This is a genomic window from Pokkaliibacter sp. MBI-7 (genome assembly GCF_029846635.1).
Lineage (GTDB): Bacteria > Pseudomonadota > Gammaproteobacteria > Pseudomonadales > Balneatricaceae > Pokkaliibacter.
Genome location: NZ_JARVTG010000001.1, coordinates 339,367 through 454,709, shown reverse-complemented (window position 1 = coordinate 454,709; position 115,343 = coordinate 339,367). Strand labels below are relative to the sequence as shown.

Genomic DNA, 115,343 nt, shown 5'->3' with positions numbered 1-115,343 from the left:
CACCCCAGATAACGCGCTGGGAAGTGGGTGGGTTTTCATGGCCATCGGCCAGAATGGTGGTTACCACCAGCGTGCCTGAGTCGGCAGAGGTGATGAAGTAAGTGGCGATCAGCAGGGTAGATATGACGGCGGCTATTGAGCCGATCACACCGCCATCGACCTGTGCAAGGGTGGCGTACAGTGCTGAGGCAACGTCTTTGTTCACCGCATCGATGATGCCCGCCTGACCCACAGCAGCGACGGTTTCACCCGCAGCATTAACCACGGTGTGGAACAGCTCCAGATAGATCGCGGTGCCACCAAACAGGGTCAGCCACAGAGTGCCCAGCAGAGTGGGGACCAGCAGTACGCCGATAACGAATTCACGGACGGTGCGGCCACGAGAGATACGAGCGATAAACATCCCTACGAAAGGAGCCCATGAGACCCACCATGCCCAGTAGAACACGGTCCAGCTGTTCTGCCAGGTGCTGTTGCTGAAGGAGTCGGTCCAGAACGACAGCGGGATTACGTTGGCCAGATAGTCACTGCTGGCTTGCAGCCAGGTGGACAGCAGGAAGCGGGTGGGGCCCCAGATGATCAGGAACGCCATGACCACAACGGTCAGCCACATGTTGAATACCGACAGCCACTTCACGCCACGGCCCACGCCGGAAACTACCGACAGGGTGGCAATGGCAGAAATAACGACGATCAGGATCAGCTTGTTGGTCAGGTTCACTTCAATGCCAAGAATGTGGTTCAGACCGGCATTCATCTGCGTGACGCCAAGGCCCAGTGACGTGGCAACCCCGAACACCGTGGCAAATACCGCCAGTACGTCAACCGCGTGACCCCAGAAACCGTTGGTCTGTTTGCCCAGGATGGGCGACAGGCAGGAGCGGATAGTCAGCGGCATATTGCGACGGAAGCCGAAGAAGGCCAGTGCCAGACCGGTCAGGCAGTAGATCGCCCAGGGGTGCAGACCCCAGTGGAAGAAAGTGATACGCAGGGCAGTGGTGGCTGCTTCTGGCGTCATGCCGGTGGTGATGAACGGGTTGCTCTGGAAGTGGTAGATCGGCTCGGCGATAGACCAGAACACCAGACCGATCCCCATACCTGCTGAGAACAGCATGGAAAACCAGGTGGCGTAGGAGTATTCGGGCCGCTCATGATCCTGACCCAGACGGATATGCCCATAGCGGCTGATGGCCAGCCATACGCAGTAGAACAGACAGGCGCCAACCAGGGCGATGAAGTACCACTTGAAGTTCTGCAGGATCCAGCCTGACAAAGCGCCAGCGGCAGACGATGTTTGTTCTGGCCAGATCACGCCCAGCAGAACAAACAAGGCCACAACAAGGGTGGAGAACAGGGTAACGGAGCGATTCATGGCTCCAGGTGGTGCTGCAATGCTCATGGGTTTTCTCTTCCGCTATATAAGTATCGTTATAAGAGTGCCAATGACGCAGAGCCTGAAGACGCGCTATCTGTAGCCACTGCGTTGTCGGCGCGGTGGCACGGATAAATAAAACCGGCTTCATGCTCTCTGAACGTATGCACGTTCTGCGGTGCTTCACCCTGTCGGGTTCGCGTGCAGCACTGTGAATACCTTCTCAGGCTGTTGTGTCGACAGCCCTTTGAACCTGTGGTGCAGGGGTCATTGGCCTTGCTGCGGTCGGGTGATGGCGTTCCCCGAATTGCCTGGCAGGTCAGTTGTCGGCTGACCTCAGCGCGGTATCACGATCTGTTGTCCATGGACCTATGGCATTGGCCCCGGCTGATGGGAAAGTGAACAGCGCATGGCAGCGCGCAGACCGCAGTCAGAGTGCCTTATCAGTCACTTTGAACAGGCGGCTCACGTTCTGCTAATGCCCGGCAAAGACCACAGCAGTCTGATTAGATACCGTGAAGTTCATCAGCATCGACTATCAAAAACGACATCAAATTAGCTGGGACAGTCAGCCATGCTGAAACCGACATTTGCCCTTGGGCAAATGTCGGTATGAGGAAAATCAGAAATAAAACTTCACCTGAAAAATTGCGGAGCCAGAGGCAAAGCGTCGGGGCAGGATGCGACCTGTACCCAGCTAAAGGCGACCTTGCCGCTGCCAGCGTGAGGCGAAAACCTTGCGTCGCAGGGGGATCGTGCATAGATTCAAAATCATTCGATTTAATGTCGGTCAGGGCTATGGTGCTGCCCCGACCGCCTAATCTGATGAACAGGAGTACAGGCCAATGATGATCGCAGACTTGATTGACCAGGATGACTTCCGCTCCCTGCTGAAAGGGCTGGGCATTCCCGTCGGTACCCATTCTGATGTCATGAGCTGTTGCCAGCAGGCACTGGAATGGCAGCAGCGCAGCGGAGGCTCCAGTCTGAAGGCGCTGGTCAAAACCCTGCTGGACAAGCGCGATTCGCTGCATCCTGAAGTATGTCAGGCCGTTGAGCGTATTCTGGTGCCGGGGCTGGGCGGGGTGTAAAAGCAGACAACACCTGCAGTACAAACGAACAGGGCGCTAAATTGCGCCCTGTCGTTTTTTCCTATCTTGATGAGGAGAGCCTCACGCCAGATCAAAGCGATCCAGATTCATTACCTTGGTCCAGGCGGCAACGAAGTCGCTGACGAACTTGGCTTTGGCATCGGCGGTTGCATAGACCTCCGCCAGTGAGCGCAGGATGGAGTTGGAGCCAAACAGCAGGTCGACCCGGCTGCCGGTCCATTTCAGTGTGCCTGCCTTGCGGTCATGCCCTTCAAACGCGGTTTCGTCTTTGGCAGTGGCTTTCCACACTGTGCCCATATCCAGCAGATTGACGAAGAAGTCATTGGTGAGCTGGCCGGGTGTGGCGGTGAATACGCCTTGCTGGTTGCCGCCATGATTGGCGCCCAGCACGCGCAGGCCACCGATCAGCACGGTCATTTCCGGTGCGGTCAGGGTCAGCAGCTGGGCGCGATCTACCAGCAGTTCTTCTGCTGACACCGGGAACGGCATCTGCTGGTAATTGCGGAAACCATCCGCCAGTGGTTGCAGCGGCGCAAAGGAGTCGACATCGGTCAGGTCCTGCGTGGTGTCCATGCGGCCAGCGGCGAAGGGCACCGTCACCATCATACCAGCATCCTGCGCGGCTTTTTCCACACCAGCACCGCCCGCCAGCACAATCAGATCGGCCAGGGAGATTTTCTTGCCGCCGCTGGCGCCTGCGTTGAAGTCGCTCTGAATCCCTTCCAGTGTCTGCAGCACCTTGCCCAGTTGGGCTGGCTGATTGACTGCCCAGTCCTTCTGCGGTGCCAGACGGATACGGGCACCATTGGCACCACCGCGCTTGTCTGAGCCACGGAAGGTCGAGGCGGATGCCCAGGCGGTGGAGACCAGCTCGGCCACCGTCAGGCCGGATGCCAGCACCCTGGCCTTGAGGCCCGCGATGTCGGCATCGTCCACCAGTGGGTGATCCACCGGCGGGATCGGGTCTTGCCAGATCAGCTGCTCGGCAGGCACTTCCGGGCCAAGGTAACGCACACGCGGGCCCATATCGCGATGGGTGAGCTTGAACCAGGCACGGGCGAAGGCATCGGCAAACTGCTCAGGATGTTCGTGGAAACGGCGGGAGATTTTCTCGTAGTCAGGGTCGAAACGCAGTGACAGGTCGGTGGTCAGCATGGTCGGTACACGGCGTTTACTTGGGTCATGGGCGTCGGGAATTTCCCCGGCACCGGCGCCGCCTTTAGGCTGCCACTGGTGCGCACCGGCCGGGCTTTTGGTCAGCTCCCACTCATAACCAAACAGGTTCTGGAAGAAGTAGTTGCTCCACTGCGTTGGCGTTTGCGTCCAGATCACTTCCAGACCACTGCCGATGGCATCACCGGCCATGCCGCTGCCGTACTGGCTGCGCCAGCCCAGCCCTTGTTCTGCCAGGGGGGCGGCTTCCGGCTCGGGGCCGACCAGTGCTGCATCGCCCGCGCCGTGGGTTTTGCCAAAAGTGTGCCCACCAGCAATCAGGGCGACGGTTTCTTCGTCATCCATGGCCATACGGGCAAAGGTTTCACGAATATCGATAGCGGCCTTAAGCGGGTCGGGGTTGCCATTGGGGCCTTCGGGGTTGACGTAAATCAGGCCCATCTGCACGGCTGCCAGCGGGTTTTCCAGATCGCGTTCACCGCTGTAGCGCTGGTCATCCAGCCAGGTGGTTTCAGCACCCCAGTAAATGTCTTTTTCAGGCTCCCAGACATCGGCACGACCGCCACCAAAGCCAAAGGTTTTGAAGCCCATGGACTCCAGCGCGACGTTGCCCGCGAGGATCATCAGGTCGGCCCACGACAGTTTGCGGCCGTATTTCTGTTTGATCGGCCACAGCAGGCGGCGGGCCTTGTCGAGGTTGACGTTATCCGGCCAGCTGTTGAGCGGGGCAAAGCGCTGGGTGCCGCTGCCGGCACCGCCACGGCCATCGCCGATACGGTAGGTACCGGCACTGTGCCAGGCCATACGGATAAACAGCGGACCGTAATGGCCGAAGTCGGCAGGCCACCAGTCCTGCGAGTCGGTCATCAGGGCGTGAAGATCCTGTTTGACGGCATTCAGGTCGAGAGTTTTGAACTCTTCTGCGTAGTTGAAATCCGGCCCCATGGGGTTGGACAGCGAGGATTGCTGATGGAGAACGTCTAGCCGCAATTGATTGGGCCACCAGTCACGGTTCGAAGTGCCGCCACCCGCACTGTGGTGAAACGGACATTTATTCTCGGACATTGTTATGTACTCCTTTCGTGCTCAAGGCAGAGGACTACCGGCACCCTTAGGTATAGTTCTGTCGATGCTTTTTTGACCAATATACTGAGTGCATCACCCTGATAGCTTTTGACTGTTGGATAGCTTTTTGCCTGTCGAATAGCTTTTGCCTGTTGCAACGTGCGCCCGGGCAGAGGCTCGCCGGTCAAAACCAGTCTGGGTCGCGGTTGTCCTTATTGGTTGGCTGGACGTAAAGCAATGGCGCGAGCGCTTTTTGCTGTCACTGGGCGGCCGTGTAACCATCACTCAGGGTGCCAAGGAAGGCCACTACATCCTTGATCTGCTCGTCGTTGAGGGCCGGGTGGTCACCGGGATGACGATCCAGCGGTGCATCGCTGACATCGACATTGTTGACATACTGCCGGGGCAGGTCGTCATAGATGATCGCCTTGCCATCCGCGCCCGTGGCATAGAACTGGCTGGGATGCAGGTCACGGTTGACGTACCAGTTCAGCACCTGTTCGAGGGTGTGGAATACGCCGTTATGGAAGAACACCCGGCGAGTGGCGCTGTTACGCAGACTGGGCGTGAGGAACATGCCGCAGTACTGGGTCTGCTGTTGCAGGTCGGCGCGGAACGGGCCACACAGCCCCAGATCATGGAAGGCCGGGTTGGCATTGGCCGGAATGGCGGCATTGCGCGGCACGCCCAGCGCTTCGTACTGAAAGTCAGTCAACAGCGGCGGCAGGCCATCCTTGCCGGGCTTATCCAGATGACAGGCGGCGCAGTTGCCCTGCTTCGGATCATTGAACGCCAGATAGCCGCGAATCTGCGCGGGCGTCATCCGGGCATTGCCCTGCAGCCAGGCATCGTACTGGCTGGTAAACGCATGAAAGCTCGGGTCTTCGGTCTGATAGCGTGCCAGCGCAAACATCGCTTCCGCCACGGTCTGCTGCGGATTGTCGAAGATATGCGCGCCGAACAGCGCGCGGAAACGATCAGCATAGCTGGCCTGCTGCAGTGCCCGGGCGACGGTAGCGGGTGACTGGGCAGCCATTTCCACCGGATTGAACAGCGGCCCGCTGGCCTGCTGTTGCAGGGTATCGACCCGTCCATCCCAGAACAGACCGCCCATCGGCACCAGATTGCTGGCGGACAGGGCGGTACTGTCGGCACTTTTCACCGCGCGGTCACTGGTCGTGGCCTGTTCTGCCTGCTGCTGCAGGGTCATCACCTGATCGTCATCCCCTTCCAGATCCGGGCCGATACTGAACAGTGGCTGGCGATACAGGTAAGCCAGCGAGGGGACGGCCCGAAAGCCGCGTTGTTGCATCGCTATACCGCCTTTGACCACGGCATCGTCAGTGGCCGGGCCATAAGCATGAGCAGGGCTGTGGCAGCTGGCACACGACAGCTGACCGGAGCCGGACAAGCTGGGGTCAAAGAACAGCTGCTTGCCCAGCTGTGCCATGGCCGACAGCGGCTGCGCAGCAGGCAGCGTCAGATGCTGCGGAAAGGGGTTATCGCCCTGCGTCAGCACATAGGCCTGCCGGGGCGATTGCCACCAGAGCGACCAGGGCACCGGGCTGGTCGTCACCATCACCAGCGCGAAAACCACGATGATCATAACGGCCATGAACGCTGTGAGCAGTTGCTGGCGGCGCCGGTAAAAGCCTGACTGGGCGGTGAAGGGCAGCATGACGAAGGTTCCGAATCTCACAATAACGAAAGGCCAGCCCCGCTGAGGGCTGGCCGATGTGCTCTGGGCCGCTGGGCGATCAGAGGGTGTGCGGGGTGACGGGCGCCTTGTTCATCGCGACCGGCGCATTGGCGGGGGTGCCATAGTAAGGGTCAAGGAACAGCGGCGTACCGTCAGCATGTTTGAAATCAAACAGATCCATGATGCTGCCAGCGCTGGCATCGAAGGAGCCGCCACCGATACGTTCACCTTTCAGCCAGTTGTCTTCGATAAAGCGCACGATGGAGGCCTGAGAAATGGCGGTGTGGCTGACGAAGTTGTGCTTGGCGTAGGGCGAAATCACCAGAAACGGAATGCGCGTGCCGGGGCCGCAGCGGCCATTGACCGGCTTGCCTTTCAAGCCTGCCGGGGCATCACCGCTACCGCAGACACCCGCGCCGTTGAGCTGATCGGCTTCTTTGTCGTAGGAGGCGTGGGTGGTGTCGGCATAGGCGTGGTCATACCAGCCATCAGAGTCATCCCAGGCCACGATCACAGCGGTGTTTTTCCAGTCAGCCTGCTGCTGCAGGAAGTTGATGACCTGTGTGGTGAACTGCTGTTCATCGAGCGGATCGGAATAGCCCGCATGGCCATCTTCAAACGCAGGCGCCTTAAGGAAGGAAACCGCCGGGTAGTTACCGGCTTTAATCGCCTGATAGAAGGCGTTGATGTCGTACTCGTGGTTAGCCGGTTCCCGGCTTTTGCCGTCCATTGTGGTGGAATAACCGATGGCCGCGACCGCTGACGGATGGGCGTGGCTGGGGTTGGAGGTGGACTGGTAATACTGGAACCAGGCGTGGTGCGGGATGTAATCGGTTACGGTGCTGTTGACCACGGTGGAATAGGTACTGCGCTGGCAGCCCTTACTGCCGTTGGCATTAACCTGATCCAGATCGAAGCCACCCATAAAGCTGCCCCAGGAAATAGTGCGGGCGTTAAGCAGGTCACCGATGTTTTTACCGGTCATCCATACCTGATCGGTGGCTTTGGAGCAGACGTCCGTGGCGGGGTCGACGTCATTGATCATGGTGTAGCCGCCCTGACCGTCATCGACGTAGTAGGAATGCTTGGAGCTTTGCACGATCTGCATGCCGTCGGTCTGGCCGGAGACCGCTTCCAGCGCGCCGGGGGTAGAGGGGCCGAAGGTGTCGGTGTAGGCGTTATCACTCATGGCAAAGCGCTGAGCGTAATTCCACAGGGAGGTGACGGTGTTGCCATCAAAGTAGCCCATCACCTGACCACGGGTGCCGAAGGCACCGACGCTGCCATTGCTGCCGCGTCCGGTAAATTTGGGGAACAGGTCAGCCTTGCCTGCATTGTAGGCCTGCTGTTCTGCGGTGTAGGCGTGATTCTGATCAGCGGTGTTGGCCTGTGTGCGATCGAGGCGGAAAGGGTCAGCGGCGTCAGCGCCATTGTCTTTGTTGCTGAGGTTGGGGTTGTTCTGCAGCACGCCGGCGGTGGCCAGATTGTTCACCCTGGGCGTATTGGCGGCAGCTTTGAACGGCGGTTCACCGGCCGGGTTGGTGGCCTCGGGGTAGGTGCCAAAGTAGTGATCGAAGGAGACGTTCTCGTTATAGATCACCACCACATGCTTGATCGGCGTCGCTGTGCTGATGCTGTCAGCAGTGGGGTGGCGGGTGCTGGCGGCGAAGCTGCTGCTGGCCAGTGTGGCAGAGGCAATCGCCAGAGCGATGGCAGAGGGACGGAACATGATCGGCTTCCTCACGGTTAAGGAGGTTTGGGTCTTATTAGGCGGCGGTTTCAGGACCGCTCTGGGTTAAGCGAGGCGATCATGGGAGAGAAAAATGACACTTCGGTGTCTGTTGAGTGTCAGCCGGAGGCATCAGGGCGGGATCATTTTTCTTTCCGCAAAAGCTGCGGATTTCTGATGAATTGATGACGGTTTTGTCGACAAGGGTGCACAAGGTGTACGTGAAGGGGAGGAAGGTGCGGGGTATCCATACCATTAACAAAGTCGATCATAGCAATATTGAGCTGCAGTAAAGTTAATCAGGGTACGGAGGTGTCATTATGGAAGGTCAGGAGCATGAAGAAGCGTTATCTGTCTTTGAGAGCTTGAAAGATGGGTACGGCAGTCTGATTGGCTACATGGTGTACAGCATTCAACAACAAAAACTTGGTGAGAATGATGTTGCCAAGATTGAACACTATGGAAAAGAGATCTTTCGCCTAGAGAGGCTGAGACAATCGGTAGATTGGCACCAGGTGGAGCAAAACAAACTCGCACTTGAAGAAGTATCACCGAAGGTGAAAGAAGCTTTCGAGCTAGTCAAAAAAGGCCTTGCTGCACAGGTCTGATAGATTCGTCCACGCGAATCTCCCCATCTGGGCAGCGAGGCTGACTATATTGAATTCTATAATCTAAAGAAAAGGCTTTTACCCTTGGTATTCAAAGCAAAAATTCACTACTGGCCTTCTTTTTAAACAGCAGATAACACTGCGGTTATTTGTGAGAAATTCAGAAAAAAGCGGGTCACATAAAACATGAATAAACCACCAAAACAAACAGGGCGCCATTAAGGCGCCCTGTTTGTTTTAACTAAACAGCAGATTAGCTTTCCAGATCGACGTTGCTCAGACGGCGATACTTCTCGGGTACTTCCTTGCCCATGTTGTCCAGCACGCGCTCGCAGTACCAGTCAACAAAGTTGATAACACCGAACTCATAGGTCTTGGAGTAGGGGCCGGGCTCGTAAGCTCTGGAGTTGATGCCCTGCTGGTTTTCTTCTGCCAGTACACGGTCCTGATCGTTGGTGGCATCCCACACTTTACGCAGGTTTTCCGGATCGTAATCGACACCTTCAATGGCATCCTTGTGCACCAGCCACTTGGTGGTAACCAGTGTTTCCTGTGGGCCCAGTGGCAGCACGCGGAAGGTGATCAGGTGGTCACCCATGCAGTGGTTCCAGGAGTTGGGCAGGTGCAGGATGCGCATGGATCCCAGGTCTGGGTTCTTGATGCGGCCCATCAGTTTGGTGCTGCCGGATTTGCCGTCCATGGTCATGGACACGGTGCCTTCAGCCAGTGGCATACGCACGATACGGTTGCGCAGACCGGCAGAAACGTGGTGATAGGGGATCTTTTCGTCTTCCCACTCGGCTTCTTTACGGGCGACGTGATCCTTGAAGGCCTGATCAGCACGGGGGTCGTTGGTGTCGTCCCATTCCAGCAGGGTACGCAGCAGTTCGGGGTGTGAGCCGTCGCAGTGGTAGCACTCGCGGTTGTTCTCGATAACCAGTTTCCAGTTGCACTTCTCGACGATATGAGTTTCCACCGCGACTTTGGTGTTTTCCATGTCGTAGGGTTCCAGATATTCATCCAGTGTTGCCAGGAAGGCATCAAACGCGGGTGGCTCGTCAGCCAGACAGATAAAGATAAAGCCGCCACCGGTACGAACGTGGACTTTCTTCAGAGCGAATTTGGCCATGTCGAAGCCGTCGCCCATTTCACTGCCTGCGTACAGCAGCTTGCCGTCAAGTTCGTAAGTCCATTTGTGGTAAGGGCAGACCAGTTTGGCAGTCTTGCCGCGGTGCTGGGTGCAGATACGTGAACCACGGTGGCGGCAGACGTTGTAGAAAGCTTCGACTTTGCCTTCGGCACCGCGCACGATCATGATCGGGTTGTCACCGATCTGGATGGTGAAGTAGTTGCCCTTTTTGGGGATCTCACTGACCACACCGGCCATGATCCACTCTTTGTAGAAGACCTCTTCCATGTCGTGCTTGAAGAAAGCCGGGCTGTTGTAGAAAGGCTGCGGCAGAGAGAGAAAACGGTCACGGGTCTGCAGTTGTTCGGCCATTTCCTCACGTGAGGAGGTCTGGTCGCAGACGTTATCCAGCAGCTTCATATCCGGGTTCATTTGGTTAATCCTCGTCGCCCATTGTGGGCATCAATGCATCTCTTCACGGTTCCAGACCTGAGCTGCTCCCCTGGCTTTGAGAGCCCTGTTCACGAGGATGTGCTCTGTGGGGGACGACCGGGTTGCGGCCTTGCGACGCGGTCGTTTCCACTATTCTCACGACACCGTCGCAGTTCATGACGCGGTTGTTACCACGCGTCTGGCGACAGGGTCATTTCCACTCTTTCGAGGTGGCGGTGTGGACGTGCTCTCATTGCAGCGGTCACAGTCTGTTGATCGCATTGTGCGTGAGCGCACTGGTGGTGAGTTAGCTATAAACGACATCGGATTCGATACTTTGCGACCAGCCCTGCCCACGCCTGCTGTGGAATTGGAGACGGTGGATAAATTCATGTCGTTATCAGCTAAATGCCGGAGCGAGGGTGCGACCACAATCGGCTCAACAACATGATGGTGACTGATCACCATAGCGATATGACTGTTCAACCTGTGATGGACAGGTCATGTCGGTACAGCAAAGCCTTCGTCGGCAGCCTGCTTGTAATCAGCAGGCTTTCTCCAAGTGATGACAGAAGGCTATAAGCGGCTTAGCGCAGAGTGAGCAAGACCATGAGCAACGAATTCTTATCTCCCCTGAATACCCAGATGTGGGCCAATGGCCGCCATCTGGTGCGCTGCGTGAAGATCATTCAGGAAACCTGGGATGTGCGCACTTTCTGCTTTATGGCAGACCAGCCGCTGTTTTTCTTCTTCAAACCCGGCCAGTTCGTCACGCTGGAGCTTGAGATCGACGGTTTGCCGATCATGCGCTCCTACACTATTTCCAGTTCGCCTTCGATTCCGTACAGCTTTTCCATCACCGTCAAACGCGTACCCGGCGGCAAAGTCTCCAACTGGCTGCATGACAATCTGAAAGAAGGTGATGAGTTGCCGGTGCATGGCCCGGTGGGGCTGTTTAATATCATCGACTTTCCCTCTGACAAAGTGCTGTTCCTGTCGGGCGGAGTAGGGATCACGCCGGTGATGTCCATGGCGCGCTGGCTGTTCGACACCAATGCCAGCACCGATATGGTGTTTGTGCACAGTGCCCGCTCCCCGCGTGACATCATTTACCACCGCGAGCTGGAGCATATGGCCTCGCGGGTGAAGAACTTCGGCCTGCATCTGATCTGTGAGCGTTATGACATCGGCGAAAGCTGGTCTGGCTACCGTGGTTATCTGACCGAAGCCATGATGAACATGATTGCGCCGGACTTTATGGACCGCGAAATCTTCTGCTGCGGCCCGACGCCCTACATGAATGCCATCAAGCGCATCCTGCAGCAGTGTGGCTTCGACATGAAGCGCTATCACGAAGAGTCGTTCGGTGCGACGCCGACCGAGGTCAAGGAAGATGCCATCGAGCAGGCCAAACAGGCACAGGAAGCCGATGGTGAAGTCGACAGCTCTGAGTGGTTTACCGTGGAGTTTGCCCAGACCGGCAAGAGCATCCGTCTGGCACCGGGGGAGACTATTCACGCTGCCGCATCGAAACTCGGTCTGCATATTCCCAAGGCCTGCGGTATGGGTATCTGCGGCACCTGCATGCTGGAGAAGCTCAAGGGCGAGGTGGAGATGAGCCACAACGGCGGCATCACCGATGAAGACATTGAAGACGGCAATATCCTGACCTGCTGCAGCATACCCAAATCTGACGTGGTGATTGATTACTGATCACGACGCGACTTTCCCCTGTGCGGCCAACGAACAGGGGAGGATGGACGTTGCTGCAGACTAAGCACAGGAGTTTGCAGTAACACTCTCGCCATCCTCCCCGCCTATCTCTTTTCTCCTGTCTCCTTTTCCATGGATCTTTTCCGTTGTCCTTTTCGTTTTGCGCGCACCCGCCTGTGCGGAACCTCACCTCTCTCATTGCCACCCATTCACAGAATGATGTTCAGTAAATAGCTGAGGCGCGTGGTGATGAAGGTCGGGGGCCATTCAGGGCTGACGGTTACGCTGCATGATGAGCAGGGCCAGTCACAGAGCGAAATCGGGCCGGCGACTCCCTCTGTGGCCTCGTCGGTCGGCAGCCCCGAGCACAGTCACCCTGCCGCACAGGGCGATATATCTCCTCCGGGCTCTCCCCATTCTGCCGGGCACACTCAGCCGCCCCGGGTGACGCTGGCACAGTTGCTATTACAGGAGCGTCAGACCGAACCACCGGCAGTGCGAGAGCGCAGTGGTAAGCCAACGCTGGGTGAATTGTTTGCCCAGACCCGGGATGAGTTCGCGGCGCCATCGGCAGATCAGCCCGACAAACCTGAGGGTATTAAGGGGAATAAAGGTAAAAAATCGCGACTGGGTAAAAGCTGGGGCGCGTTTAAACGGGCCTTGCATATTACCCCTGCACCCCGGCAAACACAGGCAGTGGCAGAGACGCACACATTGGCGGCTATGCCCGCCGTCACCACAATACCTGCACAGGCCACCGCCACAACGGCAGACGAACCAGCCAGACCCACAACGCCAGCGGTGAGACCGCCTCCACCAGCGGGGTTGCGTGAGCAGCAGATCCGCGCAGACAGTGAGAATCTGTTTGGTTCTGTGTGGGAGGCAGCCGCCGTCGCCGACAGCTCTGCGGCAACGGCAGCCGACCCGGTGGCCTATCTGCGCGACCCGATGCTGAAGGCGGCGAAGGGCGCTGCTAAAAACGGTACGGTCAGCGCTGAGAACATCTACTCCAAGGGGAATATGTTCAACTCCATTGACCTCGGTGGCGACAATATTTTCAAGGCGCAGGCCGATATGATCCGGGCAGCGAAACAGGAGGTATTGCTGCAAACCTTTCAGTGGGAGCCCAATTCCAAAGGCGCCAATATGTTGCTGAATGCCCTGCATGATCTGGCTGCAACACACCTGGGAGCGGATCCCCTGAGTAAGGTGAGCGGTGCCGATGGTCAGCCCATCAAGGTGCGGATTCTGGTGGATGAGCTGGGTGACGTAGCCTTTAAAAAGATGTGGCCGGAGGCAGTCAAGCCGGACATTGCCAATCCGCGAGTGCTGCTGGGGCTGGATCAGAGCAATGCTGATCCGCGCCATGAGCAGCTGTTGCACAAATTTGATTTTGAGGTGCGTACTTACAAGCACCAGCTGATCAACTCACTGCACAGTAAAACGCTGGTGGTCGACGGTAGGCATGCGGCACTGACCGGCGCCAATGTGCAGGAGCGCAATCATCCGGCTGAGCATGGACGCGATGTCGTCAAGTTTTTTGACGTGGGTATTACTCTGGCCGGACCCGCTGCCAAGGGTTTGCGAGAGGACTTTGTCTTCTCCTGGAATAAGGCCAGTAACCCGCGGTTGCCCACTCATGCATTGTCTGCTCAGGCGCCTGCTAATAGTATTGCCTGGGACTCAGAGGGAGGGGAAATGGCGGTATTAACCAAGCAGCCCAATATCAATCCGCTCAATACTCGTGTTGATAACCCGCAGGATCAGGCCATTCTGGCGGCGGTGCGCCATGCTCGTGAGCGGATCCAGATTCTGTCACCCAACTTTAATACCCCTGCGCTGGAGAAAGCTCTGATCAAAGCGGCAGACCGCGGGGTCAAGGTGGAGATTCTGACGACCTCGTTTGCTAACCGGGATCGTCTGGACAACAGCGTTACCGGGCGCAGTAATCCGCAGGCCTATCAGCATCTGCTGAAGCAGGCTAAACATCCTGAAAATATCGATTTGCGCTATTTTTCCAGTCTGGAGCCTCTGCTACCCAACCAGTATCAGAGCGCGCAGGATTGGGAAGATATGAATGAGCTGCAGCCCGTGGGCAGCCACGCCAAGCTGATGATCATCGACAACAAGGTGGCTATCACCGGCTCAGGCAATATGGATAAAACCAGCTGGCATTTTACCGGTGAGGCGAATGTGGCGTTGTTTGATCCTCAGTCCGCCGCTGCGTTGCAGGACAAAGCCTTTGCGCCGCTGTGGCAGGCCGCTCAGCGTGCACCGCGAATGTAGAATTTCCTCGCGTTTAGCCGATATGAAATGCGGGTGAATTTTCGGTATTGCTTATTCCTTGGAATAAATTTTCCAGATTATCGTTATCCTGAGTTGCTCTTGCCCTGTGAGCAAGCAATACTGTGTCCCCATAACCTTTACCTGACCGTCAACGGCAGGATCAATAACAACAAAGAAGAAAGGAATGACACCATGTCAGCCAGTCTGGAACTCTCCCAGAGCCTGAATCTGTTCCTCGTCGCCGGAGGCATTCTCAGCCTGATCGCCGCCATGGCTAACGTTGCCATGCTGGTGGGTGGGCCATCCTGTTACCGCTTCTTCGGTGCCAGCCAGCGTCTGGTCCGGCTGGCCGAACGGGGCCATGCACTGCCTACCCTGATTTCTGCCTTTGTTGCGCTGCTGCTGATGATCTGGGCGGGTTACGCCTTTTCTGCCGTGGGCATGATTGAGCGTTTGCCGCTGCTGAAGTTTGGTCTGGTACTGATCGCGGTGGTCTATATTGCCCGTGCGCTGCTGGCCATGATCAGCTGGGTACGCAGTGGCGAGAAGCTGGCAGCAGGCCACTACTGGGCGCCTTCTCTGTGTCTGGTATTCGGTGTGTCCTATCTGGTCGGTGCCGTGCAGCAGTGGCCTGTACTGTAACCGCCTGATCGCTGCTACAAACATCACTTATAGAAACAAAAGCCGGAGCGCATCACTGCCTCCGGCTTTTGTTTTTCTGCGCGGGTGTGCCCGCCGTTTATTTCCCGCTTAACAGACGTTGCTGCTGGGCCTGCTCATGGGCGGCCACTTCATCATCCATGGCTTTGTGACTGAAGCGATCGGCCACTTTATCCAGATAGATGTAAATCACCGGGGTGATATACAGCGTCAGCAGTTGTGACACCACCAGCCCACCGACCACGGTCAGACCCAGTGGCTGACGCAGCTCGGCACCGGCACCGATCCCCAGTGCGATGGGCAGGGCACCCATCATGGCGGCCAGTGTGGTCATCATGATCGGGCGGAAACGCAGCATACAGGCTTCGACAATGGCGTCTTCCGCGCTGACCTGGCCATCCTTACGCCGTTCAACCGCAAAGTCGATCATCATGATGGCGTTCTTCTTGACGATACCGAGCAGCATGACGATACCGATCATGGCGATCACCGATAAATCCATTTTGAACATCAGCAGTACCGCCAGTGCGCCGATGGCGGCAGAGGGCAGGCCGGACAGAATGGTGATGGGGTGCCAGTAGCTCTCATACAGGATGCCGAGGATCACGTAGATCACGAACAGTGCGCTGAGGATCAGAATCACCTGATCGCCCTGTGACTGCTGGAAAGCCTGCGCCGTGCCGGCAAAACTGCCGGTGATGGAAGCCGGAATATCCGCCTGCTGCTGTGCCTGATCAATCAGCGTTACCGCCTGACTCAGGGCAACGCCATGCGCAAGGTCGAAGGATAGTGTCACTGAGGGCAGCGATGACTGGTGATTGACGGTCAGCGGACCGGTATCACGGTGCAGGGTGGCAACGGCTGACAGTGGCACCAGCGCACCGTTACTGCCGGGCACATAGAGGCCATCGAGAGACGCCTGGCTGTTTTTCTCGTTGTAGGCACTCTCCAGAATGATGGCGTAGTCATCGGTGGAGGTGTAAATCGTGCCGATCTGGCGGGTACCGTAGGCCGAGTAGATCTGGCTGCGGGCCGCGCTGACGGAAACACCGAGGCTGGATGCCTTGTCGCGGTCAATATCCACTCGCAGCTGTGGGTTGGTGACCTGCAGGTCACTGGTCACACCTGTCAGCTGGGGTATTGCCGCCAGCTTCTGTTCCAGCCGCTGCGAGGCGGCATTCAGCTCCGCCAGATCACTGCCCTGCAGGGTGTACTGGTACTGGCTCTTGGATGCCCGTCCGCCCAGACGCAGGTTTTGAATCGGCACCATGAATACGTTGATGCCGGGAATATCTCTGGCTTGATGACGAATGCGATTGATCACCTGACGGGCGGAAGCATCCCGCTCCTTCAGGGGCTTCAGCGCGATAAACATCCGCCCGGCGTTACTGGTGTCATTGGGGCCGCCGGAGCCGACACTGGAGTTTACCGTAGCCACCGCAGGGTCTTTGAGCACGAGGTCCAGCACCTGATTCTGCAGCTTGACCATGGCCGGGAAAGCCACGTCTTCACGCGCTTCGGTACTCATGATGATCAGGCCGGTATCCTCCTCGGGGAAGAAGCCCTTCGGCACGATCTGGAACAGCCACACCGAGATACCGACCGACGCCAGTGTCAGCAGCAGGGTGATCAGGCGCACCCGCAGCACGGCTTTGAGGCTGCTGCGATAGCCCGCCAGCACGGCATCGAAACCTCGCTCGATAGCCTGATAGACCCGGCCATGCTGTTCGTTGTGACGCACCTTGAGGCGGCTGCACATCATTGGCGTCAGGGTCAGAGAGATAAAGCCGGAGATAAAGATGGCCATGGCCATGACGATGGCGAACTCATGGAACATCCGCCCGACAATCCCGCTCATGAACATTACCGGGATAAACACCGCCACCAGCGACAGCGTCATCGACAGGATAGTAAAGCCGATCTCTCTGGCGCCGCGGATAGAGGCCTTGAACGGATGCTCGCCGTTTTCGATATGGCGCATGATGTTTTCCAGCACCACGATGGCATCGTCGACGATAAAGCCGACAGCCAGCGTCAGCGCCAGCAGCGACAGGTTGTCGAGACTGAAGCCGAACAGGTACATGCCGGCAAAGGTGCCGATCAGCGCAATCGGCAGGGTGACTGCGGGGATGATGGTCATGGCCAGATTACGCAGGAACAGGAAGATCACCATCACCACCAGCACCATGGTGAACAGCATGGTCAGCTGCACATCATGCACTGACTCGCGAATGGAGGCGGAACCGTCGTTGAAGGGGATCAGCGTTACGTCGGCTGGCAGCATTTTCTCCAGCACCGGCAGTTGTGCTCTGACCGCATCGACCACCTTCAGGGTATTGGCGCTGGACTGCTTGCGCACGGCCAGCACGATGGCGGTCTTGCCGTTAAAGGAGCTGGAGACTTTTTCATTCTCGATGCCATCGCGTACTTCGGCCACGTCGCTCAGCCGCACCGGCTTGCCATCGACATTGGCGATGATCACCCGGGCAAATTCAGCGGCACTTTTCAGCTGGCCCGAGGCGTCGATGGTCAGGCTGGTCTGATCGCCACTGACGGAGCCCAGCGGCGAGTTGGAGTTGGCGGTGGAGATGGCGCTTTCCAGATCGGACAGGCTGAGGCCCATGGCGGCCAGCTTCTGCGGGTCTGCCTTGACCCGCACGGCGTATTTGCGACTGCCATAAACATCCACTTCGGAAATGCCGGTCAGCGTCGCCAGCCGCTCCGACACCAGCCCCTCGGCCAGCTCATCCAGCCGGGTCAGGGGCAGAATATCGGAGCGCAGTGCAATCAGTAGCACCGGGCGATCAGCCGGGTTGGACTTGCGATAGCGGGGTGTGGAAGTCATCTCATCCGGCAGGCTGCGCTGCGCCTGACTGATGGCGGTCTGCACATCCATGGCGGCAGAGTCGATGTCCCGGGACAGGTCAAATTCCAGCGTAATACGGGTAGAACCCTGCGTGCTGGAAGAGGTAATGGCGGTGACGCCGGAAATAGTAGCGAACTCTTTCTCCAGCGGTGTGGCCACTGAAGCGGCCATGGTTTCCGGGCTGGCACCCGATAACGAGGCTGATACCGAAATGGTCGGGTATTCCACCTGCGGCAGTGCCGATACTGGCAGCATGCGATAGGCAAAGCTGCCGAACACCACAAAGGTCAGCATCAGCAGGACCGTCATCACCGGACGGCGAATACACAGCTCTGACAGATTCATGCGGCAGGGGCCTCGGCTTGCTTGCTGGAGGAGGTGTGGCTGCTCTGCTTGCGGGTACTGTCGGCGGTGGCATGGCTGTCACTGTCGGGTGTTTCCACCTTGACCTTGATGCCATTGCGCAGGTTCTGCTGGCCGGTGGTGATCACACTTTCACCGTCCTTCAGCCCTTCACTGACCACGGCCTGACCATAGCTGATGCGGTTGAGGGTGACATTGCGCTGGGTAACCGTGCCATCCGCATTGAGGATAAATACATAGGGGCTTTCCGGACCGTCCTTGATGGCGGTTTCTGGCACCACGGTTGCGCCCTTGTCGACACCCAGTTGCAGGGTGACCTGGGCAAACTGGCCGGGCCACAGCTTGTGATCAGGATTGTCGAACTCGGCATAGACTGGCAGGGTGCCTGACGCGGTATCGATATTGTTATCGATATAGGCCACATGGCCGGTAAAGCTCTGCTCGCCCTGACTGGTGGTGAGCACCAGTTTGACCGGCACCTCACTGCCTTTGCTGTTGAGCTCGGCCTGCAGCTGGTTGAAGTAACGCTCCGGCAGAGAGAACAGCACCTTGACTGGTTCGAGCTGGCGTACGGATACCAGCGCCGTGGTGGCAGAGGTTTTGATAATACTGCCGACATCGACGCTGATATTACCGATACGCCCAGTCAGTGGTGAGCTGATCTGGGTATAGGACAGCTGGGTCTGGGCCAGACTGATGGCCGCCTTGTTGGCATCAATACTGGCCAGCAGAGTGTTGTAGCTGGTCTGGGCGTCTTCAACGTCCTGTTCACTGGCGGCCTTACGGGCAAACATGGCTTTCTTGCGATCCAGCGTGGTTTTGGCGCCACGCAGGGACGCCTGATTCTGTTCGAGGCTGGCTCTGGCCTGTGCCAGTTCAGCCTGCAGGGCGCGGTCATCAAGGGTGAACAGCAGGTCGCCCTTGTTGACGTACTGACCATCCTTGACGCGGATGCTGGTCAGCTGGCCGTCGACACGGGGGAAGATGTCCACGCTGGCGGAGGCTTCGACATGGCTGAAGGTGCTGTACTCCTGCGGCATGTCTTTCAGCTCCACCCTGGCGATGGTCACGGGAGGAGGCGCACTTTGTCGGCCTGCCGTGGCGGGCGCGCTCGTGTGCTGACGGCTGTAATAGAGGTAGCCTCCTGCCGCCAGTACGATGATCAGAATCCAAAAAACTGCCTTTTTCATGGGTCGGCCTTTGTCTCTTGCACGGCTGTCAGTCCCGCTCCGGCCGGGCGGGGGCGTGGTTATTGTTGTGAAGTTGCAGAAGGTTCGCTGGCGGGCACGGGCAGTGCTGCAGCGGCTGCCTGCGGGGTGCCTGAGCGGTTCCACCAGCCCCCTCCCAGTGCCTGATACAACGCCACGGTGTCTGTCAGTCTTGCCGCCTGAGCCTGAACTCGCAGCAGACGGGCATTCAGCAGTGTTTTCTGTGCATCCAGCAGGGTCGAATAGGAGGTGCCACCGGCCTTGTACTGCTCATCGGCAATCTTCTCGCTGCGGGTCGCGGCTTCCTCGGCGATGACGCGGGCACGCAGCGTCTGGGCATCGTAGTTCAGGGCATCGAGGACATTGGCGACATCCTGAAAGGCGCTCAGCACCACACTGCGGTAGCTGGCCTGCGCCTGATCGTAGGCGGCTTCACTGGCCCGGGTCTGATGGTGTTTGATGCCACCATCGAAAATGCTCTGGGTGATGCTGGAGGCCAGATTCCACACCAGCGTGCCGGGCGAGAACAGTTCGGCAAAGGTGTTGCCTTCGCTGCCGTAACTGCCGGTAATGCCAAACTGGGGCAGCTGGTTAGCGGTAGCAACGCCCACTTCGGCGGCGGCCTGATGCATCAGCGCGGCAGAGGCCCGGATATCGGGGCGCTGTGCCACCAGATCGGAGGGCAGGCTGAGTGGCAGTTGCTGTGGCAGTGTCAGCTGATCAAGGGTGATCGGATCCATGGACAGTTCACTGGGCGCCTTGCCCAGATACACCGCCAACTGGTTACGCAGCAGCGCCAGCGATTTTTGCAGCGGTGGCAGACTGGCCTGAGTGGCGGCAATCGAAGCCACTTGGGATTCCACATCGGCCTGAGAAATGCTGCCGAATTCAAACTGGGTCTGCAGAATGTCCAGCAGCTGTTGTTGCAGCTGGATGATGTCTTTGGTGGTAGCGATCTGCTCGCGATAGGAGGCTTCACTGATGGCCGCATTGACCACATTGGAGGCGAGGCTCAGATAGGACGCTTCCAGCTCAAACTGCTGATACTCATGACTGGCCTGCAGGGCCTCATAGGCACGACGGTTGCCGCCGAATACGTCCAGCTCGTAACTGACATCCACCGAAGCATTAAAGGTGTTGTAGACCCGTCCGCCATTGGAGGAGCTGGAGCCTGAACTGGACGAGTGCTGGCGCTTGGAATCCAGACCACCGCTGATGCTGGGGATCAGAGCACCGTGTGCCGCCTGCATATTCTCGCTGGCTTCACGCAAGGCCGCCTGCGCGGCGGCCAGATCAGGGTTGGCCCGGAAGGCTTCGGCCACCAGCTGGTTAAGCGTGGCCGAATCAAACGACTGCCACCAGCGTGCACTGACCGGCAAGCCGTGGTCCAGCTGCTGGGCGGCACCTGCGGCCAGCGCTGTCTGGTCGGAAGCGGCGACGGTACGTTGCAGAGGATCAGCACTGTAGTGCTGTAGCGTGGGCGCCTGCGGGCGGCTGAAATCCGGCCCGACCATGCAGCCACTGATCAGCACAGTCGCCAGCACGACGGCCAGCGGTCGCAGAGAGCATAAAGGTGATGGCACAAAGATATCCCGTTTACTTTGCACAAGAGGTCGCCTGTTCACGGTGTGTCATGTTTTTACGCAGCCTGCTCCGTTCTGGAGGAGGGCAGGCTGCCGTTATTTTGTTGTTACGGGTAAAGGCTCGTAGCGAGCACAGAATCACTGTCGACGGCGATCAGAGAACTGTCAATGCTGTTTATCTATTACGTGATTGATTACTATGCACTTCACCACCGGGGCTATTCCGGGTCGGATGTGTTAGCGCTAACGTGTCAGGTCAGAGAATAGCGAACTGCGGTGTCAGGCAGGTGACTGTGTAAAGAGTTTGACTGCACGTTGTAAAGCGCTGTTGGGGCATCATGGCACGATTGCACTGTCGTGTTTGTTGATTTCTATGACACGGGATGACACTTGCAAGCGGAAAGCGGAAAGCGGAAAGCGGAAAGCGGAAAGCGGAAAGCGGAAAGCGGAAAGCGGAAAGCGGAAAGCGGAAAGCGGAAAGCGGAAAGCGGAAAGCGGAAAGCGGAAAGCGGAAAGCGGAAAGCGGAAAGCGGAAAGCGGAAAGCGGAAAGCGGAAAGCGGAAAGCGGAAAGCGAGCTGCGGCCTCTGGCAGACCGCAGCAGCAAGTGAGGCGGGATTAAATCACACCCAGCTCACGCAGACGTTCCTGCAGATAGCTGCCTGCCGTATGGCGTTTGGACAGCACCACGTCAGGACGGGGATGCAGGAACAGCGGCAGGGAAATACGTGATTTGCTCATGTCTGCCCCTTCCGGGTTGATGACCCGGTGGGAAGTGGATGGGAAGTAGCCACCCGATGCTTCCTGCAGCATGTCGCCGATATTGATGATCAGATTGCCGAAGTCGCTGGGGACATCAATCCACTCATCGGCAGTGCCTTTGACCTGCAGGCCGGGTTCATTGGCGGCAGGCAGGATGGTCAGCAGGTTGATGTCTTCATGGGCGGCGGCACGGATGGCACCGGGTTCTTCGTCACCTTTCAGTGGCGGATAGTGCAGGACGCGTAGCAGGGTCTGGTTACTGCCCTGAATCATGCCTGACAGGGGCTCTGAATAGAGTGAGGACACTTCGACGGGGGAGTGCTTTTCTACCCAGCTCAGCAACTCCGAAGCAAGGGTAGTGGCTTGCTGGTAGTAGTCTTCCAGCTCGGAACGCAGCGGCTCCGGGCACTGGCCCCAGGGATAGAAGTGGAAGTATTCCTTGATGTCCTTGATGGAGAAGCCCTTGGCGGTTTCTGACACGCTGGCAGGGAAGAAGCCATCCTGAGTGCCCTTGTGGTACAGGTACTGGTTTTTCTCGTCACTGTAGAAGAACGCATGCCAGTGGCGATAAATGGATTCGACCAGTTCCTGCTTGATGGGATGGTTTTTCAGCACCCCAAAGCCGGTTGAACGCAAGGATTCGACAAACAGCTCGGCGGCATTGGGCGCCTGATAATCAACGGCAGTCAGTTTCATTGGCGTTGGAACACTCTTTTGAGAGGTATCGGTAGTGCGCCCCAGCTGCTGAGCATCTGCAGGGCAGTGATTTCCGGTACCTGAAAGTCAGGGAAGACGTGACCGTGGTCTGGTCACAATGCAGCCATTATGGCACCTCGTTAAAATCTGTCCAGACGGTCAAATTGTTCATTTGCTCAGCTGTTTTAGCCAACTAAGGAATCGCATTCATGCTTCTCGAATTCTTTCAGGCGGTGTTTCCCGTCATTGTCTGCGCCGGTCTGGGCTGGATGATGAGCCGCAAGACCACGCTGCTGAATAACCCGGCACTGCCTGAGCTGGTAACGCGCATCGGCTTGCCCTGTCTGATCCTCAGCGCCTTTGCCAAGATGGACACCGGCCTGCTGACCATGACCCACACGGTCGCAGCGGCTGTGCTGTTTCTGGCGCTGAGTGCGGCGGTGGCAGCGGTGGGGCTCAAGCTGGCGGGGCTGGAGATACGCTGGTATCTGTCACTGCTGGTGAATCCCAATACCGGCAACCTCGGCATCCCGCTGGTGTTTGCACTGCTGGGGGAGAAATCGCTGGTGCATGCGGTGGTGATTTCCACGCTGGTGCAGGTCAGCCATTTCACCCTCGGGGTGTGGCTGATGTCAGGCTCGTTCTCACCGAAGAAAATACTGCTCAACCCTTCCATCATCGCGCTGGTGATCGGCGTGCTGTGGACAGCAACCGGCATTGCCACGCCCAAGGCCGTGCTCGGCACCCTGACCATGCTGTCAGGGATGACCCTGCCGATCATGTTGCTGCTGCTCGGCCGCTCGCTGGCTTCCATCGATTTCAAAAATATGAGCAATCTGTCCGTCATCGGTGGCTTGTCAGTGGCGCGAGTGGTGTTGGGTGTAACGGTGGCTTACGCCGTGGCCTGGCTGCTCCATCTTGACCCGCTTGTTGCCAAGACGCTGGTGATTCAGGGCACCATGCCGGTGGCGGTCATCACCTATATTCTGGCCAGTCAGTATCAGGGTCCGAAAGATGAGATTGCTGCTGTCATCATGTGTTCAACGGTGCTGTCGTTGCTGACGGTGATGGGGCTCAGTGTGGTGCTGTTGTAACTGTTACTCACTGATAAGTAATAACGGCCCAAGCCAATAGTGCAGGCGATGGGCGCTGCTGCTCAATATCGCTAGACTGGCTGCCTGTCGGGCTTTTTCAGCTTGTCATCCGTCAAGCCTGACAGCTGCTAGTGGCCACATCGTCTGGAAGGAGCGCCTAATGTCTTTTGATCATGCCTATTGGACCGGCCTGCGCCGTGAACTGCATCAGCAGCCTGAGCTGTCCGGAGAAGAAGCCGCTACCGCGCAGCGGATACTGGCGCTGTTCCGGCCATGGCAGGCTGATGAGGTGCACACTGGCCTTGGCAAGGTGGATGGCCAGCCAGGTACAGGCATGGCCTTTGTTTTCAATGGTACGGAGCCGGGGCCAACAACACTGATCCGCGGTGAGCTGGATGCCCTGCCGATTCAGGAAAAGGGCCAATGTCAGCATCAGTCATGTACACCGGGAGTGGCCCATTTGTGTGGCCATGATGGGCATATGACCATGGTGGCCAGTCTCGGTGCCACCCTGAGCCGCCAGCGGCCACGCAAAGGCCGGGTCATACTGGCGTTCCAGCCAGCCGAAGAAACCGGTGCCGGTGCCGTCAGCATGGTGCAGGATCCGGACTTCGCCTCATTGCTGCCGGATTATGCCTTCGCCTTGCACAACGTGCCCGGCTTGCCACTGGGTAAAGTGGTGGTCAAGGCTGGTAGCTTCAATTGCGCTTCACGCGGCATGATTATCCGCCTGACCGGCAAAACCTCACACGCCGCCCACCCTGAAAATGGCCGCAGCCCGGCGCTGGCGCTGGCACGGCTGATTCAGTCACTGAGTGCCCTGCCGCAGCAGCTGCAAGGCTTCAACCGGGTGACCATCATTCATGCCTTACTCGGCGAAGTGGCCTTTGGTACCTCACCGGGCGATGCCGTACTGATGGCCACGCTGCGCACCGAAACCAATGACGCCATGAACTTTCTGGTCGAAGCTGCCTCCCGGCTGGCGGCGGAGGAAGCCGAACGTGACGGGCTGGAATGGGCACTGGAGTGGCAGGACGTGTTCCGCGCCAGTGTGAATTCAGAGGAGGGCGCTGCTCAGGTGGTGGCCGCCTGTCACCGCAACGGGGTTGAGGTTGAAGTGGCTGACAAGGGCTATCGCTGGTCCGAAGACTTCGGCATTTTCACCGAAGTCGCAAAGAATGGCGCCATGTTCGCCCTCGGTGCAGGGGAGCGCAGCCCGCAGCTGCACAACCCGGACTATGACTTCCCTGATGAGCTGCTGCCCATCGGCAATGCGCTGTTTCTCAGCCTGATTCGGCAGATCAATGGCTTGCAGGGGGAATAAGCCGCAGCAGGCAGTGAACATTTTTTACGCTTGTTGCCAGCGGGTGACCATGATAGTTTCCCCCCGCTCTGCCAGTCCCCCCGTGGGCGTCTGGCGGGGCAGGACAATGCAAAGGATGAGAAGTATTTGCTCGGGAAACTCCGCCAGAAAAGGAAAAGTTCATGGCCTCCACCCAAGCTGCCGCTGCAACAGCGGCAAACAGCAAAGCCCAGACGATCATCGACCTGTGTGAACAGTACTGGGACGCCAACACCCGCAATTGCAGCGGCTTTGTCAAAAGTGTCGCTGCTGGCCTCGGTATCCAGCTGACCGGTCAGGCCAATGCCATCATAGATCAGATGCAGCGCTCACCCTGGCGCATCCTGGCCAGTGCTCAGGAGGCACGCCGTCGTGCTGCCGCTGGCGCACTGGTACTGGGCGGCCTTAAGGCAGATCCGCACGGTCACGTCGTCATTGTCGTCGATGGTCCGCTCAGCCACGGTAAATACCCGACGGCGTACTGGGGCAGTCTTGGCGGTGTTGCCAGGAAAAACACCACGATCAACTGGTCATGGGGTGCCGCTGACCGTGACAACGTGATTTACGTCTGCCGCGAATGGTAAGGAGACAGATTGTGAAACCACCAGTGAAATCACTGCTGTGTTCCTGCCTGCTGCTGGCCTCGGTGACGGCGCTGAGTGCCTGTGCCGATGAAGTGGGCCGTGCTGTCACGGTAATGAGCGGGCCCCATTGCCCCACTGATCAGTTGCCTTATACCCGGCAGCAGGTCGGCGACTATCAGGTGTATATGTACGAGCCAGACAATGCGGAGGCACCGCAGATCTGGCAGGGGCCGGTGTGTATTGAGGCGCAGAAGCTGGCATCGGCCTGTCAGCTGGACTTCGGCCTGATCAAACAGGTCAGGGCCGGGCAACTACCGGGGACGGTCAGCATCACTACATTCAGTGGTTCCAATGCCACCGAGCATGAGGTAGACCCAGCCAAATGTGCTCCCTGATGCGTCAGACCTTCTGAGAACATGCTCACGGCCTGAGCATCAGCAGCAACACAAAACGCCCTCATCAGGGCGTTTTGTGTTTCTGTGGGTGGGTCAGTTGAGCAGTGCCTTTCTGGCCGCCGCCAGCCCTTCAGCACCGTCAGCGGTGGTGACGTCTTTCAGCCAGCTGTCGAGCTGCGCCGGGTTGGCTTTGATCCAGCTGTCGACGGCCTTATCGGCAGCGGTGCCATTCTCCAGTACATCGGTCATGACGGTGTTTTCCATCGTCAGGCTGAAATCAAGATTACTTAGCAGTGCTGCTACGTTGGGGCAGTGGTCTTTGAACCCCTTGCGCGTCAGGGTGAAGACATCACCTGCACTACCGAAGTATTTTTCTCCGCCGCTCAGGTAAGCCAGCTCGAAATTGACGTTCATCGGATGAGGCGTCCAGCCGAGGAAGACGATACCTTTCTTGCGGTTCACGGCGCGTTTGACTTCTGACAGCATGGCCTGCTCACCGGATTCCACCAGCGTCCAGCCTTTCAGACCAAACTCATTGTGATCAATCATGGTCTGGATGGACTGGTTGGCTGGTGCACCGGGCTCGATGCCGTAAATCTTGTGATCGAACTCATCGCCATGCTTGGCCAGATCGGCAAAGCTTTTGATGCCTTGCTCGTATACGTATTTGGGCACCGCCAGCGTGAACTCGGTGCCGTGCAGATTCTTGCTCAGCTGCTCCACTTTGCCGGAGGCGACATAGCTGTCGTGGAATTTCTGCTGAGCAGGCATCCAGTTACCGAGAAAGGCATCCATCTGACCATTGGCAAGACTCTCATAACTCACCGGCACCGACAGCATGGTGATCTTGGCGTCATAACCCAGTGACTTGAGCAGCATGGCAGCGGTCGTGGTCGTGACGTTGCTGTCGGACCAGCCCGGATCGGCCAGATTGACGGTGCCGCATTTGTCAGCGGCATAACCGGCGGTGCTGATCAGTGTTGCGGCGGCCATTGTCATGGCTTGGGTCAACAGGGAAGTGCGGGTGGTGCTGAGCCAGGAGCGGGAGAGAGAAGTCTTAGTCATCATTTTGCCTCGAATACGTCCGGTTCTAGTGGGGGACTGCGGCCAGCAAGCTGGCTCTGGGAACCTGCTCAGCGCTGAGCAGGTTCTTCGGTACCGCCTTATTGGTTTTATGCTGCGGTAGCCAGGGCGATGTCTTCTGTCCAGATCGGTAACAACAGGGTGCGTTCACGCCTCTTGTTCGTGTGAGTGTGAACGCCTTTCACGGTAACGCTCACTGAGGGCGCGGATAGCGTGCACGCCGCTCCAGATCATCCAGATCGATGTGGTTGCGCATATATTGCTGACTGGCATCGACCAGTGGCTGGTGGTCCCAGCTGGTCAGTTCGCCGAGCTTCAGTGCCCCGGCGACAAAGCGACGACGACGCTGACTGGCCAGCACCGCACCGGTGATCGCCGGGATATCCCAGGTGGTTTGTGCCTCACGCAGAAATTCAGCCATGACATCCTGATAGTCGCTGCTGGCGGCCAGATCGTTCAGCTCCAGCGGGTCACTGAGCAGATCGAACAGCATGCAGGCGTCCTGTTCGGAGTAGATGAACTTATAAGGGCCGCGTCGAATCATCATCATCGGGCTGATCGTGCCTTCGGCCATGTATTCGCCGAGTACCCGGTCATGCCCCTGCTCACCACGCAGATGTGGCAGCAGTGACTGGCCGTCCATAGGCAACAAGGGATCCAGCGTGCCGCCTGCCAGTTCCACCAGAGTGGGCAGCAGATCCATCGTCGATACGCTGGCGTTGACGTGAGCCGCGGCGAACTGCTGCGGTGCATGAATGAGCAGCGGTACGCGGGCGGACATTTCGTACCAGCTCATCTTGTACCACATGCCACGCTCACCGAGCATGTCGCCGTGGTCGCCGGAAAATACGATCACGGTGTCATCGGCCAGACCGCATTCTTCCAGCGTGGCACGCAAATGGCCGATCTGCTGGTCAACGTAGCTGATGGCGCCAAAGTAGGCGCGGCGGGCCCGGCGAATGGCTTCTTCGGTCAGTGGCTTGTCCCACAGATCATAGACTTTCAGCAGGCGCTGGGACTGTGGGTCCAGCGCATCCTGCGGCAGGGTGACGGTGGGCAGTGGAATGTCGTCATCGTCGTACAGATCCCAGTACGCCTTGCCGATGGTGTAGGGGTCGTGAGGATGGGTCATGGAGACAGTCAGGCAGAACGGCTGCTGCTGTTCGCTGCGGGCATAGTCATACAGGTACTGCTTCGCCCTGAAGACGACCTCCTCATCAAAGTCGAGCTGGTTGGTGCGCACGCAGGGGCCGGCCTGCAATACCGATGACATGTTGTGATACCAGCTTGGGCGCACATCGGCTTCATCCCAGTTGACCGCCCAGCCAAAGTCGGCGGGGTAGATGTCACTGGTCAGGCGCTGTTCAAAGCCATGCAGCTGGTCCGGGCCGCAGAAATGCATCTTGCCCGACAGTGCCGTCTGGTAGCCAAGACGACGCAGATAGTGGGCAAAGGTCGGGGTATCGGCAGCCAGTTCTGCGGCGTTGTCGTAACCGCCGATTTTGGAGGGTAGCTGTCCGGTCATCAGGGTAAACCGCGAGGGGGCGCACAATGGGCTGTTGCAATAGGCTGAGTCAAATACCACCGCTTGCCGGGCAAGTTCGTCAAGGTGCGGTGTTTTTAGCTTTTCGCTGCCAAACAACGCTGCTTTGCCATGCATTGGCAGTATGGGAGCGGCCATCTGGTCGGCCATGATGAAGAGGATATGTTTTCCACGCATGTGCTGGTGAATCCTGTCAATCCAAGGGTGACTGAGCTGTTCTGGCTATATTCAAATTTGTATCAGTCGGCGTAAACTGGCTGTCACCCTATAACTAAGATAAGCCACGCTTATGCCAGATGACTTTCGCCTAAGCTCCCTTGATCTGCTGACTGTGTTCGAGTCAGCTGCCCGTCAGCTCAGTTTTACGGCGGCGGCCAATGAGCTGGGGGCAACGCAGCCTGCAGTCAGCCAGCAGATAAAACGGCTGGAAAAGGAGCTGGGGGTGAGACTGTTTGATCGCGTCTATCGCGGTATTGAGCTGACCGAAGCCGGGCAGCTGCTGCTGGAGCATGCACAGGAAGGGCTGGAGTCGTTTCGTCGCGGTATCAACGAAGTGCGGGCGGGCAGCCAGCATGAGGTGATCAATATCGCCACTGACTTTGCCTTCGCCGCTTACTGGCTAGTGCCCCGCCTGCCACGCTTTCAGCAGCTGTATCCGGACATTGATGTCAGTCTGGTCACGTCGGAGCGCAACAAGTCGATGCTGCGGGCTGATATTGATATCGCCGTGATCTTTGGTGACGGGCGTTTCCGTCATCTGGAAAGCCATCTGCTGTTCAGCGAAGAAGCCTATCCGCTGGGCAGTCCGCGTCTGCTGGAAGGGCGCAATGGTCAGCTGTTTTCACCGGCAGAGCTGGCCAGTCTGCCGATGCTGCACCTGCAACCCGGTGTGCATTCTGACTGGTATACCTGGAATTCGCTGCTGGCCGCATGGGGTATACGTGAAGCACCATCAGTGGCCGGGCTGAGCTTTGATAACTACACCTTGCTGGTGCAGGCGGCGATTGCTGGCAGGGGTATTGCGATTGGCTGGCGTTATCTGACGGATACCCTGCTGGAGCAAGGTTTACTGGCCCGGCTGACCGCCGAAAGTGTTTCCAGCCACTTTGGTTATCACCTGATTCTGCCGGAACGTAAGCGCCGTATCCGGCTGATAGAAGCGTTTGTGCAGTGGATTCGGCAGGAAGCTGCTACTGCACAGTCTCCCACCTTGTCAGGCTCGATGACCCTGACCTACTGATCAGACGGACTGATGTGTCTGTGTGGACGGGGCTTCGTCCCAGAAGAAGCCGCAGCTGCGGCAGCGCGTGCCCTGTTGCTGCTCGCCCGGCGTGGTGCCAAACAGTAGAAACAGCAGCTGGGTGGTTTTGGCCTGATACAGCGCAGGTTCCAGAGCGGTGCTGCTGCAGCGCGGGCAGTGACAGTGCAGATCCGGTTCACTGCGCTCTGGCATGTCATCCTGCACGTTTGTTTCTTCTGCCAGTACCCTTAAAGCAAGATCCTTGCTTTCCTCCTGAACCTGCACCCGCACCCCGCCTAACGCCTGTGAGTAGATCCAGTGGGTGCTGATGGTGTGTTCATCGGCGATGAAGGCTTCGATTCCGGCATTATCCAGCTTGCCGCGGGCAATATGGGCCTCGTAGGGGTAGGTATAGCGGGCGACGGTAATCCAGCCCATGGCGCCTCCTGTCAGTACTTGCCTGTCAATCACTGCAGTCCTGTTCACTATTTAGCCATTGAATGCGCCCAGTGCAAATCGCAGCGACCGGGAGCAGTGCTATCAAAGCGTGCTGTCATTCTGGAGGTTTCTTTCCTGATTATGCCTAAGCTCAATAGTTTCGATTTTTTACAGGATCATTGTTGAATGATCTTTTCTTTGAATGGAGAATTGCGCGAATAATTTACCGCCTAAAAAGTTCTCGAGGAAAGATCTGATCATGAGCGATGTGGCCTATGAGAGGCACAGCTGGCTGGAGGATATACTGGCCATCGTGCTGGGCACGCTATTTATTGCACTGGGTGCCAATCTGTACCTGAACTGCGGCCTGCTGACGGGGGGAACTGCCGGGCTGGCCTTCCTGCTGCATTACCTGTCTGGTTACAGCTTTGGTCTGGTGTTTTTCGTCATCAACCTGCCGTTCTACTATCTGGCCATCAAGCGTATGGGCTGGCACTTCACCATTAAAACCTTCTGCTCGGTAGCGCTGCTGTCCGGCTGGACGGAAGTGCTGCCGCACCTGATTCACTTCTCTGATGTAAATAGCGTATTTGCCACGCTGTTCGGGGGCGGCCTGATGGGCACCGGTTTCCTGATGCTGTTCCGGCACAAGGCCAGTCTCGGTGGCATTAACATTCTGGCGCTGTACGTGCAGGATCGTTACGGCCTGCGTGCTGGCAAGCTGCAGATGGTGGTGGACTGCACTGTCGTTCTGCTGTCCCTGCTGGTGGTTGAACCGGAGCGCATCGCTCTGTCCGTGCTGGGTGCGGTGATGCTCAATCTGGTATTGACCGTTAACCACAAACCCGGCCGTTACACCGGAATGAGCTGACATTCCCCCTGCCTGATCTACACTGTCTGACGCCATGCACTGGACATGGCGGGTAAAAACAATGATCAGGGAGTGAACCGTATGGCAATTCGTCTTGGCCCCGTGCTGCAGTTTCGTGGATTTACTGGCAGCACCTGGCAGTTCTCTGCGCTGATCGTCACTGATATCGGTGACGATGTTCCCCTTCTCAAGACCGTCAGCCCGCTGCAACAGGGTAATACTGTGCATCTGGCTGATATGCCTTTTAGTAATCCCAGATACCGTGCCTGGCGTATGGAAATGAACGCTGCCCTCGGCAGCGGTGCGGTGACCTTTGAACTGGCGGGCAAGGCGTATCACCTGCACATTCCTGCTGTCGGGCAGGCTCCCAGAATGGCTTATGTATCCTGCAATGGCTTCTCTGATCCCAAGCTGATGAAGTCGGTCACGTATCCCAATGCCAACTGGAGCCGGATCAAGAGCCAGCATGACGAGCAGGGCTATCACCTGCTGCTGATGGGCGGTGATCAGGTCTATTCCGACAGCATCTGGGGCAAGGTCAGTGCACTCAAGGGCTGGCTGGAGAAGTCAGTGGATCAGCGGCAGAAAGTGAAGCTGGGTACCGCCGCTCTTAATCAGATCGACAGCTTTTTCGCCGAGCTGTATATCGAGCGCTGGTCACAGCAGGAGCCTGCGGCGATGCTGGCAGCGGTGCCCACCATCATGATGTGGGATGACCACGACATCATGGACGGTTGGGGGTCATATCCTGAAAAGCTGCATGGCAGTGACGTGCACAAGGGGATTTTTACCGCGGCCAGGCGCTACTTCCACCTGTTCCAGCAGCAGCTGAAGGACGGCGGCAACGAGGCTCATCCGGCCAGTATTGACGGCACCATGAACCTGCAGTTTGCCGGTCTGGGGAACGTCAGTATTCTGGCGCTGGATCTGCGCAGCGAGCGTCAGCCCAAGCCGATGCAGATTATTGCGCCAGACAGCTGGGACAAAATTTACGCCTGGCTTGACGGCTGGCAGCCACAGACCGCCCACGAGCCTGAACCCCAGCATTTGCTGATTCTTTCCAGTATTCCGCTGGCCTATCTTGATCTCAGTTATCTGGAAAGCCTGCTGCAGACGCTACCGGGTCAGCAGGAGCTGGAAGATGACCTGCTCGATCACTGGCGCAGTGAGGCGCATCGTCAGGAGCGTCTGCGTTTCATTCATCGCCTGTTTGATCTGGCCACCGAGAAGCATTGCCGCATTACCTTGCTGTCCGGTGATGTGCATGTGGGGGCATATGCAGTTATTGAGTCGCAACTGGCCCGGCATAAAGAGCAGGGGAAAGCCCTCTATCAGCTGGTCTCATCAGGTGTCGTGCACCCGGTGCCGCCGGCGTTGGTGCGTTATGTGCTGGAAAGCGTGGCTGGACGTGAGGAGCTGGTGGAGAAAGACATTCGCGCACGTCAGCTACCTCTGACCCGCAAAGGCAACTACCTGCTGGGGCAGCGTAACTGGCTGTCCATCGAGCCTGATGAGGAAGCGCAGAAAGGGCGTTTGTGGTGTAAGTGGTATCAGGAAGATGAGGATGAGCCGATCTGTAAAGTGATCAACTGGCGGGAATGAGGGCAGTTCCACAACGACAGTCAGGGGCGCAGTTGCGCCCCTGACTATTTTAGCCAACCGTTAATCTGCTTAGCGGGTTGCCGCAAAACGCGTGCTGACTTCATTCCAGTTAATGACATTCCAGAACGCCTGAATGTAGTCAGGGCGACGGTTCTGATAGTGCAGGTAGTAAGCGTGTTCCCAGACATCCAGGCCCAGAATGGGGGTCAGACCGTCGGAAATGACGGAGTCCTGATTGGCGGTGCTGGTGACGACCAGCTGGCCCTGTTTGTCGACAGCCAGCCATGCCCAGCCGCTACCGAAACGGGTGGTGGCTGCGGCGTTGAACTTTTCCTTCAGCTGGGCAAAAGAGCCAAAGGTGGCGGTGATGGCATCACCCAGTGCACCGGTGGGCTCACCACCCCCTTCAGGGCTCATGACCAGCCAGAACAGGCTGTGGTTGGCATGACCGCCACCGTGGTTACGGATGGCACCACGAATGGCTTCAGGGATGGCATTCATATCTTCCAGCAGTTTCTCTACTGGCAGGGCTTGCAGGTCAGGGTAGTCTGACAGGGCCGTGTTCAGACCATTGACGTAAGTCTGATGATGCTTGGAGTGGTGGATCTCCATGGTGCGTGCATCAAGATGAGGTTCCAGAGCGTCGTAGGCGTAAGGCAAGGAAGGAAGAGTATGAGACATGCTGTGCTCCTGCGTGCGAGGGTATCGCTCAGTGAATAAGGGGTCACCGGGTGACAAAGTGGCGGTATTGACCGCCGGGCAGGGAAGTATTTAACGCTAATAAAAATGATTATCAACCGTTTTATCTGTTTGAATTGAAAGGCGACACTCTGGTGTCAGATTGCGAACGGTGGCGGTCTGAGCTGCAGATTTAAAAAAGGCTCAGGGAGAGGAAGACGTTGATCGGATTACGAGTCGGTTCCGGGATGATGCAGAGATTTCGAGGCGGGTTGCCTGTTCTGGCAACCCGCCTCAGGGGGCAATCGCGCTGAGCCGGTTAAGCCAGCACTTTCAAACCGACGACGGAAATGACCAGTAGCAGCAGGCATGCTGCTTTCAGCAGGGTAACGGTTTCGCCCAGCAGCAACATGCTCATCAGTGCCGTTCCGGCAATGCCGACGCCACACCAGACGGCATAAACGGTGCTCAGGGGTAAGTGAGCCATGGCTTTGGTCATCAGCGTGAAGCTCAGACCGGCCATCAGGATAAAGCCAAAGGTCGGCCATATTCTGGTCAGACCTTCGGACATTTTGAGGAAATAGGTAAAGCCTACCTCGGCCATACCGGCCAGCAGCAAACAGAACCAGGGATTCATTTTTTCTACCTCTGCCCGCGAAAGTAAGCCGGGCCATGACTTCCCGAAGACACCGGAGTGGGTCTGCCTGAGAATTTGTCTTTCTGGAAAGATATGCTAGCGATAGTTTATCTTTCTGGCAAGATAAATAACCTTTGAAGATTGCAACCTCATGACAGATGAGGTGATTGGCCTGCCAATTTATAGTTGTCCGAGACCAAAAGAGAGAGCACAGATAGCTGATGAAGACACATGCACCGGTCGAAACGCTCATTGAGCTGGTGTCAAAATCCTGGCCCCAGGCCCTGCACGCCAAAGCCCCCGGCGTCTGGTCGGTCTATCGTACCTACGACTCACTGATTGCTGCCTATGCCAACGCCATTGCTCCACTGGGGCTGCAGGTTGCCGATGCCGAAGCGCTGGCTGCATTGCGTTCACAGGGTGAGCCTTACATGCTCAGCCCGACACAGTTGTGTTACTTCATGCTGATCAGTTCCGGTGGCTTAACCAAGGTGCTCAAACGCCTGGAAACGCAGGAGTGGGTAGAGCGTGTGCCTAATCCCGATGACGGGCGCAGCCAGCTGGTGAAGCTGGCGCCGAAGGGGATCGCTGTACTGGAGGAGGCCGTCATCGCTGTCGCAGCGGTTGAAAAGCAGAGCATGGCCGGTATAACCCAGGAAGAGCATGATCAGTTGCAGCGCCTGCTGGCCAAAATGGCAGCCAATCTCAATCAGGACTCGTCAGCGTGAATTGTGAGGCGAACGGCAAACAGCGAATTTGAAAGCAAGACGCGGAGTGAGTCACCTTCTTGCTATGCGTAGGCTGAAGGGGTGTTTGCCAGAGGATCAATACCATGTCTGCGTCTACTGAAAAATCTCACACCAGTGGCACCGTCCATACTGCTGCCGAGCGTCGCTTGCAAAAGCGTCTGCAGACCGAGGCGGATCCGCGCTGGCAACAGGTCGTGAGCCGTGACAAGTCAGCAGATGGGCAGTTTTACTACAGCGTGGCAACGACCGGCGTCTATTGTCGCCCGAGCTGCGCAGCGCGAACTGCCCTGCCTGAGAACGTCGATTTTTTCCTGACGCCTGTGCAGGCTGAGCAGGCTGGATTTCGACCCTGCAAGCGCTGCAAACCTGATCAGCCTTCACTGGACATGCAGCAGATGGAAAAAGTGGCGCAGGTGTGCCGTCTGATCAAAGAAGCGGAGCAGGAGCCTTCGCTGGACACGCTGGCCGCTACCGTCGGGCTGAGCGTGTTTTATCTGCATCGTCTGTTCAAACGCCTGACGGGGCTGACTCCCAGAGAGTTTGCCGCCGGGGTACGGGCAGAACGTATGCGAGCTGCATTACAGGACGAAGCCAGGGTGACGGATGCCATTTATCAGGCGGGTTATCAGTCCAGCAGCCGATTTTATGAGCATGCTGATCAGCTGCTGGGTATGACGCCCAGTCGCTACCGTGCTGGCGGCAAGGACACTCTGATTCGCTTTGCTCTGGCTCAGTGTTCGCTGGGTGCCCTGTTGGTGGCGGGCAGTGACAAGGGCCTGTGTGCTATCTGGCTGGGGGATGATGCTGAGCGGCTGCTGTTGCAGCTGCAGGAAGCGTTTCCGGCTGCGGAGCTGATCGGTGCTGATGCCGAGTTCGAGCAGTGGGTGGCACAGGTTGTCGGCATGGTCGAGCAACCAGCGGTCGGCATCAGTTTGCCGCTGGATATTCGCGGCACGGCTTTTCAGCAGCGGGTGTGGCAGGCGTTGCTGCAGATTCCTGTCGGGCAAACTCTGAGTTACAGCGAAGTGGCGCAACGTATCGGTTCACCCAAAGCAGTGCGTGCGGTCGCCAGTGCCTGTGCGGCCAATATGCTGGCCGTGGCCATCCCTTGCCATCGGGTTGTACGTAATGATGGCAGTTTGTCCGGCTATCGCTGGGGGCTGGAGCGCAAAGCCCGGCTGCTGCAGCAAGAGCAACAGAGCCGTGATGTACCCTGATGGTGAGCCGGTTCCTCTCCCCATTTTTCCAGTAAGCAGGTGCCTATGGCGGTAATATCGAACAAACAGGGTGCTGCGATGCAGCTAAGCATAGCGTTGCCGGAGAACTTTCGTCGGCAGGACTTTCTGGCCTTTCATCGTCGTGATGCTGATCAGTTGTCTGAGCATGTCACTGAAGACAGCTTGCTGAAAGGTGTGGTCTGGCAGGGGCAACCTGCCTGCCTGAGCCTGTTTTTCACTGAGCGGAATATCTCAGTCACACTGGATTCCGACACAGCATGCTCTGCCGATGGGCAGCGTACCCTTGAGGCCTGGGTCAGGCATATGCTGGGGCTCAATCAGCCGGTGGCGCATTTCGAGCAGCATTTTGCCGCTGATCCTGTCGTGGGGCCATTGCTGCAGCGTCAGGCTGGGCTGCGCGTACCGCAATCCGCCAGCGCATTTGAGGCGGTAGCCTGGGCCATTATTGGCCAGCAGATCAGTGTCAGTGTGGCGATTGCGGTGCGACGTAAACTGATCCAGCACGCTGATCTGCGGCATACCTCAGGACTGTTTTGCCATCCTGATGCACTGGCAGTAGCTCGTATGGATGAAGAACAGCTAAGGTCGTTGGGATTCTCCCGCAGCAAGGCAATCGCCTTACTGGGAGTGGCCAGAGATGCGGAGCTGGTAGCGCTGCTTGCGCAGCCTGTGGTGACGGCGGCGCAGGCTGAAGCGGTAAGCTGCCGACTGCTGGCCGTGAAAGGCATTGGCCCCTGGACTGTCAGCTATGCGCTGTTGCGCGGCTTTGGCTGGCTGGATGGTTCGCTGCACGGCGATGTGGCGGTACGGCGCAATCTGCAGCAGTTGCTGCAGCGTCCGGAAAAAATATCCGACAAGGAAACGGCAGAGTGGCTGCAGGCATTCTCACCGTGGCGCGCCCTGATGGCTGCCCATCTGTGGGCACAGCAGTCCAGTGCCGGATATTGAACTGAACCCCTGCACGCAAAAGCAGTAACCCAAACAAAAAGCAGTGACCGATTGGCCACTGCTTTGGGCTTCCTGATATGGCTCAGGCGTCGTGGTTGACGCCGTTAGCCGCCTCCTCACGTCGCCGTTTGACTTCATAGGCGATGGCCAGCAGTACGGTAATACTGATCATGACCAGACCCAGTGCGTTCACCGCAGGAGTGAGCCCTGTTCTGACCTTGGACGCGATATAGACGGTCAGGGTGGTGTCGTAGCCTTTGACGAACAGGGTGGTGTTGTAGTTCTCAAAGGACTGCAGAAAGGCGATGACCGCTGCCGAAATGATCGCGGGCTTGAGATAGGGCAGCATGATACGGCGGAAAATCTGCCAGTGACTGGCTCCCAGACTCAGGGCCGCCTGTTCCAGCGTACGATCAAAACGCTGCAGGCGGGCCAGTACCATCAGCATGATGTAAGCGGCGATAAAGGTCGTCTGGGCGATGACCGTCAGAAAGATACCGCCGGTGACATCCAGACCTTTCCAGAAAATCAGCGTTGAGATACCGATGATGACTCCAGGTGTCAGGAGAGGGGACATCATCAGGGAGTACACAAAGGTTTTGCCTTTGCCTTCCACCGTTGACAGAAACAAGGCGCAGGCGACGCCGATCGGTAGTGCCACGATCATTACGCCAGCGGCAACCCAGACGCTGTTGCCTAGCGCCTGCCACATACCTTCGTCCTGCCACAGGGCATCGAACCATTTAAGGGTAAAACCCTTCCACGGCATGATGGTGGGGAAGCGGCTGTCGTTGAAGGTGGCCGTTGACATGATGATCAGCGGAATAAATAGATAGATGAAAAACAGGGTCAGATAGGCACGGATACCCCATTTGAGCAGGCTTTGTGAACTCATTTGGCGATGTCCCCCAAACCGACCTTGAACACTTTCATCACCAGTCCGATAAAGCCGATGCAGAGAATCAGCAGCAGGAATGCGTAGGCTGCACCCTGGTTCCAGTTACCCCCTTCAAAGAACCAGTTGTAGATGATCTGGGTGAACCAGCGGCTGCCCGGTGAGCCCAGCAGTGCAGGGACGGCGTAGCTGCCTGCAGCCAGCATGAAGGTCATGATGCAGCCCGTGGCGATGCCGGGTTTGGCATGCGGGATGATGATGCGCAGATGGGTTTTGGCCCAGCTGGCGCCGAGATTGCGGGCAGCACGAATCTGGTTGGCATCAAGGCTTTCCAGCGCGTTATACAGCGGGAAGATCATGAACAGAATATAGGCATAGACCATCCCCACCATGACGCCGCCATCTCCGGACAGAAAGCGCAATGGCCGGTCGATCAGCCCCAGTGCCTGCAATATGGCGTTGAGCGGTCCGTTGTAGGCAAGAATGATGTACCAGGAGAAGGTACGCAGGATTTCATTGATCCAGAAGGGAATGATCAGCAGCAACAGACACAGTGCCGCTTGTTTGGGGGTCGCCACCTTGGCCAGATAGAACGCCAGTGGGTAACTGACGACCAGCGTCAGTGCGGTGACCATGACACTGGACCAGATGGTTTTGAAGAAGATGCCGAGATGGATCTTGTTGTTGAACAGGGTGACGTAGTTGACCAGCGAATAGCCGTCTTTAGGACCGCCGATTTCACTGGGCAGCAGGTTGGGGCGGAATGAGTAGTCCACCATCAGCAGCTGCGGCAGGATCACCAGTGCTATCAGCCACACCAGCAGCAGGGCGGCAATGCCCACGCTGATCGGTGTACCGAAGCGATTGCAGAGTTGCTTAAACATGAGCGCCTCCGACAACGATGGCCTCGCTGGGCTGATAGTTAAAACTGACCTCGGCACCCGGCGTCAGGTCGGCCATATAAGCATCGGTGTTCAGCTGCACCCGTACGCCTTGCTGGTTGGCGTGCAGTCTGGCATCCATCATCACGAACGAGCCTTCAAAGTTCAGCTCATTGATAGTCATCCGCAGGCTCTGCGGGGTATCTGGTTCGCAACGGCGCAGATATTCCGGGCGCACAAACAGGCAGGCTTCTTCGCCGACCTTCAGCGACTGGCGAGTGGTGCCTGTCAGCTGGCCAAGCGGGCCGCAATCCAGTGATACGCGATCACCTTCGACGCTGCTGACCTTGCCGGTCAGCTTGTTGTTTTCGCCTACGAACGACGCGGCAAACACGGTCTGCGGATAACGATACAGCGTCATCGGATCGGCAACCTGCTGCAGCTTGCCCGCCGACATGACGGCAACACGATCTGACATGGTCAGGGCTTCACCCTGATCATGGGTGATGTAGATAAAGGTGATGCCGGTTTTGCGCTGGATCTCTTTCAGCTCGGTGCGCATGTGCTGGCGCAGTTTGAGGTCGAGTGCTGACAGGGGCTCATCCAGCAGCAGTACCCGCGGTTCTACTGCCAGTGCGCGGGCAATGGCGATACGCTGCTTCTGGCCACCGGACAGTTCGGCAACTTTCTTTTTACCGCTGTCGGGAAGGGCTACCAGATTAAGCAGACGGTCTGATACCTTTTTGCGTTCACTTCTGGCAACGCCTCGAACTTCAAGACCAAACTCGATGTTTTCCGCAACAGTCATCAACGGGAACAGCGCCAGATTCTGGAAAATCATGGAGGTAGGGCGCTTGTTGGCGGGTACGTTGCGCATATCCTCGCCACCAATACGAATGGCACCTTCTGTGGGAGAGAGGAAGCCGCTGACCATATTGAGGATGGTGGTTTTGCCACATCCTGAGGGGCCTAGAAAGCTAAAAAATTCACCTGATTCAATTTTCAGATCAGTGCGGGATACAGCAGTGAAGTCGCCAAAACGCATCACTATCTGATCCAGATGAACACTACTATCCATATTTCCGTTCTCTACTCTCACCAAGGTTGTTGCCAGGGTCGCGTGTGGCAGGTGGGAACGCTGCCTGACCCGATATCGAGATCATCCTGTCGCCTGCTGCGGCGAAACCGGCTGTCATGTTGGCAATGCGGCGATGTGAACTATTTCGCCGATGGTTATCTTGTTATGGGCAAAATGATTACAGGTACTGCGAAGTACTCCTCCGCTCGGTGAGCAGAGGAGCAGGATGTGGTATCAGCTTACGCAACGGCTGATACCGGGTCAGGCAGATCAGGCTGCCAGGTAACGGTCCTGATACTCGTTGCGCAGAGCGACGTACCATGGATCCTGGATGGGCCACCACCACAGGTTCTTCAGATCTGCATCGCTGTAGGAGTCTGTGAAGAATTTCTTGGTGGCTTCTGGCAACAGGTCTGCGGCACCTTTGGAGGTGGAGTTGTAGCCAGTGGACTTGACGAACATGGCGCCAGCATCGGGGGTGTAATACCAGTTGATGAACTCGTACACGCTATCGACGTTGTTGGCATTTTTAGGAATGACGAAGCCTTCCATCCACGCCAGTGCACCTTCTTTGGGAGCTGCATAGGCAATGGGTTCACCTTCAGACTGCAGCTTGAAGGCCGTGCTGTCCCACGTCTGACCGATAATGGCGCCGTTGGTGCGGAAGGCACCTTGCGCTTCGTTTTCGGTGGACCAGAACTGCGCAATCATGCCTTTGTGCTCGGTGGCGACTTTGAGGATCACATCAAAGTTGGCACGCATGGCTTTTTCATTCTTGTAGGAGTCCAGCAGCGGGAAGGGCAGTTTGCCAGCCTTTTCCAGCCACAGGCCGATACCTACCAGCGCGGAGTGACCGCGGACGGTAACGCCTTGGCCAATCTCGGGATTCCACAGATCACCGTAGCTGATGTTGTTGCGATCCAGCTTGGTTTTCTCGGTGTTGTAGGTGATGGCTTCGGTACCCCAGTCAGACGGAGCGAAGTAACGCTCGCCTTTGACGACGCCACCCACTTCAGAGCCGCTGATGGCGCTGTCCAGGCAGCCTTCCCATTTGATGCGTTTGGTGTCCAGTGGCTGGACCAGACCAAAATCAACATAGCCAGGAACACGGTCAACGGTTGGCATGATGATGTCAAAGCCACTGCCATCGGTAGCGCGCAGGCTGTTCATCAGCTCATCGTTGGTACCGTAGGGAGTGAAAGTAGCGTTGATGCCGGTTTTGGCTTTGAAGTCAGCCAGCATCTCATCAGTGATATAGCCAGCCCAGGCATAGATGCGCAGCTCTTTGGCGGCGGCATAGGATTTGTTGATATAGAAGGGTGCAGAGGCGACTGCACCGGCTGCCAGGGCGCCCTGCACGAAGCGACGACGGGAAATGCTCATACCATACTCCTGTAGAGAAGATTAGTTTTATCGGTCTACAACCACTGACAAGTGGGCCATACGGATTCTGATTCCAAAGCAATACCATGAAGAATGTATGACAGTCCTGAGAAATTACCCATAAAAGTGATGCGTTCGCGCGCTGTTTGGCGCAAATAAATAGATAGGAGTCGCTTTTGAAAATATTTTCTTCGACTTAAAAACCATGTTTATTTCGTATGAAAATTAAAACAAGGTTTTTAAGTTTCATACGAGTGTTTTAATGCAGATTTTACCGGCCTTTTTTGGGGCTGCCGGGTAGCAAAAAAGATGGAGGCGTTCCCTAACCTGTGTCCTGGATAAATGACAGGGCTCGAGTGCTAACCAAGTGCAGCTCAGACGCAATGTAGTCAGAGGATCGGTTACGTGTTTAGCTTCTGTTGGAAAGTGGCATTGGTTAGGAGCCGCATGGGGTAAATACAAAGAGGACAGAGAAGTTTTTAAGGTCAGAAGTGCCGAAGTGTGACATAGCGATCACTGTAAATCGTTAAAGTAAGGCCAGTTTGCGCCTATCTTTGGCTAGTCAGGCCCGGCTTTTCAAATCATTGATAAAAATATTTATAAAAAAGATAATCGTTCTCGTTAACTTTGTTTCAGGCGAGATACGAATCCCCATGACGCTGTTCCCCAGACCTTCCTTGGTTGCACTAGCTGTGCTTGCTGCTCACACTCCTGTTCATGCCGATACTTTGCAACTGGATACACTCTCTGTGCAGGCCGATGTGGAATCCAGTTCCACAGTGAAAAGTGCTGCTGGTGACGACAGTCAGGCGCTGACAGTGAATGCCGTTGATCAGAACAAGATCGAAGCCGTACAGCCTCGTAGTTTGTCTGATGCCATTGATACCCTGCCGGGCATTCAAAAAGCGGGGACGAACAACTCTGATTACGTATCACGTGGTTTTGCCCTGACACGTGACAATATGAAGATGGACGGTATGAATGCCTGGGTGCTCAAGGATCAGCAGATACCGCTGATTCTTGTGGATCGTGTGGAGGTCCTCAAAGGCGTCGGCTCAATGTACTACGGCAGTCAGGAGCCAGGCGGCGTCGTCAACATTATTACTAAGAAGCCGCAGGCGGAAAGTTACCACGAAATCAATGTTGAAGGCGGTGGCTGGGCCTCCTCTTCGACAGGCAAGGGATGGGGAGACAAAAAAGTCTCGTTCGACTCGACCGGGATGATCAGTAACCACCCTTCATTGCTTTACCGGGTGGTGGGGGAGTATGTCGATAGTCAGGGTTTTCGTGACGACGAAAAACGTAGTGGCTATTTCTTCGCGCCAATGCTGACCTGGCAGATTGATGACAAGCAGTCGCTGACCGCGCAGGTGGAAGTCACCAGATATCACTACAACTATCAGTCAGGCCTGGTTGCACCGGGGGCTGATATTCATCGTGTTGCTGCCATCACAACTAACTATCTGGGGCCACAGAACTACGCTACTGACGAGGGCGTTGCCGCATCTCTGAGCTATGAGCGTGAGCTGGCAGCCGGGTGGCAGAGTGTCACCAAATGGCGCAGTGTCTGGCACAAGGACGAGCGCGAAAATTTTGACATCAGCAGTGTGAGCGATGATGCCAGCCCGACAGTCGCTCGTTATTACCGCCATCTTTATAACCAGCAGGAGAATCACTCGCTCGATTCTTACTTCACCGGAGAAGTAACAACGGGCCAGCTGTTGCATCGATTGACCTTGGGCGGCACATACGCCTATACGCAAAATGATTTCAATCGCCTGGCGTGGGGCAGTGCCGATAGCGCTTTGAGCCTGGATGTCTATCAACCGGCAAAGAGCTATATCGATACCAGCTCTCTCAGCAGTGGTGCTGGTTCACATCGGATTTACACCTACGACACTTACAGCCTGTATGCACAGGATGTGATTGGGCTGACAGATCGCTGGGATGTGCAGCTCGGTGGGCGTTATGACTGGCAGCACCGAGAGTATGAGAGCCTCGCCTACACCAATGCCAAGGGTAAATATGTAGCTGGTTCATACACTGAGGCTGACAAAGACTATTTCACACCGACGCTGGGTACCAGTTATCGGCTTACCGACAGTATCAGGTTGCATACCTCTTATTCTGAGTCATATGAAACAAGTGCAGTCGATAAGACGGATGTCAACGGCAATAACTTTGAACCGGAGACTGGTAAGCAGTATGAAGTGGGCTTGCATGTGCAGCCTGCTACCAATTGGAATGCGGATCTGGTGTTATTCAATATTGAAAAGCGCAATGTAATCGTGACCGACAGTGATGGTGATGATGCAGCTCTGGGTAAGGTTCGCAGCAGAGGTGCTGAACTGAGTCTGGGCTGGCAGCCTGACCAGAACTGGAATCTGCAGGCGAGTTATACCTTACTGCATACACGCGTGCTGGAAGGGGACCAGGACACCAGTGACTCGGAAGAGGGGAATGAGTTTATCAACTCACCTCACCAGCAAATGGTGTTGCAGGCACAGTACCGTGCGAGCAGTGATTTGACTCTTGGAGCTCTGTGGCTGGTACAGGGGCGCCGCTATGGTAGCACCGATAACCAGTTGGTGTTGCCGGGTTACAGTAGGCTTGATCTGACCGCTGACTACCAGATCGATAAGAGCACCAGCGTGGCTCTATCGGTCAAGAATGTGCTGGATAAGCAGTACTACGTCTCTGCTGACAGTGAAACAGCCGTGTATGCGGGCGATCCTCGCTATATTTCCGCAAGGTTGAAATACGTGTTCTGATTTTTGCGTGGGCGGCATGCTCTTTGACAAGGGTATGTCGCACTAAACAGCGTAAAAAGGTAGATGGTAAGAATCTGCCGCAGCTATCAGATGAGGGTGTTTGGGGTGGTTATAACAGCGGACTTATGACTTCTGGATTACGCGACTTGAGAAATAACAAGGAGAGTTTTCGGCATGGTCCCCCCACCAGGACTCGAACCTGGATCTGCCCCTTAGGAGGGGGCCGTTCTATCCTGTTGAACTATGGGGAGTCAGAACGAGCGCTTTTATATCAATGATTTATATGGCTTTCAAGCATAGATTAGCCAAATATATCGTGAGGATGCACAAAGCTTGTCGATTCAGACATGAATTACAGAAATGGTGTAGCGGGATAGGTTATTGATTTTGCGTGTAGGTCTGATTCACGCCTTACCCAGTACATGACTCGCTGCATGATGCGTAGCCTTGCCGCTGGGTGAGTAAACCTGTTTGTCTTGCTGATGACCTTTCAGAATGTCGAGGTACTTGGCTGTCACGCTAAGAGTGCGCCCTACAACGGTATTGTTGATGTCCGTCTGGCGTTTACACTCTCCTAAAAGACTTTCCATTGCAGATAACTCTTGCTCGATCGCAGCCTTGTCTTTGAGATCTGCAATCGCTGAAAGAAAGCCGCTACGAGAAAATTCGTTGCCACGACTCTTAACCCAGTTACTTCTGGTGTCGTGGTTTGTTTCCAGACTATGAATAAGCAACTCTTTGTGGTCGACGCATTGTGCAAAGGCATCAAGGTTACGGGCACGCAAATATGATCTTTCCTGCAGCGTTGCTTCCAGGATCTGTTGGAGGAGCGAGTTAGCTTCCTTCATCAATTCAAGTATTTGCATGGTTAGGTAACCTGTCAGCCGAACATGCCGTCAATATCAAGCATCTTGTTGGCGATGCTCTGAGAATTAACACTATAGCTGCCATCCGCAATTGCAGATTTGATTCGATCCACTTTCTCCTGATCAACATCAGGTAACTGTCGAACCTGGTCCTCGATGCTCTGCATGGACTTGGCTTCTGAACTGAGCTCAACCTTGTCGCTACTACTTTTCCCTTCGTTATCAACGTCTGCAGACTTCTGCTGAGTAGAAGACTGAGACTTGATTCTCGATGTAGAAGCTTGGTTGACACCCAGACCATTGATGTCTATCGACATGATGATCTCCTTAAAAAACTAGCATTTACGAATCTGTTATCGACAACGCTATAGAGAACTTTAGAAAAATATTCACGATTTTTGCCCAATCAGTATACCTGATGTCGTAAGGGCAGTAACCCGTCAGTATCCGATGCCGACGGCTTGGGGGCCAATTACATTAGCTTGAATTTTACGCTGTGAGGCATTGTTGAGGACGGTGATACTGTCCCCTTCTTGTCCATCACTCAATGCTGTGCCCTGAGTAGTGATTTCGGCTGCGCCAGCTTTGGCGTGAATGGTCACGATATCCCCTTTCTTTACTAGCAAAGGAGGTACCAACATTTCCGGACTTAATACCGCATTGGCACTTAGGTGGCGCTTTCCCGCCATGCCGAGTACGTCATCAACTTTTTGATAGTACTGTCTTCTTAGGCTGGAAACATCGCGTTCCTCCAGCCGTACATCGTCTTTGGTGACTGGCTGTCCCCTGCTGAGATTGCGGCTGAGGATAACGATATCCTGATATAGCTTTATGGTGGCTGGTACGTAGATGGCCCAGGGAGTTGGTCCAGGGCAGCTTACCTTGACATGGACCCGTCCAATCCAGTCATCAGCATTTGATTCCACTTTCAGTGGTTTGTTGCAGTCAGAGAAAGCCAGGCGCGGATCTATCGTGTCGACAGAGACCTCAATACGCCCCGTTACCAGAGTATTTTGTCTCGTCATCTGCTCACCAATAAAAATCATGACGGCGTTTGATATCTTGTCAGCGCGTACGGCAGCATTGGCTAATGAAGAAAACACCATTGCTACTAAAATCAGAATGTGCACCAGTAGTTGAGAAAATTGCATGTAACTTCCACTTAGGTGTTTATAATTACTGAAATTCTCGCAGATCGTATTCAGGCCAGCAATTTAGGTGCTGTGTCTAAGATCCATCAAGAGGTTGTGGCATGAACCAGAACTCCTATCAAGCACCAGATATGTCGTCGCAGGATTTTGCGGCATTCAAAGACTATCTGGAGAAGGCATGTGGGATCCTGCTCGGAGAGAATAAGCAATACCTGGTCAAAAGCCGCTTGAGTAAATTGATGGCAGAACATCGCTTTGCCAGCTTGGGTGAGTTGTTGAAGCGCTTACAGAGCAGTGCATTTTCAGGGTTGCGACAGGAAGTCATTAATGCAATGACCACCAATGAAACGTTGTGGTTCAGAGATATTCATCCTTACACCATTATTCAGGAAAGAATTCTGCCTGAGTTGGATGAGAAAGGCAGAGGACAGACGTTGAAAATATGGTCTGCTGCCTGTTCTACAGGGCAAGAGCCTTATTCTCTGAGCATGTTGGTTGATGAGACAAAGCAAAAGCGTCTCGGTAGCTTGCGCGGTGATGTTCGTATCACTGCGACAGATATTTCTACAGCGGTCTTGGAGCAGGCCAAAGCTGGAAAGTATGAGTCTCTTGCGCTTGGGCGGGGTTTGTCACCTGAGCGTTTGAAACGGTTCTTCAACCAGTGTACCGACGGCTCATGGGAAGTTAAGCGGGAGATCAAGCAGCGCGTTGATTTTAAAACACTCAACCTGAAAGACAGTTATTCGATGTTGGGTCGTTTTGATCTGGTGTTATGCCGAAACGTACTGATCTACTTCTCTCCAGAACTAAAACAGGACATTCTGCGCCGTATACATAAAACGTTACAGCCAGGTGGTTATCTCATGGTGGGCGCGTCTGAGGCTGTGACTGGCCTGAATGACATTTATGAAATGGTGCAGTGTAATCCGGGGATTATCTATCGAGCTAAGTAATCTGTTGCTCAAATAATCCGAAGAGTATTCCCTGAAATACGTCTTCCCTTTCCTTCAGAAAAGCAGCGCGCTGGTAGTTCAGTGGCTGCTTTTTTACATTTAACTTTCCTTCTTTTGGCACATAGTTTGCTGTTTTCAAATCAGTAATGATTGTTGAGAGGTGCAGGTTATGGCTATCGGTTTTGACCAGGCTCTGGGGATTCACGCTGACGCGCTGCTGTATCGCGCCAAGCGAGCCGAAGTATTGGCCAATAATCTCGCCAACGCTGACACTCCAAACTTTAAAGCCCGAGATCTGGATTTCTCGGCATTTCTGGATCGTGCTAACGAAGCGGCAAGTTCTGTCACACTGCGGCAAACCAATGCCATGCACTTTGCCGGTGAGGCAGGATCGATGATGGATGATCAGCTTCTTTATCGTGTGCCAGTGCAGCCTGCAGTCGATGGCAATACGGTTGATCCCGAGGTGGAAAAATCTAACTTTATGGAGAACGCCATGGATTACCAGGCAAGTTTCATGTTTCTGAATAAGAAATTTGTCGGCCTCAGTAATGCCATTAAGGGAGGTCAATAATCCATGTCGCTGAATAATATTTTCTCGATTGCAGGCTCAGGAATGAGCGCTCAGTCGGTTCGTCTGAATACAACTGCAAGTAACATTGCCAATGCTGACAGCGTCAGCAGTAGTGTTGATCAGACATATCGGGCGCGTGAACCCGTGTTTGCTGTTGCATTGAATCAGTCCCTTGAAAATCAGGGATTTGATTATGACAACATGCCGGCCAGTGAAGCGGGCGAGGGTGTAAAGGTGTTGGGTATTGTCGAAAGTGAGGCACCGTTACGTCAGGTCTACAACCCCAATAGTCCTATGGCCAACGAAGATGGCTATGTTTTTTATCCCAACGTCAATGTAGTGGAGGAAATGGCCAACATGATGTCCGCTTCCCGGTCATTTCAGGCCAATGTTGAAATAATGAACACCGCTAAAACAATGATGCAACGCGTATTGACGCTGGGTCAGAGCTAAGGTCGAGGAATAGATTATGAGTAGCAGTGGCGTTAGCGGCCTTGGCAATAGCTTGAGTACAACATCAAGCACCAGCACTAGTAGTAGCTCTGACACGTCGCTTGATTCGGATATGTTCATGCAGCTGATGATTGCTCAGCTGAAGAACCAGGACCCAACCAGTCCGACGGATACGTCAGAATACATGTCACAGCTTGCATCGCTGTCTACGGTGGAGCAGCTGACTAACCTTAATGACTCGGTATCGGAGCTGCAGACATCGCTGCAGTCTAATCTTGCGCTGCAGGCATCTTCGATGGTCGGTCGAACGGCCTACGTGGAGAGCGACTCTGCTGATCTGGATACTGCAGGCGGTACGGTGCAGGGTATGCTGGATTTGGATAGCTCGGCCTCCGATGTCTCGGTGGGCGTCTATAATTCTTCTGGGGTGCAGGTGGATACCATTGACCTTGGCAACCTGTCTTCCGGCGAAAATGCGTTTACCTGGTCACCTGATACGAGTATTGCAGGTGGGACTTACTACTTCGTAGCTCAGGGTACGGTTGGCTCGACAAGCACCAGCCTGACTACGTACATGGGGCAAAATGTTGATTCAGTCAGCATCAGTGATGGTTCCATGACACTTAACCTTGGCAATGGCGATACCGCCTCCATGTCTGATATCAAGCGGATCTCTTAAGGAGAATTCTATGTCTTTCTCGACTGCTATCACTGGTCTTAAGGCCGCCTCAACAGACCTGGATGTCCGCGGCAACAACATTGCAAACGCCAGCACTACTGGTTTCAAATCGTCCCGCGCTGAATTTGGTGATATTTACGCATCCAATATCGCCGGTGGTGGTTCAACCAACGTAACCGGGAACGGTGTTCGCGTAGAAGATATCCAGCAGAACTTTGCTTCAGGCACCATCGAGTCAACAGGCAATAACCTGGATCTGGCAATTGATGGAGAAGGTTTTTTCCGCCTTGAGGACAGCACGGGTAATGTGACTTATACCCGCTCCGGTGCTTTTGAGCTGGTCCCTGAATCAGGAACCTCCAACACCGCAAGTGTGAACAGTGTGCTGCGCTCTAACAGTGGTTCTGCTGTACAGGGGCGTATGTACAACGATGATGGCGTATTGGTGGGAAGTGAGCAGGACATTACGATCTCTGCTGCTGATAAAACCAGTGCTCCATCAGCTACGTCCAGCGTAGCGTTGAGTGTGCAAATCGACTCCAGCCTTGATCCGGATGATCTGCGCACTCCTTACGATCCTACGGATTCGTCAACGTATTCATACGGCACTACCCAGACGGTCTACGATAGCCTCGGTAATACGCAGACGCTGGCTTATCAGTTTGTTGAGGTGTCTGATCCCAACGATCCGAGCTCCACTGACGACACGACCTATTACACGGTCCATGTACTGCGCATAGAAGACGATGGTTCCTACACGGAGCTGCCTGTGGGCCTGCAGGATAGTGGGACCACCAATGCTACGACTTATGATCCAACTTCTAACAACCTGATTTACGCGTTTGATCGTTCTTCCGGTACGTTGACAGGAATTGGTGTTGGCTCTGTTACTGCTGGTACGACCGGCACTGCGCCTGTCTTCACTGATGCGACAGGTCAGGGCATACAGAGTGCAACGAGCTCAACCTCTCCGCTGGTTTATATTGGAAACGTTGACCCTACTGTTGCGGCAGTAACCACGTTCCCATCAACGGCTGATGTTAACGATCTGGTCTCATTTGACTCTTCTGGAACAACCCAGTACTCCAGTGATTCCTTGGTAAAAACGACCAGTCAGAATGGTTATGCTTCCGGCTCGCTGACAGGAGTCAGCTTTGAAGAGAATGGTGATCTGGTAGCCAGCTATTCAAATGGCCAGTCGAAAAAGATCGCCCAGATTCAGGTTTACACCTTTGATAACCCTCAAGGGCTGAAAGCGGCTGGTGATACTGAGTGGGTAGCAACCGCAGATTCTGGCGTGGCCGTAGGTAACCCACCGGGTGTGGGCTTGAACGGTAGCTTGGTTTCTGGCTCCTTGGAGTCATCCAACGTTGATTTGTCAGAGGAGTTGGTGGGCTTGATTATTGCCCAGCGTAACTATCAGGCGAACTCCAAAACACTGGAAACGCAGAACACCATCAACCAGACCATACTCAATATCTAAGTTCAGTCATTCTGAATCTTTTCTTACAGAAACCCCGGCTTGCCGGGGTTTCGTGTTTCTGGGCCTGCTCATCTGCAGTTACCGCTCGCATCGTTTGACACATCTTTCTTTTTTGTAGCCAACCAATAGCGCAATTTCGCGCCATTTTTCTCCTTACTCTTGGCTTGTTGTGGCTTGAATATTAGTATATTCAAATATTGATATAAGCATATTCCATTTTGTTTTTTAGAGGTGTCGACGATGAGAGGCCCTGTAGTTACTCCATTTTTTGATGAGTCTACTTTCACCTTTAGTTATCTGGTCAGGGATCCAGACTCCACCAGCTGTGCCATCATCGACTCTGTACTCGACTTTGACTACGCGGCAGGGCGAACCAGCGTTGCGTCGGTTAAAGCTATTCTGGACTTCGTCAAACTGCATGGATTGAGCGTCGAGTGGATTCTTGAAACCCATGTGCATGCAGATCATCTGTCGGCGGCACCCTACCTGAAGGAGCATACGGATGGGCGCATAGGGATTGGCAGCCACATTACTGTAGTTCAGGAAACCTTCGGTAAGGCGTTCAATGCAGGTTCCGAGTTCGCTCGTGATGGCAGCCAGTTTGATCATCTGTTCACTGATGGTGAGCTATTCAGGGTCGGGACGCTGGTAGCAACTGCGATGCATACGCCTGGCCATACACCTGCCTGCATGACCTACGTCATCGGTGATGCTGCGTTTGTCGGTGACACCCTGTTCATGCCTGACTATGGGACCGCACGCTGTGATTTCCCCGGAGGCGATGCAGCTACCCTGTTTCGCTCCATTAATAAAATATATGCCCTGCCTGCTGATACTCGCCTGTTCATGTGCCATGACTACAAAGCGCCTGGGCGTGAACACTATGCCTATGAGACGACCGTGCAGGAGCAGCGCGAGAATAATATCCACGTGCACCAGGGAACATCCGAAGCTGACTTTGTCTCAATGCGAACACAGCGTGATGCCACCCTGAGCATGCCTCGCCTGATTCTGCCTTCTGTGCAGGTCAATATGAGGGCAGGGCATATGCCCCCGGAGGAGAGTAACGGGCAGGTTTATCTGAAAGTGCCAATCAACCTGTTCTGATCGTCTTGAGTCTGTTCGCGAAAGAATAAACAGCAATTTCTCCGGGAGATACCTATGGATGTTCGTCAGTTAACACCCTTCATCAGCGTCAGTCCGCAAATCCATGTCGCTGATATTGGTCTTGCAGCCTCAATGGGATTTCGCACTGTTATTGCTAACCGGCCAGAGCAGGAAGGAGAGGATCAGCCTCTCAATACGGAGCTGGAAGAGGCTTGCCGGCTCAATGGACTGGCCTGGCATTATCTGCCTGTAGTGTCGGGTAACATCACGACTGCAGATGTGCAGGCTTTCACTCATCTGCTGGACACCGTGCAAGGGCCAGTACTGGCGTTTTGTCGTACGGGAACTCGCAGCACCACACTGTGGGCCTTGTCTGAGGCGCATCATTTGTCTGTTGAGGCCATTCTTAATGCTACTTTAGCGGCAGGCTACGATCTGTCTGCCCAGCGTGAAAGGTTAGGCCTCTCCGCCAGTCAGGTATCGATCCGTCCCGGCGTTACTGTCCGTCACGATGTATTGATTGTTGGGGGAGGTGCTGGCGGGCAGGCAGTAGCGGCAAGTCTGCTAAAGCGCCAGCCTGATCTGGATATTGCCATCATTGAGCCCAACACACTCCATTACTATCAGCCCGGCTGGACTCTGGTCGGCGGTGGTGTGTTTGAGCGTAAGGATACGGTGCGCAATATGGCCAGTGTGATGCCTGACCGAGTGAAATGGTACCAGACGGCTGCCAGCCTTTTTCAGCCAGAGCATCAGCTAGTACAGCTGGAAGATGGCACGGCGTTGGGATACAGGGCTTTGGTGGTCGCTGCGGGATTGTCGCTCAATTGGGAGGCTATCAAGGGGCTCAGGGCGACATTGGGGCAGAATGGTGTCACTTCCAACTATCAGTTTGATTTGGCGCCATACACCTGGGAGCTGGTACAGAGCACACGTCGTGGTAAGGCTTTATTCAGTCAGCCTCCCATGCCGATCAAATGTGCAGGTGCACCGCAGAAAGCTATGTATCTGTCCTGTGATCACTGGTTGCGGCAAGGCCGCCTGAAAGACATCGACGTCGAGTTCTGTACGGCCGGTGCTGCGTTATTCGGCGTTGCCGACTACGTGCCAGCGTTGATGAGGTATGTAGAGAAATACGGCATTCAGCTCAGTTTTCAGCATAACCTGATTGAGGTTGATGGCCCCGCGCGTCGGGCACTGTTCCGCATCACTGCGCCCACGGGGGAAGTGACTGAGGAGGAGAAGTCCTTCGATATGCTGCACGTATGTCCGCCTCAACAGGCGCCGGCGTTTTTACGTAGCAGCCCTTTGGCTGATGCGGCAGGGTGGGTGGATGTGGATACCCAGACACTGCAGCACAAACGCCATGGCGACATCTTTGCGCTGGGCGACTGTGCCAACTCCCCTAATGCCAAAACGGCAGCGGCTGTACGCAAGCAGGCGCCGGTCGTGGCGGAGAACGTGTTAATGGCATTGCAAGGCCAGGCGGCACGCGCCATTTATGACGGTTACGGTTCCTGTCCGTTGACGGTCGAGCGCGGCAAGATCGTGCTGGCTGAGTTTGGATACGGTGGCAAACTGTTGCCCTCTTTCCCTGCATGGCTACTGGAAGGACGTGAGCCCAGCCGTCTTTCATGGTTCCTCAAAGAAAAAATGCTGCCCTGGCTATATTGGGAAGCCATGTTGAAAGGGCGTGAGTGGCTGGCCGCTCCTCAATTGCTTGAGCACTCTCCTGCCAGCCACAGTTCGCAGCAGGCATGCGACTTTGGCGAGCGGAAGTAAAGGGTAGAGGAGAATCAGGATGCTAGCCCGCTATCTGCCTATACTTACGTGGCTGAAAACATACAACCGCCACACTCTCACCAGTGATGCCATTGCTGCTGTGATTGTCACCATCATGCTGATACCACAGTCCCTGGCCTACGCTTTACTGGCGGGTCTGCCTGCTCAGGTAGGGTTGTACGCCAGTATCCTTCCACTGGTGGCCTATGCCGTCTTTGGCACCAGCCGAACGCTGGCAGTGGGGCCGGTCGCCGTGGTCTCGCTTATGACCGCAGCGGCGGCCAGCAATATTGCTCAGCAAGGCTCGGCTGAATACCTGGCTGCGGCGATTATGCTGACGGCGATATCCGGTGCGATGCTGATTGTTATGGGCGTGTTGCGCTTGGGTTTGTTGGCGAACTTTCTCAGTCATCCTGTTATTTCCGGCTTTATTACGGCGTCTGGCCTCATCATTGCGGCCAGTCAGCTCAAGCACCTGCTGGGAGTTAAGGCTGATGGCGATACACTGGTTGATATCCTTGTGCAGTTGCTCCGGCAGCTGCAGTACATTCACTGGCCTACGGTGTTGATAGGTGTTTCTGCCACAGTATTCCTATTCTGGAGTCGTACCTTTCTAAAGCCATTGCTATTGCGTCGTGGTCTGAATGCTCGTCATGCAGACATTCTGACGAAAGCGAGTCCGGTGCTGGCAGTGGCGTTGACAACACTGGTGACCTGGGGGGCGGGGCTGGACAAGCTGGGGGTGAAGATCGTTGGTGAGATCGCGGTTGGTCTGCCCCGTCTGCAACTGCCTGCGTTCACGTCCTCCATGTGGGAGGAGCTGCTGGTATCGGCATTACTGATCAGTATTGTTGGCTTTGTCGAGTCAGTGTCCGTGGCGCAGACGCTGGCGGCCAAGCGTCGTCAGCGTATCTCGCCTGATCAGGAGCTGATCGGCCTCGGCGCATCAAATATTGCCTCTGCCGTGTCGGGTGGGTTCCCGGTAACCGGAGGGTTTTCCCGGTCTGTTGTTAACTACGATGCTGGTGCAGAAACCCCGGCGGCTGGTGCGTTCACCGCCATCGGCATTGCACTGGCTGCTTTACTGCTGACTCCGCTGATTTACTTCCTGCCAAAGGCTACCCTGGCGGCAACCATTATTGTGGCGGTGCTGAGCCTGGTAGATTTCAGAGCGCTGCAGCGTACCTGGACATACTCTAAAAGCGACTTCGCTGCCATGATGGCAACAATCCTCCTCACGCTGGTCGAGGGTGTGGAGGTCGGCATTATGGCTGGGGTTTCCTTGTCCATTCTGCTTTATCTCTACCGCACCAGTCGCCCGCACAGTGCGATTGTTGGCCGGGTTCCCGGCACCGAGCACTTTCGCAATGTCTGCCGTCATCAAGTGGAGACAGATCCTGCCATTGTCACGCTGCGCATTGATGAAAGCCTCTACTTCGCCAACGCACGCTATTTAGAGGATTTGATTTATGACCTGGTAGCAAGTCAGCCTAAGGTCAGGCATTTGGTGCTGATGTGTCCGGCGGTCAATTTGATTGATGCGTCGGCTCTGGAGAGTCTGGAGGCGATCAATCATCGTCTGCGAGACAGTGGGGTGAACTTTCACCTGTCAGAAGTGAAAGGGCCGGTCATGGACATGCTGAGGCGCAGTCACTTTCTGGAAGAACTCAGTGGTCAGGTGTTTCTCAGCCAGTTCGATGCCTGGAAGGCACTGCATTCTGCACCATCGGTCGCGCGGGTACTTCACTCTGTGAGCTAGATGATGTGTTCGGGCCAGACGGTGCAGTTATGAGCCCGATAAGTGATCAGGCGAATCGGCCATTTGTGCTGGAGTGCTGATTCGCTGTTTTATGCTGCCAAAGTCCATCGTTTTGACGTCTGTCTCGCTTAAGTCAGTACTATTTTGCGGCTCAATAGAGTCATCAATGAAAATAGCTGCAAGAAAGTATAGTTTTGCTCTGTCTTTGTACTGGTTAATCTTTGAGCGGGTCCACATAATTCCCTCAGTCATGCACAGACCGAGGGAAAATAATGCATAACAATATTCCCCTGACACCAGAGTTCGAGCTGAAAGACCCGGGTGTCGAAACAATACGCTATCTTGATCACGGGCATCCTAGCCCACTCATTCGCTGGCATGCTCATGATGACTTTGAACTTCATTTCATTGTGGCCACCAGTGGCAAGGTCTTTGTGGGTGACTATGTGGGTACGTTTGCTCCCGGGCAGCTGATTCTTACGGGCCCGCGTTTGCCTCATAACTGGATTTGCCGTAATGACGTTACTGCCGTGGCAGTGAGAGATCGTGCCCTGCAGTTTCCTGAAGAAACCTTTGCCAAAGTGGCAGACATTCTGCCCGAGTTAGGCCAGTTATCACCCCTGCTGGAGCGTGCACGCTCTGGTATCGAGTTCGTTGGGGTGGCCTTTCAGGATATTCAGCGGCACTTTGACAAGATTCGTGATAGCAGTGGTTTGCATCGGCTTCTGCACTTTCTGGATTTCATGCAGGAGCTGGCGCAATGGAATGACTACCGTTTGCTGTCCACCGTGCAGATGAACAACACCGCCAGTGAGAGTCAGCAGCAGCGTATTAATCAGGTGGTGGAATACATTAACCAGCATTGTGATCGCTCCATTTCGCTGTTGGAGGTGGCTGAGCTGGTTGGTATGAGTGAAAGTAACTTCTCGCGCTTTTTCCGCAAGGCAACGGGTAATCGCTTTATTGAGTTTCTCAACCGTGTCAGGATCAGTCGTGCCTGTATCATGCTCAGTGAAACCAATGAGCAGATCACTCAGATTTGCTATCAGGCAGGCTTCAATAACATCGCCAACTTCAATCGCCGCTTTCAGGAGCTGAAAGGAGTAACGCCGCGCGAATACCGTCAGCAGGCGCAGCTGCGTTTCACCAGCAAGGTAGCGTGATTCAGCTATCTGGCTCTGCCGCCCTTCACTGTCTTGCTGTCATGCCATCCGCTATATAGCAGATGGCATCAGCTCTTTTCACACCCGCGTGATTCGCAGCTGAAATCGCTAACTTCATGATTTTGTAAAGCCAGCCACTAAATCGGCACGCTGATTGCTATCTACCCCTTAGAGATAGTGAAGAGGTGTCCTTATGTCGATGGATAGAGCGCTGTACTTGGCCATGTCAGGTGCCAAACAGAACCTTTGGGCACAGGCCATACACTCTAACAACCTGGCTAACGTCACCACCACCGGCTTTAAGCGCGATTTTGAGCAAGCCCGGTCCATGCAGGTGTTCGGTGAGTCTTACCCAACAAGGGTATACAACATGACCGAAAACCCTGGCACAGACTTTACCGAAGGTACGCTGGATCACACTGGGCGTGATATGGACGTTGCGATCAGTGGCTCTGGTTTTATCGCTGTTCAGCGGGAAGATGGTACCGAGGCATATACCCGTGAGGGCAACCTGCATACCGATGCTCTTGGCGTACTGCGTAACGGCAAGGGGTTGCCGGTGCTCGGCAACGGCGGGCCTGTCGTGTTGCCACCTTCGAGCAAAGTGAATATCGGCTCAGATGGCACGATCTCTGTTGTAGCTCAGGGTGACGAACCTTCTGCCATTGCCGAAGTGGATCGTCTGCGGCTGGTCAATCCGGATATTCGTGACATGAAAAAAGGTGAAGACGGCCTTTTTACCATGGAGAACGGTACACCTGCTGCGCCTGATGCCAATGTCCAGGTCGCGTCGGGTTATCTGGAAACCAGTAACGTCAATGCTGTGGAGGAGTTCACCAACATTCTCTCTCTTTCCCGGCAGTACGAATTAAATATCAAAATGATGAAGACGGTTGACGACAATGCCAGCGCTGAGAATCAGCTGCTGCAATCGTCTTGATATCCTGTAGCGACATAAGGGGACTTTCATGCTAGCGGCTTTGTGGATCAGCAAGACAGGGTTAAATGCTCAGGATCTGTCACTGTCAACGATTTCCAATAACCTTGCCAACATCAGTACGACAGGTTTCAAGAAAGACCGCGCGAATTTTGAAGACCTGCTCTATCAGATCAAACGCCAGCCCGGTGGCTTGTCTACCGCTGACACGCGTTTGCCTTCGGGTCTGCAGATCGGTTCCGGTGTGCGTGTTGTGGGCACTGAGAAGATCTTTACTCAGGGCGACATGGATGTGACAGACAATACGCTGGACGTGGCGATTCAGGGTGATGGCTTCTTCCGTGTGCAGATGCCTGATGGCTCTATTGGCTACACCCGTGATGGCAGTTTTCAGCTCGACTCCGATGGCAATATCGTCACCTCTGATGGCTACCTTCTCGATCCTGAGATCAATGTTGCTAATGCGACGCAGATTACTATAGGTACTAATGGCGATGTGGAAGTGGTGTTGAATGGCGACACTGCCAATCCACAAGTGGCCGGGACGATTCAGATTTCGACCTTTGTGAACCCTGCTGGCCTGCAGGCTGTCGGCAATAACCTGTTCAAGGAAACGGCTGCCAGTGGTGCTCCCAATGATGGTGCGCCCGGTGATGATGGTTTCGGGACGACGTCACAGGGCATGCTGGAATCGTCCAACGTCAATGCTGCAGAAGAGCTGGTAAAACTGATTACCACTCAGCGCGCGTATGAAATGAACTCCAAGGTGGTCTCTACCGCCGATGAAATGCTGTCTTATGTGACGCAGCAGCTGTAAGCAGTAAATGAAGAGAAGTAGGTAGGTGCAAAAAATGAACGTACGAAAACTCACGCTACCGTTAGGGGTTGTTGTGCTGTCGGTGCTTGCAGGCTGCAATGCGCAGAATGTCAAACCGAATGATCCTGCCTATGCACCTGTGACCTCGCAGGAGATGAACCCTCCGCGAGAGAACAATGGCTCCATTTATCAGCCAGGGTATGAAATGGCGCTCTATGGTGATCGCCGTGCTCACCGAGTAGGGGACATCATTGTAATTAACCTTGAAGAGACAACGCAGTCGTCTAAATCCACTTCCTCCACCGAGTCGAAAGCCTCTTCTGAAACGATCAGCAATCCTACAATACTGGGGCATGCGTTTGGTGTGGGAGGGTTGAGTCTTCAGACTGGATTGAGTTCAAACGGCAGTTTCAGTGGCAGCGGTGATGCCAGTCAGCAGAACAATCTGGCAGGTACGATTGCTGTCACGGTATCTGAAGTGATGCCTAATGGGGTGATGCGGATCCGTGGGGAGAAATGGCTGACGCTGACAGAGGGAGATGAATACATTCGTATCACCGGTTTGATCCGACCAGAGGATGTGTCTCCGGATAACGAGATCAGCTCTACCAAGATTGCAGATGCGCGCATCGGTTATAGCGGTAATGGACAGGTGCAAAACGCGTCTATGATGGGATGGTTGAGTAAGTTCTTTATGAGCGCCTTGTGGCCCCTGTAACGGCACTTTTGAGAGGGTTTGGGCAATGATGAGATTGAAGGGTAAGGCGAGCCTGTTGAGTGCCGCTATGCTGATCATCGGGATGATAATTTCTGCTGTCAGTCAGGCTGAAGTAACGCAGCGGCTGAAAGATATCGCTGATGTTGCCGGGGTACGTACTAACCAGCTGGTTGGATACGGCCTGATCGTCGGTCTGGATGGCACAGGGGATAAATCCAGTGCTGCCTACACCAGTCAAACCTTCAAGAATATGCTGCAGCAGTTCGGTATTTCCTTAAGTAGTTCAACAACGCCCTCTTCTAAAAATATCGCCGCAGTTGCCGTATCGGCTGATTTACCTCCCTTTGCCAAGCCCGGCCAGACCATTGATGTCACGGTGTCATCACTCGGAGATGCGAAAAGCCTCCGAGGTGGTTCGTTACTTTTGACTCCTCTGCGTGGCGCTGACGGTCAGGTATACGCTATGGCGCAGGGGAACCTGGTCGTGAGTGGCTTCGGTGCTGAGGGGACTGATGGCTCCAAGATCACTGTGAATGTGTTGAATGTTGGCAGGGTTCCTGCAGGTGCTACGGTAGAAAAGATCGTGCCTAGTGGCTTCAATACGGGAGATTCACTGGTGTTTAACCTGAACCGGCCAGATTTCACGACTGCCAAACATGTCACCGAACAGATTAATAATCTGCTGGGCGCTGGTGTTGCAGAGGCTATGGATGCCACTTCTATCCGTGTCAGAGCGCCGCGTGACCCATCGCAACGAGTGTCCTACCTCTCTGTACTGGAGAATATGGAAATTGCTCAGGGTGATGAGCGTGCCAAGGTGATTATCAACTCCCGTACCGGCACTATCGTGATCGGCGAGAACGTGCGGGTATCTCCTGTTGCCATTACACATGGCGCTTTGACTGTTTCTATTACGCAGAGCCCGCAGGTGAGTCAGCCAAATCCGTTGTCAGGCGGCAGTACTGTGATTACTCCCCGAGTCGGTATTCAAGTGGATTCTGGCAGTGGCCATATGTTTGAATTTTCACCGGCAGGGGCGACGCTGAAGGATATTGTTAATGCTGTAAACAGCGTGGGTGCAGCCCCTGGCGACCTGATGGCTATTCTGGAGGCGTTAAAGCAGGCTGGCGCACTTCAGGCGGAACTGGTAGTGATCTGAGGTCATCATGATTGGGCAAACAACCTCACAGTCTCAAGTCTTCACCGATCTGAATCGACTGCAGTCGCTTCAGCACGAGGTGAAGTCTGATCAGTCTCCTGAGGCCATTAAAAAGGTGGCGCAGCAGTTTGAGTCGTTGTTTGTCAATCAGATGCTCAAGTCCATGCGAGAGGCGAATCAGTCCATTAACCCGGATGGCGTCTTTAACAGTTCTGAAATGAACTTCTATCAGGACATGCTCGATCAGCAGATGGGTATCAATATCAGTGAGTCAGGTGGTATTGGATTATCTGACTTCCTGACCCGTCAGTTAACACATGGCAGCAGCGGCACCAACAGTCACAGTGACAGTAAAAAAGACGTGACTCAGGTTGATAGCAGTATTCGGCATTTTCTGGCCTCTCATGGCAATGCTTCGTCATCGGGCGGCAATAGCAATCTGGATATGGATGCCCTTTACGCCAGCCTGATGGCAAAGCAGGGCGGCAATTCGGTTCAGGGGACTGGCAGTTTTTCATCTGCCTATTCTTCAGATGGCGGTGACATTGATTCTGCAGATGAATTTGTTCAAGCGCTCTATCCCGAAGCTAAGCAGGTAGCTGATTCCATGGGGGCGGATCCGAGGTACTTACTTGCTCAGGCTGCATTGGAGTCCGGCTGGGGGCAGCGAATGATTCTTAATGAGGATGGCAGTAACAGCCATAACCTGTTTGGTATCAAAGCGAACGGTAACTGGGACGGTAAGACCACTGCTACCTCTACTCTGGAGTACCGTAACGGTGTACCCGTAAGAGAGAACGCGTATTTCCGCTCCTACGACTCTTATGCAGATAGCTTCGCCGACTATCTGAGCTTCCTTAAACAAAATGGACGCTATCAACAGGCGCTGGCTAACAGTACGAACGGTGAAGCATACGTGCAGGAATTGCAGAAAGCGGGATATGCGACCGATCCTAACTACGCCTCCAAAATCAGCCAGATTGCCCGAAGTGATCGTATGAACAGTGCCCTGGGGGGGCTGAATCAGCTGTAATGTATAACCGTGCGCTATTGTGCTGACGCCATCTGCCGCTAAAGAAGTGATAAATACGGCCGCTAAACATGGCACGTATGGAGAGTTGCTATGTCAAGTTCATTGATCAATATCGGGATGCAGGGTGTTAGGGCCAGCCAGGCGGGCTTGGCTGTGACCAGCAACAACATCTCGAATATCAACTCCGAAGGTTACAGCCGGCAAACTGTCACTCAGTACTCCAGCGCGACTTACGGTGTAACGACATCATCTGTGAGCCGCATCGCCGATCAGTATGCAGTGAAAAATCTGCAGACGCAGACCTCCGTCTATCAGGAGTCGTCAGCTAAGTTGCAACTTTCACAGGTGCTGGATGAACTGATCTCGGGCTCGACAAATTCTATTTCTGATTCCATCTCCAGTTTCTTTGCCTCTGTCAATGATGCGATTTCCGACCCCTCCGATACGACCAGCAGAAGCCTGGTGCTTTCCAATGCGCAGGAGCTGTCGGGTGTCTTCAATCAGGTAAACGACACCTTGCTGAGTCAGCAGAGTGATATCAATGACACTATCACCAGCTCTGTAACGTCGATCAACAGCCTGACGACGTCACTGGCTGATTTGAACAGCCAGATCAGCTCTGCCTACAACCAGGGTCAGTCCGTGCCTGATCTTGAAGATCAGCGTGATGAGGTGATTCGTCAGTTGTCTGAGCAGGTGGGTGTATATACAGCTGATGCTGAGAACGGCATGGTTAACGTTTACCTGAATGGTGGCGACGCGCTGGTGGCGGGGGTTACGTCGACCAACCTTAACGTCGTTCAGGGCGAATACGACAAGAATCAGCTGGATATCTCAATCGGTAATTCCACCACCTCTATCTCCTCAAAAATTTCAGGAGGGTCGCTGGGCGGGGCCATTGAATATCGTGATGAAATTCTTAACCCGACCATTAATCAGGTTGGCCAGCTGGCCATGACGTTCTCAGAGAGCGTCAACTCTGTGCTGGAGCAGGGTGTGGACCTGAACGGTGATGCGGGACAGGCGTTGTTTGACCCGGCGTTAAGTGGCTCATATACGGTGAGTAATCGTGTCCTTGCCAGTTCCAACAATGATGGCTCGGCATCTGGGACGCTCACATTTCCAACCGGTTGGGATCCGTCCACGCTGACCTCCAGTGATTACGCAGTAAGGTATGACTCCGGAACGGGGGAATACACTATCACGCGCTCCAGTGATGGTAGTGAGGTGGCTTCGGGTGCGGGCCCTGATTTTACCGTTGATGGTTTTGATCTCTCATTTTCAGGGACGCCATCTGACGGGGATAGTTTTCTTATTCGCCCTACATACAGCTTTGCTGGCGAGCTTAGTACTACGGATATTACGTCGAAGGAGTTAGCGTTCGCGGCATCGGGCAGTACGACGGATGTTAGTGGAGACAATTCAAATGGGCAGTTGCTGGCTGATTTGCAAAATAGTTCCATTGTGGATGGGTCTTTAAGTTTTGAGGGTGCGTATTCTCAGATCATTGGTGATGTTGGCGGATACGCCAGTAAGGCTTCAATGGCTGAGGAGAGTAATGCAACGCTGCTTTCCAGTGCTCAGGATATTCGTGACTCCGTTTCGGCTGTTAGTGAAGATGAAGAGGCAGCTAACCTGATCAAATTTCAGCAGGCCTATCAGGCAGCAGCGCAGGTTATTTCTGCTGCGCAGCAAACGTTCAGTACCTTGCTAAGTGCGATTAGTTGAGGGGGACAATGATGCGTATTTCTTCTCAGCAAATTTATCGTCAGGGGCTCACATCTCTGCAGAAAAATCAGGAAACGGTGTCACGCGCTAATCTGGAATTAAGTTCTGGTTATAGTGTTATTACGGCGGGCGATGACCCGGCAGCAGCAACACAAGCAAGTCGTATTTCATCAAAGTTGGCTCAGTCTGGTCAGTATCAGCGCAATAATACTTCTCTCAACAACTCTTTGAGCTATGAGGAAAGTGTCCTGGGTAGTGTTGAAACCTCTATGCTGAGGGTGCAAAGCCTGGTGACTGAGGCGGGTAACGGTGCGCTGTCTGACAGTGATCGAGAGGCTATTGCCAAAGAGTTAGAAGATCGCATGACGGAATTGCAAGATCTGATGAACTCAAAGGACTCATCGGGGAATTATATATTCTCCGGCCACGCGACTAAGACAGAGCCTTTCACTGCGGACGCAACATCAACGACAGGATATACGACATATTCCTATCAGGGGGATTCTGGGAAAACCAATATAGATATTTCCAGTTATGTTTCTCTGGCTAAAAACGATCCTGGTGACAGTGTATTCACTTTTGATGAAGTTGATGCTGATGGTAATTCGACAGGAAATAGTACCAATATATTGAATGTAGTAAGCGAGACTATTGATGCGCTGCGTAATAGCTCTGGTGATAGTGTTGATTTGTCAAAGTATCTAAACAATATTGATACTGCTTATAACACCGTATTGGGAACCGTTTCTGGCATCGGTGCAAGACAGAATGTGGCGGACAACGTTCAGGCTACCCTCGAGGCAAACGATGTTTCAGATACATCACAACGTGCCAGTCTTGTAGAGGCAGACTACTATGAAGCTGTGACTAACCTCACGCAGAGCACCAGTGCTCTGCAGATTGCTCAGGCTTCCTATGTCAAGATCCAGGGAATGAGTCTCTTCGACTACCTCTAATGACCCCGCCTCTCGCCATCACCTGAAGGGCCGCTTATGCGGCCCTTCACTTTTCTAATAAAAAATTAAAAAAAATCCTAAAGGAAATAATGGGTGGGTCGATATAAATACTATCAAAGATGTAATATCGCATCTTAAAATTAGAAAGTTTAGGAGAGATTAAAATGGCCTTATATGTCAATACCAACGTATCTTCACTGAATGCTCAACGTCAATTAAATAACTCCACTAACGCCTTGGCAACGTCATATGAGCGTTTGTCTTCAGGCTATCGAATCAATAGTGCAAAAGATGATGCTGCAGGCTTGCAGATCAGTGATCGTATGACTTCTCAGATCAATGGTCTTAATCAGGCGATTCGTAATGCTAACGATGGTATCTCCGTCGCGCAGACCGCTGAAGGTGCACTGGATGAAGCTACTACTGCACTGCAGCGTATCCGTACTCTGGCTGTTCAGTCCCAAAACGGTATTAACTCCAGTTCAGACCGTGCAGCTCTGCAAAAAGAAGTAACTGCATTGCTGACTGAAGTTAGCCGTATAGCTGTTACCACTCAGTTTGGTGGTACTAACATTTTGACCGGTGGGTATTCTGCCAAGTTCCTGGTGGGCGCTAATGCTGGCCAGACCATTAGCGTTAACATCTCAACTCCAGATGGCTTGAACGGTTTCAGTGCTACAGGCCTGGGTATTAGTGGAGTGGATGTATCAACTGCAGATGGTGCTTCAACAGCGCTGGCTACGATCGATGCTGCCATCTCTGCAATTGGTGGTCAGCGTGCGGATCTTGGTGCGATCCAGAACCGCTTTGACTCTACCATTCGTAACCTGACCAATATTGTAGAAAACGTAAGCGATGCGCGTTCACAGATCAAAGATACTGACTTTGCATCAGAAACAGCATCCCTAACTCAGAACCAGATTGTACAACAGGCAAGTAGCTCCATCCTGAGTCAGGCCAACTCGATTCCGCAGATTGCGCTGTCGCTGCTTGGAGGCTAAGAGGGGATACAAAAGAATACCCATCAATGAACTTCAGGAGGCTTTTGTGAGAGTTTCTGAGTTCATTGATGGGTTAAGTAGGTCGCTCAATCTCTCCTAAAGTTGAGCTTCATTGGCCAGAGCATTGCTCTGGCCTTTTTCGTTTTATAGTCCAGCACAAAGTATGCCATAAGCGAACGCTTTCGTGCTGGGACTTCTGTGCTGTGTGAAGTCGGTCGCGGTAATTTTAAGAGTGCCTTTGTTGCCTAATGTTAAGTTACGTTCTGTAGTTGTTGAGGATAAGAGTTGCCTGCTATGAGGAAATTTTTTGCCATTAGCGGCAAAAAAAGTCTCAAGTCCTACAAAGGCTGGTCGATAACCCGAGTAAGGTGAGAGTTTATGTGGCGACGTTTCTTTGAAAGTCGTGCAGAAAACGACCAGTTTGGTCACCGAGTAGCCGTGTGAGAGTGGCTGCGTTTCTTCAGGAGGCTTAATTATGTCCTTATACGTCAACACTAACGTGTCGTCGTTGAATGCTCAGCGGCAGCTGAACAATTCAACAAATGCGTTGGCAACTTCCTACGAGCGCCTGTCCTCAGGTTATCGTATTAACAGTGCGAAAGATGACGCTGCCGGTCTGCAGATCAGTGACCGTATGACTTCGCAGATTAATGGTCTGAACCAGGCTATCCGTAACGCTAACGATGGTATCTCGGTCGCACAGACGGCTGAAGGTGCTCTGGATGAAACTACTACTGCCCTGCAGCGTATTCGTACACTTGCTGTGCAGTCTCAGAACGGTATTAACTCAAGTTCCGACCGTGCTGCACTTCAAAAAGAAGTGACTGCACTTGTGACTGAGATTAGCCGAATCGCAACAACTACCCAGTTTGGTGGTACTAACATCCTGACCGGTGGTTATTCTGCCAAGTTTCTGGTGGGTGCCAACGCTGGCCAGACTATCAGCGTGAATATTTCTGCGCCGGATGGTTTGTCTGGTTTTAGTGCTACCGGTTTGAGTCTGACCAGTGTTGATATATCTACAGCAACTGGCGCATCTACGGCTTTGGCAACTATTGATAATGCAATATCTGCTATCGGTGGTGCTCGTGCTGATTTGGGTGCTATTCAGAACCGTTTTGACTCAACCATTCGTAACCTCAGTAATATCGTTGAGAACGTAAGTGATGCGAAGTCACAGATCAAAGACACTGACTTTGCATCTGAAACTGCCTCTCTGACTCAGAATCAGATCGTTCAGCAAGCGAGTACGTCAATTCTTAGCCAAGCCAACTCACTGCCGCAAATCGCGCTGTCTTTGCTGGGGTAAGCTAACCGATAATAGGGCTGGCAGGTTAAATGCTGGCCCTATTACAGGAGACTGGTATGGAAATTGATACTTCTAAGGCCAATGCTATAAGTTACCCCTCGTCAATTTCTGTCCAAGGCAGTGATTTCAAGGGAGGGGTTGTAGCAGATACAGCAGGCTCCAGCGTCGATAAGTCTGCCGATTCAGGAGCTGCCCAGCAGGCTGAGCCTGCGTCAATGAGTGATTTGTCGAAATCCGTTGACGATATAAACTCTATCATTCAGGGGCAGAATCGTTCTTTGTCGTTCAGCGTGGATGAGGCTAATGGCAAGCAGCCTGTGATTAGTGTTATCGACACTGATACTGGAAATGTTATCCGACAGATACCATCAGAAGAAGTAAGGAAGTTGGCGACTAGAATTCAGGAGCTTCAGCACGATTTAGGTCAAGCTACCGGAGTAATGGTCGATAACAAGGTTTAGTAAATATGCGTTATGTACGGGGGGGCTAGAAAATGGCGGTGTCTTCTACACTAGGGGTAGCATCCGGACTGGATTTGTCGTCCATTGTTACCCAGCTAGTCTCTGCTCAGTACGACTCCAAGATCAGTGCTAACAAATCGAGCCAGGATGATGTCCAGGTAAAACTGTCTGCGGTTAGCAAACTGTCTTCTGCACTCAAGACTTTCTCTGACTCCTTGGATACGTTGGCAGATGCTTCGAAGATGGCTGCCAAGAATCCAACCATTACCAACACTGACGATATTGAAGCTTTCACCGCGGACACCACTAACTCAGCATCGGTGGGTAGCTACGATATTGAAGTGCTGCAGCTGGCAAAGGGTTCTACTGCCACTACGGCTGATGGGACGTTCTCCAGCAGCAGCTCCGTTGTGTCATCAACGGCTGGCACATTAACGTTCTCTGCCGGTAGTAATACATTTAGCATCAATGTCAAAGCGGGTATGACGGTCGATCAGCTGCGCACTGCCGTCAATAATGCCACTGACAACTTTGGTATCACGGCTAACATCGTTAATACTGGTGACTCTTCTGTTGGGTCTCAATTAGTGTTTTCTTCCAGCATTACCGGTGATACGAGTAATAACCTGGTCATAACCAATAACAATTCTAGCCTTGATAGTGTGTCTACTGTTGCTACCGGATCAGGTACAACGATGTCAGTGACTGATGCACAAAAGTCACATATTACTATTGATGGTACTGATGTTTATGGTGACTCCAATGAGCTTGAAGGGGTTATTTCAAACGTCACGTTAAACCTGTTGGCAAAAACAAAAACTGACTCTCCATCAACACTAAAGATTGGTACAGATGAAGAGGATGTGCAGGGATACATCGAAGATTTCGTTAAAAACTATAATACCATGATGGATGTTCTCGACGAGTTGGGAAAGTCCGGTACTTATACTTCTTCTGGTACTCAGCTGACAGATGGGGGGGATCTCTCCGGTGATTCTCTGATTCGTGGTCTTAAAAGCCAGCTTTCAAAAATAGTTGCCGGTGCAGTCTCCGGCGCAAATACAAACCTCAATACCCTTTACTCTGTAGGTATTTCGATGGATTCAGATGGGAATCTTGAGATTACTGACTCTAATACCTATGGGGGTTCCAGTGGTGAAGACAGGCTGGACAGTGCTCTGTCTGATCAGTTTGATAATATTGCTTCACTGTTTTCTGGTGATAATGGTATTGCGGGTCAGATGCAAGCATTGTTGAAGCAGTATACGCAGAGTGGAAATGGTTTATTGGCGGAGCGCACAACTTCATACAATGATCAGTTAGATCAACTGATTGATCAGTCAAACACTATTGCTGAAAAACAAACTAGCTATGAAGAAATGCTGACCAAGAAATACACTGCCCTTGATACAGCGCTTGCACAAATGCAACAGTCTTCCTCTTACATTACCACTCTTTTAAGTAGCCTGTGACACCGGGAGTTATCATGTATCAGAATGCTATCCAAGCGTATAAAAAGGTTGGTGTCACTAACGTGGTTGCTGATGCTGACCCTCACCGCGTTATCCAAATGCTTTATCAAGGCCTGTTGGAGAATATGGCCTACGCCAAAGGCTGTATTGAAAGAAAAGATATGGCTGGGAAGGGGAAGCACCTTTCTAAATCTATGTCCATTATTTTTGCACTTCAGTCAGCGCTGGATATGGAAGTTGGTGAAATTTCATTAAATCTCTACAATCTTTACGATTATATGCACCGGCAACTAACAGATGTGCTGGTGCGTAATGATGCGAAGAAAATCGATGAGGTTGTCTCACTGCTAGTACCGATAAAAATGGCCTGGGACAAAATTCCTGACGAAGAGAAACAGCGTGGTTATAAGATGCGTGAAGAAAAAGGGCAGTTCCGCTCCTCAGCATCTGGCCATGTTTGAAATGTCAGGAACCTCTGAGGAGTTTCAGGCGAGACTGTCTCTACTGGACGACGCCATACTTACTTTGCTCCGAAAGCTTGATGAGTCCGATGATGATGGTGTTTTTTTGCTTTTATCAGAGAGAGACACCTACATCAGATCAATGCCGCTTGATTTACAGTTAAATAAAGTGTTCCTTCTGGCCGAGTCCGAGAAAGAGCAGCAATTTATCGAACTATTGCGAACTAGTAAGAGTGATGTTGAAGGGAAATTGGGTGTGCTAAAAAGAGGGAAGAAAGCTATCAAAGCGTACCGTTCACGCTGATTTGAACGTTGAAAGAGCTACCCTCTCTGCTGCTCTCAGCAGCTTACCTGCCTGCGATGTACTCCCTCCGGTAATACTATATACATTGCATGGTGCTCTTCTTGCCATTAACGTGGCCTTACAACGTGTTTACTCTAGCTAAGGTTGTCGCATGCTAAGGAATATAAGCCAGCAAATTCATGAAGATGGTGAGGCTCAAGAAGCCATCGAGGCTTTACTTGCTCAGACTTTTGCGGATAGAAAACAGCGTAATCTAGCGGCTTTAGCTCAATACTACCCTCAGCTATTAGATCATGTGCATGTAGGATTTTCAGAAGACTGCTTGTCGGTTTTCTGTACTAAGGCTTCACAACCCAACCTGGTAGACTTTGCGTCGGGCCGATGCTGGTACGGCGTTGATGGTGAAACTGAAATCGCTCGTGAGGTTGAAGCTTATTTAAGCAATGCGTTCAAAATCAATCTGCATGACGATGAGGTAATAGCTCCGCCAGAAGCGCTGAGTCACTATGGCGGTACAACTTTTGTGGATGTACGGTCCTGGTGCGAGCAGCGAGTCAGTCCAGACCCTTTGCCACATACTGTGCCGCTGTTGATTTGCTTTGGCCTAGGGTTAGGTACTTATCTGGACTTGTTTGATAGAGCTCGCTCAGTAGAGGCTTATCTTGTCTATGAGCCTTCTGTTGATGTATTTAACACCTCTCTTCAGACTTATGACTGGGCAGGTTTTTTTGAGAGAGCGATAGGACAGGGAAAAAAGGTATATCTTCAAGTCGGAAATAATGCCGGGTCACTGGATGACGATTTAAAGTATATAAAATCAGCTCATGGTATCGAAGAAGCCTTCGTCTATAGACATAGTTGCCATCCTGAGATGGATGCATGCTATCAATATTTGATTTCTCGTCATTATCGTTGGAGCGACCTCATAGAAGGTAAGGTGGGTTTATACCCATTCCACCATCCTTTGGATGATGTTCCACCTCGCAGTGAAGATATATATCATTTATGTCGTCCAACTGTGAATGCTGAAGAACAGGAGAAGTGGCGTGAAGCAAAAATGCGCTTCTTCAACAACATCCAGGCATTCATGCAGTACTATCCAAATATTGCTGAAGCATTTTATAGTTACACTCCGATAGCGTGGCATCTTTTTCTTGGTAAAGACGGATGCTGGAATATGTATAACTCCAGTCGGGGTGTTGCATTATATGGTTTCAATGCCAGTGAAGTGGTAGATCATGAAGTAGAATGGTTCAGGAAATTTCCGAATAAAGAAGATGCGTTGCTTGATAATACTGGAGGCAAGCTTTGGTGGTATAGGCATTTCTTCTATGTGAATCAGTTCAGAAGAATGTGCAGGTCCGATGAGCGCAGACTCTCTTCAATGCCGGATTATGTGCCTGGCCTGATATTACTTGGAATGGGGTTGGGTTATCAGCTTCAGTCCCTGAGTCAGCTGCACTCTTTACAAAATATCTATATTTGTGAGCCTAATCACGACTTCTTTTATGCATCGCTGTATGTTGTTGATTGGGATTCGATACTATTTTCAACCGACAAAAATGGTGGACGTTGCTATCTTAATTTAGGTGATGATGGTTCACATTTATCTTCCGATCTGGTTGGTCAGTTTTCTAGAATTGGTGTTTATAACGTTGTAAATGCCTACATTTATCAATCTTACTACCACCCTGTGTTGCAGAAGGCCGCCTTTGATCTGCGCAATGAGCTTAGGGTCTTGGTATCAATGGGTGAATATTTCGAACATGCGGCTTATGGCCTTAGCCATATGCAGCAAGTTTTCGCTCAAGGGCGCACATATCTTGCTAGAAGAGATATTTCTTCTCAATGTCCCGATAATCTGAATGTCCCAGTGATCGTTGTGGGCAATGGTCCATCATTAGATGAAAACATATCCTTTTTGAAATCGAATCGTGAGCGGTTCATTGTGGTTTCCTGTGGGACCTCATTAAAACCATTGTATAAAAGTGGTATTAAGCCTGATTTTCATGCGGAAGTTGAACAGACCTATTGCACTTATAAATGGATAAGCTCCATCAAGGATGATGATTATCTCTCTGATATTGTGTTGCTCACAATTAATGGTATCCATCCTGAGACTGCCAAATTGTTTGGTTCTGTCGCTATGGCTCTCAAAGTAGGTGAGGGCTCAACACATGCCTATGCAAAAAGTGTTTGTCCTGAGTCTGAGTTCCTGTCAGTCGAATATTCTTTCCCCACAGTATCGAACTGTGCATTAGCTCTACTGTCACATTTCGGATTCAAAGAAGTTTATTTAATGGGAGTGGATCTGGGCTATATCACTCCTGGCGAACATCACTCCAAACTTTCCGATTACTATGTGGAGACTTCTGAAGGGAGTCGGCTGGAGGTTTACGACTTCGCGAAGGCTCATGGGATGATTGCGGTACCCGGAAACTTTCGCGACTATGTTTATTCCAAACATGAGTTTCGTATTTCAGCCCAGATTATTGAGCGCCTGTTGTCTTATTCGCCACATTTACAATGTTTTAATTGCAGTGACGGTGCGAGAATCAATGGTGCAATACCGATGAAGACAGGTGATATTGCCGTTCCGGAAGAGTTTGACCGACAGCAGTGGATGTCAGATTTTTTGCAGAGAGGGTTTCATCAGCCGGAGCGGTCTTTGGGGCTGTTTACGGGGCTGAATGAATATTATGACAGCATGATGTTTCACGCAGATGTAAGAGCTTTTCTGAGCTGGCTCAAGCAGCAAGATATCACCTCCAGGAAAGAGCTGGAGTTATTTTCGGTTAAGCAAAGAGAAATTTTTAGCCAGTCCCTGATTAGAAATCGCTCATTATTTTTCTATTTTTACTGGGGTAGCATGAGTTATATAACTGCTTTGATAATGAAGCTGGGCTATCTTGTAGATGATGAAGCGCTATGTATGGAGAAAGTAAACCAGGGTATTGGTTTGTGGATCGCATATGTTGAAGATACTTATCAAAGATATGTGATTTACCCTGAGAAAGTAGAATCTACCAATGTTGTGAATCCCAATTGGTAAGGAGATGCCATGTTCAATAATCGGTCTGTCTTAGTTACAGGCGGTACGGGGTCATTTGGACATGCCTTCGTCAAACGACTGCTAGCCAATTATAAGCCTTCAAAAATAGTTGTGTTCTCTCGCGACGAGCTTAAGCAGTTTGAGATGGAACAAACTTTTAATGATCCGCGTATGCGCTATTTCATTGGTGATGTACGTGATCTTGAGCGCTTACGAACAGCGATGCGTGACATTGATTACGTGGTTCATGCAGCAGCGCTCAAGCAGGTGCCAGCTGCTGAATACAATCCAATGGAATGTATCAAGACCAATATACTGGGTGGGCAAAACGTCGTAGATGCGGCCATCAGTAATGGAGTGAAACGAGTAATTGCGCTTTCTACCGATAAAGCCGCAAATCCAATTAATTTGTACGGAGCGACCAAACTGGCCTCCGATAAATTATTTGTAGCAGGTAATCATATTGCAGGTGGTAAAGGACCGCGTTTTTCTGTTGTTCGTTACGGTAATGTGGCGGGTTCACGTGGATCGGTGGTGCCATTCTTTCAGCAGAAATTAGCACAGGGCTGCCAGGTGCTGCCGGTTACTCATCCTGAGATGACCCGTTTCTGGATCACCCTTGAACAAGGTGTTGATTTTGTAATTAAGAATTTTGATCGAATGCACGGTGGTGAAATATTTGTGCCGAAAATTCCGTCGATGCGTGTTCTTGATCTGGTTGATGCCATGACGGGGAGCCGCAAGCATGAGTGTGTGGGGATTCGGCCAGGTGAGAAGTTACATGAGATCATGGTGCCAGGCGAAGTGTCTCATCAGGCGCTAGAATTTCATGACCATTATGTAATCCAGCCCACCATTGCCCTGTTTGAAAAAGTCGATTATCGCTTGAATCGGCTTGGGGAAGCAGGGACTCCTGTCGCAGATGGTTTCGAGTACCACTCTGGCACCAATCCAGACTTCCTCAGTGTCGATCAGCTTAAGGCATTACTATGATCCCTTACGGTCGCCATTCGATCGAAGCTGAGGATATCGATAAAGTCGTAGAGGTTCTGTTGCACGGGAACCTGACTCAGGGAGATCGGGTACCTGCTCTTGAGCAGGCGCTGGCTAAGTATGTCGATGTGCCTTATGTCTCTATGGTGAACTCGGCGACCTCTGCTCTGCATCTGGCCTGTCTTGCTCTTGGCGTTTCCCGAGGGGATATTGTCTGGACATCACCATTGTCTTTCGTTGCCAGTGCGAATTGTGCCCGTTATTGCGGTGCTGATGTCGACTTTGTCGATATCGACCCTGAGACACTGAACATCTCCCTCCCTATGCTTGAGAGAAAGCTGGCTTTGGCGGCGTCAGAGCAGCGGCTGCCCAAAGCGATTATAGTGGTGCATTTCACCGGACTGAGTGTGGATATGCAGGCATTACAGCAGCTGTCTAGTGCTTACAGGGTGGCTCTGATAGAGGATGCCTCTCATGCTCTGGGGGCGGACTATCTGGGACGGAAAGTGGGCTGCTGTGACTTTGCTGATGCCGTGGTATTTAGTTTTCATCCGGTCAAAATGATCACTACTGGCGAAGGTGGGGCGGTGCTTACGCGTCACCGGCAGCTACATGATCACGTCAGGCGTTTGCGTAGCCATGGCATCGAAAAAGATACGGCGGCTATTCAGTCTGGCGACTGTCCACCCTGGTATTACGAACAGCATGAACTCGGATTCAACTATCGTATGACAGATATGCAGGCTGCCCTAGGGGTAAGCCAGCTAGAGCGGTTGAATGAGATGGTTGCGCGCCGCAGGCAGCTGGCGAATCGCTACGACACCCTGCTTGCTGACCTGCCCCTGGTGCTTCCTCCACGTGGGAATAACACAAGCCAGAGTAGCTGGCATCTGTATGTGATACAGCTGCAACAACCTCAACTGCGTGCCGAGTTATATGCGTTTTTGCATGCCCATAACATCGGGGTGCAAGTGCATTACATTCCCATTCACTGGCAGCCCTACTATCAGCAGCTGGGTTTCGCCAGAGGACAGTTCCCCCTTGCCGAGGCTTATTATGAGCAATGTCTGACGTTGCCGCTTTTCCCCGGCCTCAGTGACGAGCAGCAGAGTGAGATCGCGCGTTTGTTACATCTATTCTTTAAGAAGCCGAGTGCGGAGTTGAGCCTGTGAGCAGGGCAGTTGCGATTATTCCTGCACGTGGCGGCAGCAAACGCATTCCTCGGAAAAACATCCGCCATTTTGCCGGTAAACCTTTAATTGCGTATTCCATTGCAGCGGCACAAGCAAGCGGTGTGTGTGACAGGATCATAGTGTCTACGGATGATGAGGAGATCGCTGAGGTAGCCGTGAGTTTTGGGGCTGAGGTTCCGTTCAAGCGTCCTGCCCAGCTTTCCGATGACTTCACGGGTACTGGCGCCGTGGTTAAACATGCACTGGATTGGCTTGGTGCTGAAGGTGAAAAGCCTGACTTTGTGTGCTGTATCTATGCAACGGCACCTCTGATCAGTGCTGAGAGTATTGCTTCAGGCTATCAGCAATTGGTCTCCCGGCCCGATATGCAGCATGCCTTCAGTGTTGGCCGTTTTAGCTATCCTGTTCAGCGTGGTTTGCTGCGAGAGGGGGAAGGCGTTCGCATGATGTTCCCTGAGCATGCCAAAACCCGCTCACAAGACCTGCCTGAGGTATTCCATGATGCAGGCCAGTTCTACTGGTCTCGCCTGCATAGCGCTTCTGCGGAGCCGATGTTCGGGCCGAAATCCATCGCCATATCGCTGCCAGACTGGCGAGTCAAAGATATCGATACTGAAGAAGATTGGCGCCATGCCGAAATACTCTACAAGATCATGCTGGCAGAAGAGCCGTCTTTATGAATATTCGGATTGGTAACTATCACATCGGGGCCGGACAGCCTCCGTTCATTATTGCTGAGCTTTCCGGCAATCATGATCAGTCGCTGGAGAAGGCGCTGGCGATGGTTGATGCTGCTGCCAGTGCTGGTGCTCATGCCATCAAGCTTCAGACCTACACGGCTGAAACCATGACCCTGGATGTACAGGTAGGCGAGTTCCTGATTGAGGACGCTGAAAACCTGTGGAAGGGAAGTAGCCTGTATCAGCTTTATCAAAAAGCACATACACCCTGGCACTGGCATGAAGCCATTTTTGAGCGTGCCAGAGCGCGCGGGCTCGTGGCATTCAGTACACCTTTTGACGCTTCAGCCGTAGATTTTCTCGAATCCCTGCAGGTGCCCTGCTACAAGATAGCCTCCTTTGAAAATAACGACCTTCCTCTCATTCGGAAGGTGGCTGCTACGGGAAAGCCCATCATCATGTCTACAGGGATGGCATCCGCAGGTGAGTTAGAAGAGGCCGTTGCCTGTGCGCGTGACGCGGGATGCAAAGAGCTGATACTGCTTAAATGCACCAGTGCATACCCTGCACCTGCTGATGAGGCTAACCTGCTTACTATTCCTCATATGAAATCAATGTTCGGCTGTGAGGTAGGTCTGTCTGATCACACTTTAGGTCTTGCCGTTCCCATTGTTGCCGTCACCCTCGGCGCTTCTGTTATAGAGAAGCACTTTGTGCTGGATCGTAGCGAGGGAGGTGTTGATTCCGCGTTCTCGCTGCAGCCAGAGGAACTGTCCCAGCTGGTTGAGCAAACACGCATTGCCGCTGCGGCTCTGGGATATGTGTGTTATGGCGGGAGTGCCAGTGAGCAACCCTCCAAGAAATTTCGAAGATCACTTTACATCGGCAGTGATGTCAAAGCAGGACAGGTTATTACTGAAGATCACGTCAGGGTGATTCGGCCGGGGTTAGGGTTAGCTCCTCGATATCTGCACTCTGTCATTGGCAAGCGGGCTCGTGTAGATCTGCTCAAAGGCACGCCTTTGAGCTGGTCAGTTCTGGAGTAGCGAGTTGTGCGTGTGCTGTTCCGGGTCGATGCTTCCGATGTCATAGGAGGCGGTCACTGGCTACGCTGTCTGGTACTGGCAGAGGAAGTTCTGCTGCAGGGGGGCGAGGTACAGTGGTGCTATGTTTCCACTGCACCTGCACTTCTTCAACGTCTTCAACACCTTGATATTCCGTCTTCGCAGCTGGTGGTTGAGAGGGCTGGCGCTGAAGATGCGCAACAGACTCGAGATCTGGCAGAGCAATGGGGTGCTGACTGGCTCATTGTGGATGGTTACCATTTTTCTGCTGACTATCGTGCGCAGTTACGCTCCCTCAACTACCGGTTGATGGTGGTTGACGATCTCAATGATTCTGGCCAGATGCAGGCTGATGCTGTACTCAATACCACGCTGTATGCCTCCGAGCTGGTTTATCAACCTGCCAGCCTGGACGTTCTGGCAGGCGCGGATTTTGTATTACTGAGCCGGTCCTATACCCAATCTCATCACGTCCCCTTTCAACAGAGGACTCATCTTTTCGTCAACTTTGGGGCATCGGATGCTGCCGGTCTGACCTTGCCTGCTCTGCAGCTGTTGGCTGCCAGTGGTATCAATTTCCCTGTCATGGTCGTCACGGGGCCTGCGATGCGGCAGCATGAGCAGGTGGCCCAGCTCTGTCAGCGCCATGGTTTTGAACACCGGCATGATGTGCCTTCTCTGTATCCCGTGCTCAATCAATGCCGACTGGCACTCACCGCAGCAGGTTCGACGCTGCATGAACTGGCCTGTTTGGGGGTGCCCTCAATCTTTATGGTGGTTGCTGACAATCAATTGAGGTCAGCTCAGGCACATCAACAGCATGGTTGGTGTATCTGGTTTGATGGCCGGAGCGCGGGTGGTTTGGATGATGCGGTGGGGATGGTAAAGCATTGGTGGGAAGGCGTTGAGCTGGATCAGCGCTCAGAGAAGGCTCGGCAACTTATTGATGGTATGGGTGCGGGCCGAGTGGTGCAGTATTTACGCTCTGAAGTGCAGTAGCAGTTTGATCAGACTAGGTCGTATGTATGGAAGATATTCACTTTAATCGCTACGGCATCGACCTGACCTCGTTGCAGAGTGATGAGATCGAAATGGTGCGTCAGTGGCGGAATGATCCCAAGATTGCCAGTCTGATGTTGGATCAGACTTACATTACGGAAGCGATGCAGCAAGCCTGGTTTATACGTATGCGTCAATCGGGCAACCAGTGCTACATGTTGGCTCGCTTTCGCGGAGAGCCCATTGGTGTCGCGTCGTTGACGGCTATCGACATGCAGCGGCGCAGCTGTGAGCCGGGGATGTACATCTATCCTGATCACTACCGAAACAACATCCTGCCGTTTTGCGTGGCCTTTGCCCTCAATGACCTGGCGTTTGAACAGCTGGGTATGCAGCGCCTGTATGGCAAGATATTCGACGAAAACACCGCTTCAGTGCGTTTTCATGAAGCATCGGGGTATATCCGTTATGACGGTAACGAGGCAGGGCTGAGTCTCTACGTGCTTGAGCAGGAGCCATACCTGGCTGCGCGTGCTAAGATTGCTCGTTTTATACGTTATTGATTTTAATGATTTTTTTGGCGGTGAGAGATGACACTGGAACAGTTGTTTGCAGAAAGCTTGGGTGTGGCTGTTGATCTGGTCCATGACGATCTGACCTATCAGTCCATCCCGCAATGGGATTCAACGGCGCATATGTTGTTGATTGCCCGTATGGAAGATGAGTTCGGTGTGATGCTGGATACCGATGACATCATTGACATGAGTTCTGTTGCGAAGGCCCGACAGATTCTCGCCAAGTATGATGTGCAGTGCTGAAGACGTACTGAGTTCAAGTGGGGCGTAGCTGACGCGCTGGCCTGAATTGTGAGGTATACCATGAACACTGCTTCCTCCGTATCAGGCATGCTCTCGGGTCAGAAGGTACTGATTACCGGTGCAGCCAGAGGCATTGGTGCGGCCATTGCTGAACGATTCGCCAGTGCCGGTGCTACGCTCTGGCTGAACGGGAGGGATGAGCCATCTGTCAGTGCTCTGGCAGAGCACCTCAACCAGCGTTATGGCGTCAGTTGCTCACCCCTGATTTTCGACGTCGCTGATGATCAACAGGTCAAGGCCGGTTTTCGCCAGCTCTTCAGCCACTCAAAGACACTGGATGTACTGGTGAACAATGCCGGTGTGCTGGATGATGCGTTGCTCGGCATGGTCACCCAGTATCAGATACAGCAAACCTTCGCGGCCAACACATTCAGCACCCTTTACTGTAGTCAGTATGCCGTACGCATGATGCAGCGTGCGGGGCACGGCAGCATTATCAATCTCAGTTCCATTATCGGCCGGGTAGGCAATAGCGGCCAGGCGGTATACGGCGGTAGTAAGGCGGCCGTGATTGGCATCACTCAATCCCTGGCGAAGGAGCTAGCGAGTAGCAATATTCGCGTCAATGCGATTGCGCCGGGTTTTATTGATACGGCGATGGCGCATTCAATCGGTGAAGAGCGCTTTCAGCAACGTCTCGACAGTATTGCCATGGGGCGAATTGGCAGTGCAGACGAAGTAGCGAAGGTGGCACTGTTTCTTGCCAGTGACTTGTCCAGTTATGTGACTGGTCAGGTCATCGGCGTTGATGGGGGCATGCTGATATGACCGTCTCCCAGACGCTTGATGCCAACTGGTCACAATTTCACTCGAATGTTGCTGTGATCAGCGCTGAAGGAGAAATACTGACCTATCAGCAGATAGCCAGTGAGACTGACACCTTTTTCCCGCCGATGAGTCGTAAGGAACTGGTTCTGCTGGTTGCAGATAACTCTCCAGCCAGTCTGATCGCCTATCTTGCTTCACTGCGAACCGGAAGAGCCGTGATGTTGCAGCCTGCCACCATTGGTGCCGATCGCCTTGACGACCTGATCACCTGTTATCAGCCAGACTGGTTATGGCATGCGGGAAGTCTCACCTCACTGCAGTATGATGAAGCCGGGCGTTCACTCCTTCACCCTGAGCTTGCCGTGCTGCTGTCAACTTCTGGCAGTACCGGCTCGCCCAAGCAGGTGCGTCTGAGTTATACCAACATTCATGCGAATGCCCACAGTATCGCCAGCTATCTCCAGTTGACCCCCCATGAGCGACCGCTGGCTCATTTGCCTATGTCCTATTCCTATGGATTATCGGTTATCAACTCTCATCTTCTGGTGGGAGCCACTGTGCTGCTGACAGCTGATTCCATGATGGAGCGTCGATTCTGGCAGTTCTGTCGTGAGCAGCAGGCCACCAGCCTGTCCGGTGTCCCCTATCACTACGAGATGCTGGAACGACTGCGCTTTCAACGTATGGATTTACCTGCCCTAATCACCCTGACTCAGGCCGGTGGGCGACTGGCCTCTGACAAGGTAAAAGCCTGGGCTGAATGGAGTCGCAACAATGGTAAGTGCTTCATTCCTATGTACGGTCAAACGGAAGCGACCGCCCGCATAAGTTATCTGCCAGCAGAAAGGGTGCTGGAGTTTCCTCAGTGTATTGGCATCGCTATTCCTGACGGGCAACTGCAGCTTCAGGATGAAGACGGCGCTGAAATTACCGCAGTCGATCAGCCCGGGGAGCTTATTTATCAGGGGCCCAATGTGATGATGGGCTATGCCAGTGGCCGTGATGACCTGATGCGTGGTAACGAGACGCCGGCACTATCGACAGGTGATATCGCCTGTCGTAACAGTCGTGGCCTGTACTACATCGTTGGGCGCAAAAAGCGCTTTATCAAACTGTTTGGTGTGCGAACCAGTCTGGATGAGGTAGAGCAACGACTGCGACAGCAGTGGGCGGCTACCAATACACTGGGTGTCGAATATGTTGCCTGCTGCGGTCAGGATCAGCAGCTGTGTATTGCTGTGGCAGGGAAGGGCATCGCTGCTGATGTGCTGCAGCTGTCAGCCAGCCAGTATCTGGGAGTCCATCAGAGTGTGGTGCAGGTAAAAGTCCTTGAAGAGCTGCCCGTGACTGAGGCAGGCAAGATCAACTATGTACTTCTGCAGTCCTGCTTCGATTCAGATGATGCTCCTTCAAGGAGTGCGCCGCTATGAGCATGGAGCTTGAGCTGGACGTGCCAGTGTATGAATGGGCGGCTACAGAGAAACAGGTATGGCTGATGCGGCAGCTCAATACGCTGACCCGGCTGCATCATGAGCATTGCCTGCCTTACCAGCGTTTGCTGGACAGCCAGCAGGTGGCTCTTGAGGTTCAGGTCAGAGAGGACTTGTATCCACTGGCGGTAAGACTGTTCAAGCACAATCGCCTGCAGAGTATTTCGGATGAAGACGTCTTCCGCGTGTTGACCTCTTCGGGTACCACTTCGCAGCAAGTCTCCCGCATCTATCTGGATAAGCTCACCGCATCGCTGCAATCACGCGCGCTTGTGCGCATTATGCAGTCCTGGCTGGGTAGAGAGCGGCTGCCGATGCTGATCATTGATCATCCCGGTGTCATTACAGATCGTCAGCAGTTTTCGGCTCGGGGAGCAGGCATTCAGGGAATGCTGATTTTCGGACGCCAGCCGGTCTATGCCTTACATGAAGATCTGAGTCCTAACTGGGATGTGCTTGACGCATTTTTTGATAAGTGGCGCGGGAAGCCAGTGCTGTTTTTTGGCTTTACCTTTATGGTGTGGCAACTGATTCAGGCTTTGCAGTTTCAGCAAAAAACACTGCCTCTTAACGAGGGGGTATTAATACACAGCGGCGGCTGGAAAAAGCTGCAAGATCTGGCTGTAGACAACCCGACTTTCAAAAATGCGGTTGCGCAAACGCTGGGTGCGCATCGGGTGCACAATTTCTATGGCATGGTAGAGCAAGTTGGTTCGGTATTTGTCGAATGTGAACAGGGGCATCTGCATACGCCGGTTTTTGCTGATGTGGTGATCCGTGACATCGTCAACGGTCACGTACTGGGCGTGGGACAAACGGGGGTAATCGAAGTGCTGTCGGCATTGCCCCGCAGCTATCCCGGCCATGCCTTGTTGACTGAGGATCGTGGCACATTGCTGGGTGAGGATGATTGCCCGTGTGGCCGTAAAGGGCGCTATTTTTCCGTCAATGGACGCATTCCACGTGCAGAGCTGCGTGGTTGCAGTGATACGGTTGAACCGAAGATGGCTGGCCAATATTCCCTCAGCTCTGCCTGTACCGCAACGCAACGGTTGAGCAGTAGTTGAGAGCCCCTATGCAGATTGTATTCCCCCGGCAAGCCGGCAATGAGCTGTTGCAGCGATTAGCTCCCGCCACTCCCTTCCATTCTGACTTGACTGCCTTGCTGGAGATGCTGGGGCGGTCATGCCTGCATAGCCAGAGCGCGCCATTGGCGGCACTGGGGTTTTGGCTACGGCCTGCTCATCTTAAGCAGATGCAGTTGCACGCTGTGAAAAATATCCGACCACGAGGTCGTGTCGTGCAGATTGCTCCCGGCAATGTTGACACCTTATTCATTTATGTTGCGCTGCTGGCACTGTGGCTAGGCAATGTGGTGGTGGTAAGGCTGTCTTCACGAGTGGGAGAAGATGAAGGTGAGCTGCTGATGCTGCTGGAGGGGTTAAGGCAGCAGCCGCAATACGCTGACGCCCTGAGCCGGCTGGTCTTGCTTCGTTGTGAATATGAGGACCCCGAATGGATGAAGTGTCTGACCGCTGCAGACATGCGCATATTCTGGGGGAGTGATCAGACCCTGCTAAAACTGGCTAGCTTACCCAGGGCCCCTCATTGTCAGGATCTGGCTTTTGGCCACAAACATTCTCTGTGTCTGCTCAATACTGCCGCCATTCTCGCTGATAGAGACGGAGATTGGGCCGGGCGCTTCGTTCGTGACACGCTGGAGTTTGAACAGCAAGGCTGCACCTCGCCCCGGACGCTGATCTGGTTGGGCATATCTGATGCTGTCAACGAAGCGAAGCAATGTTTCTGGCAGGGAGTGAATGCCTTTGTGCGGTCGCAGCCTAAAGAAAGTGCGGCAGCTCGCCGCTATCAACTAAGTGAAGCCGGTGCCATGGAGCGCCTGATCGGTTTGCAACAGTTAGCTCTGGATGGGGCATTAATAGCCGCCAGCCAGCAGCAAGGTCGCTTTGTTACGGTCCCCGTGGATGGTCTGAACCTTTCACAAGAGCAGGGGCATCCAGCACAGGGTGTCCTGTTCGAGTGGCAGATTGACAGTTTATCCATGCTGTTGCCTGAGTTACGGCCTCATCATCAGACGCTGGGATTCTATGGTTTCCAGCGGGATGAGCTGGTGGCCTGGGCGGTCAGCCATGCAGTTGCCGGGCTGGACCGGATTGAGCCTTTGGGGCAGGCACTGGTATTTGATCCTATCTGGGATGGGAGCAATTTGATTCAGCAACTGGTAAGACAGCTTCGCTGAATAAAGCGCCAGAGATTTGCAGCAGGAGTGATAAGAAAGATGAAAGTCAGTGTGCTGGTGCCGGTCTACAATCTTGAGCGTTTTGTGCTTCCCTGTCTGGAAAGTTTGCTGGCGCAGGAAACGGATTTTGACTTTGAGGTCATTGCTGTCGATGACTGTTCACCAGACAACTCCTATGCACTGATGCTCGAGCTGGCTTCACGTGAGCCGCGTCTCAAGGTGTATCACAATGAGCAAAATCAGGGGCTGGCGAAAACCCAGAAACGGTTGCTGTCGTTAGCTACCGGCGACTATCTGGCCTACCTTGATGGCGATGATCTGGCGCTCCCCGGAAAACTACAGCGCCAGGCTGATTATCTTGATGCGCACCCCAGCTGCAGCCTTTGCTATCACGAGTCCGAGATGTTTGATGATGAAAGCGGGCGCTTTATTAAGCATTTCACTCAGGATTACTACAACGCGAAATACCTTGCGAATATTGCTGGGGTAGAGCAGCTGATTCGCTACGGCGCTTCGGTCAATGCCAGCTCCATCATGTTTCGCCGTCACCCGAACCTTGCAGATGCTATTGATGAGGGCTGCAAGATCATTCTTGATCACCCCTGGCATATCCTGATTCTCTGTCTGGGGGGGGGCACTCTGGATTTTATTCCTGAGGTGCTGGGCCGCTACCGTGTCCATGCCAACAGTTTTGGTGCCCAGACTTCTCGCTCCACTGCACGTCGTGAACAGTCTCTGGCAGATCTGATTCGTGCCTGCGATAACGCTGTCAATTACGGTGTGGATGCGCTGCTGGTGGCAAAAGGGCGTGCACATCATTACTACTCGGCAGCACTTTATTTCCTGTTCCGTGACGACGATGCGCGCTTTGTTGAGTTGCTGGAACGGGCTCGCTCCACACTGCCTGTGATCAGTCAGGACTGGTATTTCGATGCACGCCATCGGTTTGCTTTTGAGCATCGTCAGGATGCGGACGCAGTTCGTCGGTTTTTAAAGGCAGGCACCCAATGAAACCCTTTGATGTCATCGTGGTTGGTGCCGGCATATCTGGTGCCGTCATTGCCGAACGCATGGCCAGCCAGCTTGACCTGAGCGTGTTGGTGATTGATCAGCGCAGTCACATCGGTGGTAACTGCTTTGATGAGCTGGACGCTGATGGCATCCGTATTCATCGCTACGGGCCACACCTCTTCCATACCGACCGAGAAAATGTCTGGCAATACCTCTCTCAGTTCACCCGCTGGCAACCCTACGAGCATCGTGTGCTCGCCAGTATCGATGGAGAGCTGGTGCCGATTCCCTTCAACCTCACCAGTATTGAACGCTGCTTTCCTGAAGAGAAAGCGCAGAGGATGATTAGCGCCCTGATCGCACGTTTTGGTGAAGAGGCGCGGGTGCCTATTCTTGAGCTGCGTAAAGAGGCCGATCCGCTGCTGGCAGAGCTGGCGGATTTTATCTATCAGAAAGCTTTTGTGAACTACACCAGTAAGCAGTGGGGTGTGGCGCCAGAGGCTATTTCTCCTGCGGTGACGGCGCGTGTGCCGGTGGTGGTGAGCCGTGATGATCGTTACTTCATCGACCCCTGGCAGGCGCTACCGGCTGACGGCTATACGGCGATGTTTAGTGCGATGCTTGCTCAGCCTGGTATCGAGTTACGCCTGAACACCTCCATGAGTGAAGTGCTGCGTTTTGACTGGGAGCACAAGCAGATTTATTGGCGAGAAGCCGGAGAGGAGTCGCTCTTTGCTGGGAAGGTGATTTACACCGGCATGATTGATCAGCTCTTTGCTGCCGATCAGGGGGGCCTGCGTTATCGCTCCCTGCGCTTTGACTTTGTGCGCAAGAATCAGTCGTGGTGGCAACCTGCGACTACAGTAAATTACCCTAATGATCATGACTACACCCGCATCACCGAATTTCGCCATCTGATGCAGTCTGAGCCTGCTGCACAAGCCACAACTGTGGTCTACGAGTTCCCGAAAGAGTTTGACCCTGCGACGGGGGATGAGCCGTATTACCCTGTTTTTACCGATGAAGGGCAGCGGCGATTTAAAGATTACGCAGAGCGTGCTCAGTCTATTTCGCAGCTGCACTGTCTGGGGCGCCTGGCTCAGTACAAATACTTCGATATGGATGATGCCGTGGCTAATGCGCTGGAGACATATGATCGATTGAGAATAGCGTATGCCTAAGGTTTCTGTTGTTTTGCCCGTATTTAATGCCGCACCCTACCTTAATCAGTGTATTGACAGCATTCTCGGTCAAACGCTTGAGGATCTTGAGCTTGTTATTGTCGATGACGGCTCTGCAGATGAGTCTGCGGAAATTGCGAAGTCATATCTGGATAAAGATTGTCGGGTGAGGTTTCTGCAGAATCAGGAAAATATGGGGCTAATTAGCATACTGAACAAAGCGCCTGAGATATGTCAGGGTGACTATATTGCCCGAATGGATGCCGATGACTGGTCAGTGCCAGAGCGCTTGTTGCTGCAATGTAATTATCTGGATGCCAACCCTCATATAGATGTTGTAGGTTCATGGATTGCCTTGTTTGGTAGCCGGAATGAGGTGTGGCACTACAGGGCGCAAAACGACTTCATTAAAGCCCTTCTGTTATTTAAAAATAATGGCATGCCCAATAACTCTATTGTTGTTCGCCGGCCACTGTTAGAACGTTTTAAATATGACTCCTCATACATTCATGTCGAGGATGCCGAGTTCTGGACGCGAGTGATGATCGAGATGCCAGAAGTCCGGTATGCAAATATTCCCCGAGTGCTTACTCACTATCGGATTCACAATTCTCAGGTAAGTGAAACCCACAAGCATATACAGCAGTTTCAGTATCAAAGAATCGTCAGGCGTCTGGTGGAGTATCTGGTTGGCCCTGTGACAGAGGAGGAGTGGTTATGCCACTGGGCGCTCATTGAAGATACCGCATTAGATCTGGTGGTCATTGCTCGATGGACTAATAAGTTAATCACGGCATACCAGGAAAAGATCGGAAATGGGGATTATGCTATCGAGGAAAAGTGGCTGAATCTTTGCGTTAAAAGAAATCGGTTGGCTGATGTTCGGCGGCTGGTGAATATGCCTCAGAATTTTTTCTTTATAAAAGAAAGGGAAGTCGATATTCATGAGTGAATTGCCACTGGTTCAAGTGCTTCTGCCGGTTTTTAATTCAGAGGATTATATCGAAGCTTGCCTTGACTCTTTGCTTCAGCAAACCTATAAAAATTTTTCCGTCCTTATTCTGGATGATTGCTCGAATGATGCCACAGCGGCAAAGATTCTCCCTTATCTTAAAGATGAACGATTTCATATTTCGCAGAATGATAAGAATATAGGGATTATTCCTTCACGTAATATTTTGCTGGCGGCAGCAACGGCAGAATTTATCGCTTTTATGGATGCAGATGATATCTGTATGCCTGACAGGCTGGCTGAACAAGTCAGTTATATGGTGAGTCATTCCGACATTGCTGTAGTGGGCAGCTGGTACAAGCGATTTGGCGCTAATGACGGAGAAGTGCGTCCGCCAACAGACCCAGTGAAGATTAAGGCGGCGCTTAAGCTGGATAATGTAGTCTGTAACCCCTCTGTGTTGATTCGCCGTGAAATTATTGTAAAAGGTGGTTTTTTGTTTGATATAGCGTATCAGGGGGCTGCTGATTACAAATTTTTTTACGACATTGCTCAGCATCACATGATTTCAAATCTTCCGATGTTTCTGCTCGCTTATCGTACACATGCAAAGCAGGAAAGTAGTCTGAATAATGACCGGCAAAAAAAAGCCCATGCAAAGGTGGTTGAGAATGCATGGGCGGATATGGGAGTGGACATAATGTTCAGTACCTTACAGCCGCTGGTTTGGCCGCATCAGGCCTCCTCTGAGTCATTACTTTCTGCCGGGCGCTGCGTAGCCAATACATGTGAAAAGTCATTACTCACTGATCGGATGTTAGAAGGTGAAATAAAAGCGTTTATTGAGTTAAGACTCAAGAGTTTCTGCCGACAACATGGTATCAAAGGGCTGATTGCTTACCTGCGAACCTTGGGTTTCAGACAGCTTGTGAAAGGTCGAAATATGGGCCTTAGTTTCACATGCGATTGCATCAAAAAACAATTTCTACATTGAGCTATAAGTATGAAAACTATCGTTTTCGGCGGTGATGGCTTTTGCGGTTGGCCGACCTCTTTATATCTCTCTGAACAGGGCCACGATGTCATGATCGTGGACAACCTCTCCCGTCGTCGCATTGATGAAGAGCTCAATGCCTCGTCATTAACACCTATTGTGTCCCTGGATGAGCGCGTTAGCGCGTGGCGTGAGGTGTCGGGGAAGACGATCAGTGTTCAGTATCTTGACCTCGCTCTGGACTACGAAAAGGTTGTCAGCCTGCTGAAAGAGTGGCGGCCAGACGCTGTAGTGCATTTTGCGGAGCAGCGTGCGGCACCTTATTCAATGAAGAGTCCGCGGCATAAAATTTATACGGTTAACAACAACCTGAATGCTACCCATAATCTGTGTAACGCGATTGTTGAGTCGGGGCAGGATATCCATCTCGTGCATTTGGGCACGATGGGCGTATACGGATATGGCACGGCAGGGATGAAAATCCCGGAAGGATACCTGCAGGTTGAGCTGGCAAACGGTGCAACAGCAGAGTTCCTTTATCCAGCTAATCCCGGCAGCATCTATCACATGACTAAATGTCAGGATCAGTTGTTTTTCTTTTATTACAACAAGAATGACAAGCTCCGTGTGACTGATCTTCATCAGGGCATCGTCTGGGGGACCCAGACTGAGCAGACAAAGCGGGATGAGCGTTTAATTAATCGTTTTGACTACGATGGCGATTATGGAACGGTGCTGAATCGTTTTCTGATGCAAAGTTCTGCAGGGTATCCACTGTCCGTGCATGGTACTGGTGGCCAGACCCGCGCCTTTATTCACATCCGTGATACGGTGCGCTGTGTGGAAATTGCACTGTCTCATCCGCCTGCAAAAGGCGAGCGCGTCAAGGTCTATAACCAGTTAACGGAAACCCACCGTGTTCGTGATCTGGCTCAGATGATTTCGCAGATGACCGGTGCCGAGATCAGCTATCTTCACAATCCGCGTAATGAAGCGCCTGAAAATGATTTGTATGCCTCCAATGACTGCTTTCTGCGCGATGGCCTCAAGCCAACGTTGTTGAGTGAAGGTTTGATGGAGGAGGTTATGGATATTGCTCAGAAATATATCCAGCGGGCTGATTTGTCGAAAATTCCCTGTGTGTCTACCTGGGTAGCGGAGCATCATGACAGCAAATAACGACGAATTTGATATCTGCGTAGGTATACCAACCTACAATGAGGCTCCTTATATTATTGATACTTTGGGGTCTCTGGCTGCTCAGCGTGGTCAGTCTTATCACTTTATGATGCTTGATAATGCGTCATCTGATCATACTTTTGAAATTGCCAGAGAGGCCTTCAGTCATGATGAGCGCTTCTCATTTCACCAGAATGATATAAATCGAGGGGCTAACTACAGTTTTAAAGCACTGCTGGATAATGCCCCTTCTTCACGCTATTTCATGTGGCTGGGTGGCCATGATGCAGTGTCGCCCGGGTATCTTGATACAGCGAGGAAACTCCTTGATGAGGATGCTTCTCTCGCAATGGCGTGTGGTATGCCATACAAGGTTATGAAAGAGCTGCCAGAGCCTGAGTTTCTTGAGCTTGATGTGTATCCCTATTCTCACAAGCGTCTTGGTCGTTATCTGCAGTCCATCAGACATCGCTCCCATTGCAGCATCATACATTCGGTGTTTCGGCGTCACTTGCTGGACGGCTTTCCCTTCAAAATGGTTATTGCCGGTGACCTTGTACTGATCAGTCATTTATTGTGGCACGGACAGGTCTTTTATATGGAGGATGAGCGGTACTGGCGACGTTACTTCCGTGAGGAAGATATCGCCGAATCCTTTACCAAGCGCACTTCTGCCTCTGACGATTACTTCAGCCGGTATGAGCTCATCTGTTATTACCTGGATAGTTTCGGGGCGCTCTACAAAGGTGACTCGCGGATGAAGACTTACATTGAACAGCAAATGATTGATGTTTTTCAGCACCGCTACGGTATTCAGTCGTTAATACCTAATGATGAGATCTGACGGAGGCATGCGATGAAAGCAGTCATTCTGGCAGGCGGGCTCGGCACCCGTATCAGCGAAGAGTCTCACTTAAAACCTAAGCCCATGATTGAGATTGGGGGTAAACCCATTCTCTGGCATATCATGAAGATTTACTCCGCTCATGGGGTAAATGATTTCATCATTTGTCTGGGGTACAAGGGTTACGTTATCAAGGAATACTTTGCCAACTACTTTTTGCATATGTCGGATGTCACCTTCGATATGGTCAATAACCGTATGGAAGTACACCACAATCACGCCGAGCCCTGGAAAGTCACGCTGGTTGATACGGGCGAGCATTCGCTGACGGGCGGTCGGCTCAAGCGAGTGAGCGACTTTTTACAAGGTGAAGACGCTTTTTGCTTTACTTACGGTGACGGTGTCAGTGATATCAATATTTCTGCACTTATTGAATTTCATCGCACCCATGGCAAGCTCGCCACTGTCACCGCGGTGATACCTCCGGGGCGTTACGGTGCGCTTACGCGTGCTGATGATCAGGTCACAGGCTTTATGGAAAAGCCACGAGGCGATGGCGCCGTAATCAATGGTGGTTTTTTTGTACTCTCCCCCAAGGTGATTGACCATATTCGTGGCGATATGGAAAGTTGGGAAGGTGAGCCGCTGGTCAAGCTGGCAGAAAGCGGTGAGCTGATGGCCTATGAGCACAATGGCTTCTGGCAGCCGATGGACACCTTGCGTGAGAAAAATATGCTGGAAGATCTTTGGCAGAAGGGGAGTCCTCCGTGGAAAGTATGGGCATAAGCCCTGTTGCTAATCCCCGTTTCTGGCAAGGCAAACGTGTTCTCGTCACCGGTCATACGGGTTTTAAAGGGAGCTGGCTGACATTATGGCTTGCTCGTATGGGCGCGCAGGTGACAGGCATCGCTCTGAGCGCCGAGCCGCAGAGCCTGTTTGTTGCCGCCGATATCAAGTCTCTTTGTCACGATATCACCGTGGATATTCGTGATCTGAACTCAGTAACAAGCGCGGTGAGGCAGGCTGAGCCAGATATCGTTTTTCATCTTGCAGCACAGGCATTGGTGCGTGAGAGTTACCGCGACCCGGTCAACACTAGCAGTACGAATGTACAGGGTACCGTTAATGTACTTGAGGCGCTGCGAGCCTGTCCTTCTGTTCAGACAATTCTTTGTATTACTACCGATAAGGTATATCACAACCGTGAATGGGCATGGCCTTATCGTGAACAGGACACCCTAGGTGGTCACGACATTTATAGCGCCAGTAAAGCCGCATGTGAGCTTATGGTGGCGGCGTATCGAACGTCATTCTTTGCTGAGCAAGGTGTGGCACTGGCCACCGCCCGCGCAGGGAATGTGATAGGTGGCGGCGACTGGTCTGCTGACCGGCTTATTCCTGATGCAATCCGAGCGTGGAGCCAGGGGGAGGTTGTCGATATTCGCCGGCCTGATGCAGTAAGACCCTGGCAGCATGTGCTGGATTGCCTCAATGCTTATCTGATTTATGCCGAACATTTAAGCGACAAAACTGACTCTCCTTTATCGTTGAATTTTGGGCCGGATGCAGCCGATGTGGCGAGCGTTCGGGAAGTGATTTCTCGTGCTGGTGCGATTTTTACTGATGCGCGCTATCACTTTCACGAGCAGCCAGAAGGCCCGCACGAAGCAGGTTTGCTTGTACTTGACCCATCACTTGCGAGGCAATCATTGGGCGTGTCTAACCATTGGCCTCTGGCGCAAACACTTGATCGTACAATGCAGTGGTATAAGGGTTTTTTTGCAGGTGAGTCCGCGCGCGCTTTATGTGATTCCGACATTGCGGCGATGGAGGCAGAATGCCATCTCTAACAATTACTGATACGCCAATTGCCGGGGTAAAAGTGATTCAGCGCACGCCTCGTCGTGATGAAAGAGGTGCATTAACGCGTCTTTTTTGTCAGCAGGAACTGGCGGAGGCGGGCTGGCATCAACCGATCGCGCAGATTAATCACACGCTTACATGTAAACAAGGTGTTGTGCGTGGCATGCACTTTCAGTATTCCCCTTATGCCGAAATGAAGCTTATCAGCTGCATTCGTGGAGCTGTGTGGGATGTCGCATTGGATATGCGCGAGAATTCGCCCACCTTCCTGCAATGGTATGCACATGTACTTTCTGCTGAGAATGTTTGTGCGTTATTACTACCAGAAGGTGTAGCGCACGGCTTTCAAGTGCTGCAGGCCAATGCTGAACTTATTTATTGTCATTCGGCGCCTTACATGCCTGAGGCTGAGGCTGGTTTACATCCACTGGATCCGCGTCTGGCGATTAGCTGGCCGCTGGCTCCCCATAGTCTATCTGCACGTGATCAGCAACACCCCATGCTGGAGCAAGGTTTTACAGGAGTGAAAGGTTGATGAAGTGCCGCCATTGTGCTCATCCTTTGCACCATCGATTTGTCGATCTTGGTTTTGCTCCGCCTTCAAATGCTTATCTGACAAAAGAGCAGCTGCAGCTGCCTGAGACTTATTTCCCGTTACGCGTGAAAGTGTGCGGCCACTGTTGGCTGGTACAAACCGAAGATTATGCGGCGGCCGATACATTGTTTGATCAGCATTATGCCTACTTCTCGAGCACCTCAACGGGCTGGCTTGCCCATGCGAAACACTATTGCGATGAGGTGGAGCATAAGTTGGCGCTTGGTCGTGATAGCTTTGTGGTGGAGGTTGCCTCCAATGATGGCTACCTGCTGCGCAACATGGTGGCTAAAGCGATTCCTTGTTTAGGCATTGAGCCGACGCAAAGCACGGCAGAGGCGGCACGCTTGCAGGGTATTCCTGTGTTGTCTGCATTTTTTGGTGAGGCGTTAGCAAAGACGCTGGCACAAGAAGGGCCTCAGGCTGATCTGATCATTGGTAATAACGTGTTTGCCCATGTGCCTGACATCAATGATTTTAGTCGTGGTCTGAAAGCTTTGCTGAAGCCCACGGGGACTATCACGCTTGAATTTCCTCACCTGCTTGAGCTTATTACTCTTGGTCAGTTCGACACGATTTATCACGAACACTTTTCTTATTTGTCTTTGCAAACGGTCAGTACCATTCTCTCGAGTGTGGGGCTTAAAGTCTTTGACGTTGATTCCCTCAGCACACATGGTGGCAGTCTGCGTGTATGGGCGTGCCATGCGGATGATGAGCGAGAGGCAAGCCTTCAGGTAGAGAATATTCTCGCGCGTGAGAAACAAGCGGGGCTTTTCTCTTTAACCACATACACATCCTTTCAGCAGAAAGCCGATAAAATTAAGGATGATTTGCTGGGCTTTTTGTTAGAACAAAAACGTGCCGGACGACGCGTTGTGGCCTATGGCGCCGCCGCCAAGGGCAACACCCTGCTTAACTATGCTGGCATCAAGCCCGACCTTTTACCCTATGTCTGTGATGCAGCAGCTTCAAAGCAAGGTAAGTACTTGCCCGGCAGCCATATTCCCATTGTCGCACCTGAAGTGTTAGCGAGTACGCCGCCAGAGGTGGTGCTGATTTTGCCCTGGAATATCAAGATGGAAGTGATGCAACAGCTGAGCTTTCTGCGAGAGGCGGGGACGCGCTTTGTCACCGTAGTGCCCACGCTGGAGGTGGTATGAACGAGCGGATTGCCTATACCAAGCCTTCTATTACCGCGCTTGAAGTTGGCTATGCCACCGATGCCGCTGCCAATGGCTGGGGCGCGCAGTGCTACGACTATATCCATAAATTTGAGCGGCTTTTTTGTCAGCACCTGGGGGTGCGCTATGCAATTGCCACCTCAAGTTGTACTGGCGCTTTGCATATGGGAATGGCGGCGTTGGGTATTGGCGAGGGTGATGAAGTCATTCTGGCCGATACCAACTGGATTGCAACGGTATCACCGGTGGTGCACTTAGGCGCAACGCCGGTATTTGTCGATATTTTACCGGATACCTGGTGTCTTGATCCTGAGCAGGTGGAAGCGGCCATTACCCCCAACACTCGTGCGATTATTGCTGTGCATCTCTATGGCAACCTCTGTGATATGGGCAAGCTGCTGGCGCTTGGAGAGAAGTACGGCATTCCCGTGATTGAAGATGCGGCAGAAGCTATCGGCTCAGTCTGGCAAGGCAAACGTGCAGGAGCGATGGGGCGTTTTGGCGCATTTTCCTTTCATGGCACTAAAACCATTACCACAGGCGAGGGCGGGATTTTTGTCACTAATGATCCTGAGCTCTACGAAACCGTACTGACGCTCAGCAATCATGGCCGTGCGCGCGGACAGACCCGGCAGTTCTGGCCGGAGATGGTGGGCTTTAAATATAAAATGTCGAACATTCAGGCCGCTATTGGTTGTGGTCAGCTTGAGCGTATCGAGGAACTAATCCAGCGCAAACAACAGATTATGGCGAACTATCGTCAGGCGCTGATGGGGATAGCGTGTATTCAGTTAAACCCTGAGCAACCGGGTGCCACGATTGGTGCCTGGATGCCGAATGCGGTATTTGATAAGGGCAGCGGTATTACTGATCAGGCGCTGATGCAGGCTTTTCAGTCGGCCAACATCGACGCCCGACCATTTTTTGCGCCGTTAAGCGCTCTGCCCATGTTTGCAGGTGTTCAACCTGAACCGGTGGCAGTGGATATCGCTGGCCGGTCGATCAATCTGCCGTCTTATCACGATATGACGCATCAACAACAGGAACGTATCGTTCAGGTATTAGCAGGGATGGCATAGCACTATGGCATATCTCAGTGACAAGCAACGGGAACAGTTCCAGCGAGATGGCGTGCTGGTGGTTCCTCAGTTTTACCCTCTTGAACAGGTACATCAGGTCCAGTGGGGTATTTATCAGATCATCGGGCAGGTGATGCTTCGTCACGGCGTTGAAGATACACGTGATGCTTTCTCACCTGACACCTTCGATCAGGTGTTTATTGAGCTGATCCAACGTAATCGTGCCTGGGGCGGTGAGATATATGATGCGGTAAAGCAGATACCCGCATTTTTGCGTTTAGTCGCACACCCTGCCCATGAAGAGCTGTTTAACGAGTTGCGTGAGAACGCGATTCCGGGGATGGCCGCAGGCGGCTACGGTATTCGGATTGATATACCTTTCGAGGACAAATACCGTGCTATGTGGCATCAGGAGTATCCGGCCCAGCTGAGAAGTGTCGATGGTCTGGTGTTCTGGAGTCCGCTGGTGGCTATCACTGAAGCGCTTGGTCCGGTGGCGTTTTGCCCGGGGTCTCACCGACGTGGAATCTTACCGGTTTATCAGACTGATCCACAGGGAACAGGACGTTCAGGGGCGTATGCGCTGCGTATACGCGATGAGGCCGATGTCCTGACGCATTATCCGCAAGTTGCGCCTCTCACCGCGCCTGGTGATCTTGTCATTATTGATTTTGCTGTTATGCACTGCTCCGGATTTAACATATCGAACCGGGCGCGCTGGTCCATGCAGTTCCGTTATTTCAATTTTGCCGATCCTGTTGGCCGCAGTCATGGCTGGAAAGGTTCGTATGCCGCCGGGGTCGACTTCACCACGATTCACCCTGAGCTGTTTTGTTCGGAGTCTCCCGATGAAGTGTAATGTTTGCCATGAGTCTTTTGATGAACCCGTCTATTGCTCTGGCAGCCATGTGTCACTGACTTCCCTGTGTGAGCTACGCTCAGGTCAGGTCAGTGTATGGAGTTGCAGGCACTGCGGTCACCTGCAGAGTCAGGCGCTGGACGATGAAGCTTCTTATTACGAGAACGACTACAAAATATCGCTGACCGAAGAAGATGAAGATCAAATTTATGAAGTCGTTGACGGACAGTCACGCTTTCGGACCGATCATCAGCTTGCGGTATTACTGCGTAAGTTGCCTATTAAGTCGGGAGCGCGAGTGCTCGACTTTGGCTGCGCCAAAGCTTCTACGACGCGAAAATTATTAGCAGTGCGTGAAGATGTACAGCTTCATCTCTTTGATGTCAGTGACATGTACAAACCGTACTGGAACAGTTTTGTTGCTTCTGACGCCTGCGCTACCTTTGTCACGCCCCCAAGCTGGAACGCACGATTTGATGTCGTTACATCATTCTTTGCGCTGGAACATATCGGCGAGTTGTCAGATACCCTGACAACTATCTGGCAATTGCTCGACGTCGGCGGCGTATTCTACGGCATCGTGCCGGATACCTTTGGGAATGTGGCGGATTTTGTGGTGGTGGATCATGTGAATCATTTCACCGCCCCTTCGCTTCAGTTCTTGCTCTCTGGCTCAGGCTTTACCGACATCGAAATCGACGCACAGGCACATCGCGGCGCACTGGTATTCACCGCGACGAAAACGCAGAAGGTACAGTCTCCTGTATTGGCAGAGCGTGGCGATGTTCACGAACGTGCGCTAGCCCTTGGTCAATATTGGCAAAGCATCGACCGATGTATTGCACAAGCAGTGGCTCAGCAGGGAGACGGCGAGGTCGCCATCTATGGCGCTGGTTTTTATGGGGCATATATTGCCAGTGCCATCAGGTCGGACATCAATCTGGTTTGCTTTCTTGATGCGAATCCCTTTCAACAAGGCAAGAAGCTCTTTGATATCCCGATTCTGGCGCCTCAGTCACTTCCTCTGAGCGTGAGTACTCTGTTTGTTGGCCTCAATCCGGCCATTGCCCGGCAAGTCATCGAGAGTATGCCATGGCTCACGGAGCGGGGGCTTTCTATCATTTATCTGGATAATGGCTCTCATGATTGAAGGTACTGACATCCGTCTGAGGCCGTGGTCAGAGCGTGACTTTGATGTACTTCAGCAAATGCGTAATGACATTGCCCTGCAAACACAATTGCTGGCGCGAGCGCGCGGCAGTAGCGCCAGTAGTGTGCGTGAGTGGCTGCAGCAGCGATCCGCCAGTAGCACGGATATTTTTCTGATAGTGGCGAGCACCAGTACAGATGAACCTTTGGGGTTTATTCAGTGTCGTCAGATGGATATTGTCAGCCGCAATGCTGAGATGGGTATTGGTCTGATAGCCAGTGCGCAAGGGCAAGGCATAGGCGGTCATGTTCTGGCATTGCTGAAAGATTATGTCTGGTCAACCTGGGGGATGAGAAAACTCTGGCTCAAAGTTAGTGCCGATAATCTCGCGGCGATCAGGTGCTATGAAAAGGCCGGTTTTTCTGAATGTGGCAGATTGCGGCAACATATTTTTATAGACGGACGATGGCAGGATGTACTGCTAATGGAGATGTTCCTGGCGGAGCCTGAGACACCATGAACATCGTCATCTCTCAGTCGATGCTGTTTCCCTGGGTAGGCATGCTGGAGCAGGTTCGCCTTGCCGACATCTATGTACATTACGATGATGTGCAGTTCTCCAAAGGCAGTCTGGTCAATCGAGTGCAGGTGAAAACGCCTCAAGGCACTCGTTGGATGACAGTGCCGCTGAAAGGTGTGCACTTAGGACAGGCCATTCAGGATGTTAGCATCTCCGATGATAAAGACTGGCGTTCGCTGCATTTGCGGTTGTTACATGAGAGTTTTGCTTCCTCGCCTTTTAAAGATGATGCACTGTCTCTTGTGGAGTCTGTCTATGCTGAGCGTTACACCAGCCTGGCCGCACTCTCCCGGGCCTCGCTGCTGGCGTTAGTGAAGTACTTTTCACTGGATCAGCAGTGCCAGTTTCTGGATGTTACATCCCTGAATATCTCCGGAAGTAGTACCGATCGTGTGTTTGACGTTGTCAGGCATTTGTCTGGAGATACCTATATTACTGGTCATGGCGCACGCGCTTATCTTGAGCATGAGCGTTTTGCAGCCGCAAACGTGAATGTTGAGTATATGAACTACCAGCGTACGCCCTATCCACAGTCGCATGGGGCTTTCACGCCTTATGTCACGGGGCTTGATCTGGTGGCGAACTGCGGTAAAAAAGGCGTCGACTATATCCATTCTGAATCCATTGACTGGCGAGAGTTTCTACAGTGAATCCACATGAGCTTTTTCAAGAAGAAGTAAAGTCTAATATCAAAGGGCTTGGTGACGATCAGGATATGCAGGCTCTTTCCAGAGTGTGGATTCGTGAAGTGGCGCGGCATAAATGGGCTTATAACTTTTCATGGTTAGGTCGCCCAGCTATTCAGTTTCCTAATGATGCCTGGGGGCTTCAGGAGATCATCTGGAAGGTAAAGCCGGATTTGATTATTGAAACAGGTATTGCCCACGGTGGTTCGTTGATCTTTAGTGCCTCGATGCTGGCAATGTTAGATATGTGCGAGGCCATTGAGTCCGGAAAAACTCTTGATCCTAAAAACTCTTCCCGAAAAGTTATCGGTATTGATATCGACATCCGCAGCCATAACAGAGAAGCGATTGAAGCACACCCTATGGCATCCAGAATTACTATGCTGGAAGGGTCGAGCATTTCTGATGACATTGTTGCTCAAGTACATACGTTGGCAGAGGGATATAAGTCGGTTTTAGTCTGCCTGGATAGTAATCATACGCATGATCATGTACTCGCTGAACTAAAGGCCTACGCAAGCTTAGTCACTCCCGGAAGTTATTGTGTCGTCTATGACACACTTATCGAAGATATGCCTGCTGATATGTTTCCGGATCGCCCCTGGGGTCCCGGAAACAGCCCAAAAACAGCGGTTATGGAGTTTCTGAAGAATAACAAAGAATTCTTTGTTGATAAGCATATTCAGCATAAATTGCAAATTACAGTGGCAGTAGATGGGTTCTTGTGCAGGTCGAAATAATTCAGAATTTATTTGCTGCTGTTGTAGTTATTACGATGAGTAATGATAGTTTTCCAGGGTGGGCTGATGAATTCCGAGCGTGAAATAGTTGATTTTTTTGAGTCGGTCAGAAGAAAAAAACAAGGCATGCAGGGGCAGGATTTTAACACCCTGCCCGATATTTCTCTGAGTGAATTAAAGCGTCTGGCCAGTTTTCTGGCATACGACACAACAATGCTCTCTCTTCGAGATACGTCAAAGCGTTGTGTTTGGCATGTTGCCATGCCAAAGAGTGGTTCTACCTGGGTAACCAAGGTGATGGAAAAGTATCTTGTTGGTCGAGGGTGGAAAGCGGGTTGGCCTTGCCATACGGGTGGAAGATTTCAAGACCTGTCCATGCCTGAGTTTTACAGGCAAAAATTGTTAGACGATGATATTTTTCTAATGCATATGCATGTTTTACCAAATGAGTGGAATGTTTCATTTGCCAGACAGCTAAATGCAAAGGTCATTCTTCAGATAAGAAATATTCAAGATGTTTTGGTTAGTCTCGTGGATCATTATGAGAAAGAAAAAAGTCTGCTCCCTTTTGTGTCTGTAGATCCCAAATTGTGGGAGATGTTTTCTGCAAATGAAAAAATTGACTTTGTCGTAGAACAGATAGGGCCTTGGTATATTAAATTTTGGGCATCCTGGTTTTTCTTTATTGATAATAAGTCAACACTGGATGTTGAGCTTGTGCGATACGAAAGCCTGGTCGATGATAGACAGACTGTATTCTCAAAAATTGCTGATTTTTGTGAGGGAGAATATCTCATTGAAAGAGAGTTTGATTACACCGGTTTTACACGTTTTAATAAGGGTGTAGTCGGTAGAGGGGGAGATATTTCTCAGCAATCTATTTGTAAATTAAAAAGAATGACTGAAATGTATCCTGATGTTGACTTTTCTTATATGGGTTTGTAACGGTTGAATGAAAGGGTGCATCATTTTGACTCTGTATTGGGTGGTGCTCCATAGAAATATATCGGTAATAGATTCCTTAAAGTGAGGCGAGATCTGCTTGCATAGAAATAAAGTTTCATGTTTGGATTTGGCACGATCAACCATATTCTTTTTTTAAATATTTTCTTGGGTTTTAATTTTTTTTGATTAATAATTTTTATTTTTGAACAGTAAATAGAAGTGTCTTTTTCATGGCTGGAGTAATAAGAGCAGTTCAAGTGTGTTTCATCAGTCGATAACCCGGGATAACTGCAGTCCCCTCCAGAGGGCAGTGTCAGGCTGTCTACGACCCCACCATCCATCCCCAGTTCTGCCACTTCAGTCCACTGCGGTACCCACTGGTCTACTTGTTCATATCGACGATACGCCGCGTAGAACCCAGACCGATTCGGGTTCCAGATTAATACTGGCCCGCCAATACGGAATCCCATCGGCTGCCACTGCCAGTCGCGATAAGGCGGTGTTGCCGTACCCCAGAGGCCTTCAGTAATCTTGTTATCTTTGTTGTCTCGGCGTAGCAGGCAATATGCTTTTCCTGACTCATCAAAGCACAAGCCATGCTCATTGGCATACTGGTTATCAAACTCCTCCAGCCGGTGATAGTGCCACTGGCCATCCAGGGTCCATTCATACCAGAAAAGACCCTTTGTTCCTCCCGTACCATAAGCCAGACCATAAGCGGTGCTCTGATGCCAGGTAATTCGCCATAGCCAGTGATTGGGCTCGGCAACAGGGGTGCCTGAACTCCAGTGTTCACCGTCATGGCTGGTCCAGTAGTGGCACTGGTGTTTAATCGGGCCTTCCTGATAAGCCGCGGCGCTAAGCAGTATCAAGGAGTTGTCAGGCCCAATGCTTAGTTTGGCATCACGCAGGTCGGCATCAGGAAGTGAGATGAGTGCGCAGCTTTGCCATTCTCCCTTTACGTCCCTAAGAATGCGTATGGCTCCATCAGGAGAGACGTGTGCACTGCCTTCTCGGAAGGCCAGGAAAAGGGTGCCATTGAAGAGTTGTAAATCGGTAAAGGCATTGTGTTCGGCATGATCCCAGATCAGTTTGCAGTCAAGTAGTTTCATTGCGCTCTCTCCGGGATATGGTACGTTGATACACGGAAATATTATCGGTGAGTATTTTAATTCTTTAAATTCAAAAGCTTAGCACGGTGGGGTTGATTTGTTGCAAGGTCATGTAACACTCGGCATGTAATAATACTCACAACTACCTTACGGGTTGAAGGTGATGACAAGCAAAGGTGACAAGGTTTCAGCACCACTCCAGGGGGTCGATGAAAATGCTGAGCGAGATACTCTGCAGCAGCAATTACTCCTGACTACTGCATTTACTGAGTTTAATCAGCTGGCGGGTGAGCTTAGTCAGCGCTATCAGGCCCTTGAACAAGAGGTACTGCAACTGCGTGTGCAGTTGGCTGACCAGCAACAGCAGCAACAGCGTGCCGAAAGTGATCGACTTGCAGTCACTGAGCAATATGAAGCTTTGCTCGATATTTTGCCTCTTGGCATGGTAATGATTGATAACCGGGGTCAGATTCGTCGTGCGAATCCCACTGCTTTGGCATTGCTTGGTGAGCCGCTGGAGGATGAACTGTGGTTCAACGTAATCCGGCGCAGCTTTGCTCCCCGTAAGGATGATGGCCATGAGATTTCCCTCCGTTCTGGCCGGCGGGTATCGGTTTTGACCAACTCTCTTCCGGATCAGGCAGGCCAGATTGTCTTGCTGCATGACCTGACAGAAACCCGCCTGCTGCAGTCCCGGCTGAGTCACCATGAGCGTCTGACGGCGATGGGGCAAATGGTCGCTGCCCTGGCTCATCAGGTACGTACTCCCTTGTCCGCTGCTCTACTCTATGCCTCCCACCTTCAGAACCCGGCTCTGGCTGAGCCTCAGCGGTTGCAGTTTGCCGGGAAATTGCGCTCCCGGCTGCTGAATATTGAACAGCAAATAAAGGACATGCTGATCTTCTCCCGTGGTGAGACTCAGCTCAATGATGTGATGACGGTGAGCCAGCTACTGCGTGCTATTGAAGATGCGCTGGACGTACCGCTGACAAGTCATGATGCTGATTGCGATATTCGTGATGACAGCCAGGGGGCAGTGGTACAGATCAATCGTGAGGTGTTGATAGGTGCTGTGTTAAATCTGGTCAACAACGCGTTACAAGCCTGCTCGGTGGGTGTTGAACTGCATCTGGTAGGCGAGAGGCTGGGTGAACAGGTCGCTATCTGTGTGATTGATCCGGGGCCGGGCATCAGTGCTGAACATATACAGAAGGTGCTTCAACCTTTCTATACCACCAAGGCTCAGGGGACGGGTCTGGGCCTGGCCGTAGTGCAGGCCGTTGCCAAGGCACATGGAGGACGCTTCGAGCTGAGTTCAAGGCCGGGACATACCTGTGCACGTATTATCCTGCCTTGTTATCAGGGTTCCGCGGCATCTTCGTCTATTGATGAGCAAGATCCGCGTTCGACTGTTGGAGAATTAAAATGAGTCAGGCGAAGCTGCTGCTGGTGGAAGATGACGCCAGCTTGCGTGAGGCGCTGGAAGATACTCTGGCCATCGCCGGGTACCAATTTGTGTCAGCGGGCAACGGTGAACAGGCGCTGGTGCAGCTCGAACAGCATAGTGTCGATATGGTGATCAGTGACATCAACATGCCAGGGATGGACGGTTACGAGTTGCAGCAGCGTCTGCGCCATCAATATCCCTACCTGCCAGTGCTGCTGATGACTGCTTATGGCGATATCAGCAAAGCTGTCGAGGCCATGCGTAATGGGGCGGTGGATTATTTGCTCAAGCCCTTTGAGCCTGCCGCACTGCTCACCATTGTTGACCGTTACCTGTCTGGCAGGTTACCTGTCACTGAGCAGGAAGAACCTGTTGCTGAAGACCCTTCAAGCAAACGGCTGTTCCAGCTGGCGCGCCGAGTTGCCGGGTCAGATTCCACCGTGCTGATTTGCGGTGAGTCGGGGACGGGTAAAGAAGTCATGGCGCGTTACATACATCAGCACTCTGTGCGTGCCGACAAGCCTTTCATTGCCATCAACTGTGCCGCTATTCCAGAAAATATGCTTGAGGCCACTCTGTTCGGCTATGAAAAAGGCGCATTTACAGGCGCCTATACCGCTATGCCGGGCAAGTTTGAGCAGGCGAACGGTGGAACCATTTTGCTGGATGAAATCAGTGAAATGGCGTTGGAGCTGCAGGCCAAGATTCTGCGCGTACTGCAGGAGCGGGAGGTAGAGCGACTTGGTGGCAGAAAAACGCTGCAGCTGGATGTGCGCGTGCTTGCCACGACCAACCGTGATTTGGCCGAGTACGTCAGTGAAGGGAAGTTTCGTGAAGACCTCTACTATCGCCTGAATGTCTTTCCGCTGGAGTGGATGCCGTTGCGGGAGCGTCCGCTGGATATCAAGCCATTAGCTGAGCGCCTTCTGGCCTTGCACAGCCGCAAGCAGGGCAGGGCCAAGGTAATTCTCAGCGCTGCTGCCGTCGCTGAGCTGTCTGCCCATAAGTGGCCCGGCAACGTACGTGAGCTGGATAACTGCATTCAGCGTGCATTGATCCTGCAACCGGGGTCAGTCATCGAAGCTGACGACATCTGCCTTGATATGTCGCAATTCAGTCGCTCCCCCAGGATCAGCGATACAGTGCAGGTAGGCGGTGATGCCGCTGATGAGCCCTTACTGGGCGCGGCTCTGGAGAGCAATAGCGCGCTCGGTGCAGACATGATGCAGCACGAATTTCAGTTAATTCTTGAGGCGTTAAAAAGTACGCGTGGCAGCCGCAAGGATGCAGCGGAAAAGCTGGGTATCAGCCCCCGTACCCTGCGCTACAAGCTGGCGCGTATGAGAGAGGCAGGAATGGATATACAGGACAAGCAGTGGTCGCCCTGGTGATCGTGTTATCAGCGGCAGCGCTTCAGTATCAAAGGAGATCGACGTGAAAGGCATCTACATATCCGGAACCCACCAATACGGTGCTGCTGATGCTTTCATGACTGCGCTGATAGATGAACTTGGGTTGCTGGGAGTGGTGGTAGAGGTCGTACCATTTGATGATCTGGCGACCAGCTATCCACGCTATCAGGATGAAAAAATTGATTTTGTCCTCTCGGTCAACGGTATCGGTGTCAAGGTGCCTGTCTCGGCCAGAGGATCCCTCGCAAGTAGTCTGGATTGCCTGCACATCAGTTATTACCTGGATCATCCGCTTCATCACCTGGCGCGATTCTTTCAGGCTCCTAATCATCTGGCGCTCTGTGTCGATCTGGATCACTGTGATTTTGTCACCATGGTAGGAGGGCGCGCCCGGTTTTTCCCGCATGGTGGCAGCGCCACTGTTGACCCGGGAAACATCGATCAGCTGAAAAGCATCATTGCAGATAAGACAATCGATGTGTTGTATCCGGTGTCATACTTCGATTACGCGAAACAGTTACAGCCCATTCGTACTGCGGCCTCGTTCATGGCGGATGCCATTGAGCGTGGAGAGGTGACGACCTTGCGGGATTGTCTGGTCAGACTGAAAGTCATGGCGCCCAAAGGGCAGCCAGCTACGCCTCTTACCAGTCAGCTATTGGCTGCACTGAGGCAAATGGACCTGTGTATTCGGGCGCGTAACCGGGAGCGGGAAATCAAGGCGTTTACAGCTGCCGGTATTCGCCTGACGCTGGTCGGCAGGCATGTCGATCGTTATGCCCATCTGGGTGACCATGATTACCTTGGTGAAGTGAGTTTCACAGAAGCGCTGGCGTTGATGAAAAAGTCCCATTGGGTACTGCATAACTCACCGGGCTTTGAGCATGGTTTGCATGAGAGGATCACTTATCCATTGATGAATGGGACGAGGGTGATTACCCGATACAATTCCTATCTGGACGATCACCTGGGCAGTCTTTCTTCATTAGTCTTCTATCGCACCTCGTATGAGCTAAGCCAGATTATCACTGCAGGTTATGACTATGATCTGCAGAAACTTGCTGTTGATATGGCAACTGCCACCCAAGAAATGAGCTGGCGCGCAAGGGCGATAAGTCTCAAATACATCATTGGAGAATTAAGCCCTTCCGCCACCTAGATACTTGTATTTCTACGAGGTCGTTGATTTGGCTATCGGTTACAGCCATGTGCAATGAATCGTGATGTACCTGTTTATCAGCGTGTCACATTAGTCGTGTGGTGGTGGGAAGCATCGATGCTGGCGCAAATATACCAATGTCTAATTATTGCCCCTGTAGCTCGGGGGGTATAACAGCCATCAAGCAGCTGGTGCGGGGATGGCAACAGCCCATAACTATAAAGTTCATGTACACACTGGCTCGGAATCAGGCAGGGCGCGACTATAGCGTTGAACTTGTCCGTGTTTCGGAGCCAGGCCTGCAACTCTTTCAACGACAATAATAGCTAGCAAGGGCATGACCATGAGTGATATCAAGGTGTATCCGGTAGACAAGGAAGGGGCCAAGTCGGCCTGGATCAATGAAGAGAGCTATCAGCAGTTATACCAACAATCCGTAGACAGTCCCGATGTATTCTGGGCAGATCAGGCCAAACGGCTGGACTGGATTACTCCTTTCACCAAAGTTAAAAACACCAGCTTTGATCCGCACAATGTCAGTATTCGCTGGTTTGAGGACGGCGAGCTGAACGTCAGCCAAAACTGCCTTGATCGTCACCTCGCTACTCGAGGAGATCAGGTCGCTATTATCTGGGAGGGTGACAGCCCGGATGAAAGCCTGAACATCACCTACAAAGAGTTACATGAGCAGGTGTGCAAGTTCGCCAACGCGTTGAAAGCACAGGGCGTCAAGAAAGGTGATGTTGTTACCATTTATCTACCGATGATTCCTGAAGCCGCCGTGGCAATGCTGGCCTGTACGCGTGTAGGGGCTGTTCACTCCATTGTCTTTGGTGGTTTCTCTCCCGATGCACTGGCAGGCCGTATAGAGGATGCCGGTTCCCATTTTGTGATTACCTCGGATGAAGGATTGCGCGGTGGTAAACGCGTTCCCCTGAAGAAGAACGTAGATGTGGCATTGAATAATCCCAATGTCAAAGTCGATCACGTTGTGGTGATCAAACGCACCGGAGGCGATGTTGCCTGGAGCGAAGGGCGTGACCTCTGGTATCACGAGCTGATGGCTACGGCATCAGCGGATTGCCCTGTAGAGGTGATGAATGCTGAAGACCCAATGTTCATCCTCTATACCTCCGGTTCTACCGGCAAGCCAAAAGGCCTGAAACATACCACGGGCGGTTATCTGCTTTATGCATCCATGACGCATCAGTATGTCTTTGATTATAAGGACGGTGATATCTACTGGTGTACAGCTGACGTGGGTTGGGTTACCGGTCACTCCTATATCGTCTATGGGCCTCTGGCCAATGGCGCCACGACTCTGATGTTTGAAGGGGTTCCCAGTTATCCCGATAACAGCCGCTTCGGCCGGGTCATCGAAAAGCACAAGGTGAATCAGTTCTATACCGCACCAACCGCGATCCGCGCGCTGATGCAGCAGGGCGAAGATGTGCTGGGTGACAGCGACCTGTCCAGTCTACGTATTTTGGGTTCGGTGGGTGAGCCCATTAACCCTGAGGCGTGGGAGTGGTACCACCGTATCTTCGGTAAAGGCCAGTGCCCGATTGTTGATACCTGGTGGCAGACCGAAACCGGCGGCATCATGATTGTACCTTTGCCTTATGCTACCGCTGCCAAGCCAGGCTCTGCGACACGTCCGTTCTTCGGTGTGCAGCCCAGGCTGGTCGATAACGAAGGTACTGAGCTGGCAGGAGCGACAGAAGGTAATCTGGTCATCGCTGATAGCTGGCCGGGTCAGGCACGCTCTATCTGGGGGGATCACGAGCGCTTTGTGCAAACCTATTTTTCCACTTTCAAAGGTTACTATTTCACCGGTGATGGTTGCCGCCGAGACGGTGATGACTACTACTGGATTACCGGACGTGTGGATGACGTTATCAACGTATCCGGCCACCGTATGGGAACGGCAGAGGTAGAGAGTGCACTGGTGGCTCATCCCAAGGTGGCTGAAGCTGCTGTGGTAGGCTACCCGCATCCGATCAAAGGGCAGGGTATCTACGTGTATCTGACATTGCAGGCGGGAGAGGAAGGCACCGAGGAGCTGTCGAAGGAGCTGAAAGCGTGGGTGCGTAACGAGATTGGCCCGATTGCGACTCCAGATCTGATCCAGTTTGCACCCGGTATGCCGAAAACGCGTTCAGGAAAAATCATGCGCCGTATTTTGCGCAAGATCGCGGAGGACGATTTCGGTGCACTGGGCGACACCTCGACCCTGGCTGACCCCAGCGTGGTAGAGGACCTGATCAGTAACCGGCAGAACCGCTTGCGCTGACAGGTTGATTTGATCAAACACTCCCCTGCCATGGGGAGTGTTTGTTTTATAGGCGTCCACTGAATCTATCTCGAGAAAAAGCACGGTGTCGTAGCGTTAAGTCATTCAAAATGTGACATTTTTGCTATTTTTTTCAGGGGCTCTCGGCTACTGTATGTCGGATTAAGTGGGCTCCAGGCGGCATGTCCAGCCATTTGCACACTATTTTGCGGGAATGATCGAGTACAAGGTTTTATGCGGTGAGTCATACGTGGTGCAGTGGATTGTATTCACCACCACGGGTACTCACTGCAGCGGTTTGATCACGCCCTGGTAGAACTGTTTTTAAATCTAGGGGATTGCTAATGGATGCAAGTAACAAGATTCTCATCGCTGATGACCATCCGCTGTTCAGAGCGGCGTTGAAGCAGGCGGTGCATCAGGCGGTTCCCCACGCCCTTGTTGTTGAAGCCGATACTCTCGAAGCGGCACAGAATGCCGCAGATGAGCACACTGATGCTGATCTGATTCTGCTGGATCTGCACATGCCTGATGCCAATGGTTTTTCTGGTCTGGTTTACCTGCGTGGTCAGCATCCTGGTATTCCAGTTGTGATGGTGTCCGGCAGCGAAGAACCTCATGTGATTCGTAAAGCTATGGATTACGGCGCTTCAGGCTTTATCCCCAAATCCGCTTCTCTTGAGGTCATTGCCGAGGCCATCCAAAGCGTGATGGATGGTGAAGAGTGGCTGCCTGTAGCCATTGACGATCTGGATGATCAGGTAACGGAAGAAGAAGCGCGTTTTGCTGAAGCGCTGGCTACGCTGACACCGCAGCAGTTTCGTGTGCTGATGATGCTGACCGAAGGGTTATTGAACAAACAGATTGCTTATGAACTGAACGTGTCAGAAGCCACAATCAAGGCGCATGTAACGGCCATTTTGCGCAAGCTGGGCGTTCATAGTCGTACTCAGGCCGTAATTGCTGCCAGTCAGCTGTTAGTGGACAAGCCAAAGGCCGAGTTGGAGTAATTCATTCTCTCTTGTCTGAATGCCCGGCATCCAAAACAAAGCGACCTTCACGGTCGCTTTGTTGTTTCTGGGGTTTTGTCAGGTGTTGATCACAGTGACGTTGCGGGAGGTTCCACCTTGCTGCGATGAATGCCGTGGCGTGAAATTAACGCCCTGAGTGCGGCGGGTTTGACGGGCTTTTGCAGGACAAAAGCACCGGTCTGATGGATTTCATCCTTGATCTCATCGGTACGGTCAGCGGTGATAACTATAGCCGGAATAGCATGCTGAAGACGGCTGCGCACAGCGTTGATCGTCATCACGCCGGTCAGATCGTTATCGAGATGGTAGTCGGCAAGCAAGATGCCAGGCTTCCATTCAGGATCATTATCCAGAATATCCAGCGCCTGCTGCTCTGACAGCGCACAGCGTACTTCACATCCCCAGCCTTCCAGCAGAGCTTTCATGCCGTTCAGGATGGGCTGCTCATTGTCGACTACCAGCACATGCAGCTGATCCAGACCTCCTTTGCGACGGCTGGCGATGCCTCCACGTTTACTGACATTTTGAACTTTGTCCGTTTCACCCAGGGGGACCCGGATGGAAAATACCGTGCCTTTGCCAACCTGCGAGCGAACCTGAATGCTGTGTCCGAGGATCCGTGCTATACGGTCAGTGATGGCAAGGCCAAGCCCCAGTCCTTTGACGTCAGCATGCTGTGGGTTGTTGAGGCGTTTGAATTCTTCAAAAATCTCATGAATTTTGTCTTCGGCAATACCTACACCGCTGTCCCAGACCTCAATGCGAATAGCGTCACCAGTGCGGCGACAGCCCAGTAGCACTTTGCCGCTGCGGGTGTAGCGTATGGCATTGGAGAGAAAGTTCTGGACTACCCGGCGTAGCAGCTGGCTGTCACTGTGGATGACGACCTGGCTGTTCACCAGATGGAATGTTAGTCCCTTTTCCTGAGCCAGTGCTGTGAATTCTGCCTTGAGTGCATTGAACAGCCGTTCGACCGGGAAGTGGCTGAGATTGGGCTGCAGTGCTCCGGCATCCAGCTTGGAAATGTCCAGAATAGTACTGATCAGCTCCTCCGCTGCTTTGAGCGAACCATCCAGATTACCTACCAGTTCATGGGTCATTTCGTCGTAGTGACGCTGTGACAGCGCGGATGAGAACAGGCGTGCTGCGTTCAGAGGTTGCAGTAAGTCATGGCTGGCTGCAGCGAGGAAACGGGTCTTGCTGAGGTTGGCAGCCTCTGCTTCCCCTTTGGCCTGTCGCAGCTCGTCCTCGATCAGCGAGCGAATAATATTTTCCTTACGCAGCTCCTGGTTGACGATGGACAGTGCCTGAGTGCGTTCGTGTACCCGCGTTTCCAGATCCTCGTTGGTCTGTTGCAGTAACATCTCGGCTTTACGGCGCTCGGTGATGTCTATGTATACGCTGAAATAACCGATGATGTGCCCTTCTTCATTGATATGGGGCAGATAGGTTACCTGTGCGTAGCGTTCATGATCATCGTCCAGTGGTGGCAGGGTGATCTCGAAGGTCTGGCGCTGGCCTGCCAGTACATTGCTGATGTACGGCTCGCGCTGGGCATATTCTGCAGGAGGCAGCACGTCATAGCAGGGAATACCTGCAATGCTGTTGCGATCCAGACCGAACATATCTTCGTAGGCCTGGTTGATGAAGCGGTAGCGGCGTTCGCTGTCGAAGTAGGCGATCAGTGCCGGGACGTTATCGGTGTAAATGCGGATGCTGCGCTCACTTTCGCGTAAGGCGCTTTCCGTTCGCTTGTACTGGGTAATATCCGTATAGGTAGTGACATAGCCACCCCCGGGCATCTGATTGCCTCTGACTTCAAGCACTGTGCCGTCTGCACGATGACGCTCGTAGCTGTTGGATCGGCCCTGTTTCAGTAATTCCATCCGGCGATGCACATGCTCTTCAGGATCTCCGGGGCCAAACTCACCTTGCAGTGCCAGATGGCGGTAGACCTCTTCAATCGGGCGTCCGACGCTGATCAGGCCCGGCGGGTGGGAGAACATCGCCAGATAGGCGCGGTTCCACACCATCAGACGCTGCTGGTTGTCGACGACGGTAATACCCAGGCTGATGTTTTCAATGGTGGCTTGCAGCATGCTGCGGTTGAACTGCAGCGCCTGAGAAGCCTCATCGACAATAGTGACGACATCACCGATCTGCATGTCGCGACCGCGCAGTGTCGAGCCGATAACGATGCGTGCGGATGACGCTCCAATCACGCCTCCCAGCAATCGTTCACAGAAATGAATCAGGTCTGATGGTGCTTTCTCATTGGCGTTAGGCAGGCGCTGATGACGTTCATGATAGAAGCTTCGGAATGCGCGCTGGGTACGCTCAACGCCGAGGAAGCGCTCAGTCAGCATCTGCAGATCACCGACACTGATATGTTCCGTCGGATTGCGCGAGGAGCCGAGCTGACCATCATCCAGGGTATCGACAAAGCTGCTGGACTGAATCCGGTCGATCAGACGTTGGTTGGAGTGTTTGGATATCCAGACATAAAGGCAGGTGTTGACCAGTAAGCTCCACAGTGTGCCGTGGGTGATAGGGTCAAGTCCTGTTAGCCCAAACAGTGCATGTGGCTCCAGCCATGGCTGACCAAAGGGGCCATGCGCAAGTAAGGTCGGGCTAAGCAAGCCGGTCTGGATCAAGGCAGGAATCAGCAGGGTGTAAGCCCAGATGGCAAAACCGGCCAGCAGGCCCGCCATCACGCCCTGATGACTGCCCTTTTTCCAGTAGAGGCCACCGATCAGGGCTGGTGCGAACTGTGCCACAGCGACAAAGGACATCAGGCCGATGTCCGCCAGCGAGGTGTGTGCTCCGAGCAGACGGTAGTAGAAATAGGCCAGCAGCAGCAGGCAGAAGATGGTCACCCGTCGGGTGTTGAGCAGCAACGCGCCGATGTCTTCTTCGTTGGATAAGCGGCTGCCGCGCAGCTTGAACATGATCGGCATGATCAGGTCATTGCAGATCATGGTGCTGAGCGCCACGCTGGCTACGATGACCATGCTGGTTGCGGCCGACAGCCCACCTATATAGGCGAAGATGGCCAGTCCATCGGCTTTGGCACTGAGGGGCAGGGTCAGTACAAAGCTATCCGCGTTGACAAAACCGGAAGGGAAGGTGGCCATCCCGGCAGTAGCAATAGGCAGCACGAACAGGCTCATCAGAATCATATATAGCGGGAATAGCCAGCGTGCGGTGCGCAGATCCTGTGGATGGGTATTCTCGACAATGGTCATATGGAACTGGCGTGGCAGACAAATGACGGCCAGCACGGCAAGGAAGCATTCGGTAAGGAAGCTGCCTGCAAACAGATCTTTCTTGAAGTTGTTGTTATCCGCCAGTTGCACCGATGCTTTGAGGTACAGGTCTTCAAAGCCGTTATAAATGCCGAAGACCACAAAGAATCCGACAGACAGGAAGGCTGTCAGTTTGACGATCGACTCGAAAGCAATGGCCAGCACCATGCCACGGTGGTGTTCTGTCGCATCGATCTGTCGGGTACCAAAGAGGATGGCAAAAATCGACATCAGCAGCGCAACGAAAAGAGCGGTATCACTGCCGTTTTCTGCACTCTGGCTGGTGCCGGTCAGAACATTGAAGCTCATCGCCACCGCTTTCAGCTGTAGCGAAATGTACGGAAGAATACTGATGACGGTCATGCAGGCAACGACAGCGCCCAGGCCCTGGCTTTTGCCGTAGCGCGAAGCAAGGAAGTCCGATACGGAGGTAATATTCTGCTTTTTACTGACCTGTACCAGCTTGCCCAGTAACCGGATACCAAAAACAAACACCACAACAGGGCCGATATAGGTAGCGAGGAACTCCCAGCCTGTCGATGCGGCACGCCCAACGGCACCATAAAAGGTCCAGGAGGTGCAGTAGGCTGCAAGTGACAAACTGTAGATCACCGGCTGGCTCTTGTTGCTGACCTGGCGTCTGACCTGCTGATCACCCCAATAGGCCAGGCCGAACAGTAGCCCTACATAAGCCAGTGATATCAGGATAACTAACCATCCTTGCAACATGTGTTCACCCACTGCTGAATTTGCCCCCGAGAGTATAAAGGAAATACGGGCTATAACATTGTGCGCTGTAGCTACCTTCCGTCTAGGTGTGCGAATGACGACTGGAAGTACAGCTTTTGATGCTGGCGCATTGTAAGGGCATCGTTGCTGGAATGCCTGCCTGATTTCAGGAACGTGCAAGCAAAGGTCAAAAACGCAGATCTTGTTCACGCTTTTGCTCTCTGTGGCTCGGTATCGACTATAGTCTATTGACTGCCAATATGAGTTTATCTTTTTGAATTTAAAAGGATTTTTTGTTATTTCTGGGCCGTCTTTAAAGCTGTTACAAGTCGTTGCGACTAAAGTTGATCTGTGCAGTTTGCAGACCTTTGCTAGATTGAAATTGCAATTGTGCACTCCCTGAATTGGTTTGCTATGCAAAGGAAAAGTCCCATGAGCTTAGATAAAGATAAAAATAACGCGAGGGCCTATTGGAAAGAGAACGTCAGAATCATTCTGACCTATCTTGTCATATGGTTCCTGGCATCCTTTGGTTGCGGCATCATTTTTGTTGAGCCGTTGAATACCGTGCAATTTTTCGGATTTAAACTCGGATTCTGGTTTGCCCAGCAGGGCTCGGTATATATCTTCCTTATTCTGATAGTGGCCTATGCCATCAGCATGAATAAGCTGGATGAGAAGTACGACGTTCACGAATAAAAATGCTGCTTTCAGCATTACGCAAAGCTGTACCTATCAAATAAATAACAATAATTAATTAATCCTGAACGGAAGGGTATGACGCTATGAGTTTGGACGTATTAACCTACTTATTTGTGGGGCTGAGTTTCGCGCTCTACATAGGCATCGCTGTCTGGTCTCGGGCAGGCAGCACCAAGGAGTTCTACGTCGCCGGTGGTGGTGTGTCACCGATGGCGAACGGTATGGCAACCGCTGCTGACTGGATGTCAGCCGCCTCTTTTATCTCTCTTGCAGGGATCATTTCTTTCATCGGTTATACCGGTTCTGCCTATATCATGGGGTGGACTGGCGGCTACGTCTTATTGGCATTGTTGCTGGCTCCCTACCTGAGGAAGTTCGGCAAGTTCACCGTGCCTGACTTTGTCGGTGATCGCTATTATTCGAGTACTGCCCGAACGGTCGCCGTTATCTGTACCATCTTTATTTCCTTTACCTACGTTGCCGGACAAATGCGCGGTGTAGGTATTGTATTCTCTCGCTTTTTGCACGTATCCATCGATATGGGCGTCGTCATCGGTATGATCATCGTATTCTTCTACGCTGTACTGGGGGGTATGAAAGGGATTACCTATACACAGGTCGCTCAATACTGCGTATTGATTTTTGCCTATACCGTGCCAGCTATATTCCTCACCATGCAGGTCACTGGCCATTTCCTGCCTCAAACCGGATTGGGAGCTGCTGTTGATCCTGCTTTCAGCAGTACGTTGGGCGGTAAGCCCGTGCTGGATGCGCTTGATGGTTTGGTAGAGGAGTTGGGCTTTACGGCCTATACCACGCAAGGTACAGATAATCTGTTCAATATTTTCTTCTTTACTATCGCTTTGATGGCGGGCACAGCTGGATTACCGCATGTTATCGTGCGTTTCTTTACTGTACCTCGTGTCAAGGATGCCCGTGTCTCTGCCGGCTGGGCTCTGCTTTTTATCGCTATTCTGTACACGGCCGTCCCTTCGGTTGCAGCCATTGGTCGGTTGAACCTGATCAACACCATAAACGGTGCTGAGGGCAAGGGAACACTCTACGCAGATATGCCTGCCTGGTTCAAAAACTGGGAAAACTCGGGGCTTATTGCGTGGACTGACGTAAATGGAGACGGAAAAGTCCAATATGCGGCTGGTAAACCATTCGAGGGGGGTAAGCCCGCGTTTGATGGTGACAAGCGTGCAGAGGATGGCCATCGTTTGGTTACTAATGGTGTAAGCGCAGACAAGGCTAAGATTGATCCTGCAAAACAGCCTTTCGCTAACGAAGTTTATGTAGATAACGACATTCTGGTACTGGCCAATCCTGAGATTGCCCAGCTGCCAAACTGGGTTATCGCGCTGGTAGCCGCAGGTGCTATCGCTGCTGCGTTGTCCACTGCGGCGGGCTTGTTGCTGGTAATCTCCACTTCTATCGCTCACGACCTGTTCAAGAAAACACTGACACCGCATATGTCAGAGAAGAATGAGTTGCTGGCGGCGCGAGGTGCGGCAGTGGTGGCAATACTGGTGGCGGGCTACTTCGGTCTGAATCCTCCGGGGTTTGTTGCTCAGGTAGTTGCCCTGGCGTTTGGTCTTGCAGCGGCGTCCTTCTTCCCTGCCATCGTGATGGGTATTTTCTCCACGCGCATGAATAAAGAGGGCGCCATCAGTGGCATGGTGGTCGGTCTGGTGGTGACTGCCTGCTATATCACTTACTTCAAGTTCATGGGTGGCACGCCGGCACAATATTTCATGGGCCTTACTCCTGAAAGCTTTGGCACAGTGGGTATGATCCTGAACTTTGTGGTGGCCTTCATCGTGTCTTCCATGACTCCTCCTCCACCCGCAGAAATTCAGCATGTGGTCGAGGATATCCGTATTCCTCGCGGTGCCGGGGCAGCTCATAGCCACTAAGCAGGTGTAGGTAAATCATCTCTGCACACACTCCCTTCGGGGAGTGTGTTGTTTTGAGAGCACCATTGGCTAAACAGCGTTGAAAAACTATCCGAGTGCTCTTCCAGGCTTGCGAACGAGATCGTGAACATGCGCTGAGCGTCATAGTCTGCAAGAGGGGAATTCCATGACAACGGCATTCAATACATCGAAGCCCCCGTTCAATCTGCTTTCTCCCGCAGAGTTGGGGGTACTGCAGAATAATCTGGATATTGCCTATTTTCAGGCAGGTGAGGTGATCATCAAGGCCGGTGAACCTCCCGAGGGATTACATATATTGCTCAAGGGGCGTGTCGCTGAAGAGGATGAGCAGGATGTTGCTCGCCCTGAGGAGCTGCGACATACCTATGTGCACTATACCGAGGAGGACTATTTCGGTGCCTGGTCATCCATGCGTGGTCGTGCCATCCACAATTTTGTCGCGGTAGAAGAAACCATCTGCCATATCCTCCCTACTCGTATCCTGCTGGATCTGGTTGATAGCAATCCTGTCTTTGGAGACTACTTCCGCAACAGCTTTGCGGGTCGCTTTCAGCTGCGCAGTAATGGCAATGCGAGCCAGGATATGACCGAGTTCATGTTGGCGCGGGTGGATGACTCCTGCATGCGTGAGCCTCTGATCCTGTTGGAAGGTACCTGTATTCAGGATGCCTTTGCCTTGATGCGTGAGCGCAAGGTGGACTGTCTGCTGGTCAGGCGGGGAGGGCGCTACGGTATGGTGACGGGGACTGACATGCTGACGGCATTGCTGCAACAGGGATTGTCTGCAGCCACGGACGTGGCAGACATTGCGTCTTACCGACTGATTCAGGTGGGTCATGATGAGTACCTGTTCAATGCTCTGGTTCTGATGACTGAGCACCGTATTGAGCGTGTGGTAGTCAAGGATGATCAGGAGCTAAAAGGCATTCTGGAGCTGACCGATGTCCTCAGTTATTTCTCCAATCACTCCCATGTGCTGGGCTTGCGTATTGACAGGGCTCAGACCGTGGAGGATCTGGAAGAAGTCGCAACGGGGCTCAACGATCTGGTGCAAGGCCTCAATGTGCATGGCGTGAAGGTCCAGTTTGCCATGGAGCTGATCGCCACCATGAATGAGAAGGTGATGGCAAAGCTCTTTAACCTGTTAGTGCCGGAAGATATTCAGCCGCATGTGTGCCTTATCGTCATGGGGAGCGAGGGTCGTCGGGAGCAAATTCTCAAAACCGATCAGGACAACGCGGTGTTGATGCGCAATGGTTTATCGTGGCCAGAAAAACAATCAGTACTTGAGGCGTTCTCGCGTATTCTGGCGCGCTTTGGTTATCCTCCCTGTCCCGGGGGCATCATGGTATCCAATCCAGAGTGGGTCTTGAGTCTCGAGCAGTGGACTCAAAATCTGCGCCATTGGTCACAGCAGGCCAGTGGCGACAATCTGCTTCGACTTGCTATTGCTGTGGATGCTCATGCGGTTGCTGGCAACGCGGCGTTATTCAAGGCGGCGCGGAACTGGTTCTTCCGGGAGCTGTCGAGTAACCAGATTTTCTTTTCTCACTTCGCCAGGGCTGCTCTCAATTTCTCCACACCGCTCACCTTTTTTGGTGGCATCAAAAATAAAGAGCATGGTCTGGATATCAAGAAGGGGGGGATATTTCCGATCGTGCATGGCATTCGTACTTTGGCACTGGAGCATAAGGTGCTCGAAACGAATACATTCAAACGCGTTGAGCTACTTATAAATAGCCAGCAGTTGCCAGAGAAACTGGGGCTGGACCTGGTTCATGCACTCGGTCTTTTTATTCAGTTGCGATTGCAGCAGCAGTTAGAACGTATGAAAAGCGAAGGGGCATCCGATAAAGATGCCAACATGCTGGTAGTAGAGCGCCTTGATCGTCTGGATAGGGATCTGTTGCGTGAAGCTCTTCATGTCGTGAAGGAGTTCAAGCAGTTTCTGACCCAGCGCTATCGGCTTGAGGGTTAGTAATGTCGTTATTCAGGTCTCTGCGTGTCTGGCGTGAGCGCCGTCAACATGGCGATGGTCCTTTTGCTGCTTTGTTTGAACCCTATGAGGGTGACGAGATTGTTTCTCTGGATTGCGAAACCACCAGTCTCAATGTGGCGGAAGCCGAGATTCTCACGATTGGTGCTGTCAAGATTCGTAAACAGCGACGAGTGATGCTCAGTGATCGTCTGGATATCAAGCTGAAGGCTCCAGCCAATTTCAGGCGTGAGTCGGTGCCTATCCATAAAATCCGGGCTATGGATCTGGCAGATGGTGTAGAGATCGATGAAGCATTGCAGATGTTGCTGGCCTACATTGGCAATCGCCCTCTGCTTGGATATTACGTGAATTTTGATGTGCGGATGCTGGATAAGTACATGCGCCCCCAGTTTGGGTTTGGTTTGCCGAACAAGGCGATTGAGCTTTCTGAGGTATATAACAACATCATTAAATGGCGTTACCCGGGCGGGCATGTGGATCTGCGTTTTGACACTATTGCCAGCAAGTTGGACCTGCCGATCATTGAACGCCATACTGCATTGGGAGATGCCATCACCGTTGCCTTGATGTATGTGCGTCTGACACAAGGCGATTGTGGTGTGTTATAGGGGATTTCGTGACAGCAGCTTGAACGTTTCAAACCCAGTCTCTCGACCCTTGGCAGACAGTAAACTTTTTATTTTTTAACAATTTAAGTAAGATGCCAAGACCGGGTAACAGACCCGGTATTGCTGTATGCGGCAACAAAACTGACATAGGAGGCGA

At 52.9% G+C, this 115,343-nt stretch carries 99 protein-coding genes and 1 tRNA gene (1 of these 100 running past the window's edge); 76 read left to right on the top strand and 24 right to left on the bottom strand.

Features of this window, described 5'->3' with window-relative positions; all coding sequences use genetic code 11:
* Positions 1-1,399 carry the 5' portion of a BCCT family transporter gene (locus QCD60_RS02190; protein ID WP_279781987.1) on the bottom strand. The gene continues 203 nt to the left of window position 1, outside the view, so only the first 1,399 of its 1,602 coding nucleotides appear in the window; it begins with the start codon at positions 1,397-1,399; its stop codon lies beyond the left edge, outside the window.
* A gap of 818 nt (positions 1,400-2,217) precedes the next feature.
* Here QCD60_RS02190 and QCD60_RS02185 point away from each other — a divergent pair.
* On the top strand, positions 2,218-2,463 hold the full coding sequence (locus QCD60_RS02185) for a hypothetical protein (protein ID WP_104152557.1): 246 nt from the start codon (positions 2,218-2,220) through the stop codon (positions 2,461-2,463).
* An 81-nt stretch (positions 2,464-2,544) separates the two neighbouring features.
* Here QCD60_RS02185 and katG read toward each other — a convergent pair whose 3' ends face one another.
* From katG to QCD60_RS02170, 3 genes are all read right to left on the bottom strand, one after another.
* On the bottom strand, positions 2,545-4,722 hold the full coding sequence (katG, locus tag QCD60_RS02180; protein WP_279781984.1) for a catalase/peroxidase HPI: 2,178 nt from the start codon (positions 4,720-4,722) through the stop codon (positions 2,545-2,547).
* A 259-nt stretch (positions 4,723-4,981) separates the two neighbouring features.
* Positions 4,982-6,400: a cytochrome c peroxidase gene (locus QCD60_RS02175; RefSeq protein WP_279781982.1), complete on the bottom strand. Its 1,419-nt coding sequence runs from the start codon at positions 6,398-6,400 to the stop codon at positions 4,982-4,984.
* Positions 6,401-6,479: 79 nt separating this feature from the next.
* Positions 6,480-8,150: an alkaline phosphatase family protein gene (locus QCD60_RS02170; protein ID WP_279781980.1), complete on the bottom strand. Its 1,671-nt coding sequence runs from the start codon at positions 8,148-8,150 to the stop codon at positions 6,480-6,482.
* Between the two features lie 320 nt (positions 8,151-8,470).
* On the opposite strand from QCD60_RS02170, the gene QCD60_RS02165 reads away from it, so the two are divergent.
* A complete protein-coding gene (locus QCD60_RS02165; RefSeq protein WP_279781978.1) occupies positions 8,471-8,758 on the top strand; it encodes a hypothetical protein in 288 nt (95 codons plus the stop codon).
* Between the two features lie 253 nt (positions 8,759-9,011).
* Here QCD60_RS02165 and QCD60_RS02160 read toward each other — a convergent pair whose 3' ends face one another.
* Positions 9,012-10,319, bottom strand: a complete 1,308-nt coding sequence (locus QCD60_RS02160; RefSeq protein ID WP_279781976.1) for an aromatic ring-hydroxylating dioxygenase subunit alpha — start codon at positions 10,317-10,319, stop codon at positions 9,012-9,014.
* Positions 10,320-10,928: 609 nt separating this feature from the next.
* Here QCD60_RS02160 and QCD60_RS02155 point away from each other — a divergent pair.
* From QCD60_RS02155 to QCD60_RS02145, 3 genes are all read left to right on the top strand, one after another.
* A complete protein-coding gene (locus QCD60_RS02155) occupies positions 10,929-12,032 on the top strand; it encodes a hybrid-cluster NAD(P)-dependent oxidoreductase (protein ID WP_279781974.1) in 1,104 nt (367 codons plus the stop codon).
* Between the two features lie 249 nt (positions 12,033-12,281).
* Positions 12,282-14,318: a phosphatidylserine/phosphatidylglycerophosphate/cardiolipin synthase family protein gene (locus QCD60_RS02150; protein ID WP_279781972.1), complete on the top strand. Its 2,037-nt coding sequence runs from the start codon at positions 12,282-12,284 to the stop codon at positions 14,316-14,318.
* 192 nt (positions 14,319-14,510) lie between these two features.
* Positions 14,511-14,960: a hypothetical protein gene (locus QCD60_RS02145; RefSeq protein ID WP_279781970.1), complete on the top strand. Its 450-nt coding sequence runs from the start codon at positions 14,511-14,513 to the stop codon at positions 14,958-14,960.
* A gap of 97 nt (positions 14,961-15,057) precedes the next feature.
* Here QCD60_RS02145 and QCD60_RS02140 read toward each other — a convergent pair whose 3' ends face one another.
* From QCD60_RS02140 to QCD60_RS02125, 4 genes are all read right to left on the bottom strand, one after another.
* Complete coding sequence (locus QCD60_RS02140; RefSeq protein ID WP_279781968.1) at positions 15,058-18,189, bottom strand: efflux RND transporter permease subunit; 3,132 nt, start codon at positions 18,187-18,189, stop codon at positions 15,058-15,060.
* Complete coding sequence (locus QCD60_RS02135; protein ID WP_279781966.1) at positions 18,186-19,397, bottom strand: efflux RND transporter periplasmic adaptor subunit; 1,212 nt, start codon at positions 19,395-19,397, stop codon at positions 18,186-18,188. The genes QCD60_RS02140 and QCD60_RS02135 overlap by 4 nt, the downstream gene beginning before the upstream one ends.
* A gap of 59 nt (positions 19,398-19,456) precedes the next feature.
* A complete protein-coding gene (locus QCD60_RS02130; RefSeq protein WP_279781964.1) occupies positions 19,457-20,998 on the bottom strand; it encodes an efflux transporter outer membrane subunit in 1,542 nt (513 codons plus the stop codon).
* 616 nt (positions 20,999-21,614) lie between these two features.
* Positions 21,615-22,454 (bottom strand): 2OG-Fe(II) oxygenase family protein, encoded by an 840-nt coding sequence (locus QCD60_RS02125; RefSeq protein ID WP_279781962.1) that lies wholly within the window; start codon positions 22,452-22,454, stop codon positions 21,615-21,617.
* A gap of 209 nt (positions 22,455-22,663) precedes the next feature.
* On the opposite strand from QCD60_RS02125, the gene QCD60_RS02120 reads away from it, so the two are divergent.
* From QCD60_RS02120 to QCD60_RS02105, 4 genes are all read left to right on the top strand, one after another.
* Positions 22,664-23,548, top strand: a complete 885-nt coding sequence (locus tag QCD60_RS02120) for an AEC family transporter (RefSeq protein WP_279781959.1) — start codon at positions 22,664-22,666, stop codon at positions 23,546-23,548.
* Positions 23,549-23,708: 160 nt separating this feature from the next.
* A complete protein-coding gene (locus tag QCD60_RS02115) occupies positions 23,709-24,872 on the top strand; it encodes an amidohydrolase (RefSeq protein WP_279781957.1) in 1,164 nt (387 codons plus the stop codon).
* Positions 24,873-25,033: 161 nt separating this feature from the next.
* Positions 25,034-25,474 (top strand): hypothetical protein, encoded by a 441-nt coding sequence (locus QCD60_RS02110; protein WP_279781955.1) that lies wholly within the window; start codon positions 25,034-25,036, stop codon positions 25,472-25,474.
* An 11-nt stretch (positions 25,475-25,485) separates the two neighbouring features.
* Positions 25,486-25,869, top strand: coding sequence for a hypothetical protein (locus QCD60_RS02105; protein WP_279781953.1), 384 nt, complete (start codon positions 25,486-25,488; stop codon positions 25,867-25,869).
* Between the two features lie 93 nt (positions 25,870-25,962).
* On the opposite strand, the gene choX is transcribed toward QCD60_RS02105, so the two are convergent.
* Together choX and betC are read right to left on the bottom strand one after the other, a co-directional pair.
* Complete coding sequence (gene choX / locus QCD60_RS02100; RefSeq protein WP_279781951.1) at positions 25,963-26,937, bottom strand: choline ABC transporter substrate-binding protein; 975 nt, start codon at positions 26,935-26,937, stop codon at positions 25,963-25,965.
* Between the two features lie 208 nt (positions 26,938-27,145).
* The gene (gene betC / locus QCD60_RS02095; RefSeq protein ID WP_279781949.1) at positions 27,146-28,672 is read right to left on the bottom strand and encodes a choline-sulfatase; all 1,527 of its coding nucleotides are present in this window, start codon (positions 28,670-28,672) and stop codon (positions 27,146-27,148) included.
* A 112-nt stretch (positions 28,673-28,784) separates the two neighbouring features.
* Between betC and QCD60_RS02090 the strand changes: the two genes are divergently transcribed.
* Positions 28,785-29,735 (top strand): LysR substrate-binding domain-containing protein, encoded by a 951-nt coding sequence (locus QCD60_RS02090; protein ID WP_279781947.1) that lies wholly within the window; start codon positions 28,785-28,787, stop codon positions 29,733-29,735.
* Here QCD60_RS02090 and QCD60_RS02085 read toward each other — a convergent pair whose 3' ends face one another.
* Entirely contained in the window at positions 29,736-30,173 is a 438-nt protein-coding gene (locus tag QCD60_RS02085) for a DUF2007 domain-containing protein (RefSeq protein WP_279781945.1), read from the bottom strand.
* A gap of 259 nt (positions 30,174-30,432) precedes the next feature.
* Between QCD60_RS02085 and QCD60_RS02080 the strand changes: the two genes are divergently transcribed.
* Positions 30,433-31,044 (top strand): YitT family protein, encoded by a 612-nt coding sequence (locus QCD60_RS02080; protein ID WP_279781943.1) that lies wholly within the window; start codon positions 30,433-30,435, stop codon positions 31,042-31,044.
* An 81-nt stretch (positions 31,045-31,125) separates the two neighbouring features.
* Positions 31,126-32,646, top strand: coding sequence for an alkaline phosphatase D family protein (locus QCD60_RS02075; RefSeq protein WP_279781941.1), 1,521 nt, complete (start codon positions 31,126-31,128; stop codon positions 32,644-32,646).
* A gap of 69 nt (positions 32,647-32,715) precedes the next feature.
* Here QCD60_RS02075 and QCD60_RS02070 read toward each other — a convergent pair whose 3' ends face one another.
* Positions 32,716-33,327 carry a superoxide dismutase gene (locus tag QCD60_RS02070; RefSeq protein ID WP_104152534.1) on the bottom strand — a complete coding sequence of 204 codons (612 nt, stop codon included), beginning with the start codon at positions 33,325-33,327 and terminating at the stop codon, positions 32,716-32,718.
* 316 nt (positions 33,328-33,643) lie between these two features.
* Positions 33,644-33,961, bottom strand: a complete 318-nt coding sequence (locus QCD60_RS02065; protein WP_104152533.1) for an SMR family transporter — start codon at positions 33,959-33,961, stop codon at positions 33,644-33,646.
* A 221-nt stretch (positions 33,962-34,182) separates the two neighbouring features.
* On the opposite strand from QCD60_RS02065, the gene QCD60_RS02060 reads away from it, so the two are divergent.
* From QCD60_RS02060 to QCD60_RS02050, 3 genes are all read left to right on the top strand, one after another.
* The gene (locus tag QCD60_RS02060; RefSeq protein ID WP_279781936.1) at positions 34,183-34,689 is read left to right on the top strand and encodes a MarR family transcriptional regulator; all 507 of its coding nucleotides are present in this window, start codon (positions 34,183-34,185) and stop codon (positions 34,687-34,689) included.
* Positions 34,690-34,793: 104 nt separating this feature from the next.
* Positions 34,794-35,927 (top strand): bifunctional DNA-binding transcriptional regulator/O6-methylguanine-DNA methyltransferase Ada, encoded by a 1,134-nt coding sequence (gene ada, locus QCD60_RS02055; protein WP_279781934.1) that lies wholly within the window; start codon positions 34,794-34,796, stop codon positions 35,925-35,927.
* A gap of 45 nt (positions 35,928-35,972) precedes the next feature.
* Complete coding sequence (locus QCD60_RS02050; RefSeq protein WP_279781932.1) at positions 35,973-36,896, top strand: AlkA N-terminal domain-containing protein; 924 nt, start codon at positions 35,973-35,975, stop codon at positions 36,894-36,896.
* A gap of 82 nt (positions 36,897-36,978) precedes the next feature.
* Here the strand turns inward: QCD60_RS02050 and QCD60_RS02045 are convergent, their stop codons facing one another.
* The 4 genes from QCD60_RS02045 to QCD60_RS02030 form a co-directional block, all read right to left on the bottom strand.
* Positions 36,979-37,791, bottom strand: coding sequence for an ABC transporter permease (locus tag QCD60_RS02045; RefSeq protein WP_279781930.1), 813 nt, complete (start codon positions 37,789-37,791; stop codon positions 36,979-36,981).
* The gene (locus QCD60_RS02040; protein ID WP_279781928.1) at positions 37,788-38,675 is read right to left on the bottom strand and encodes an ABC transporter permease; all 888 of its coding nucleotides are present in this window, start codon (positions 38,673-38,675) and stop codon (positions 37,788-37,790) included. Before QCD60_RS02040 ends, QCD60_RS02045 begins: the two co-directional genes overlap by 4 nt.
* The gene (locus QCD60_RS02035; RefSeq protein ID WP_279781926.1) at positions 38,668-39,750 is read right to left on the bottom strand and encodes an ABC transporter ATP-binding protein; all 1,083 of its coding nucleotides are present in this window, start codon (positions 39,748-39,750) and stop codon (positions 38,668-38,670) included. The genes QCD60_RS02040 and QCD60_RS02035 overlap by 8 nt, the downstream gene beginning before the upstream one ends.
* A 270-nt stretch (positions 39,751-40,020) precedes the next feature.
* Complete coding sequence (locus QCD60_RS02030) at positions 40,021-41,133, bottom strand: extracellular solute-binding protein (protein ID WP_104152527.1); 1,113 nt, start codon at positions 41,131-41,133, stop codon at positions 40,021-40,023.
* Positions 41,134-41,894: 761 nt separating this feature from the next.
* Here QCD60_RS02030 and QCD60_RS02025 point away from each other — a divergent pair.
* Positions 41,895-43,904 carry a TonB-dependent receptor gene (locus QCD60_RS02025; protein WP_279781923.1) on the top strand — a complete coding sequence of 670 codons (2,010 nt, stop codon included), beginning with the start codon at positions 41,895-41,897 and terminating at the stop codon, positions 43,902-43,904.
* A 175-nt stretch (positions 43,905-44,079) separates the two neighbouring features.
* Here the strand turns inward: QCD60_RS02025 and QCD60_RS02020 are convergent.
* From QCD60_RS02020 to flgA, 4 genes are all read right to left on the bottom strand, one after another.
* Positions 44,080-44,155, bottom strand: a tRNA-Arg gene (locus tag QCD60_RS02020).
* Positions 44,156-44,308: 153 nt separating this feature from the next.
* The gene (locus QCD60_RS02015) at positions 44,309-44,770 is read right to left on the bottom strand and encodes a flagellar protein FlgN (RefSeq protein ID WP_279781921.1); all 462 of its coding nucleotides are present in this window, start codon (positions 44,768-44,770) and stop codon (positions 44,309-44,311) included.
* Positions 44,771-44,784: 14 nt separating this feature from the next.
* Positions 44,785-45,087, bottom strand: a complete 303-nt coding sequence (gene flgM / locus QCD60_RS02010; protein WP_279781919.1) for a flagellar biosynthesis anti-sigma factor FlgM — start codon at positions 45,085-45,087, stop codon at positions 44,785-44,787.
* A gap of 123 nt (positions 45,088-45,210) precedes the next feature.
* On the bottom strand, positions 45,211-45,921 hold the full coding sequence (gene flgA / locus QCD60_RS02005; RefSeq protein WP_279781917.1) for a flagellar basal body P-ring formation chaperone FlgA: 711 nt from the start codon (positions 45,919-45,921) through the stop codon (positions 45,211-45,213).
* Between the two features lie 101 nt (positions 45,922-46,022).
* Between flgA and QCD60_RS02000 the strand changes: the two genes are divergently transcribed.
* From QCD60_RS02000 to QCD60_RS01750, 51 genes are all read left to right on the top strand, one after another.
* Positions 46,023-46,874 carry a protein-glutamate O-methyltransferase CheR gene (locus QCD60_RS02000; protein WP_279781915.1) on the top strand — a complete coding sequence of 284 codons (852 nt, stop codon included), beginning with the start codon at positions 46,023-46,025 and terminating at the stop codon, positions 46,872-46,874.
* Positions 46,875-47,043: 169 nt separating this feature from the next.
* Positions 47,044-47,448 carry a flagellar basal body rod protein FlgB gene (gene flgB / locus QCD60_RS01995; RefSeq protein ID WP_110186300.1) on the top strand — a complete coding sequence of 135 codons (405 nt, stop codon included), beginning with the start codon at positions 47,044-47,046 and terminating at the stop codon, positions 47,446-47,448.
* Positions 47,449-47,451: 3 nt separating this feature from the next.
* Positions 47,452-47,901, top strand: a complete 450-nt coding sequence (gene flgC / locus QCD60_RS01990) for a flagellar basal body rod protein FlgC (protein ID WP_104152521.1) — start codon at positions 47,452-47,454, stop codon at positions 47,899-47,901.
* 16 nt (positions 47,902-47,917) lie between these two features.
* Entirely contained in the window at positions 47,918-48,580 is a 663-nt protein-coding gene (locus QCD60_RS01985) for a flagellar hook capping FlgD N-terminal domain-containing protein (RefSeq protein WP_279781911.1), read from the top strand.
* A gap of 10 nt (positions 48,581-48,590) precedes the next feature.
* Positions 48,591-50,063 carry a flagellar hook protein FlgE gene (locus tag QCD60_RS01980; RefSeq protein WP_279781909.1) on the top strand — a complete coding sequence of 491 codons (1,473 nt, stop codon included), beginning with the start codon at positions 48,591-48,593 and terminating at the stop codon, positions 50,061-50,063.
* A 240-nt stretch (positions 50,064-50,303) separates the two neighbouring features.
* On the top strand, positions 50,304-51,170 hold the full coding sequence (locus QCD60_RS01975; protein ID WP_279781908.1) for an MBL fold metallo-hydrolase: 867 nt from the start codon (positions 50,304-50,306) through the stop codon (positions 51,168-51,170).
* A 54-nt stretch (positions 51,171-51,224) separates the two neighbouring features.
* Entirely contained in the window at positions 51,225-52,952 is a 1,728-nt protein-coding gene (locus QCD60_RS01970) for a TIGR01244 family sulfur transferase (protein ID WP_279781905.1), read from the top strand.
* A gap of 19 nt (positions 52,953-52,971) precedes the next feature.
* Positions 52,972-54,711, top strand: a complete 1,740-nt coding sequence (gene sulP / locus QCD60_RS01965) for a sulfate permease (protein WP_279781903.1) — start codon at positions 52,972-52,974, stop codon at positions 54,709-54,711.
* A gap of 272 nt (positions 54,712-54,983) precedes the next feature.
* Entirely contained in the window at positions 54,984-55,874 is an 891-nt protein-coding gene (locus QCD60_RS01960) for an AraC family transcriptional regulator (protein ID WP_279781900.1), read from the top strand.
* 193 nt (positions 55,875-56,067) lie between these two features.
* Positions 56,068-56,814: a flagellar basal-body rod protein FlgF gene (flgF, locus tag QCD60_RS01955; RefSeq protein ID WP_347949905.1), complete on the top strand. Its 747-nt coding sequence runs from the start codon at positions 56,068-56,070 to the stop codon at positions 56,812-56,814.
* A gap of 28 nt (positions 56,815-56,842) precedes the next feature.
* Positions 56,843-57,628, top strand: coding sequence for a flagellar basal-body rod protein FlgG (flgG, locus tag QCD60_RS01950; RefSeq protein WP_279781898.1), 786 nt, complete (start codon positions 56,843-56,845; stop codon positions 57,626-57,628).
* 34 nt (positions 57,629-57,662) lie between these two features.
* Positions 57,663-58,346, top strand: a complete 684-nt coding sequence (gene flgH, locus QCD60_RS01945; RefSeq protein ID WP_279781896.1) for a flagellar basal body L-ring protein FlgH — start codon at positions 57,663-57,665, stop codon at positions 58,344-58,346.
* A gap of 67 nt (positions 58,347-58,413) precedes the next feature.
* On the top strand, positions 58,414-59,505 hold the full coding sequence (locus QCD60_RS01940; RefSeq protein WP_279787865.1) for a flagellar basal body P-ring protein FlgI: 1,092 nt from the start codon (positions 58,414-58,416) through the stop codon (positions 59,503-59,505).
* Between the two features lie 7 nt (positions 59,506-59,512).
* Entirely contained in the window at positions 59,513-60,538 is a 1,026-nt protein-coding gene (gene flgJ / locus QCD60_RS01935; RefSeq protein ID WP_279781894.1) for a flagellar assembly peptidoglycan hydrolase FlgJ, read from the top strand.
* Positions 60,539-60,628: 90 nt separating this feature from the next.
* A complete protein-coding gene (gene flgK, locus QCD60_RS01930; protein ID WP_279781892.1) occupies positions 60,629-62,266 on the top strand; it encodes a flagellar hook-associated protein FlgK in 1,638 nt (545 codons plus the stop codon).
* Between the two features lie 8 nt (positions 62,267-62,274).
* Positions 62,275-63,222, top strand: coding sequence for a flagellar hook-associated protein FlgL (flgL, locus tag QCD60_RS01925; protein WP_279781890.1), 948 nt, complete (start codon positions 62,275-62,277; stop codon positions 63,220-63,222).
* A 164-nt stretch (positions 63,223-63,386) separates the two neighbouring features.
* On the top strand, positions 63,387-64,223 hold the full coding sequence (locus tag QCD60_RS01920) for a flagellin (RefSeq protein ID WP_279781888.1): 837 nt from the start codon (positions 63,387-63,389) through the stop codon (positions 64,221-64,223).
* Positions 64,224-64,698: 475 nt separating this feature from the next.
* Entirely contained in the window at positions 64,699-65,532 is an 834-nt protein-coding gene (locus QCD60_RS01915) for a flagellin (protein ID WP_110186287.1), read from the top strand.
* A gap of 56 nt (positions 65,533-65,588) precedes the next feature.
* Positions 65,589-65,993: a flagellar protein FlaG gene (locus QCD60_RS01910; protein ID WP_279781885.1), complete on the top strand. Its 405-nt coding sequence runs from the start codon at positions 65,589-65,591 to the stop codon at positions 65,991-65,993.
* A gap of 32 nt (positions 65,994-66,025) precedes the next feature.
* Positions 66,026-67,465, top strand: a complete 1,440-nt coding sequence (fliD, locus tag QCD60_RS01905; protein WP_279781883.1) for a flagellar filament capping protein FliD — start codon at positions 66,026-66,028, stop codon at positions 67,463-67,465.
* Positions 67,466-67,479: 14 nt separating this feature from the next.
* Positions 67,480-67,926, top strand: coding sequence for a flagellar export chaperone FliS (gene fliS / locus QCD60_RS01900; RefSeq protein ID WP_279781880.1), 447 nt, complete (start codon positions 67,480-67,482; stop codon positions 67,924-67,926).
* Positions 67,919-68,230, top strand: coding sequence for a hypothetical protein (locus QCD60_RS01895; protein WP_279781878.1), 312 nt, complete (start codon positions 67,919-67,921; stop codon positions 68,228-68,230). Before fliS ends, QCD60_RS01895 begins: the two co-directional genes overlap by 8 nt.
* 151 nt (positions 68,231-68,381) lie before the next feature.
* Entirely contained in the window at positions 68,382-71,282 is a 2,901-nt protein-coding gene (locus QCD60_RS01890) for a 6-hydroxymethylpterin diphosphokinase MptE-like protein (RefSeq protein WP_279781876.1), read from the top strand.
* A 9-nt stretch (positions 71,283-71,291) separates the two neighbouring features.
* Positions 71,292-72,275 (top strand): UDP-N-acetylglucosamine 4,6-dehydratase (inverting), encoded by a 984-nt coding sequence (gene pseB / locus QCD60_RS01885; protein ID WP_279781874.1) that lies wholly within the window; start codon positions 71,292-71,294, stop codon positions 72,273-72,275.
* Positions 72,272-73,447, top strand: coding sequence for a UDP-4-amino-4,6-dideoxy-N-acetyl-beta-L-altrosamine transaminase (pseC, locus tag QCD60_RS01880; RefSeq protein WP_279781872.1), 1,176 nt, complete (start codon positions 72,272-72,274; stop codon positions 73,445-73,447). Before pseB ends, pseC begins: the two co-directional genes overlap by 4 nt.
* Complete coding sequence (gene pseF / locus QCD60_RS01875) at positions 73,444-74,148, top strand: pseudaminic acid cytidylyltransferase (RefSeq protein ID WP_279781870.1); 705 nt, start codon at positions 73,444-73,446, stop codon at positions 74,146-74,148. The genes pseC and pseF overlap by 4 nt, the downstream gene beginning before the upstream one ends.
* The gene (gene pseI / locus QCD60_RS01870) at positions 74,145-75,194 is read left to right on the top strand and encodes a pseudaminic acid synthase (RefSeq protein WP_279781868.1); all 1,050 of its coding nucleotides are present in this window, start codon (positions 74,145-74,147) and stop codon (positions 75,192-75,194) included. The genes pseF and pseI overlap by 4 nt, the downstream gene beginning before the upstream one ends.
* Positions 75,195-75,200: 6 nt before the next feature.
* Positions 75,201-76,211: a UDP-2,4-diacetamido-2,4,6-trideoxy-beta-L-altropyranose hydrolase gene (gene pseG / locus QCD60_RS01865; RefSeq protein WP_279781866.1), complete on the top strand. Its 1,011-nt coding sequence runs from the start codon at positions 75,201-75,203 to the stop codon at positions 76,209-76,211.
* A gap of 26 nt (positions 76,212-76,237) precedes the next feature.
* Complete coding sequence (locus QCD60_RS01860) at positions 76,238-76,774, top strand: GNAT family N-acetyltransferase (protein ID WP_279781864.1); 537 nt, start codon at positions 76,238-76,240, stop codon at positions 76,772-76,774.
* 27 nt (positions 76,775-76,801) lie between these two features.
* Positions 76,802-77,029 (top strand): acyl carrier protein, encoded by a 228-nt coding sequence (locus QCD60_RS01855; protein ID WP_110186275.1) that lies wholly within the window; start codon positions 76,802-76,804, stop codon positions 77,027-77,029.
* A 60-nt stretch (positions 77,030-77,089) separates the two neighbouring features.
* Positions 77,090-77,857, top strand: coding sequence for an SDR family NAD(P)-dependent oxidoreductase (locus QCD60_RS01850; protein WP_279781860.1), 768 nt, complete (start codon positions 77,090-77,092; stop codon positions 77,855-77,857).
* Positions 77,854-79,287 (top strand): AMP-binding protein, encoded by a 1,434-nt coding sequence (locus tag QCD60_RS01845; RefSeq protein ID WP_279781858.1) that lies wholly within the window; start codon positions 77,854-77,856, stop codon positions 79,285-79,287. Before QCD60_RS01850 ends, QCD60_RS01845 begins: the two co-directional genes overlap by 4 nt.
* On the top strand, positions 79,284-80,414 hold the full coding sequence (locus QCD60_RS01840; RefSeq protein WP_279781856.1) for a hypothetical protein: 1,131 nt from the start codon (positions 79,284-79,286) through the stop codon (positions 80,412-80,414). The genes QCD60_RS01845 and QCD60_RS01840 overlap by 4 nt, the downstream gene beginning before the upstream one ends.
* Positions 80,415-80,422: 8 nt before the next feature.
* Entirely contained in the window at positions 80,423-81,607 is a 1,185-nt protein-coding gene (locus QCD60_RS01835) for an acyl-CoA reductase (protein ID WP_279781854.1), read from the top strand.
* Positions 81,608-81,646: 39 nt separating this feature from the next.
* A complete protein-coding gene (locus tag QCD60_RS01830; RefSeq protein WP_279781852.1) occupies positions 81,647-82,618 on the top strand; it encodes a glycosyltransferase in 972 nt (323 codons plus the stop codon).
* Entirely contained in the window at positions 82,615-83,799 is a 1,185-nt protein-coding gene (gene glf, locus QCD60_RS01825) for a UDP-galactopyranose mutase (protein WP_279781850.1), read from the top strand. The genes QCD60_RS01830 and glf overlap by 4 nt, the downstream gene beginning before the upstream one ends.
* Positions 83,792-84,751, top strand: coding sequence for a glycosyltransferase family 2 protein (locus tag QCD60_RS01820; protein WP_279781848.1), 960 nt, complete (start codon positions 83,792-83,794; stop codon positions 84,749-84,751). Before glf ends, QCD60_RS01820 begins: the two co-directional genes overlap by 8 nt.
* Complete coding sequence (locus QCD60_RS01815) at positions 84,744-85,745, top strand: glycosyltransferase family A protein (protein ID WP_279781845.1); 1,002 nt, start codon at positions 84,744-84,746, stop codon at positions 85,743-85,745. Before QCD60_RS01820 ends, QCD60_RS01815 begins: the two co-directional genes overlap by 8 nt.
* 9 nt (positions 85,746-85,754) lie before the next feature.
* A complete protein-coding gene (locus tag QCD60_RS01810; protein ID WP_279781843.1) occupies positions 85,755-86,924 on the top strand; it encodes an NAD-dependent epimerase/dehydratase family protein in 1,170 nt (389 codons plus the stop codon).
* The gene (locus QCD60_RS01805; RefSeq protein ID WP_279781841.1) at positions 86,911-87,768 is read left to right on the top strand and encodes a glycosyltransferase family 2 protein; all 858 of its coding nucleotides are present in this window, start codon (positions 86,911-86,913) and stop codon (positions 87,766-87,768) included. Before QCD60_RS01810 ends, QCD60_RS01805 begins: the two co-directional genes overlap by 14 nt.
* 12 nt (positions 87,769-87,780) lie before the next feature.
* Positions 87,781-88,554 carry a glucose-1-phosphate cytidylyltransferase gene (rfbF, locus tag QCD60_RS01800; protein ID WP_279781839.1) on the top strand — a complete coding sequence of 258 codons (774 nt, stop codon included), beginning with the start codon at positions 87,781-87,783 and terminating at the stop codon, positions 88,552-88,554.
* Positions 88,545-89,618, top strand: a complete 1,074-nt coding sequence (rfbG, locus tag QCD60_RS01795; protein WP_279787864.1) for a CDP-glucose 4,6-dehydratase — start codon at positions 88,545-88,547, stop codon at positions 89,616-89,618. Before rfbF ends, rfbG begins: the two co-directional genes overlap by 10 nt.
* Entirely contained in the window at positions 89,606-90,166 is a 561-nt protein-coding gene (locus QCD60_RS01790) for a dTDP-4-dehydrorhamnose 3,5-epimerase family protein (protein WP_279781837.1), read from the top strand. The genes rfbG and QCD60_RS01790 overlap by 13 nt, the downstream gene beginning before the upstream one ends.
* The gene (locus QCD60_RS01785; RefSeq protein WP_279781835.1) at positions 90,166-91,389 is read left to right on the top strand and encodes a class I SAM-dependent methyltransferase; all 1,224 of its coding nucleotides are present in this window, start codon (positions 90,166-90,168) and stop codon (positions 91,387-91,389) included. The genes QCD60_RS01790 and QCD60_RS01785 overlap by 1 nt, the downstream gene beginning before the upstream one ends.
* The gene (locus QCD60_RS01780; protein ID WP_279781833.1) at positions 91,386-92,489 is read left to right on the top strand and encodes a DegT/DnrJ/EryC1/StrS family aminotransferase; all 1,104 of its coding nucleotides are present in this window, start codon (positions 91,386-91,388) and stop codon (positions 92,487-92,489) included. Before QCD60_RS01785 ends, QCD60_RS01780 begins: the two co-directional genes overlap by 4 nt.
* A 4-nt stretch (positions 92,490-92,493) precedes the next feature.
* Complete coding sequence (locus QCD60_RS01775; RefSeq protein ID WP_279781830.1) at positions 92,494-93,348, top strand: phytanoyl-CoA dioxygenase family protein; 855 nt, start codon at positions 92,494-92,496, stop codon at positions 93,346-93,348.
* The gene (locus QCD60_RS01770; RefSeq protein WP_279781828.1) at positions 93,338-94,498 is read left to right on the top strand and encodes a class I SAM-dependent methyltransferase; all 1,161 of its coding nucleotides are present in this window, start codon (positions 93,338-93,340) and stop codon (positions 94,496-94,498) included. The genes QCD60_RS01775 and QCD60_RS01770 overlap by 11 nt, the downstream gene beginning before the upstream one ends.
* Positions 94,482-95,018, top strand: a complete 537-nt coding sequence (locus QCD60_RS01765; protein WP_347949897.1) for a GNAT family protein — start codon at positions 94,482-94,484, stop codon at positions 95,016-95,018. Before QCD60_RS01770 ends, QCD60_RS01765 begins: the two co-directional genes overlap by 17 nt.
* Positions 95,015-95,728 carry a WbqC family protein gene (locus QCD60_RS01760; RefSeq protein ID WP_279781824.1) on the top strand — a complete coding sequence of 238 codons (714 nt, stop codon included), beginning with the start codon at positions 95,015-95,017 and terminating at the stop codon, positions 95,726-95,728. The genes QCD60_RS01765 and QCD60_RS01760 overlap by 4 nt, the downstream gene beginning before the upstream one ends.
* The gene (locus QCD60_RS01755) at positions 95,725-96,504 is read left to right on the top strand and encodes a cephalosporin hydroxylase family protein (RefSeq protein ID WP_279781822.1); all 780 of its coding nucleotides are present in this window, start codon (positions 95,725-95,727) and stop codon (positions 96,502-96,504) included. The genes QCD60_RS01760 and QCD60_RS01755 overlap by 4 nt, the downstream gene beginning before the upstream one ends.
* 66 nt (positions 96,505-96,570) lie before the next feature.
* Entirely contained in the window at positions 96,571-97,449 is an 879-nt protein-coding gene (locus QCD60_RS01750; protein ID WP_279781820.1) for a sulfotransferase domain-containing protein, read from the top strand.
* A gap of 20 nt (positions 97,450-97,469) precedes the next feature.
* Here QCD60_RS01750 and QCD60_RS01745 read toward each other — a convergent pair whose 3' ends face one another.
* Complete coding sequence (locus QCD60_RS01745; RefSeq protein ID WP_279781818.1) at positions 97,470-98,561, bottom strand: hypothetical protein; 1,092 nt, start codon at positions 98,559-98,561, stop codon at positions 97,470-97,472.
* Positions 98,562-98,724: 163 nt separating this feature from the next.
* Here QCD60_RS01745 and QCD60_RS01740 point away from each other — a divergent pair, with 163 nt between their 5' ends.
* The 5 genes from QCD60_RS01740 to QCD60_RS01720 all read left to right on the top strand — a co-directional run bounded on the left by QCD60_RS01740 (position 98,725) and on the right by QCD60_RS01720 (position 105,882).
* On the top strand, positions 98,725-99,990 hold the full coding sequence (locus QCD60_RS01740; RefSeq protein ID WP_279781816.1) for an ATP-binding protein: 1,266 nt from the start codon (positions 98,725-98,727) through the stop codon (positions 99,988-99,990).
* The gene (locus QCD60_RS01735; RefSeq protein WP_279781813.1) at positions 99,987-101,399 is read left to right on the top strand and encodes a sigma-54 dependent transcriptional regulator; all 1,413 of its coding nucleotides are present in this window, start codon (positions 99,987-99,989) and stop codon (positions 101,397-101,399) included. Before QCD60_RS01740 ends, QCD60_RS01735 begins: the two co-directional genes overlap by 4 nt.
* 43 nt (positions 101,400-101,442) lie before the next feature.
* Entirely contained in the window at positions 101,443-102,579 is a 1,137-nt protein-coding gene (locus tag QCD60_RS01730; protein ID WP_279781811.1) for a hypothetical protein, read from the top strand.
* 343 nt (positions 102,580-102,922) lie between these two features.
* Complete coding sequence (gene acs, locus QCD60_RS01725; protein WP_279781809.1) at positions 102,923-104,872, top strand: acetate--CoA ligase; 1,950 nt, start codon at positions 102,923-102,925, stop codon at positions 104,870-104,872.
* A gap of 344 nt (positions 104,873-105,216) precedes the next feature.
* On the top strand, positions 105,217-105,882 hold the full coding sequence (locus QCD60_RS01720; RefSeq protein ID WP_104152470.1) for a response regulator transcription factor: 666 nt from the start codon (positions 105,217-105,219) through the stop codon (positions 105,880-105,882).
* 89 nt (positions 105,883-105,971) lie between these two features.
* On the opposite strand, the gene QCD60_RS01715 is transcribed toward QCD60_RS01720, so the two are convergent.
* Positions 105,972-109,937, bottom strand: coding sequence for a NahK/ErcS family hybrid sensor histidine kinase/response regulator (locus tag QCD60_RS01715; protein WP_279781806.1), 3,966 nt, complete (start codon positions 109,935-109,937; stop codon positions 105,972-105,974).
* A 432-nt stretch (positions 109,938-110,369) separates the two neighbouring features.
* Between QCD60_RS01715 and QCD60_RS01710 the strand changes: the two genes are divergently transcribed.
* The 4 genes from QCD60_RS01710 (at position 110,370) to QCD60_RS01695 (ending at position 115,186) form a co-directional block, all read left to right on the top strand.
* Positions 110,370-110,636 carry a DUF4212 domain-containing protein gene (locus QCD60_RS01710; protein WP_104152468.1) on the top strand — a complete coding sequence of 89 codons (267 nt, stop codon included), beginning with the start codon at positions 110,370-110,372 and terminating at the stop codon, positions 110,634-110,636.
* Between the two features lie 86 nt (positions 110,637-110,722).
* Positions 110,723-112,558, top strand: coding sequence for a cation acetate symporter (locus QCD60_RS01705; RefSeq protein ID WP_279781803.1), 1,836 nt, complete (start codon positions 110,723-110,725; stop codon positions 112,556-112,558).
* 166 nt (positions 112,559-112,724) lie between these two features.
* Positions 112,725-114,557, top strand: a complete 1,833-nt coding sequence (locus QCD60_RS01700) for a DUF294 nucleotidyltransferase-like domain-containing protein (protein ID WP_279781801.1) — start codon at positions 112,725-112,727, stop codon at positions 114,555-114,557.
* A 2-nt stretch (positions 114,558-114,559) separates the two neighbouring features.
* Positions 114,560-115,186 carry a 3'-5' exonuclease gene (locus QCD60_RS01695; protein WP_279781799.1) on the top strand — a complete coding sequence of 209 codons (627 nt, stop codon included), beginning with the start codon at positions 114,560-114,562 and terminating at the stop codon, positions 115,184-115,186.
* The last annotated feature ends 157 nt before the right edge of the window (positions 115,187-115,343 follow it).

What these genes read in the sequence shown, in the direction of transcription:
- QCD60_RS02060 (WP_279781936.1), top strand. Translation starts at nt 34,183, where the DNA reads ATGAAGACACATGCACCGGTCGAAACGCTCATTGAGCTGGTGTCAAAA.
- QCD60_RS01815 (WP_279781845.1), top strand. Translation starts at nt 84,744, where the DNA reads ATGAGTGAATTGCCACTGGTTCAAGTGCTTCTGCCGGTTTTTAATTCA.
- acs (WP_279781809.1), top strand. Translation starts at nt 102,923, where the DNA reads ATGAGTGATATCAAGGTGTATCCGGTAGACAAGGAAGGGGCCAAGTCG.
- glf (WP_279781850.1), top strand. Translation starts at nt 82,615, where the DNA reads ATGAAACCCTTTGATGTCATCGTGGTTGGTGCCGGCATATCTGGTGCC.
- QCD60_RS01810 (WP_279781843.1), top strand. Translation starts at nt 85,755, where the DNA reads ATGAAAACTATCGTTTTCGGCGGTGATGGCTTTTGCGGTTGGCCGACC.
- QCD60_RS02050 (WP_279781932.1), top strand. Translation starts at nt 35,973, where the DNA reads ATGGCGGTAATATCGAACAAACAGGGTGCTGCGATGCAGCTAAGCATA.
- QCD60_RS02120 (WP_279781959.1), top strand. Translation starts at nt 22,664, where the DNA reads ATGCTTCTCGAATTCTTTCAGGCGGTGTTTCCCGTCATTGTCTGCGCC.
- flgH (WP_279781896.1), top strand. Translation starts at nt 57,663, where the DNA reads ATGAACGTACGAAAACTCACGCTACCGTTAGGGGTTGTTGTGCTGTCG.
- QCD60_RS01775 (WP_279781830.1), top strand. Translation starts at nt 92,494, where the DNA reads ATGGCATATCTCAGTGACAAGCAACGGGAACAGTTCCAGCGAGATGGC.
- flgB (WP_110186300.1), top strand. Translation starts at nt 47,044, where the DNA reads ATGGCTATCGGTTTTGACCAGGCTCTGGGGATTCACGCTGACGCGCTG.
- rfbF (WP_279781839.1), top strand. Translation starts at nt 87,781, where the DNA reads ATGAAAGCAGTCATTCTGGCAGGCGGGCTCGGCACCCGTATCAGCGAA.
- QCD60_RS01860 (WP_279781864.1), top strand. Translation starts at nt 76,238, where the DNA reads ATGGAAGATATTCACTTTAATCGCTACGGCATCGACCTGACCTCGTTG.
- QCD60_RS01830 (WP_279781852.1), top strand. Translation starts at nt 81,647, where the DNA reads ATGAAAGTCAGTGTGCTGGTGCCGGTCTACAATCTTGAGCGTTTTGTG.
- QCD60_RS02090 (WP_279781947.1), top strand. Translation starts at nt 28,785, where the DNA reads ATGCCAGATGACTTTCGCCTAAGCTCCCTTGATCTGCTGACTGTGTTC.
- QCD60_RS02085 (WP_279781945.1), bottom strand. Translation starts at nt 30,173, where the DNA reads ATGGGCTGGATTACCGTCGCCCGCTATACCTACCCCTACGAGGCCCAT.
- QCD60_RS01840 (WP_279781856.1), top strand. Translation starts at nt 79,284, where the DNA reads ATGAGCATGGAGCTTGAGCTGGACGTGCCAGTGTATGAATGGGCGGCT.
- QCD60_RS01705 (WP_279781803.1), top strand. Translation starts at nt 110,723, where the DNA reads ATGAGTTTGGACGTATTAACCTACTTATTTGTGGGGCTGAGTTTCGCG.
- katG (WP_279781984.1), bottom strand. Translation starts at nt 4,722, where the DNA reads ATGTCCGAGAATAAATGTCCGTTTCACCACAGTGCGGGTGGCGGCACT.
- QCD60_RS01805 (WP_279781841.1), top strand. Translation starts at nt 86,911, where the DNA reads ATGACAGCAAATAACGACGAATTTGATATCTGCGTAGGTATACCAACC.
- QCD60_RS01835 (WP_279781854.1), top strand. Translation starts at nt 80,423, where the DNA reads ATGCAGATTGTATTCCCCCGGCAAGCCGGCAATGAGCTGTTGCAGCGA.
- QCD60_RS01855 (WP_110186275.1), top strand. Translation starts at nt 76,802, where the DNA reads ATGACACTGGAACAGTTGTTTGCAGAAAGCTTGGGTGTGGCTGTTGAT.
- QCD60_RS01915 (WP_110186287.1), top strand. Translation starts at nt 64,699, where the DNA reads ATGTCCTTATACGTCAACACTAACGTGTCGTCGTTGAATGCTCAGCGG.
- flgC (WP_104152521.1), top strand. Translation starts at nt 47,452, where the DNA reads ATGTCGCTGAATAATATTTTCTCGATTGCAGGCTCAGGAATGAGCGCT.
- QCD60_RS02040 (WP_279781928.1), bottom strand. Translation starts at nt 38,675, where the DNA reads ATGTTTAAGCAACTCTGCAATCGCTTCGGTACACCGATCAGCGTGGGC.
- flgJ (WP_279781894.1), top strand. Translation starts at nt 59,513, where the DNA reads ATGATTGGGCAAACAACCTCACAGTCTCAAGTCTTCACCGATCTGAAT.
- QCD60_RS01985 (WP_279781911.1), top strand. Translation starts at nt 47,918, where the DNA reads ATGAGTAGCAGTGGCGTTAGCGGCCTTGGCAATAGCTTGAGTACAACA.
- sulP (WP_279781903.1), top strand. Translation starts at nt 52,972, where the DNA reads ATGCTAGCCCGCTATCTGCCTATACTTACGTGGCTGAAAACATACAAC.
- QCD60_RS01975 (WP_279781908.1), top strand. Translation starts at nt 50,304, where the DNA reads ATGAGAGGCCCTGTAGTTACTCCATTTTTTGATGAGTCTACTTTCACC.
- QCD60_RS01845 (WP_279781858.1), top strand. Translation starts at nt 77,854, where the DNA reads ATGACCGTCTCCCAGACGCTTGATGCCAACTGGTCACAATTTCACTCG.
- fliD (WP_279781883.1), top strand. Translation starts at nt 66,026, where the DNA reads ATGGCGGTGTCTTCTACACTAGGGGTAGCATCCGGACTGGATTTGTCG.
- QCD60_RS02150 (WP_279781972.1), top strand. Translation starts at nt 12,282, where the DNA reads ATGAAGGTCGGGGGCCATTCAGGGCTGACGGTTACGCTGCATGATGAG.
- QCD60_RS01890 (WP_279781876.1), top strand. Translation starts at nt 68,382, where the DNA reads ATGCTAAGGAATATAAGCCAGCAAATTCATGAAGATGGTGAGGCTCAA.
- QCD60_RS02035 (WP_279781926.1), bottom strand. Translation starts at nt 39,750, where the DNA reads ATGGATAGTAGTGTTCATCTGGATCAGATAGTGATGCGTTTTGGCGAC.
- QCD60_RS02170 (WP_279781980.1), bottom strand. Translation starts at nt 8,150, where the DNA reads ATGTTCCGTCCCTCTGCCATCGCTCTGGCGATTGCCTCTGCCACACTG.
- QCD60_RS02160 (WP_279781976.1), bottom strand. Translation starts at nt 10,319, where the DNA reads ATGAACCCGGATATGAAGCTGCTGGATAACGTCTGCGACCAGACCTCC.
- QCD60_RS01770 (WP_279781828.1), top strand. Translation starts at nt 93,338, where the DNA reads ATGAAGTGTAATGTTTGCCATGAGTCTTTTGATGAACCCGTCTATTGC.
- QCD60_RS01960 (WP_279781900.1), top strand. Translation starts at nt 54,984, where the DNA reads ATGCATAACAATATTCCCCTGACACCAGAGTTCGAGCTGAAAGACCCG.
- QCD60_RS02135 (WP_279781966.1), bottom strand. Translation starts at nt 19,397, where the DNA reads ATGAAAAAGGCAGTTTTTTGGATTCTGATCATCGTACTGGCGGCAGGA.
- choX (WP_279781951.1), bottom strand. Translation starts at nt 26,937, where the DNA reads ATGATGACTAAGACTTCTCTCTCCCGCTCCTGGCTCAGCACCACCCGC.
- QCD60_RS02145 (WP_279781970.1), top strand. Translation starts at nt 14,511, where the DNA reads ATGTCAGCCAGTCTGGAACTCTCCCAGAGCCTGAATCTGTTCCTCGTC.
- ada (WP_279781934.1), top strand. Translation starts at nt 34,794, where the DNA reads ATGTCTGCGTCTACTGAAAAATCTCACACCAGTGGCACCGTCCATACT.
- QCD60_RS01760 (WP_279781824.1), top strand. Translation starts at nt 95,015, where the DNA reads ATGAACATCGTCATCTCTCAGTCGATGCTGTTTCCCTGGGTAGGCATG.
- QCD60_RS01735 (WP_279781813.1), top strand. Translation starts at nt 99,987, where the DNA reads ATGAGTCAGGCGAAGCTGCTGCTGGTGGAAGATGACGCCAGCTTGCGT.
- QCD60_RS02175 (WP_279781982.1), bottom strand. Translation starts at nt 6,400, where the DNA reads ATGCTGCCCTTCACCGCCCAGTCAGGCTTTTACCGGCGCCGCCAGCAA.
- QCD60_RS02070 (WP_104152534.1), bottom strand. Translation starts at nt 33,327, where the DNA reads ATGTCTCATACTCTTCCTTCCTTGCCTTACGCCTACGACGCTCTGGAA.
- QCD60_RS01710 (WP_104152468.1), top strand. Translation starts at nt 110,370, where the DNA reads ATGAGCTTAGATAAAGATAAAAATAACGCGAGGGCCTATTGGAAAGAG.
- QCD60_RS01785 (WP_279781835.1), top strand. Translation starts at nt 90,166, where the DNA reads ATGAAGTGCCGCCATTGTGCTCATCCTTTGCACCATCGATTTGTCGAT.
- fliS (WP_279781880.1), top strand. Translation starts at nt 67,480, where the DNA reads ATGTATCAGAATGCTATCCAAGCGTATAAAAAGGTTGGTGTCACTAAC.
- QCD60_RS02030 (WP_104152527.1), bottom strand. Translation starts at nt 41,133, where the DNA reads ATGAGCATTTCCCGTCGTCGCTTCGTGCAGGGCGCCCTGGCAGCCGGT.
- QCD60_RS01970 (WP_279781905.1), top strand. Translation starts at nt 51,225, where the DNA reads ATGGATGTTCGTCAGTTAACACCCTTCATCAGCGTCAGTCCGCAAATC.
- QCD60_RS02165 (WP_279781978.1), top strand. Translation starts at nt 8,471, where the DNA reads ATGGAAGGTCAGGAGCATGAAGAAGCGTTATCTGTCTTTGAGAGCTTG.
- QCD60_RS01940 (WP_279787865.1), top strand. Translation starts at nt 58,414, where the DNA reads ATGCTGATCATCGGGATGATAATTTCTGCTGTCAGTCAGGCTGAAGTA.
- QCD60_RS02080 (WP_279781943.1), top strand. Translation starts at nt 30,433, where the DNA reads ATGAGCGATGTGGCCTATGAGAGGCACAGCTGGCTGGAGGATATACTG.
- QCD60_RS01695 (WP_279781799.1), top strand. Translation starts at nt 114,560, where the DNA reads ATGTCGTTATTCAGGTCTCTGCGTGTCTGGCGTGAGCGCCGTCAACAT.
- QCD60_RS02000 (WP_279781915.1), top strand. Translation starts at nt 46,023, where the DNA reads ATGAACCAGAACTCCTATCAAGCACCAGATATGTCGTCGCAGGATTTT.
- QCD60_RS01910 (WP_279781885.1), top strand. Translation starts at nt 65,589, where the DNA reads ATGGAAATTGATACTTCTAAGGCCAATGCTATAAGTTACCCCTCGTCA.
- QCD60_RS02115 (WP_279781957.1), top strand. Translation starts at nt 23,709, where the DNA reads ATGTCTTTTGATCATGCCTATTGGACCGGCCTGCGCCGTGAACTGCAT.
- QCD60_RS01700 (WP_279781801.1), top strand. Translation starts at nt 112,725, where the DNA reads ATGACAACGGCATTCAATACATCGAAGCCCCCGTTCAATCTGCTTTCT.
- QCD60_RS02015 (WP_279781921.1), bottom strand. Translation starts at nt 44,770, where the DNA reads ATGCAAATACTTGAATTGATGAAGGAAGCTAACTCGCTCCTCCAACAG.
- QCD60_RS01850 (WP_279781860.1), top strand. Translation starts at nt 77,090, where the DNA reads ATGAACACTGCTTCCTCCGTATCAGGCATGCTCTCGGGTCAGAAGGTA.
- QCD60_RS02155 (WP_279781974.1), top strand. Translation starts at nt 10,929, where the DNA reads ATGAGCAACGAATTCTTATCTCCCCTGAATACCCAGATGTGGGCCAAT.
- flgF (WP_347949905.1), top strand. Translation starts at nt 56,068, where the DNA reads ATGTCGATGGATAGAGCGCTGTACTTGGCCATGTCAGGTGCCAAACAG.
- rfbG (WP_279787864.1), top strand. Translation starts at nt 88,545, where the DNA reads ATGGGCATAAGCCCTGTTGCTAATCCCCGTTTCTGGCAAGGCAAACGT.
- QCD60_RS01740 (WP_279781816.1), top strand. Translation starts at nt 98,725, where the DNA reads ATGACAAGCAAAGGTGACAAGGTTTCAGCACCACTCCAGGGGGTCGAT.
- QCD60_RS02140 (WP_279781968.1), bottom strand. Translation starts at nt 18,189, where the DNA reads ATGAATCTGTCAGAGCTGTGTATTCGCCGTCCGGTGATGACGGTCCTG.
- QCD60_RS01745 (WP_279781818.1), bottom strand. Translation starts at nt 98,561, where the DNA reads ATGAAACTACTTGACTGCAAACTGATCTGGGATCATGCCGAACACAAT.
- pseC (WP_279781872.1), top strand. Translation starts at nt 72,272, where the DNA reads ATGATCCCTTACGGTCGCCATTCGATCGAAGCTGAGGATATCGATAAA.
- QCD60_RS02110 (WP_279781955.1), top strand. Translation starts at nt 25,034, where the DNA reads ATGGCCTCCACCCAAGCTGCCGCTGCAACAGCGGCAAACAGCAAAGCC.
- flgA (WP_279781917.1), bottom strand. Translation starts at nt 45,921, where the DNA reads ATGCAATTTTCTCAACTACTGGTGCACATTCTGATTTTAGTAGCAATG.
- QCD60_RS01780 (WP_279781833.1), top strand. Translation starts at nt 91,386, where the DNA reads ATGAACGAGCGGATTGCCTATACCAAGCCTTCTATTACCGCGCTTGAA.
- pseB (WP_279781874.1), top strand. Translation starts at nt 71,292, where the DNA reads ATGTTCAATAATCGGTCTGTCTTAGTTACAGGCGGTACGGGGTCATTT.
- flgG (WP_279781898.1), top strand. Translation starts at nt 56,843, where the DNA reads ATGCTAGCGGCTTTGTGGATCAGCAAGACAGGGTTAAATGCTCAGGAT.
- QCD60_RS01895 (WP_279781878.1), top strand. Translation starts at nt 67,919, where the DNA reads ATGTTTGAAATGTCAGGAACCTCTGAGGAGTTTCAGGCGAGACTGTCT.
- QCD60_RS01750 (WP_279781820.1), top strand. Translation starts at nt 96,571, where the DNA reads ATGAATTCCGAGCGTGAAATAGTTGATTTTTTTGAGTCGGTCAGAAGA.
- flgM (WP_279781919.1), bottom strand. Translation starts at nt 45,087, where the DNA reads ATGTCGATAGACATCAATGGTCTGGGTGTCAACCAAGCTTCTACATCG.
- QCD60_RS02125 (WP_279781962.1), bottom strand. Translation starts at nt 22,454, where the DNA reads ATGAAACTGACTGCCGTTGATTATCAGGCGCCCAATGCCGCCGAGCTG.
- flgK (WP_279781892.1), top strand. Translation starts at nt 60,629, where the DNA reads ATGTCAAGTTCATTGATCAATATCGGGATGCAGGGTGTTAGGGCCAGC.
- QCD60_RS01920 (WP_279781888.1), top strand. Translation starts at nt 63,387, where the DNA reads ATGGCCTTATATGTCAATACCAACGTATCTTCACTGAATGCTCAACGT.
- QCD60_RS02045 (WP_279781930.1), bottom strand. Translation starts at nt 37,791, where the DNA reads ATGAGTTCACAAAGCCTGCTCAAATGGGGTATCCGTGCCTATCTGACC.
- QCD60_RS01715 (WP_279781806.1), bottom strand. Translation starts at nt 109,937, where the DNA reads ATGTTGCAAGGATGGTTAGTTATCCTGATATCACTGGCTTATGTAGGG.
- flgL (WP_279781890.1), top strand. Translation starts at nt 62,275, where the DNA reads ATGATGCGTATTTCTTCTCAGCAAATTTATCGTCAGGGGCTCACATCT.
- QCD60_RS02185 (WP_104152557.1), top strand. Translation starts at nt 2,218, where the DNA reads ATGATGATCGCAGACTTGATTGACCAGGATGACTTCCGCTCCCTGCTG.
- QCD60_RS01820 (WP_279781848.1), top strand. Translation starts at nt 83,792, where the DNA reads ATGCCTAAGGTTTCTGTTGTTTTGCCCGTATTTAATGCCGCACCCTAC.
- QCD60_RS01790 (WP_279781837.1), top strand. Translation starts at nt 89,606, where the DNA reads ATGCCATCTCTAACAATTACTGATACGCCAATTGCCGGGGTAAAAGTG.
- QCD60_RS01980 (WP_279781909.1), top strand. Translation starts at nt 48,591, where the DNA reads ATGTCTTTCTCGACTGCTATCACTGGTCTTAAGGCCGCCTCAACAGAC.
- QCD60_RS02065 (WP_104152533.1), bottom strand. Translation starts at nt 33,961, where the DNA reads ATGAATCCCTGGTTCTGTTTGCTGCTGGCCGGTATGGCCGAGGTAGGC.
- QCD60_RS02075 (WP_279781941.1), top strand. Translation starts at nt 31,126, where the DNA reads ATGGCAATTCGTCTTGGCCCCGTGCTGCAGTTTCGTGGATTTACTGGC.
- betC (WP_279781949.1), bottom strand. Translation starts at nt 28,672, where the DNA reads ATGCGTGGAAAACATATCCTCTTCATCATGGCCGACCAGATGGCCGCT.
- QCD60_RS01765 (WP_347949897.1), top strand. Translation starts at nt 94,482, where the DNA reads ATGGCTCTCATGATTGAAGGTACTGACATCCGTCTGAGGCCGTGGTCA.
- QCD60_RS01720 (WP_104152470.1), top strand. Translation starts at nt 105,217, where the DNA reads ATGGATGCAAGTAACAAGATTCTCATCGCTGATGACCATCCGCTGTTC.
- pseI (WP_279781868.1), top strand. Translation starts at nt 74,145, where the DNA reads ATGAATATTCGGATTGGTAACTATCACATCGGGGCCGGACAGCCTCCG.